Here is a 114,379-nt window from a genome sequence, read left to right as displayed (position 1 = left end):
ATGAACAATGCCGCCGATTGATCGACGGACCGAAGCGGCCTTCGAAAATAAATTGCAATGTCGCCGAAAATATTCTGTAACATACCTCGCAATTAGATAGGCAGCCCTAAGGAGATGAGAGCCCGGGCCTGCGCACGTCGCGCCACGCGGGCTGCCAAACCGCCATCAATGCCGATCCGAGGGGTATGACATGACGATGCTCGCTTCGCCGTCGCCGCACCTGCCTGCCGTTCGCTTCCCCGCCGCCTTTCCGCTCCGATTCTTTTCGACCTGACGCTTAGTTCTCCTCAGTCAGTCGAATCTCCCTGCACCGCTTCGTCGCACCGGTTCCATCGAGCCGGCGCGCGGGCCGTGTCGTGCCTGCTCGCCACGAGCGCGCGGGCGTGTCCAACCGTTGAGATGAGGATCACGTATGCAGACATCACGCAAAGCATTGCCGCTCGCCCTGGGTCTCGCGCTCGGTTTCGGCATCGTCGGCGGCAGCGCGGCCGATACCAAGGTCGCGAATCCGCAGGCGTCGAGCCTGCGCGAAAGCCTGACGCGCGGCGTGGCACCGGCCGCGGCCAAGGCCGATACGGCCGCCGGCCAGTTCCGCGCGGACGGCGTCGCCGTCACGCTGTACAACCCCGCGTATCGCGCGAAGAAGGCGGCCGCCACGCCCGCCGCCACCGCGCGCGATTTCGTCGCATCGCAGGCGACGCAGCTCGGGCTCGATCCGGCCGCGCTCGCGAGCCTCGCGGTCACGTCGGAGCGCGACGACGCCGATTTCACCGTCGTGCGCTTCCAGCAGCAGGCGGCCGGGCTGCCCGTATACGGCAGCGACATCGCGGTGACGGTCGCGAAGGACGGCCGCATCCTGTACGTCGCGAGCAACACGATCAACGGCGTGGTCGCCACCGCGCGCAAGGCGCAGGCCGTCGACCAGCAGCAGGCGCTCGACCGCGCGCGCGCGTATCTGGGCGTCGGCGGCTTCACGAACCTCGACGCGCAACTCGTCGCGTTCGTCGACAAGGCCGGCACGCATACCGCATGGAAGGTGCGCGGCCGCCCGCAGGACGGCCCGAAAGGCGACTGGGAACTGTTGATCGACGCGGGCAGCGGCGAAGTGCTGCGCGCCGAGGACAAGGCGTTCTATGCGACCGACGGCACCGGTTTCGTGTTCCGGCCCGATCCGCTTTCGTCGACGAAGAGCAGCTACGGCAGCACGGGCTACAAGGACAACAACGACGCGGACTCCACGCAGCTCACGGCCTCGCGCGTACGCGTGACGCTGAAGGATCTTGCGCAATCGAATTCACGCTACGTGCTGTCGGGCCCGTATGCGTCGTGCGTCGATTTCGATGCGCCGCGCGACAACGCGTGCCCGGCACAGGCGACGCCCGCGTTCGAGTTCACGCGCGGCAATCTGTACTTCGAGGCGGTGAACACGTATTACCACATCGACACGTTCCTTCGTTACGTGAACCAGACGCTCGGCATCAAGGCGATGCCCTATCAGTACACGGGCGGCGTGCAGTACGACCCGCACGGCGAATCGGGCGACGACAACTCGTCGTATTCGTCGAGCAGCGGCCGGCTCACCTTCGGGCAGGGCGGTGTCGACGATGCGGAAGATGCGGACGTCGTGATCCACGAGCTCGGCCACGGCATCCACGACTGGGTGACCAACGGCGGCCTGTCGCAGCAGGAAGGCCTGTCGGAAGGCACGGGCGACTATCTCGCCGCCGCGTACAGCCGCGACTTCAACCAATGGAGCCCGTCGGACGCGCAGTATCACTGGGTCTACAACTGGGACGGCCACAACGAATACTGGGGCGGCCGCGTGACGAACTGGAACGTCGGTCGCACCTACGCGCAGGCACGCGGCGCGGAGATCCACACGGCCGGCCAGTACTGGGCGTCGTGCAACCTCGTCGCGCGCGACGCGATCGGCGCGCAGGCGATGGACAAGGCGTTCCTGAAGGGGCTGTCGATGACCAACAGCTCGACGAACCAGAAGGCCGCCGCGCAAGCGGTGCTGACGGCCGCCGCCGCGCTCGGCTACAGCAGCGCGCAGCTCACGGCGATCGGCAACGCGTACAACAAGAGCTGCACGTACGGCGTGACCGTGCCGCAGAAGTCGTAATTCCGCAGCAGGCGGGGCGGCGTCGCACGACCTGCGGCGCGCCCTCTTCCTCGACATCGCCATCCTCACGAGATCGAACATGCCTACTCTGACATTGACCCGCCTGAGCGCCGCGCTGGGCGGCATGCTGCTGACCGCCGCCGCGCACGCGACGCCGGTGTGGATCACGCTCGGCGACACCGCTTTCCGCCAGCTTCAACGCATCGATGCGAGCGCGACCGCGCAGTACAGCACGACGGTCGACGCCGGCAAGACGGCCGACGGCGCCGCCCGCCGCGAAACCGTGCACGTCGTCGAGATCGACGATGCGCGGCTCGGCGAACTCGCCCACGCGGTACACCATGCACGCGGCCACGGGCCCGGCTACATCGTGCACGACTCGTTCGACGACGCACGCCAGGCGTTGCAGCCGATACCCGCGACGCTCGCGAAACAGGCGGCCGCGACCGCTTACACGGTGTCGAACGCGCCGCAGATCAAGACCTGGATCCAGCAACTTCAGGCCAGTAACATCGTCGGCACGATCACGTCGATGTCCGGCTTCACGAACCGCTACTACACGACGTCGCACGGCGTCGCCGCATCGGACTGGCTCGCGCTGCAGTGGAAGCAATTGGCCGGCTCGCGCACCGACATCGCCGTCGAGCAGTTCGCGCATACGGGCTTTCCGCAGAAATCCGTCATCCTGACGATCCGCGGCAGCGATCCCGCCGCGGGCACGGTAGTGCTGGGCGGCCACCTCGATTCGACGGTCGGCCGCACGACGGAAAACACGCGCTCGCCCGGCGCCGACGACGATGCGTCCGGCATTGCCAGCCTCACCGAAGCGCTTCGTGTGCTGCTCGCGAACGGCTACCGGCCGAAGCGGACGATCAAGTTCGTCGGCTACGCGGCCGAGGAAGCCGGTCTGCTCGGATCGAAGGCGATCGCCAAGCAGTTCCGCACGCAGAATGCGAACGTGGTCGGCGTGCTGCAGCTCGACATGACGAACTACAAGGGCGATCCGAAAGACATCTACCTGATCACCGACTACACGAACGCCGCGCAGAACACCTATCTGACGAATCTGGCGAAGACCTACCTGCCGGAACTCGCGATCGGCACGTCGCAGTGCGGGTATGCCTGTTCGGATCACGCGTCGTGGAATGCGCAGGGCTATCCGGCGTCGTTCCCGTTCGAGGCCGACCAGAACGACAGTCCGTACATCCATACCGTGAACGACACGCTGGAGAATTCGGATCGGCAAGCGAACCACGCGCTGAAGTTCGGGAAGCTGGCGCTCGCGTATGCAGTCGATCTCGGCGGTGACGGCACTACGACCGTCAAGCACTGACGGGGCCGCGGTCGCTCAACGCCTCGCCGAACGGGCGCGCGTCATGCGCGCTCGTTCGAGCGCGTTTCCCGTTCCGGATAGAATCGTCGTCCGATCACTTCCGCGACACGGTGCACCTCCATGACCGACTTCTCCCGCTCCGCCGACGATCTCTCGCCCGAGCGCGTCACGACCGCCTTCGACCTGCCCGGCCACACGACCATCCGTTCGCTCGGCGTCGCGCAGGGCATCATCGTGCGTTCGCGCTCGATCGTCGGCTCGTTCGGTGCATCGCTGCAAACCATTTTCGGCGGCAACATCACGCTCTATACGTCGCTGTGCGAGAGGGCGCGGCAGCAAGCATTCGACAAGATGCTCGCCGACGCGCGCAAGCTCGGTGCGAACGCGATCGTCGCGATGCGCTACGACTCGACCGATATCGGGTCGGGCATCACGGAAGTCATCTGCTACGGCACGGCCGTGCGCGTGACGCAGGACGCCTGACGCGCGTCATGCGTCGCGTTCGAGCGACTTCATGTTGGTCAGCTGAGGAAACAGCTTCATCCACGTCAGCGCGACGGCGATCGTCGCCGCGCCGCCGACGACGATCGCGGCCGGCGCGCCCCACCACGCCGCCGTCACGCCCGATTCGAATTCGCCGAGCTGGTTCGACGTACCGATGAACAGCGAGTTGACCGCGCTCACGCGGCCGAGCATGTCGTCGGGCGTACGCAGCTGCACGAGCGACAGGCGCACGACGACGCTCACCACGTCCGACGCCCCCAACGCCGCCAGCGCGACGAGCGACACCGCGAAATGCCTCGACAGCCCGAACACGATGGTCGCGATGCCGAACGCGATCACGCCGCCGAACATCGCGCGGCCCGGCCGCCCCTTCAGCGGAAAACGCGTGAGCCACAGCGTGCCCGCGAGCGCGCCGACCGCGGGCGCCGCGCGCAACGCGCCGAGCCCCCACGGCCCGACCTGCAGGATGTCGCGTGCGTAGATCGGCAGCAGCGCGGTCGCGCCGCCGAACAGCACCGCGAACAGGTCGAGCGACAGCGCGCCGAGGATCGCCGGTTCGCGCCGGATGAACGCGATACCGGAAAACACCGAACGCAGCGTGACCGGTTCGCGCGCGGGGGGCGCACTGCGCAGCGGAATCGTGCCGCTCAGCACCGCCGCGATCGCGAACGCGACGACGCTCGTACCGAACGCGGCGGGCGCGCCGACGCCATACAGCAGCCCGCCGAACGCCGGCCCGAGAATCTGCGCGGCCTGGTTCGCGGACGTCGACAGCGCGGTCGCGCGCGGCAGGTCGCCGCGCGGCACGACGGCGGGCAGCAGCGACGACACCGACGGCGATTCGAACGCGCGCGCGGTGCCGACGATCGCCGCGAGCGCATACACGCCCGGCGCGGTGAGCCCCCCTGTCGCGGCGCCGAGCAGGAACACGCCGGCGGCCAGCGCCTCGGCGCTCTGGCAGATCGTCGCGATGCGCCGGCGATCGTAACGGTCGGCCACCTGCCCGACGACCAGCGTCAGTGCGAACATCGGCACGAACTGCGCGAGCCCGACGAGACCGAGCGCGAACGCGCTGTGCGTGAGCGCATAGACGTACCAGCCGATCGCGACCGACAGGATCTGGAACGCGAGCGACGACATCACGCGCGTGCCCCAGAAGCGCTGGAACGGTGCGTGGCGAAACAGGTTGGCGGGTAACGGCGACGGCGAACGGGATTCGGGTAACGGGGCGGTCATCGGAGGGATGTGCGAGAGCGGGCGATCGGCGAGACGCAGGGCGCGTCAAACCGCGATGATATCGCCAACCGCCCGAAACCGCGTCTCGCGCGCGTCCGTCATGCGCGGCAGCCCGCCTTACAAAAAAAAGCGCGAACCGCAGTTCGCGCCAAAGAGAGACCTCGCTGAAGACGTCGAATGAACTACCCTGCCCCCGCTCAGAACGAATGCCGCATCCCGATCCGCACGTCGGCCTGCGTCTGCGTCGTCGACGGCGTGAAGCTGTAGCCGATCACCGCGTCGACACCCTGCGAAGCACGCAGGTAGTCGCCGGAGATGTACACGTCGGTGCGCTTCGACAGCAGGTAGTGCAGGCCGGCCGTGCCCTGGTTCCAGTGGTGCCCTTCGAAACGCGTGTGCTGGTAGCCCGCGATGAAGCTCAGCGCCGGCGTGAACTGGTACAAGCCGCCGCCTTCGTAGACCTGCATGTGCGACGACTGGCCGAAGCCCTTGATCGTCGTGTACGAGAAGTTCGCGTCGAGCGACAGCTTGCCGATCGTGTAGCTCGTGCCGATGCCGAACGTGCCCTGGCTGTCGACGTCCATCGCGGTGTTCGCGAACAGGTCGGTGCGCGCGCCGGTCGCCGGATCGACGGTCACGGTCTGCTGGCCGAGGAACGTATGCGTGCCGATCATCGCGTACGGGTCGAACGCGTAGATGCCGTTCGGGTTGTTCAGGCGCGTGTAAGCGGCGCCGATCGAGAAGTCGCCTTTCGTGTAGCTTGCACCCGCGCTCCATGCGCTGTTGCGATGGAAGTTGCCGGCGACGTTGCCGAACGAGTACATCGCGCCGAACTTGAAGCCGCTCAGGTCGTTCGACAGGAACTTGACCGAGTTCGGCAGGCGGTCGCCGTTGAAGCGGTCGAAGTCGCCCTGGTGGATCGCGTAGCCGCTGCCCCATGCCGAGATGTTGTAGATCGACACGAGCTCGTTGGTGATGTCCAGCTGGTTGCCGAACGACAGCGTGCCCCAGTCGTTCTGGAGACCGACATAAGCCTGCCGCCCGAACTCCGCCCCGCCGAAGCCGAGCTGCCCGTTGCCGAGGTGGAAGCCGCTCTCGAGCGCGAACACGGCCTTCAGGCCGCCGCCGAGATCTTCCGTGCCTTTCAGGCCGAAGCGGTTCCCGTAGGAGACGCCGTCATCGAACTTGACCACGTGCGAACCGCCCGTGTTGTTCACGTACGTGATGCCCGCATCGAGAATCCCGTACAGCGTCACGCTGCTCTGCGCGTGGCCGATGGCGGGAATACAGGCCGCGCATGCCAGCGCGGCGGCTACGGCAACTTTCTTTTGCTTCATTGTCGACCACCCTCCCTGAACCCTTCGATGGAAAGAACCGTGGCCTGGCGCGCGCAGCAATACGCCGGCTGATTCGAATTCGGTACGTCCGCTGGCTTCGGCATTTCGTTTTCCGCAATAACGGAGCCATTGGCGAAAAATACAAACCCATATTTCAGGCCACCCGTCTGAAGGCGACACTAAATGGTCTTGATGCGACGGTTCGGGAAAACACGGAGACGGGCGGCACGGCAAAAACCGGCCGCCCGGAGGCAGATCAGCGGGCGTCGAGCGCCGCGCGCACGGCCGGCAGGGCCGGCGTGCCGGATGCGGTCGTGACGCCGTCCAGCCAGCCCTCGACGAGCGCCGGGTCGGCCTTCAGCACGTGCTGCGCCGCGAGCGCGGGCGACGTCTTGTTGTCGAGCATGTCGGCGATCATCCGGTTCTCGACGTCCACGGAGAACGTCATCTGCCGGAACAGCCGCGCCAAGTTCGCGCACTGGCCGGCAAAGCCCGGGCGCGTCACCGTGTTGACGGTCGCGCCGCCATAGTTCGGGCCGAAATACGCGTCGCCGCCCGACAGGTAGGTCAGGTGAAACTTCGTATTCATCAGATGCGGCTCCCACGCGAGAAAGACGATCCAGCGCTTGTCCCGCACCGCGCGCTCGACCTGCGTGAGCATCCCCGTCTCGCTCGATTCGACGAGCGACCAGTTCGCGGCCCCGAGCACATGGTCGGACAGCATCCGCTTGATGTTCTGGTTCGCGGGCGCGCCGGGCTCGATCCCGTAGATCTTGCCGCCGAAGCGGTCCGCGTAGCGCGCGAGATCGGCGAACGTGTGCACGCCCGCGGCCGCGACGTAGTCGGGCACGGCCAGCGTGAACTTCGCGCCGCTCAAGTTCGCGTGCAGCACGTCGATCGACTTCTCGTCGACGAACGGCTTCACGAGCGGCGCCTGCGCGGGCATCCAGTTGCCGAGGAACACGTCGACCTGCCCTTTCTTCAAGCCCTGGTACGTGATCGGCACCGACAGGTTCGCGACGTCCTGCCGGTAGCCCAGCGCCTTCAGCACGACGCCGGCCATCGCGTTCGTCGCGTCGATGTCGGTCCAGCCGGGCGCCGCCATCTTCACGTCGCGACACGTCTGCGGATCGGCCGCGTGCGCGGACTGCATCGCCACCACGCACGCGGTCGCGGCGAGCGCCGTGCCGAGCCTCCGGATTGCTGCATTGCATTGTCGTTTCATGATTCGCTTCCTCCGTCGTTCGTCAATGACCGCGATGCGGTACGTTCAGCGCCCGACGCGCGGAAAGCGCGCCATCGCTTCGAGCGTGTCGAGTTCGATGTGATTGCGCATGTAGCGCTGGCTCGCATCGGTGAACGGTTGCCAGTCCCATGCCTGGATGCGGCCCTGCGTCGTCGCCGCGTAATGGAAGCGGCGCCGCCGCTGGCTCGCGCGCACCTGGGCGTCGAGTTCCGGCAGGTTCCAGCGCCGCGCGGCCTCCGTTCGGAATGCGGCGAGCACGTCGGCCGCTTCGGGCAGGCCGGCCAGGTTCGTGCGCTCGCGCGGATCGTCGGCGAGGTTGTAGAGCTGGTCGGGATCGGCCGGGCAATGCACGTACTTCCAGTCGCCGCGGCGGATCATCACGACCGGCGCGACCGCCCCTTCCGCGAGGTATTCGCCCAGCGCGACGTCGTGCGCGGGCGCGCCCCGCAGATGCGGCACGAGGCTCGCGCCGTCGACCGGGTCGGGCCAGCCGCCGGCCGGCGCCGCGCCGGCCAGGTCGACGAGCGTCGGCAGCAGGTCGACGTGCGACACGGGCCCGCGCACGCGCGCCGCCTCGAAGCGGCCCGGCGCGTGAACGATCAGCGGCACGCGGCAGCCGCCCTCGAAGAACGTCATCTTGTACCAGAGTCCGCGCTCGCCGAGCATGTCGCCGTGGTCGGACGTGACGATCACGATCGTGTCGTCCGCGAACCCGCATTGCTCGAGCGCGGCCAGCACGCTGCCGAATTGCGCGTCGACGTAGGACGTCGCGCCATAGTAGGCGCGGCGCGCGGCGCGGATCTGCGCGTCGGTCGGCGGCGTGCGGTCGTTTTCGCAGACGAAGCGCAGCCGCTGCGAATGCGGATCGCTTTCGGCCGCATCGAGCCGCACGGCCGGCATGTCGATCTCGTCGTCGCTGTACAGATCCCAGTATTCGCGCGTGATCGCGTATGGATCGTGCGGATGCGTCAGCGACACGACCATGCAGAACGGCCGCTCGTCATGCCCGGCCGCACGCTCGCGCGCGACGTCGTACAGCTTCTGCTTCGCCGCGAACGTGACCTCGTCGTCGAAGTCGAGCTGGTTCGTGCGTACGCACGGGCCGGCCTCGAGCACCGAGCTCATGTTGTGATACCAGCTCGGTCGCTCGGTCGGGCGGTCCCAGTCGGGCACCCAGCCGAAGTCGGCGGGATAGATGTCGGTCGTCAGCCGTTCCTCGAAGCCGTGCAGCTGGTCCGGGCCGCAGAAATGCATCTTGCCGGACAGCATCGTGCGGTAGCCGCCTGCGCGCAGGTAATGCGCGAAGGTCAGCGTTTGCGCCGGCAATTCGGCGGCGTTATCGTAGGCGCCGATACCCGACGGCAGCTTGCCGGTCAGCAGCGAGAAACGCGATGGCGCGCACAGCGGGCTCGCGCAATACGCGGCATCGAACACCACGCCTTGCGCGGCGAGCCGGTCGAGCGTCGGCGTGCGTGCGACGCGATTGCCGTAGGCCGGCAACGCGAACGGCGTCAACTGGTCGGCCATCAGGATCAGGATGTTGGGAGTCGGGTTCGTCATCGGCGGTCGTGGGGAAATCGGTGTTCGAACGGAACGGTGCGACGCTTGTGCAGCGGCGCGGCCAGCATGACGGACGCAGCCTGAAGAAAGTGCCGCGCGCACCGGCCGCGACTGGCTAGAATCGCGGAAGAACCGGCACGGTGCCGTGCCGTCCGAAGCACTATCCCCCGCCCGAATTCGCGCGGGAAGGTGTCCGGCCCTTATGGGGCCATTAGAGAGACTTATGTCGAAATCCGAACCGTTACCGTCGATGCAGGCGCTGCGCGCGTTCGAATCGGCCGCCCGTCTCCAGAGCTTCACGGCCGCCGCGCGCGAGCTCGGCTCGACGCAGCCGGCCGTGAGCCAGCAGGTGTTCCAGCTCGAGGCGGAACTCGGCGTGCCGCTGTTCGAGCGCAGTCCGCGCGGCGTCACGCTGACGAGCGACGGCCAGTGCCTGTACGAAGCCGTGCGGGTGAGCCTCGACACGCTGCGCGGCGCCACTGCGACGCTGCGCGCGCGCCGCGAACATGGCGCGCTCACGATCGTCACGGATTTCGGTTTCGCGACCTACTGGCTGATGCCGCGCCTCGCGGGCCTGAAGCGCGTGATGCCGGACGTCGACGTGCGGGTCGTCACGTCACAGGATTACGACGCGCAGCGCGACCACGCCGACATCGCGATCCTGTTCGGCGACGGCCACTGGCCGTCGTGCACCGCCGCGCGGCTCTTTCCGGAATCCGTCACGCCGGTCTGCTCGCCCGCGTTCCGCGCCGCGCATCCGCACGTCGCCCGGCCCGACCATCTGCGTGCGCTGCCGCTGCTGCACGTGCAGCCGACGCGCCCCGAACGCTGGCTGTCGTGGGCCGGATGGTTCGACGCGCATGGCCTCGATGCGCCGGCCGCCGCGCGCGGCGTGACCTTCAACAGCTATGCGCTCGTGATCCATGCTGCCCTGCTCGGCGAGGGCGTCGCCCTCGGCTGGTCGCCGCTCGTCGACGAGCTCGTCGCGTCCGGGCAGCTCGTGAAGCTCGTCGACGCGCCCGTCGTCACGTCGCGCGGCTACTTCCTCGTGCGTCCGCCGCAACGCCCCGAGCCGGACGCGACCCACGTGTTCCGGCGCTGGCTGCTGGATGCGTGCGCGCCTGCGTGAACGGTCGTCCGGCGTCCAGCGGATATTCTCTTGACGCCGGCTGGGTTGGCGATGACCGCCCCGCTTGACGCCCGCCGCCCGCCCCGCACGCAGCCGCGCGCCCGCGCTGGCGCGCCGATACCAGCCACACGGCGGGTTGGTTCTATCCGCGCCAGAAACGTCCTGATTTACTTGAGTCTCCCGCTACCCGCGTAGCCTGGCGCCCCGGCGCGCCGCCGCGCGGGTTCGCGCTCCATGACTCCGAGGAATCTCATGACCGCCGACTCACGCCCCGATCAATTCGTCCTGACGCTGTCGTGCCCGAGCGCGGCCGGCCAGGTCGCCGCCGTCGTCGGCTTTCTCGAGCGCCATCGCTGCTATGTCGATGCGCTGAACGTGTTCGACGACGATCTCAGCAACCGCTTCTTCGTGCGCTGCGTGTTTCATCCGACGGATGAGACGCTGCAGATCGACGCGTTGCGTCAGGAGTTCGGGCCGATCGCGACCGAGCTCGGCGGCGGCGGCGAAGGCGACACGCAATGGGCGATCCACGACGTGAACGCACGCCCGAAAGTGCTGATCATGGTGTCGAAGCTCGAGCACTGCCTCGCCGACCTGCTGTTCCGCTGGCGGATGGGCGAGCTGAAGATGGACATCGTCGGCATCGTGTCGAACCATCCGGATTTCGAACCGCTCGCCGTGCAGCACGGGCTGCCGTTCCGCCACTTCCCGATCACGGCCGACACCAAGGCGCAGCAGGAAGCGCAGTGGCTCGACTTCTTCGAATCGAGCGGCGCCGAACTCGTGATCCTCGCGCGCTACATGCAGGTGCTGTCGCAGGAAACCAGCGCGAAGCTCGCGAACCGCGCGATCAACATCCATCACTCGTTCCTGCCCGGCTTCAAGGGCGCGAAGCCGTATCACCAGGCGCACGCGCGCGGCGTGAAGCTGATCGGCGCGACCGCGCACTTCGTGACCGACGATCTCGACGAAGGTCCGATCATCGAGCAGGTGGTCGAGCGCGTCGATCACGCACTGCGTCCGGAACAACTGCTCGCGGTGGGCCGCGACGTCGAATGCATCACGCTTGCACGCGCGGTGAAGGCGTTCATCGAGCGCCGCGTGTTCCTGAACGGCGACCGGACGGTGGTGTTTCCGTAAGCGCATCCGTTCGGCGAGCCGCCAACAAAAAACCCGACCGGCAGCAGCCGGTCGGGTTTTTTATCGCCTGGCGTTCGATGCTTCGCGCGACGGCCCCGGGTGCGGTGCCCGGGTTCGTCGCGCGAAGTGCGTGCCGCAATCAGGGGCTTACTTCACCCACGCGAAGTAGTACGACAGCCAGATCGTGAGCGCCGCGCCGATCAGCGCCGCATACGGCATCAGGTTCAGCCACATCGCGCGCTTCGGCACCTCGAGCTCCATGTCGCGCTGCATCTGCGCGGGGAAACGGCCGCGATCCTGCCAATAGTGGCGATAGAGAAACACCGGCACGATCAGCAGCATTGCGATCAGCCCGTTGCGCAGCGTGCCTTCGCCCTGCAGGTTCGCGCCCGCGCCGACATAGACGAGGTTCGCGTAGCCGCAGATCGAGCCGGCGACGAGCAGCCAGGTCGGGCAGCGGAATGGCCGATCCCAGTCGCCGCGATCCATCCGGTGGATCCAGCCCGACTGAAGGTTCAGGAATACGAACAGCATGTAGCAGACGTTCGAGATCGACAGCACCGTCATGTAATCCGACATCATCAGCAACACGAGGTTGAAGCCGAGATCGGTCCACATCGCGCGCGTGGGCGAGCCGTGCTCGTTCACGTGCGACAGGTACTTCGGCAGCCAGCCGTCGACCGATGCCTGGTACAACGTGCGCGACGAGCCCATCATCGACGTCATCACGATCAGCAGGATCGATAGCATCAGCATCACGACGACCGCATTCGCGACCCATGCGCCGCCGCCGACGATCTTCGCCATCGCGGCCGCGACGCCGGTGCCGTCGCCGATCGACGGATCGAGCATCGCCTGCGTGCCGAGCGCGCCCTGGAACGCCATCGGCACGAGCGTCATCACGACGAGACACAGCGCGCCCGACCAGAAGATCGCCTTCGCGGTGTCGCGACGCGGATCGCGGAATTCACGCGTATAACAGACGGCCGTCTCGAAGCCGTACGACGCCCAGCCGGCCATGAACATCGCGCCGAGCGCCATCGTGACGCCCTGCCCGTTCCACGAGCCGAACGTCGCGGTCGTGAGGTTGCCTTGAGCGTCATGACCGAGCGGCAGCAGCGGGAGCAGGTTCGACATCGGCACGTCGCCGGTGACGAACGGCACGATGCCGACGATCAGGAGCGGCGTGAGCGACGCGATGCCGAGAATGCGCTGCGTGCGTGCCGCCTTCGACGCGCCGCTGTGCTGCAGTTTGAACGTGATGAGAAGCAGAATCGTCGCGATGATGAATGTCGCGTTGATTCGAAGGGAAAGCCCCGGCTTGATGAAGCCGAGATCCGCAACCTTGAGCTGCCAGTGCAGCACCGCCGCATCGGCGGGAAAGAGACTCGTCAGTGCATAGCTCGCCGCGAGGCCGCAGCCGAGCGCGAGCATCGGCGACCACGCGAGCCAGTTGCACCACACGGAAACCGGGGCAATCAGCTTGCTGTATCGGACCCAGCCGATCGCGCCATACACCGACGCGCCGCCCGATTTATGAGGAAATAGCCCCGATATTTCCGCATAAGTCGCGCTTTGAATCAGCCCCATCGTGATCGCGGCGATCCAGATCGCCCACGCGGGCTGGCCGATCGTCGCGCATACGCCGCCGATCGTGAACAGCACGCCTGCCGGCACACCGCTCGTCACCCAGAATGCGTCTTTCCAAGTCAGGCCACGATGCAGCGTGTGGCCCGTCGAATCATGTGAGATGTCTGCCTCAACATCACTGGTGCGATTAGCACGCAGTCCTGCCTGACTCATCCAATTCCTCCTCTCGATCAGAGTGAGCGCTTCAGCGCTTACTCTCGTCCGATACAAAGCAGATGACTCCGCACGAGGGCGCTAGTGTAACAACTTGCGCGCATTTTTGCAGAATCGGAAAAAGAAAACCGGGATATGGCCGCATGAATTCACGATTATTTCGGATTCCTGCAAGTCATTCCCGGCGTGTTGTTTTATGATTGCGCGCGATGAATCGCCGCGGTGTTACTGCGCGCCTTCAGTCCACGAATTCACGCGGTCCGCATGCGCCGCAATCCATGCATCGGCGGCCGCTTCCGGCTTCGAGCCGTTCTGGATCGCGAGCATCACGCTGTCGATCTCGCCCGGCTTCCACTGGAACTTCTTCAGGAACGCGACGACCGGCTTGGCCTTCGTTTCGAGCTGCGGGTTCACGACGCTGTCGACGTGCTCCGCGCCGCCGAACACCTTCTTCGGATCCTCGAGGAAGCGCAGCTTCCACTTCGCGAACATCCAGTGCGGCGCCCAACCGGTCACGATCACCGGCTTGTTCGCGCCGACGGAGCGCGACAGCTCGGCCGTCATCGCGCTGCCCGAGCTCGGCATCAGCGTGTAGTTGAGGCCGTAGCTCTTGATCGCTTCGTCGGTCTTGCGCATCACGCCCGCGCCCGCGTCGATGCCGACGATCCGGCCGCCGAAGCTGCCTTTCTCGGCATTCAGGTCGTCAATGCTCTTCGCCTTCACGTAGTCGGGAACGATCAGGCCGATCTTCGCGTCGGGGAAGTTCGCGCCGAGATCGACGACCTTCGACTTGTATTCGCCCCAGTAGGAACCGTGCGTGACGGGCAGCCACGCGGACAGCGTCGCGTCGAGGTCGCCGCGCGCCACGCCCTGCCACATGATCCCGGCAGCGACCGGTACGAGCTGGACCTGGTAGCCGAGCTTCTTCTCGATCACGCGGGCCGCGACGTTCGACGTCGCGACGCTGTCGTCCCAGCCTTCGACGTAGCCGATTTTCAGCGTGGGCTTCGTATCGGCGAGCGCCGACGCGCTCAGTGCCACCATCGCCGACAGTGCGCCGGTCCACAACAGTTTGCCGAACAACTTCATGGTCGATCTCCTTGAAATGCGCACCGTGCGCGTTGTCTCTCTAGGTTCTTCAACCACAATTCCGCGGTATCGTTGTTTTCCGACGGATGCTTGTCCGGACGCGACGCGTCGCGGCCGGACGAGCGATGGCTTGTTTTGACTACTTGTCGATCACCAGATCCGACAGCGGCTTGCTGCAGCACAGCAGCACCATCCCCTGATCGATCTCGCGCTGGCGGATGCCGCCGTTGTGCTTCATCTCGACCTGCCCCGACACGAGCTTCACCTTGCAGGTGCCGCACATGCCCTGCGTGCACGACGCCGGCAGCCGCACGCCCGACTGGCGCGCCGCGTCGAGCACGTGCTGCTCCGAGCCGCACGAAATCTCGCGGTTGCTCTTCGCGAAGCTGACCGTGTATTGCTTCGTCGCCGCGTCCGCACCGTCGGCGGCCGGCACGAGTTCGGCGAGCACGTCGTCGCTCGCGGTCTGCGCGAGCGTTTCGAACGAGAAGCTTTCCTCGTGATACTGCTTGCGATCGAAGCCGGCTTCGTCGAGCAGGTCGCGCACGGCCTTCATGTACGGCGCGGGGCCGCACGTGAAGATCTCGCGCTCCATGAAGTCCGGTGCGATCAGCTTCAGCAGCGGCAGCGTCAGGAAGCCCGTGACGCCCGGCCAGTTGGTGCGCGCACCGACGCGCTCGACGACGAACGACGTGCGGAAGTTCGTATGGTTCGATGCGATCAGATCGAGTTCGCGCGCGAAGATGATGTCATCCGGCGTGCGTGCGCTGTGCACGAACAGGATGTCGCGATCCTCCGCGAGATCATGGTGCGCGCGGCTCATCGACATCAGCGGCGTGACGCCCGAGCCGGCCGACAGGAACAGATACTTGCGCGCCGGATGCCGCGCGCACGTGAATTCGCCGGCCGGGCCGAGCACGCGCACCGACGCGCCCGGCTGCAGGTTGTCGTGCAGCCAGTTCGACACCTTGCCGCCCGGCACGCGCTTGACCGTGATCGAGATCGTGTGCGGCCGCGCCGGCGACGACGAGATCGTGTAGCACCGGTTGATCGTCTCGCCGTCGATGTCGAGCTCGAGCGTGATGAACTGCCCGGGCTCGAACGAGAACGCACGGCCCTGCGGCGAACGGAAGAAGAAGCTCTTCACGTCGTGGGTTTCCTGCCGCACGTGGCAGCACACCAGCGTTTCCTCGACGTCGCTCGTCCAGCGCTCGGGGAGCGCGTTCCAGAAGGCCGGGTGCGTAACCCGGCTGTCCGCCGGCTCGAAATTGGCCGCATCTCGCATCATGTGTGACTCCGCTTGCTGTTCCGCTGACTACTACGCGCCGGTTTTTTCGGCGAGCCGGCCGATGTACCAGGCCGAGAATTTTTCGACGAGACCTTCCGTGTACGGCGAATACGGGCCCGGCTCGTACGCGCTGCTGGTCGCGCCGCGCTGCGAGAACTCGACGAGCGCGCGATCCTGGTCGTTGGTCGCGTTCCACACGGCCGTCAGGTTCTTCACGTCGTAGTCGATGCCTTCCTTCGCATCCTTGTGCACGAGCCACTTGGTGCGCACGAGCGTCTTGCCGGCCGACAGCGGAATCACCGAGAACGTCACGATGTGATCGCTCATGAAGTGGTGCCACGAGTTCGGTTGCGTCCAGAACGACAAGCCGCCGAGGTCGGCCTGGTCGAACTTGCCGAGCAGCTTCTTCGATGCGACCTTCGCGTCGAGCGTCTGCGATTCGCCGTGGCGGTCGAGCGGCAGGCGCTGCGTGCGGAAGCCCGTCACGTCGAGCAGTTTTTCGATTTCGGCGGACGGCAGGCCCATTTCGGCCCACTCCTTGCCACGGCGCACGCAGGTTTCCGCGAATGCGTCCATGCCCTCGGCGTTCGCTTCGGAACGCTGATAGCCGAAGCCGTATTCGTACAGCGAGATCGTCAGCTCGGGATGGTTCGCGACGCAGTGATAGCACTCGCGGTTATTCTCCATCGTGAGCTTCCAGTTGCCTTCCTCGATGATGTCGATCTGTGCGGCGATCTTCGTGCTCGGCAGATCGTGCGGCAGCAGATACGGCTCCATCTGGGCGCGCAACTGCGCGAAATCGACCGGCGGCTCCTCGGCGAGGCAGATGAAGATCAGGCCCGCGAGGTTCTGCACGTGCACGGACTTCAGGCTGTGCTTGCAGCGGTCGAACTTCTCGCCCATGTGCTCGGCGAACATCAGCTGACCCGTCAGGTTGTAGGTCCAGCTGTGGTACGGGCACACGATGTTGCCGACCGAGCCCTTGTCCTCGTTGCACAGGCGCGCGCCGCGGTGACGGCACACGTTGTGGAACGCGCGGATTTCCATGTCGTCGTCACGCACGATCAGGATCGAGTCGCTGCCCAGTTCCACGGTCACGTAGTCGCCCGGCTCGGGAATGTCCGGTTCGACCGCGACCTGGATCCAGTGCTGGCGGAAAATCGCCTCCATGTCGAGGGCGAAGATTTCCTCGCTCGTATAGAACGGCGCCTCGAGGCTGTAACCTTCCTTGCGTCGTTCGATCAGTGCGCGAATGTCTGCCGATACTTTCATCGTTTGCTCCGGATTCCTTGCGTCCCAGTGTGGTTGCCGACAGGCATCAAAATCAGTAGTCGATGAGCTGATGCTCGCGCAAATACGCGAGGATCACTTGTGCTTTTTCGACTGAACTCCCTTCATTTACGACGTTGCCGCCGCGGCTTTCGGTCGTCGTCGCCGACAGCATCCGGGCATGCCCGGAGCGCTTCTCGGCGGCGACCAGCTTTACGGGTTTACGCTCGATCGGGCCGACCTTCCACGCGGCGGCATCGGCATCCGCGCCGGTCGACGTCAGCGCCGGGCGGATCGCGCCGGCCCGCAGCCGCGCATACGCGTAGCGCGGCGCCACGTTGGCAAGCGGATGGACCGCGACGACGACGGGCAGCGCCGCGTCGACGCGCCGCCGCAGCCCTTTCGGCAAGAATTGCCGGACCGCCGCGCGGCCGCCGTCGACCGTCACGTCGACGGCCGAGCCGACGAGCGGATAGCCGAGCGTCGCGGCGACGCGATACGGCAGCATCCCGGTGTCGTACGCGCCCTCGGCGCGGGTGCCGGTCAAGACGAGGTCGTAGCCTTCGACGCGCGCGGCGAGCGCATGCGCGGCATCGTCGCCGTCGTGACAGGCCAGCACCTCGACCTGCCGCGCACCGAGCGCGAGGTATTCAGCAAGCGCTTCATTCGCGGGGTCTCCCGCATGGAGCACGTCGAGCTGCGCGCGATGCCGCTCCGCGAGCTGACGGCCGACCTCGAGCGCGGCCGCGTCGTTGCGGCTGTAGCGCGCGGTGCCGCTGACCGGGTGCCGGCCCACGGAGACGAGCACCGCGATGCGTTGCAACTGGCGGGGGGCGTTCATGCTGCGACTCCTTCGGATTCACGGGCGCCGACCGCGGTCGGCGATTGTCCGCGCGACGCGCGTGCGGCCTGCACCTGTTCGATCAGCGCAGCGATCGTCGCCTGCGCGTCGCCCACCACCGTCAGGTTCGCGCGCTTCGCGATCGGCGCGCTGCCGTCGAGGTTGACCGCGATCACGTGACGGCAGTCCTTGATCCCCTGCAAGTGCTGCACCGCGCCCGAGATGCCGAACGCGATGTACACGCTGGCCTCGACCGTCTTGCCGGTCGCGCCCACCTGCTTGTCGCGCGTGAAGTGGCCGTTGTCGACCGCGACGCGGCTCGCGCCGATCGCCGCGCCGAACGCGCCGGCGAGCCGCTCGAACGCGCCGATGTCGGACACGCCGTTGCCGGCCGACACGATGAAGTCGGCTTCCTCCAGCGCGACTTGCGCCGCGTCGATTTCCTCGAGGCCGAGATCGCGGTACGGTTGCTCTGCGTCGCGGGCCGGACGGATGAAGTCGGCGGCCAGGCGCTCGCCGGCACCGACGAACGGCAGTTTCGCTTCGACCGCGTTCTGCGCGAGCAGGATCACGTCGGGCAAGCCGCGCGTCGCGAACGCACGACCGGCCTGCGCATACGCGCCGACATGCTTCGCGTCGATCTCGACCACGTGGGTCGCGACGCTCGCGCCGACGGCCGCCGCGTAACGCCGGCCGAGATCGCCGTCGCCGGTCGCGTTGTCGGGCACGAACACGTGCTTCGGCGCGAGCGCCGCGGCACAGGCCTGCAATGCTTGCAATTCGCTTTCGGGCGCAAAGGCGCGACGGTCGAAGTCGGCCAGCTCGATCAGCTTGTCGACGCCGAGCGCCGCTGCGTCATCCTTTAGTTCACCGAACGCCAGCAGCGCGACTTCCGTCTGCGCATCGGCGAGCACCGCGGCGGCGGCGATCGCCTGCCGTGCATGGTCGTCGAGCGCGCCGCGCTCGGTGTGCGCCACCACCAGCATCACGTGCTTCGGGTCCTGCACCGTGCGGCGCGGCTTCGCGGCCGCGGCGCCGTGACCATGCGCGGACCACTGCGCGGCGCTCGCATCGGCGCTGCCTTCCTGGCCCAGCGTGATGCGCTTCAGGCCCGCGGCCGTGATGATGAACGGCCGGCGCGGATCGATTCGTTTGATCGTGTTCATCGATTCACTCCAGCGAGGCGGCAACGAGTTCGGCCACGTCGAGCACGTCGGGGCGCGGGCCCACGACGCCTTCGAGCATCGCCGTGCAGTTCGGGCATCCGACCGCGACCACGTCCGCGCCGATGGCGCGCGCGTCGGCGATGCGGATGTCGGGAATACGCTGCTTGCCCGGGATGTCGGTCAGCGGCGCGCCGCCGCCACCGCCGCAGCAGCGGCCGCGCATGCCGTTGCGCTCCATCTCGACGACCTGGATGCCGATGGTCTTCAGCAGCTTGCGCGGCGATTCCGTCTCGCCGTTGTAGCGGCCGAGGTAGCACGGGTCGTGATACGTGGTGCGCTTCTCGCGCAGCGCGTCGACGGCCTTCGGCGCGATCTTGCCGCTGTCGGCCAGCTCGGCGAGGTAGGTCGTGTGATGCTTGACCGTCACGCGCAGCCCGAGCGCGCGGTATTCGTTGCGCAGGCTGTGCATCACGTGCGGGTCGGCCGTCACGATCTGCTTGTACGACAGCGAGCCGAGCGTGCCGATCAGGCGCTTCGCCATCTGCTGGAACGTCGCTTCGTCGCCGAGGCGGCGTGCGACGTCGCCGGTGTCGGTCTCGGTCCCGCCGAGCACGGCGTAGTCGACGCCCGCCTTGTTCAGCACCTTCACGAATGCGCGCAGCGTGCGCTGGTAACGCATGTCGAACGCGCCTTCACCCGCGACGAACAGCACGTCGACCGGCTTGCCGGGTTGTGCGACGGGTGCGTTCAGGTCGACCGACCAGTCGTAACGCGCAGCCGTGTCGTAGCCGCCCATCGTGCCGGTCTCGCGCAGGTTCGCGAGCACTTCCTGGCCCTTGCCCGGCACCGTGCCGTGCACCAGCGTGCGGTTGCGGCGCATGTCGACGATCGCGTCGACGTGCTCGATCAGCATCGGGCACTCCTGCACGCAGGCACGGCAGGTCGTGCACGACCAGAGCGTCTGCTCCTCGATCAGGCCGGACACGATCGGGCCGTTCGGCTCGCCGCGATGCTGGCCGACCGCGAGGCCCGGCGTCGGGCTGCCGGCGTACGCGGCATCGGTGCCGCCCGCCATGCCGACGACGAGATCCTGGATCAGTTTCTTCGGGTTCAGCGGCTGGCCCGACGCGAACGCGGGGCACGCGGCTTCGCACTTGCCGCACTGCACGCACGCATCGAAGCTCAGCAGCTGGTTCCAGCGGAATTCGACCGGCTTCGCGACGCCATACTCCTCGTGCTCGATGTCCGGCAGCTTCAGCGCGGTCGGCGGCGTGGCCGTGCCGTTGCCCGTGAACGAATCGCGGGTGGCGGCGAAACGCTCCTGGCGCGGGTGGAACGCAAGGTGCAGCAGGCCGGCGATCGCATGCTTCATCGGGCCGCCCTTCGCGGCGCCGACGGTCATCGTGAATGCGCCGGCGCCGATCAGCAGCGCGCAAAGCACCGCGAACGCACCCGACATCGCGCCGGTCGGCACGACCATGAACAGCACGAGGCCGAGCGCGAACGAGCCGAGCAGCCAGGGCAGCGCGTTCCACGGGCCGCGCGACAGGCGGGCGGGCACGTCCTTGGCCGCGCGGCGGCGCCAGACGAACACCACGCCGACGAGCATCGCGAGCGCCGCGAGGAAGATCAGCTTGTCGAGCCACGGCGAGTAGATCGCCAGGCCGTAGTTGACGAACACCAGCGCGAGCGCGGCGATCGCGCCGCCGGCGGTCGCGACGTGGGTCTTCGCGATGTACGGATCGCGGGCAACCACGTGGTGCAGGTCGACGAAGTAACGCTTCGGAATCGCGAACAGGTTCGCGACGCCGAACGAGCCGGGCGCCGTCGCGCGCCCGAGACGCCAGTAGGACGAGCGCTTCGCGACCGCGAACGCGAGCCCCGCCACCGACAGCCACAGCAGTGCGGTAATGAGGAAAGCCGGATTCATCTTTAGAAATCCTTGACGAGACGCAGCGAGTCGTAGATCGCACCGTGGACGTTGTGCATCGAGATGCAGTCGCCGACACGGAACAACAGGAAGCGGCCGTTGCCCAGTTCTTCCGACAGGCACGGCTGCGGCTCGGCCGCGAACAGCGTGTGCGGATCGATCTGGCCGCGGTTCACGGACTCCGGCTTGAGCTTCCAGTACAGCTCGTCATTCGGCGACGAACCGTTCTCGATCACCACCTGGTCGACCGCGCGCTCTTCCAGTTCCTCGGTGTATTCGTTGCGCAGCACGGCGATCATCTTGCCGTCTTCCTCGTACACGCGATCGAGCATGGTGTTCGGCGTCGGGATCACGCCGAGCGCATACAGGCGGCGATAGAAGATCGGGAACGTCGTGCCGCCGCAATCGTCGGCCACCTTCACGTCGGGCGTCACGACCTCGACCTTCGAGCCGCGGCTCGCCATGAAGTCGGCCACGCCGGCGCCCGCATGGGTGCTCACGCCGTCGAACAGCAGCACGTTCTGCTTCGGCTCGACCTTGCCGGTCAGGATGTCCCACGAGCTGACGGCCAGCCCTTCGGCCACGCCCCAGGCCGGCACCTGCCACGTGAAGCTCGAACCGCCGGTCGCGAGCACGACGATGTCCGGCTTCTCGGCCATGATCATCTTCTCGTCGGCGGCGACGCCCAGGCGGCGGTCGACGCCCAGCCGCTTCGTTTCCATGTCGAACCAGCGGATGATCCCCGACATCTGTTCGCGCTGCGGCGCCTTCGCGGCGATCATCACCTGGCCGCCCACTTCGGTGTTCTTCTCGAACAGCACCACGTCGTGGCCGCGCAGCTTCGCGACGCGTGCGGCCTCGAGCCCTGCCGGGCCCGCGCCGACCACCACCACCTTGCGCTTCGGACCGCGCGACTTCTCGATGATGTGCGGCATCGTCGCTTCGCGCGACGTCGCGGCGTTCTGGATGCAGAGCACGTCAAGGCCGTTGTACTGGCGGTCGATGCAGTAGTTCGCGCCGACGCACTGCTTGATTTCGTCTTCCCGGCCGTCGCGGATCTTGATCACCATGTGCGGATCGGCGATCTGCGCGCGCGTCATGCCGACCAGGTCGATCATGCCGTTCGCGAGCAGGCGCTCGGCCTGGCCCGCATCGCGAATGCTCTGCGCGTGCATCACGGGAATCTTCACCACCGACTTGATGCCGGCCGCGAGGTGCACGAACGGCTCCGGCGGCAGCGCCATCGGCGGCATGCAGTTCGCGATCGTGTTGTGCGTGTCGCCGCCCGAGCCGACCACGCTCAGGTAGTCGATCAGGCCCGTCTCCGACATCGCCTGCGCGATTTCCTTCAGCGCCTCGTGATCGAGACCATCCTCGTGGAATTCGTCGCCGCACATCCGCAGACCGACGCAGAAGTCCTTGCCGACCGCTTCGCGCACGGCCGTCAGCACCTCGATGCCGAAGCGCAGACGATTCTCGAGGCTGCCGCCCCATTCGTCGGTGCGATGGTTCGAACGCTTGCTCCAGAACTGGTCGATCAGGTGCTGGTGGGCGGCGGAGATTTCGATGCCGTCCATGCCGGCTGCCTTCACGCGCTTCGCGGCCGCCGCGAAGTCGCCGATGATGCGGCGGATTTCCTCGATCTCGATGATCTTCGCGTTACCGCGGTGCACCGGCTCGCGCACGCCCGACGGCGACATCAGATGCGGCCAGTGCTCGCCGTGGAACGACGAGCGGCGGCCCATGTGCGTCGCCTGGATCATGATCTTCGCGCCGTGCTTGTGCATCGTGTCGGCGAGGCGCGTGAGCGGGTCGATGATCTTGTCGTTCGACAGGTTCACCGACTTCCACCAGCCTTGCGGGCTGTCGATCGACACGGGGCTCGAGCCGCCGCAGATCGCGAGGCCGACGCCACCCTTCGCCTTCTCTTCGTAATAGCGGATGTAGCGGTCGCCCGGCAGGCCGCCCGGCTCGGCATACACCTCCGCGTGCGCGGTGCTGACGATCCGGTTGCGCAGCGTCAGCTGGTTCAGCTGCATGGGTTTGAACAGGTGGGGATAACGCATCGCAGGCGACCTCTGGCGTTCGAATGTCTCGTGTTGCGGGTGTTGTTGTGTTGCTGTGTCGTGATGTCAGCGCATCAGTGCGCGATCGGCGACACTTCGAAGACGCAGTGGTCGTGGTGCTCGGCCGCACACTGCACTTCCTTCGACTGCGCGCGCGACGCGCCCTTGCCTTCCGGCGTCGTGTCGTTGACCCAGTCCATCGCGCCGGCGAACCAGCCCGCGAACATGTAGCAGAGCTTGCCTTCCTTGCCCGGCTGCTGGAGCACGAACGACGAGTGGCGCAGCTCGATCTTCGCGCGCGCGCTGGCCGGATCGGCCTCGATGATCGAGAACAGGCCCCAGCCGCGTTGCGACAGGCGCTTCAGGTAGTGCTCGAACACGGCCATGCCGGTCAGCCCGTGCAGCTTCGCTTCCTTGTCGCACCAGTGGTATGCGGACTTGTAGCCGGCCTTGTAGAGGATCTCGGCATACGCCTCGACGCCGAGCGCTTCCTCGACGGCAACGTGGTTGTTCGTGAAGAAGTGGCGCGGCACGTACAGCATCGGCAGCGCGTCGGTGGTCCAGACGCCGGTATCGGGATCGACGTTGATCGGCAGTTGCGGTTGCATCGTGGTGACTCCGTGAGGAAAAAAAGCCGCGCGGCTCGGGTCCAGGCGCGACATCGTCCGCGTGCCAGCGCGGCAAGCGCCGGCACGTCCCGATTGTTCTTGTGTTGAATCGCGGGCGGCGGTTCGGCGGACGCTTACGCGCCCCACACGTCCTTGAACACGCGCACCCAGTTCTCGCCCATGATCTTGCGGATGCGCGACTCCTTCCAGCCGTGGCGTTCCATCGCCGCGGTCAGGTTCGGGAATTCGCCGATCGTGCGGATGCCGTCCGGGTTGATCACCTTGCCGAAGTTCGTCAGCTGGCGATAGCGGCCCTTGTCATGCGTCAGCATGTCGAAGAATTCCTTCGCGAAATCCTGCGTGAAGTCCGTGCCGATGCCGACCGCGTCTTCGCCGATCAGGTTCACGACGTAGTCGATCGCCTCGATGTAGTCGTCGATGTTCGCCTCGATACCGCGCTTCAGGAACGGCGCGAACATCGTCACGCCGACGAAGCCGCCGGCGTCGGCGATTTCCTTCAGCTGCGCGTCGCTCTTGTTGCGCGGATGTTCCTTCAGGCCCGACGGCAGGCAGTGCGAGTAGCACACCGGCTTCTTCGAGAACGCGATCGCTTCCGACGACGTATTGCCGCCCACATGCGACAGGTCGACCATGATGCCGACGCGGTTCATCTCGGTGATCACTTCGCGGCCGAAGTCCGACAGGCCGCCGTCGCGCTCGTAGCAGCCCGTGCCGACCAGGTTCTGCGTGTTGTAGCAAAGCTGCACGACGCGCACGCCCATGTCGGCGAACGCCTCGATGTAGCCGAGGTTGTCCTCGAACGCGTGTGCGTTCTGGAAGCCGAGGATGATGCCGGTCTTGCCTTCCTTCTTCGCGCGGAAGATGTCGTCGGTCGTGCGCACGAGCGTCAGCAGCTCGCCGTTCTCGCGGATCTTCTGCTTCATCACGCCGATGTTGTCGACGGTCTTGGTGAAGTTCTCCCACACCGACACCGTGCAGTTCGCGGCCGTGATGCCGCCCTTTCGCATGTCCTCGAACACCGGCTTCTCGAACTTCGAGATGTTCAGTCCGTCGATGATGATGCTGTCCTGATGCAGCGTGCTCATATCTGTCTCTCGCTCCAGTGTTGTCGGTGTCGATCAGTAAATCGGGAAGCGCTCGCACAACGCGAAGATCTCGCGGCGCACACGCTGCTCGGTTGCGCGGTCGCCTTCCGGGTTCGCGCGCAGCGCGTCGAACACTTCGAGAATCAGGCGGCCGATCTCGCGGAACTCCGCGACGCCGAAGCCGCGCGTCGTGCCGGCCGGCGTGCCGAGGCGGATGCCCGACGTGACGGTCGGCTTCTCGGTATCGAACGGAATGCCGTTCTTGTTGCAGGTGATGCCCGCACGTTCCAGCGCCTGCTCGACCGGCGCGCCCTTCAGGCCCTTCGGACGCAGGTCGACCAGCAGCAGGTGGTTGTCGGTGCCGCCGGTGACGAGGTCCACGCCGCCCGCCTTCAGCACTTCGCCGAGCGCCTGCGCGTTCGCGAGCACGTTGTCGATGTAGGTCTTGAAGTCCGCGTGCAGCACTTCGCCGAACGCGACGGCCTTGCCGGCGATCACGTGCATCAGCGGGCCGCCTTGCAGGCCGGGGAACACGGCCGAGTTGATCTTCTTCGCGATCTCTTCGTCGTTGGTCAGCACGAAGCCGCCGCGCGGGCCGCGCAGCGTCTTGTGCGTGGTCGACGTGACGACGTGCGCGTGCTCGACCGGGTTCGCATGGCGGCCGGCGGCGATCACGCCCGCGATGTGCGCCATGTCGACCATCAGCTTCGCGCCGACGCTGTCGGCGATCGCACGGAAGCGCGCGAAGTCCAGCGCGCGCGGGTACGCCGAGAAGCCGGCGATGATCAGGCTCGGCTTGTGCTCGTGTGCAAGCGCTTCGACCTGGTCGTAGTCGATCCGCATCGTGTCGCGGTTCACGCCGTATTGCACGGCGTTGAACCACTTGCCCGACAGCGCCGGCTTCGCGCCGTGCGTCAGGTGGCCGCCGGCGTCCAGCGACATGCCGAGCACGGTGTCGCCCGGCTTCGCCAGCGCGAGCATCACCGAGCCGTTCGCCTGCGCGCCCGAGTGCGGCTGCACGTTCGCGTAGCCGGCGTTGAAGATCTGCTTCACGCGCTCGATCGCCAGCGCCTCCACCTCGTCCGCGAATTCGCAGCCGCCGTAGTAACGCTTGCCCGGGTAGCCTTCCGCATACTTGTTGGTCAGCACCGAACCCTGCGCCTCCAGCACCGCGCGCGACACGATGTTTTCCGACGCGATCAGCTCGACTTGCGACTGCTGGCGCTCGAGCTCCTTCAGGATGGCGCTGCGCACCGGCGCGTCGCGCTCGGCAAGGGGCTGCGAGAAGAAAGGCTGGGTGTTCGACATAGTGCGTCCGTGACGAAGAATAAAGGGCGTGTAACCGAAGCTCGAGGCCCGCCATACCTGGGTTTCCAGCGCATCCAGTGCAAGGCTGCCGACGGCTCTATTCTTGTCGTTCGGATTTTCGGCGGATTGATGAATTTAGACGCGTTCTTTGCCTTTTCCGCCATGCGCGTCCGTTTTGTACAAGTGACCGGTCGTGCTTTTTCAGATGACCCGGCAAACCGCCGCGTGTGGTTCATCCATGGACAGGCACTTCGCCGGTGCCTGCGCTGCGCGCCGAGGTGCAGCGCAGCCCGCTTACGGTGCAGTGCAGCATCCGCCTTGGGCCCATACAACGTATGGAGCTAGGGTTTAGCCGTATGGCACGCTTGTTGCGCTCGCTCACACAATACGGCAGCCCGATCCGTGCCCCTCGGGCCAAAAGCTATTAGAGATTCAAGGAACGCTCCCCATGTCCCCCGACCGCACAGCGTCGCTGTCCCACTTCGCGTTCATGCCCTTACCGGACTTCACGATGATCGCGTTCACCAATGCGATCGAGGTGCTTCGGATGGCGAACTACCTGAGCGGCCAGCCGCTCTATCGCTGGTCGATCATCAGCCCGGACGGCGGCCCGGTCACGGCGAGCAACGGCCTCACGGTCGACACGGGACCGGCCGAATGCGTGGGGCAGCCGGATATCGTATTCGTGTGCGGCGGTGTCGACGTGCAACGCGCGACCACGCCCGCCCATCTGTCGACGCTGCGCCGCTTCGCGCGCATGGGGCTGCCGCTCGGCAGCCTGTGCACGGGCACCTATGCGCTCGCGAAGTCGGGGCTGCTCGCGGGCTATGCGTGCGCGATCCACTGGGAAAACATGTCGGCGCTGAAGGAAGAGTTTCCGGACACGCGCTTCCTGAAGGAACTGTTCGTGATCGACCGCGACCGCATCACGTGCACGGGCGGCGTCGCGCCGCTCGACATGATGCTGAACCTGATCGCCGCGCGCGTGGGCACCGCGCGCGTCACGCAGATCGCCGAGCAGTTCATCGTCGAACACGTGCGCGACACGAGCGCGCAACAGCGGATGCCGCTCGTCGCGCGGCTCGGCTCGGCGAACAAGTCGCTGTTCGAGGTGATCTCGCTGATGGAGAACAACATCGAGGAGCCGCTGTCGCGCGAGGAACTCGCACGACTCGCGAACATGTCGCAGCGCCAGCTGCAGCGTCTATTCCGCGAGCATCTCGGGATGACGCCCACGCACTATTACCTGACGCTGCGGCTGCGCCGCGCGCGCGAGTTGCTGCTGCAGACCGACATGTCGATCATGCACATCACGATGGCGTGCGGCTTCCAGTCGGCCTGCCACTTCAGCAAGAGCTATCGCGATGCGTTCGGCGTCGCGCCGACGCGCGAGCGCCGCAAGCAGGTCGCACCGCTCGCGCAGGGCGCGGCGGCTACCGCACCGGCGTTTCCGGCTCATCTGATTCATGCGTGACGCGGGCGCGGCGCGATAAAAAAGGCGGCCTCGAAGGCCGCCTTTTTGCTGGTGCTTACGATCCCCACACCTGCATTTCGTCGAGCGAGTAACCCCACTGCGTCGCCCGCTTCGTGCCGAGCATCCGCACGTAGCGGCCCTGCGCGTTCAGGTTCGGCAGCGTGACGTGACCGTACGACACGCCGTTGTTCGTCGAGTAGACCGTCGTCCAGTTCGCGTTGTCGGTCGACGTCTGGATCTGGTAGACGAGCGCGCCCGCGTCCCAGTAGAGATCGACGCTGCTGATCTTCTTCACCGCGCCGAGATCGACGGAGATCCATTGCGGATCGACACCCGCGCCTTCCGGCGAATCCCAGCGCGTGCTCGTTGTGTTGCCGTCGAACGCCTTGTCCGCCGTCAGCGATGCGTTGTAGCTCGCCGACGCGGCAGCCGGACGACCTTGCGACAGCAGCGTCGGCTGCGCGACGGCCGGGCCGCCGTAGTAGCTCGAGCCGAGCTTCGCCTTGGTCGTGTCCGCGTTCACGCCGAATTGCGACAGGCTCCAGCGCTGGCCGGTCGTCACGTCGCCCACGTAGAGTTGGTACCCACCCGCCGTCGTCGACGAGAAAAACACGTAGTTCGTGCCGCTCACCGGCGCCGGGTCGGAGTTGTTGCTCATGCAGTCGTTGAGCGCCAACTGGTTCGGCGTCGACGCCGGGTCCGCGGTCTTTACGTAGATCTGGTCGGCGCCGCCCGTGTCCTTCCAGCGCGCGTAGAACACCATGCCGTCCGCACGCACGATCGGGTAATACGTCTGCAGCCCGGCCGGCTGATCGAACACGGCGGTCGCGCCGGTCGCGATCGTGCGCTTCATCAGCCCCATGTTCGAGCCGGTGCCCGTCGCGTAGTAGACGGCGCTTGCGTCCGGCGCGAGGAACGGCATCGAATATTCGGCGCCGGACGGTGCATTGGTCAGGCTCACGACCGACGTGAACACCGGGCCCGCGCTCGTGTACGACAGCGTGCCCTGCTTCACGTCGCCGTTCTGCTTGAACACGAGCGTCTTGCCGTCGGCGCTGAACTTCGGATCCTCGTTGCGTGTCGCGCCCGTGCTGTGCGTCAGGTTGACCGGCGGCGTGCCGGCGCCGAGCTGCAACATGAACACGTTCCAGGCGCCATTGCTGATGCCCATGAATGCAAGCCACTTTCCGTCGGGGCTGAACACGCCGTTCATCGGATCGGTGATGCCCCAGCTGCTCTTGCTCAACTGCGTGAGCGTGCGGGCCGAAAAGTCGTACAGGAACAGCTGGCTCGTACCGTCGCCGTACTTCACGTAGCTGTGATAGACGAGCTTGCCGGTCAGTGCGGCGGGAAACGTCGCATTGGATTGAGTCGGGGGATAGTTGATGCAGGCCGCTTCGGCGGCGCCGCCAAACAGGTTGAGTGCGACGCCGGCCACGAGGCCCGCGACGAGGAACTTCGATTTCACGCTGGTTGCTTCCGGGTAAGGTAAGGGCGGTGCGGACCCGGTCCCGCACACGGTGCGCGGGCGTGACGGATCCGCCGTCGGGGAGCGTGAACACCGTATCGATCACGCGTCGGGAATAAGGCTTGCGAAGAATGCCGGTTCGCTGGTCTGAAGAAAAGGATCAGAGTCGGTCGAAAACGTGCGTATCAGCAAGTTACGGATGAACTCGCGGATGAACGATTGGGGGCGGGATTGAACGCGGCGGACGCCGTGCTACTCTTTTTTCAGCGACGGCCGTGATCGGCCGGAGGCCAGGCATGAAGCGATATGCGGTGCTCGCGCAGACGATTGCCGATTCGATCCGGCGCGGCGATTTGCCGGCAGGTGCACGCATCCCGACCGTGCGCTCGGCGTGCCGCGCCTATCGTGTCAGTCCTTCCACCGTGTTTCGCGCGTACTACGCGCTCGAAAGCGAGGGCCTGATCGTCGCGCGCGCGCGTTCCGGCTATTTCGTTGCGAACCTCGATGACAGGCGCGTGCGCGCGGGTCACGACACACCGCGCAAACCGGCTGCGACGCAGACCGGCGACGACGATGCGCTGTTCCAGCTGATCGACTCCCTCAAGCGAGACGACATCGTGCCGCTGGGTTCCGCATTCGCCAGCTATTCGCTGTTTCCGATGAGCAGCCTGTGGCGATACGCGGCGACGGCCGCCCGCAACATGGATCGCGCGAAACTGCTGGCCGGCCTGCCGCCCGGCAACGAAGCGCTGCGCCGCCAGATCGCGTTGCGGTACCTGAACGCCGGCGCGTCGTTGCCGATGGAAGAAATCGTCATCACCACCGGCGCGGCGGAAGCGCTGACGCTGAGCCTGCAGGCGCTCACGCGCCCCGGCGACATCGTCGCGATCGAACGCCCTGCCTTCCCCGCTGTGCTGCAGGCCGTTCAGTTGCTGCATCTGAAGGCCATCGAGATTCCGGTCGACCCGCGCGCCGGCCTCGATCTCGACTCACTCGCCGAAGCGCTCGACACGCATCCGGTGCGCGCGTGCTGGTTCATGACTTCGTTCCACAACCCGACCGGCGCGACGCTGCCCGACGAGCGCAAGCGCGCGCTGATCGAACTGCTCGCATCGCACCAGGTGCCGCTGATCGAGGACGACGTGTTCGGAGAACTACATTTCGGCCCGACCCCCACGCGTCCCGCGAAGCTGTACGACGACAACGGGCTCGTGCTGCATTGCGGTTCGTTCTCGAAGTGCCTCGCCCCCGGGTTCCGGGTCGGCTGGGTCGCGGCCGGACGTTACGTGAAGCAGATCAGGCAGGTGAAGAACGCGAGCGCGCCCGCGGCCGACGTGCCTGCGCAGATGGCCGTGTCCAGTTACCTGCGCAACGGCGCGTACGACCGCTTCCTGCGCAGGCTCCGGCGCAACCTGGCCGCGCACCAGGCGCAGATGCTCGCGGCCGTTCGCGCGTATTTCCCGGCCGACACGGAGGTGTATGCCCCGCGCGGCGGATATTTCCTGTGGATCGAATTGCCGCCGCACGTGGATGCGATGCAGTTGTTCGGCGACGCGATGGAGAACGGGGTCAGCCTTGCGCCCGGGCCGATCTTTTCGATGACGGGCGCCTTTCACCGCTACGTCCGGCTGAACTATGGCCGACCGTGGACCCCTGCCGTCGAAGACGCGATGCAGACGATCGGAACGCTCGCGGGGCGGCAACAGCAGACGAGGTAGCAACGATCATGCAAGTCCTGCCCAACCGTAAAGTCCGCACGCGCGACACGCTGCGCGGCGCACTGAACCTGCGTGCCGAGCCGCGCGCCGCCGTCAGCCAGCGCTGCCGGCAGTGCGGCTTCATGGCGTTCCGCGCCAGCGAGCAGTGCCCCGTCTGCGGACTGGGAGACTGGCCGTTCGCGCCGCTGCAACAATCGAGCGACGATGCGCCCGCCGCGCAGGCCACGCCCCCGCACGAGGTGCAGCCCGTCCCGACGTGGTCGTCGCGCGTCGCGGCCGCGGTGCGCGGCGCGGCGGTCCAGCGGCCGAGCGCGTCGAGCGCGCCGCTGCTGAGCATCCTGACCCTCGTGATGCTGGTCGGCGGCTATGTGACGTACGACCGGACGTGCCGGGCGGATCCCGTCTGTCGCGGACCGGGCGCATCGCGCCCGGTGACGGCCTACGCCAGTCTGCATGCGGCCGATGCGCCGACGTTGCCGGTCGGGCCCGCGCCCGCACCCGCGCCGGTCCAGGCATTTCACCCGGCCGAACCCGCGGCGGTCGACACCGCTCGGCTCGCCGACGCCAACGTCGACACCGACGCCGATCGATCGAGCAAGGCAGCCCAACCCGGCAACGCGGGCACGCCCCGACACGCGGCAGGACGCCCGACGACGACGCTCGCGCGGCACGCGCCGTCGGTTCACGGACCGAACGGCGCGCGCGGCGGCGGCGTTCGCGTCGCCGACTGGAAAGGCGGCGCCGCCGCGACGCGACGCGGGCACGCGATACGCCACGTGGGCGTGCATACGCGTCATGGTCGACGAACCACGGCGAGCGGAGCCGAATTGGCGATGGTCTATCGCGGGCATTGAGCGCGCGGCGCATCGCGGCCGCAGCCACGCCCACAGCGAAAAACGGGCGGCACCGTCTCCGGTACCGCCCGCTTCATGCGCATCGTTCGTGCGTCAGGCCGCCAGCAAGCCGTGCGGATCGATCACGAATTTGCGCGGCGCGCCGCCGTCGAACTTCTTGTAGCCTTCCGGCGCCTGATCGAGCGAAATCACCTCGACGTTGACGATCTTCGCGATCGGCAGACGGTCGAACAGGATTGCCTGCATCAGGTTGCGGTTGTACTTGAGCACCGGCGTCTGGCCCGTGAAGAACGAGTGCGACTTCGCCCAGCCGAGGCCGAAGCGGATGCTCAGGCTGCCGTGCTGCGCGGCCTTGTCCTTCGCACCCGGATCGTCCGTCACGTACAGGCCCGGGATGCCGATCGCGCCGGCCGGCCGCGTGATTTCCATCAGCGAGTTCAGCACCGTCGCGGGCGCTTCCTCGGAATGGCCCGACGAACCGTGGCCGTGCGCCTCGAAGCCGACGCAGTCGACCGCGCAATCGATCTCCGGCACGCCGAGGATCTGCTCGATCTGCTCGCCGAGCGACGCGTCCTTCGACAGGTCGACCGTCTCGAAGCCCATCGCGCGCGCGTGCGCGAGGCGTTCCGCGTTCATGTCGCCGACGATCGTCACCGCCGCGCCGAGCAGGCGCGCCGACGCGGCCGCCGCCATGCCGACCGGGCCCGCGCCCGCGATGTAGACCGTCGAGCCCGGCTTCACGCCCGCGCTCACCGCGCCGTGATAACCGGTCGGCAGAATGTCGGACAGGCAGGTCAGGTCGCGAATCTTCGCCATCGCCTGGTCGCGGTCCGGGAATTTCAGCAGGTTGAAGTCCGCGTACGGCACGAGCACGTACTCGGCCTGGCCGCCGATCCAGCCGCCCATGTCGACGTAGCCGTAAGCACCGCCGGCACGCGACGGGTTCACGTTCAGGCACACGCCGGTATGCGTGTCCTTGCACATCGCGCAGCGGCCGCATGCGACGTTGAACGGCACCGACACGAGATCGCCGATCTTCAGCGTCTCGACGTCGCGGCCCACCTCGACCACTTCGCCCGTGATCTCGTGACCGAGCACGAGGCCGATCGGCGCGGTCGTGCGGCCGCGCACCATGTGCTGGTCGGAACCGCAGATGTTCGTGCTCACCACTTTCAGGATCACGCCGTGGCCGATCGCGCGGCCGGTCGGATCGACCATCTTCGGATAATCGATCTTCTGAACTTCGACCTTGCCCGGCCCAAGATAGACGACACCTCGATTGCTGCTCATCGTATTGTCTCCATGTCTCGTTGGATGGCGCTGCTGTGCGCCGGCAGATGCGGTGCTACGCAACGTGCTGTTCGAGAGTAGTCCCGGAGGTGGGGGCCCCGATGTCTCAAACGCGACATGCGTTTGAACGGTGCCGACATCGATGGCGGAAATGCGAAAGTCGGGTCAGGGGGAACGGCCGGAGGGCGGGATCGTGGAAGGCACGGAACGCGGGAGCGCGCGCCCAGGCCGGCCGGCGTGATCGGCGCGCCCGGCCGGTCGGGCGCGTCGGTGGGCGCGCATTAGCCGCCCTGATTCTCGCGGATGATCGCGGCGGCCGCCGTTTCCGCGTCGCTCGCCACTCCGTCGTGCACGCGCGTGCTGACGGCCGGCGTCGGCGGCTCGCTGTCGAGCGCATGGCCGTCACGGTTGCGCGTATCGACCGTCGCGCGCATCGACAGCCCGACCCGCAGCGGATGCGCGGCCAGATCGCGGGGATCGATCGCGATCACGACCGGCACGCGTTGCACGACCTTGATCCAGTTGCCGGCCGCGTTCTGCGAGGGCAGCATCGAGAACGCGCTGCCGGTGCCGGCCGAGAAGCCCTGCACGCGGCCGCGATAGGTCACGCGCGAGCCGTAGAGATCCGACGCCACCTCGACCGGCTGCCCGATGCGCATGTTGCGGATCTGCCCTTCCTTGAAATTTGCCTCGATCCACAACCGATTGAGCTGCACGATCGACATCAGCGGCACGCCGGGCCCGACCTGCTGGCCGACCTGCACCGAACGCTGGCCGATCGTGCCGTCGACCGGCGCGACGATCGTCGTGCGCTTCAGGTTCCGGTACGCGAGCTTGAACTGCGCGGCCGCCTGCACGACGGACGGGCTTTCGTCGACGGGCAATCTGGTGCCGAGCGCGCGCGCCGCATCGAGCTGCGCCTGTGCGGCCGCGAGATTGGCCTGCGCACCGGCGACCGCCGCACGCGCGCGCGCCAGTTCCTCGGGCGCGACGATCTCGACCGACGCGCCCGAACGCGCGGCGAGCGCGCGCTGCGCGAGCGACAGGTCGGCCTGGCGCGCGTTCACGGCTTCGACGTACATCGTGTTCGAGATCTTCGCGTTCGCGACCTGCCGCACGGCCTGCACGAGTTGCGCCTTCGCCTGCGCGAACGCGACGGACGCCTCGGTGTCGTCGAGCCTCGCCAGCGTCTGCCCGGCGCGCACGGTCTGCGTATCGGCGACCAGCACGTCGGTCACCGCGCCCGGAATCTGCGCGGCAACCTGCACGATGCTGCCCGCGACATACGCGTCGTCGGTGTCTTCGTCATAGCGGTCGCGCAACAGCCAGAACGCGATCCAGACGAGCGCGGCCAGCAGCACGACCGCGAAGAACAGCATGAAGCGCTTGCGGCGCGTCGCCCGGCGCGCGTCGAGTGCGGGATCGTTCAGGGCAGCCGGCTGCGCGGCGGTATGAAGGTTGTCGTGGTGCATCAGTCGCTTTGCGTAACGATCAGGCGGTCATGCTGGAATAGCGGGATCGGCGCTGGATTCGCCGCCGCCGTGCGAGAGGAAACGGAAGCGCCGCGAGGCGTGGCGCCGATGGCCGGCGTGCGTGCCGCGTCGTCGCGTCGTGCAGCCGCCGCATTCGATGCAGCGACGACCTGCGGGGCGGCCACGCTCTGCGCACGCGCATCGGCCGACGGCCCCGGCACCGACTGGCTCGCGGTCGCGGCGGCGGGCGAAGGGCCACGCTTCGCCGCCTCGCCACGCGCCCGATGCCCGGTCGGCGCCTGCGCAACCGTCGCGCCCGCGTCGAACCCGCCGCCCAGCGCGCCGATCAATCCGACACGCAGCGTCCGCTGCCGGCCGAGCAACGCGATCATCTGCGCGCGCTCGTCGATCAGCGTGAGATCCGCGACATCCACGTCCTTCTGCATCAGCACACCGCGCCGGTGACGGTCGGTCGCAATCTCCACGATCTTTTGCGCGGCCGCGACCGCATCCTGCTGCTGCGCGACGAGCGTCTGCGACGTACGAAGAGACGTGACGATCTGCGCGACCTGACCAAGCGCGTCGTCGACGGTCTTGTTGTACAGCCCGATCGCGACGTCGGCCTGCGCGACGTCCGCGCCGAGCTTCGCCTTCAGCCGGCCGCGATCGAACACCGGCAGCGAGATCGCCGGGCCGACGGACGCGCCGAGCGCGTCGCGCGAGAACAGCGACGCGGGCGTCAGCGCGAACACGCCGCCGAGCGCGACGAGGTTCACGTCCGGATAGAACTGCGCGCGCGTCGAATCGGCATTCGCGAACGCGGCTTCGACACGCAGCCGCGCGGCGACGATGTCGGGCCGACGGCCCAGCAGATCGGCCGGCAGCCGCGCGGGCAGCGCGCCGCCGGCCAATGCGCCGACGCGTGGCCGTTGCAGCGCGAGCCCGCGCTCCGGGCCGCGGCCCGACAGCACCCCGAGCTGCAGTTGCGCGAGCTTGATCTGCTCGTCGTTCAGCGCGATCTGCGCGAGCAGCTTGCTGCGCTTGATCGATGCGTCGCTCGCGTCGTACGCGTTGTCGAGCCCGCGCGCGGTACGCTCGCGCAGCACGGTCGTCACGCGCTGACTGACCTTCAGCTTCTGCTGCAACAGATCTTGCGTCGCGTACGCCTGGTCGAGCTGGCAGTACACGGTGACGATCGCGACCGCCAGCGTGAGCCGCACCTGCTCGGCTTCGACCCGCGCCGCTTCACGCAGCGACATCAGGCTCTTCGTCGCCGCGCGGTTCTTGCCCCACAGGTCGAGCTGGTAGTTGAGCCCGACGAACACCGACGACGGCGATACGTTCGGATCGCCAAATATCTCGACCGGCACGCGATAGCCGCCGACCGACACGTTGGCGACGTCGTCGCCCGGCTTCGGCATCCGCGCGCGGCTGACCGTTGCGCCGGCCGTGCCCGTCAGCCCCGTCAGCGAATCGAACTGCTGAAGCTGCGCCTGCGCGATCCGCAGCCGCGCCTGCGCGACCTGCAGGTCGGGGTTGTTTTGCGATGCCTCGGCGACCAGCGCGTCGAGCTGCGGGTCCTGCAGCTGCTTCACCCAGTCGGGTGCGGGCCATGCACCGTCCACGCCGGGGCCGGCCGTGCGCGCGAGCGCATCGTCGGCCGGCGCGTGCAACGACAGCGACGGCAGGAAGCCCGTCGGCACGCATCCGCCCAATGCCATCGCCACCGCCGCGGCTCCGATCAACGCACCGCCCTTCACGCTACGCGCCCGCTCTGCCGCATTTTCTTTCACACGCCGCATCGCTTCCCTCATCCTTGCTGGACGCGCTGCGCCCGTGCGGCCAGACGCGGCCGCGTGCGCTCGAGCGGACCGAGCCGGCCGAACAGGCCGTCCGCGATACCGAACAGGATGCCGGCGAGCTTGTCGCGCTTGTCGCGCTCGACGAGCGCGATCTGCACGACCTGCCACACGGTCAGCAGGTTCGGCACGATCGCCACCGGAAAGCGCAACCCGTACTGCATCCCGAGCTGCACCGCATTGCGCGCGCTGTAGTAGCGCCGTTGCCACGAGTGATTCATCGACGTCATTTCGAAAGGGCCGAACGCGTGACGCCGTTTCGCGCCGATCCGGTGCGGCAGCACCAGCGACGGCACGACGTAGAGCGGCACGTTGCGCGCGAGCGCGCGGAAGCTGTACTCGGTGTCGACGTGATCGATGAACAGCGTCTCGTCGAAGCGGCCGAGCATGTCGAACGCGGCGCGCGACACGACGCAGCCCGACGAGATCAGGAACGCGCAGCGCTGCAACTGCGCGTCGGGATCGACGCGCAGCCGGCGCAATGCGATCCCGTTGGTCGCCAGCTCGGGCAGGAAGCTGCGCGCGTTCTCGTCGAAGATGCGCGGGCCGGCGAGGAACGCGCGCCCCGCGAGCCCCGCGCACGCGTCGCGCATCGTCGCGAAGTAATCGGCCGGCACCGACGAATCCTGATCGAACAACGCGACCGCATCGACGTTGTCGCGAAACAGCGCCGCGAGCCCAGCGTTGTATGCGCCCGCGATTCCGCCGCGATTGCCGTGATGCAGCAGCGCGATGCCGTCGCGCGCGCATGCTTCGCTTGCGCGTGCGTCCGGCTGCGGCGTGTTGTCGACGACGAGCAGCGCGTCGCACGCATGCCGCCACGCGCCGAGCGCCGCGAGCTGCGCGTCGGTCGGGTGATACAGGATCACGAGTGCGCCGAGTGTCGTCATGTCGCTTTCCTCAATGTCCGAACGAAGCCGCCGCGCCGCGCTTCGGCCGCGTGAGCCACATCATCGCGGCGAGCACGAGGCAGGTCATGCTCGCCATCCAGAACATGTCGCCCGTCGCCATCATGTACGCCTGCTGCATCACGACCTGGTGCAGCGTGGATAGCTCGCGCGCGCCGTCCACGCCCATCGCGTTCAGCGTGTGCACGAAGCGCTGCGTGTTCGCCGATGCGTGCGTGACCGATTGCGACACGACGTCGTAGTGATAGGTCGCACGGTTGTCCCATAACGTCACGCTCATCGCGGTGCCGAATGCGGCCGACAGCGTGCGCAGGAAGTTCGACAGGCTCGACGCGGCCGCGAGCCGGTCGTCCGGAATGCGCGACAGCGTCGCGGCGGTCAGCGGAATGAAGAAACACGGCAGCCCGATCCCCTGGATCAGCCCGGGCGCGGCGATCTGCGCGAACGTCATCTTCAGCGTGAAATGCGCGTCCCATGCGAGCACGGCCGCGAACACGAGGAAGCCGAAGGTCGCGAGCACGCGCGCGTCGAAGCGGTGCGCGTGCAGGCCGACGAGAATCGAGAACACGAGCGCGAGCACGCCGAGCGACGCAGTGGCGAGCCCCGCGTGGAACGCGTTGTAACCCATCACCGCCTGCATCCACAGCGGGAACACGACGCCCACCACCGAGAAACTCATCATCCCGAGCGAGATGATCAGGACACAGAACGAGAACGTGCGGTCGCGAAACAGGCTCAGGTCGACGACCGGATGGGCCTCGCCCGCCTCCCAGATCAGCAGCGACACGATCGCGAGCCCCGCGACCACCGCGAGCGTGACGATCAGCGGCGAATCGAACCAGCCCTTGTCGTGACCGAGATCGAGCATTGCCTGCAGCGAACCGACGCCGATCACGAGCAGCACGATGCCCGGCACGTCGATCGGGCCGGCCGCGCCGCGCTGCGCGTCGGGGCGCAGCATCGCGGTGCAGACCGCGAACGAGAACAGCCCGATCGGCAAATTGATCAGGAAGATCCACGGCCACGAGAAGCTGTCGACGATCCAGCCGCCGACCACCGGCCCGAAGATCGGCGCGAGCAGCACCGTCATCGCCCATAGCGCGAGCGCGACGGTGCGCTTGTCCGGTGGGAACGTGCGCAGCAGGATCGTCTGCGACAACGGCACCATCGGCCCCGAGCACAGCCCCTGGAGCGCGCGGCAGACGACCAGCACGTGCAGGTCGCGCGCGAGGCCGCACAGCAGCGACGTCAGCGTGAACAGCAGCACCGCGCCGACGAACAACCGCAGCTCGCCGACGCGCCGCGCGAGCCATCCGGTCAGCGGCACCGCGATCGCGGCCGCGACCGAATACGAACTGATCACCCACGTGCCCTGGCTGTTCGAGACGCCGAGACTGCCCGAGATCGCGGGCACCGCGACGTTGGTGACGGTCGAGTCGAGCACTTCGATGAAGGTCGCGAGCGACAGCGCGAACGTCAGCAGCGCGAGCCGCGCGCCGCGCACCGGCGACGCAGCTGATGCGGGTTCGCTCGCGTCGAAGGCGGCGGGTGTGTCCCGGAGCGGCGATGCCGTGCTCATGTGCCCGCCATCGCGACAACGGGCCGCGAGATCGCGCGCTCGTGGCTCGGCGCGAAGCGCTCGATGTAATCGGCGGCCGTTTCGCAGCCGTCCGGCGCCGCGTGGATCAACGCACGCGTGCGTTCGGCATGCACGGAGAATTCGGGTTCATCCAGCACGCGCGCGAGCGCCGCACCGAGACGCACGCCGTCGACCGCACCGTCGACGCGCACGCCGGCGCCGCTGGCCGCGACGCGCTGCGCGTTGTCGAACTGATCGTGCGCGAACGGCGTCACGACCTGCGGAATTCCGGCTTCGAACGCGAGCGCCGCGGTGCCGATCCCGCCGTGATGCACGAGCGCGCGACAACGCGGCAGCAGCGTGCGCATCGGCACGAAACGGCGCACCAGCAGCCGGTCGCCGTCCGGTGCCGCATCGTGCGGGCTCAGCAGGATGCCGCGCGCGTCGGTGGCATGCAGCGCGCCCGCGACCGCGCGTGCATATGCGGCGTGATCGACCAGCGTCGACCCTGCAGTGAAGACCACGGGCGGCTCGCCGGCGGCAAGAAACGCGTCGAGCGCGCGATCGTCGTCGGGTGTCGCGATGTCGTTGAACAACGGAAAGCCGCTTTGCAGAACGCCAGCAGGCCAGTCGCGCTGCGCCGGGGCGAACCAGTCGGGAAACAGGCACAGCACGCCGTCGGTCGAATGCAGCCAGCGTCCGAGCACGCGCCGCGCGGGCGCAAGCCCGAGGTCTCGGCGCACCGCGTTGAGCGCCGGCCCGCACACGCGGTCGAGCACCTGTCGCTCGATCAGCGTCATCAGCGCCGCCTTCACCGGCAGCGGCCAGCGCGCGGGAATCGTCAGGCGCGGATGCGTCGGCGGCACGTGCGCGGACAGCAGCGTCGACGGCGACACCTGCACCGACACATACGGCGTGCCGTGCAACTCCTGCATGAAGCGCGCGGAAAACGCCCACAACGTGCCGACCAGCACGGTGTCGCGATCGGTCAGCGCGCGCAGCGTGTCGTAATGCGGGCGCAGCACCGGCGCGATCACCTGCCACAGCGTGCGGAACGACGTGCGCGGATTCCACAGCGCCGGGTTCGCCATCGCGGCCTCGTACTCGGCCCTCGTGCCGACCGGCACGAACGTGAAGCCGCAGCGGCGCGCGGCCGCCGCGAACGGCGGATGCGTGCAGAACACGACGTCGTGGCCGCGCAGCGCGAGCGCACGCGCGACGCCGAGCAGCGGATGCACGTCGCCCGCCGAGCCGATCGCGGTCACGATCACCTTCGCCATCGCGCGCCTCGCGGGGGTCAGTAGAAGCCGGGGATCAGCGCCGCGACCTCGCGGCGATACTGCGTGTACGCCGGCCCGAAATGACCGGTGAGCCAGCTCTCCTCGACGCGCACCTTGTACGCGAGCGATGCGAACACGAGCACGACGCCGAGCGCGCCGCGCCACTCGCCGCCGATCAGCGCGGCGCCGACCAGCGCGATCAGGCAGCCGGTGTAGATCGGATGGCGCACGAGGCCGTACGGGCCGGTGCGGACGAGTTCGTGGTTTTCCTTCAGCGTGACGGACACGCTCCAGTTCGTGCCGAGATGCAGCCGCGCCCACACGGAGAACAGCAGCCCCGCGACGAGCACCGCGAGCCCGCATTGCGCCTGCAGGCCGAAGCGCTGCCAGTCGGGCACGAGTGCCTGCCACGACGGATCGGGCAGGATGATCAGCGCGCCGCCGACGATCATCGGAATCGACTGCAGCGTGCGCGAGCGCGACGCCTCCTTGCGCACGGTCGTCTTCACGGCCTGGGACGTCATGATCCAATAGGCGAGCCACGCGGCCCACGGAACGACGATGGCGATAGTCTGAACGATATTCACGGCTGGCCTGCCTCGTGTGGAGAAGAATTCGGATGCGCCCGGTGCGGCCGGTGCGCAATGTGCTGGATCACGACGACATCGCCGGCATCGGCGCGGACACACATGCGTGCGCGGCGCCGAGCGCGATGCCCGCGGCGACGGGCGGCGTGTCGCAGAAGAAGTCGAGCAGCGCCGCGCGCGTGGTTTCGCGCTGCGCGCGGCCTTCGATGTCGAGGAAATGGCCGGCGTCGGGAATCGTCGCGAAGCGCGCGCGCGGCACGTGCGCGGCGAGCTGGCGGACATCGGCAGGCGTCGTATATTCGTCGCGCTCGCCGTTCAGGAACAGCAGCTCGCAGCCGATGTTCGAGAACTCGCTCAGGTAGCGCTCCGGCTGCAGCGACAGGATCTGGTCGACGTGGAACGCGACCTGGTCCTGCTCGTCGCGCGGCAGGCGCGTCAGATAACGGTAGTTGTACAGCTTCATGATGCGCGGCAGGTAGCGGCCGACCGTATCGTTCAGCAACTGCGCGGCCTTCAGGTTCTCGCCCGCGGCGATGTGGTCGCGTGCGCGCGTCACGTAGTCGACCATCGCGTCGTTCAGGAACGGCGAGAACGAGCAGATCGCCGCGCGCCGCACGCTCGGGCACCCGCGCGCGAGCGCGAACAGCGACGCGACGCCGCCCCACGACACCGATACGAGGAACGCCGGCGCGAAGCGCTCGACCAGATGCTGGAGGATCGCGGCCTCGTCGTCCTTGGTCAGGATGAAGCAGCCGGGGTTGTGCTGGCGCGACTGCCCCGCATACGGCAGGTCGAAGCAGATCGTGTTCATCCGCTCGCCGAGATACTGGACGGTCTGCCCGAACGATGCGGTCGTTGCGAGCGCGCCGTTGACGAGCATCGCCGTGTCGAACGACGGATCGAACACGTTCCGTTCGACGTAGACCTTCAGACCATTCGGTAGCGGGACCACGTGTTTTTCGGTCGGCATCGTCGTTCTCCGGTGGATGCGGCGTCTCGGCGTCGCGGCATGCTGCAGGTGCGCAATGGCGGGCACCGGCCCTGTCGCGGTCGTTGGCCGCGCCCATTGCCGACGCACCGCGGGAAAAACCCGCGGCGCCGATTCATTCCTTTTGGTTCGGCGCCATACTAATACGGGCAATATTACTTACTCAAGTCATTCCAACGATCCCCTCTACTCCATCTGGAAATACGCCAGATTCAAATATTTTTGTCATTTTTTATGGTAGACGGAATCGATTACGGGTTGACGGCAATCGTTTGCGACCAAGCCGACAAACGATCTCAAATTCACAACATTCCCTTTACATTCAACGCGATATGCGGTTTGAATCGATTGATTGAAACGAATTCCATGAAATTCCCTATGACGGTATGCGAGATCAGAATTTTCTGATTTTCGAAAATCTCACATAGCTCGACATTCTTTCGACGTGTAATAAATCGAATCAGGAAACTTTCCCAACCATTGCGTCATCTTTTCGGAATTCGTTTTAAACAAACTTCAATTTATTTAACCTCCTTTCAATTCGTTTTTCCGCACCTGCACAATCGTCGCAGCGGTATCTGCCCCTCAAGCCGATCACACGATTTCCCGTCGGACCCCGATTTTTTTGTTGATTGAACGTTCAATAAAAAACCGCTAAGCTCTCGACTTCCAGGAACGGCCCGTCCGGGCGAAGGGAGTCGCGATGCCGAAAGTCGGAATGCGGGAGATTCGTCGCGCGCAGTTGATCGACGCGACGCTGCGCTCGATCGACGAGGCCGGCCTGCCCGGCACGACACTCGCATCGGTCGCGCAGCGCGCGAACATCTCGACGGGTATCGTCAGCCATTACTTCGGCGACAAGGACGGCCTGCTCGAAGCCACGATGCGGCACGTGCTGCGCGATCTGTGGGCGGCTACCACGCGCCGCCGCGTCGCGGCACGCAAGGACCCGCGTTCCCGGCTGCGCGCGATCGTCGCGGCGAACTTCGACGACACGCAGGTCAGCGCGCCCGTAATGAAGACCTGGCTCGCGTTCTGGTCGCAGAGCATGCACGACGCGATGCTCAAGCGCCTGCAGCACGTCAACACGCGGCGCCTCCATTCGAATCTGTGCGCGGAATTCGCGAAGGCGTTGCCGCGCGCGAAGGCGCGGGAAGCCGCCAGCGGCCTCGCCGCGCTGATCGACGGCCTGTGGCTGCGCGGCGCGCTCGCCGGCGGCCCCATCGACACACGGGCTGCACTGAAGCTCGCCCACAATTACATCGACCTGCTGCTCGCGTCGGACTGACGCGTCGCGCAGTCGCCCTCAAGGAGATCCTCATGTCCGTATACGGTTTGCAGCGCCTCTACATCGGCGGCGGTTACGTCGACGCCACCAGCGGCAAGACTTTCGATACCTTCGATCCCGCCACGGGCGAACTGCTCGCGCAGGTGCAGCAGGCGAGCGCGGCCGACGTCGACCGCGCGGTCGCATCGGCGCAGGAAGGCCAGCGTGAATGGGCCGCGATGACCGCGATGCAGCGCTCGCGGATCCTGCGCCGCGCGGTCGACCTGCTGCGCGAACGCAACGACGAACTCGCGGCGATCGAGACGCGCGACACCGGCAAGCCGATCGGCGAGACGCTCGCGGTCGACATCGTCACCGGTGCGGACGTGATCGAGTACTACGCGGGCCTCGCGACCGCGATCGAGGGGCTGCAGGTGCCACTGCGCGCCGAGTCGTTCGTCTATACGCGCCGCGAGCCGCTCGGCGTGTGCGCGGGTATCGGTGCATGGAACTACCCGATCCAGATCGCATGCTGGAAGACGGCGCCCGCGCTCGCGGCCGGCAATGCGATGGTGTTCAAGCCGAGCGAAGTCACGCCGCTCACCGCGCTGAAGCTCGCTGAAATCTATACGGAAGCCGGCGTGCCGGCCGGCGTGTTCAACGTCGTGCAGGGCGACGGTTCGGTCGGCGCGCTGCTGACGGGCCATCCGGACATCGCGAAGGTGTCGTTCACCGGCGGCGTCGAGACCGGCAAGAAGGTGATGTCGCTCGCAGGCGCATCGTCGCTGAAGGAAGTGACGATGGAGCTCGGCGGCAAGTCGCCGCTGATCGTGTTCGAGGACGCCGATCTCGACCGCGCCGCCGACATCGCGGTCACCGCCAACTTCTTCAGCTCGGGCCAGGTCTGCACCAACGGCACGCGCGTGTTCGTGCACCGCTCGGTCAAGGACGCATTCACGCAGAAGGTGCTCGAACGCGTGAAGCGCATTCGCGTCGGCAAGCCGACCGATGCCGACACCAACTTCGGGCCGCTCGTGTCGGCCGCGCAGCTCGACAAGGTGCTCGGCTTCATCGAGAGCGGCAAGGCCGAAGGCGCGAAGCTGCTCGCGGGCGGCACGCGCCTGACCGACGGCCACTTCGGCAACGGCCAGTACGTCGCACCGACCGTGTTCGGCGACTGCCGCGACGACATGAAGATCGTCCGCGAAGAAATTTTCGGGCCGGTGATGAGCATCCTCGATTTTGAATCGGAGGACGAAGTGATTGCCCGCGCGAACGAAACGCACTACGGCCTCGCGGCCGGCGTCGTGACCGAAAACCTGTCGCGCGCGCATCGCACGATCCACCGCCTCGAAGCCGGCATCTGCTGGATCAACACGTGGGGCGAATCGCCGGCCGAGATGCCGGTTGGCGGATACAAGCAATCCGGTGTCGGACGCGAGAACGGCATCACGACGCTCGAACACTACACTCGAATCAAATCGGTACAGGTCGAGCTCGGCCGCTACAACCCGGTGTTTTGAGAACGACAGGAGATACACCGTCATGACGACACGCGAATACGACTACATCATCTGCGGCGCCGGTTCCGCGGGCAACGTGCTCGCGACGCGCCTGACGGAAGATCCGAACGTCACGGTGCTGCTGCTCGAAGCGGGCGGCCCCGACTACCGCTTCGACTTCCGTACGCAGATGCCGGCGGCACTCGCCTATCCGCTGCAGGGCCGTCGCTACAACTGGGCCTACGAGACCGACCCCGAGCCGCACATGGACAACCGCCGGATGGAATGCGGCCGCGGCAAGGGGCTCGGCGGCTCGTCGCTGATCAACGGGATGTGCTACATCCGCGGCAACGCGCTCGACTACGACAACTGGTCGACGCACAAGGGGCTCGAGAACTGGACGTATCTCGACTGCCTGCCGTACTTCAAGAAGGCCGAGACGCGCGACGTCGGCCCGAACGACTATCACGGCGGCGACGGCCCCGTGTCGGTCACGACCAGCAAGCCGGGCGTGAACCCGCTGTTCGAGGCGATGGTGGATGCGGGCGTGCAGGCCGGCTATCCGCGCACCGACGACCTGAACGGCTATCAGCAGGAAGGCTTCGGCCCGATGGACCGCACCGTCACGCCGAAGGGCCGCCGCGCGAGCACCGCGCGCGGCTACCTCGACCAGGCGAAGGTGCGGCCGAACCTCGAGATCGTCACGCATGCGCTCGCCGACCGCATCCTGTTCGACGGCAAGCGCGCATCGGGCGTCACGTACCTGCGCGGCAGCGAGCGCGCGACCGCGCATGCGCGCCGCGAAGTGCTCGTGTGCAGCGGCGCGATCGCGTCGCCGCAGTTGCTGCAGCGCTCGGGCGTCGGCCCCGGCGCGTGGCTGAAGGAACTCGACATCCCCGTCGTGCTCGATCTGCCCGGCGTCGGCCAGAACCTGCAGGATCACCTGGAGATGTACATCCAGTACGAGTGCAAGGAGCCGGTGTCGCTGTATCCGGCGCTCAAGTGGTGGAACCAGCCGAAGATCGGCCTCGAATGGATGCTGAACGGCACCGGCCTCGGCGCGACCAACCACTTCGAGGCGGGCGGCTTCATCCGCACGCGCGACGACGATCTGTGGCCGAACATCCAGTATCACTTCCTGCCCGTCGCGATCAACTACAACGGCTCGAACGCGATCGAGATGCACGGCTTCCAGGCGCACGTCGGCTCGATGCGTTCGCCAAGCCGCGGCCGCGTGAAGCTGCGTTCGCGCGATCCGAACGATCACCCGAGCATCCTGTTCAACTACATGGCCGAATCGCTCGACTGGCGCGAGTTCCGCGATGCGATCCGCGCGACGCGCGAGATCATGCGGCAGCCCGCGCTCGACCGCTATCGCGGCCGCGAGCTGAACCCGGGTGCCGACTGCAAGACCGACAAGGAACTCGACGCGTTCGTGCGGGCCCGCGCGGAAACCGCGTTCCATCCGTCGTGCTCGTGCAAGATGGGTTACGACGACATGGCCGTGGTCGACGAGGAAGGCCGCGTGCACGGGCTCGAAGGGCTGCGTGTGGTCGATGCATCGATCATGCCGATCATCACGACCGGCAACCTGAACGCGCCGACGATCATGATCGCGGAGAAAATCGCGGACAAGATTCGCGGTCGCACGCCGCTGGCGCGGGTGGACGTGCCTTACTTCGTCGCAAACGGCGCGATGGCGCGCAATATCGCGAAGGCGGTGCGGCAGCCGGAGACGGCGTAACCGCGCAAGCGCCCTCCCCGGGGCGCAGCATCAACCTGCACGGCTCGTGGCGTTCTCGCCGCGAGCCGCTTTTCATTTCATTAGCTGCTGTCGCCACCCGTACTGAAGCGCGTGATCGCAGCCCCCCTCGGCCGCACGCGTTTCGCGCGCACGATCGGATTCGATCGCGACGTCAGGCTCATCGCGCCGCTCAGGCGCTCGAACGCAACATCCTCCTTCATCCCGAAGCGGCCGACCGCCGGCCACGCGAGCGCTTCATCGAGCCACGCCTGCCACGCGTCGCCATGAAAGCGGCGCGCGAACTCGCGCACCATGCCCGGCGCCGCGATCACGATGCCCGCCAGCAGGTAATACGCCCAGAAACTGCCCGCGCCGACGAGCCGGTCGAGCCGGCACACGGACACCGCCGCGAGCAGTCCATCGACCGACGCGAGATCGGTGCGTCGCTCACGAATCGCGCGCGCAACCAGATTGTGCCGACCGCCGTACGCGGTGAAGGACATCCCCTTGCCGGCGGCAAGCTCCGCGCAGAACATCGCGAGTGCGGCCATCTCGTCGATGCGCGCTGCGTCGTCGCGCGGCCCGCAGACGCGCAGCACGATCGCGTCGATGACGGCCCCTGGCCCGGCCGATGGCTCCACGCAGGCCGCCGCGACGGCCGCATGTCGTTCTCTCAGGTTCTTCGCAGGCGGCGGTGCCTCGCCGTTCGCGAGTCGCTCCCGCATTTCGTGTCCGCCGACTTCGTCGCTGCCGGGTCCGACGCCGCCGGCAATCCGCTCGAGCGCGGCCCAGCCGTCGTTCGGATCGTCGAAGGCCCACGCATCGATGAACCCATGCGCCGCATCGAATGCCGCGCGCGATCCGGGGCAGCACCGTTCCGCGTGCGCGAGCTGCCGCGCGTCGGGAACGTGCATGCACGCATCGGTCGCATCGCACGCGCAACCGCCGCCGTCCGTTGCAATCCACGGCGCGAGTTCGTGCAGGACGGCGATCGCTTCATGCGACAGGTTCGCGCCGGCACGCACGCGTTCCGCGTGCGTCGGCGTGGCGGCCGTCGCGCCGACGTCGTCGGTCGCCACGCACGCCGCTTCGTTCAGGTGTTCGATCAGGTATTGCAGCCACGCGGCCGTGCGCAGCCGGTCGGGCGTCGCAGCGCGGGCATCGCCATACTTCGCTGGATCGGTGAGCATGGGTGGTCCGGAATGATTGTTTTATGTCGTTCGAAGCGGGCGGCACGGTGCATCGCACCGGCCCCTGCATGGCCGCCCGCATCCGGATCGCGAAGCAGGCGGCCGGCCGGTCGTCACGCCGATACGCGCGACGACACGAATGCATCGCGAAACCGGAACACCCGCCGCGCATCGTTGCACGGCCCTCATCCCTGGCGGGCGCCCGGTCTCGATCGCGCGACGCTTACTGCACGTGGAACTTCGGCGACGTGGCGACCGTGCCGCTGACCGTGCAGTCCGGCGTCAACACCGCGTTGTTGAACGTCAGCGACGAGTTCGGATCGCTCCACGTCGTCACGACCTTGCTCGGCCCGCAGGCGCCGAGCAGCGAAACGGTCACCTTCGCGTTGTTGATCGACAGTTGCGTCGTGCTGTCGGCCTGGCCCGTCCACGGCGATGCGCTGGTCGCGCTGCCGCTGATCAGGCCGCACGTCGCGGCGCCGGTAAACGTCGTCGACGTGATGTTGACGATGCCCGTCGAGGAGATCGTGCCGTTGAACGTCGCGTTGCAGGTCGCATTGATCGAGCCCTTGGCCAGGACCGTGAGGCCCGTCGCGGAGAACGGCTCCCCGTTCGGGTTCATGGCCTGCCCGTCGGCACGCGAGACGGTCACGGCGAAAGCAGGCGCGGCCGAAACCGCGGTGAATGCCACTGCAGCAACAAGCGATACGATTTTGCGAATGCTCATTTGAACTGCCCCCTCTCTCTTCACAAATGGCGGCATGCCGCCAGGAACGCGACACCCCGGCCGGATCGGCCCGGCCGCTCGGTCGCAGGAAGCCGCCGGCGTGCGCAACGCACGCCGGACGACTCAGAACTTGTAGGAGATCCCGACGAACGTGATCAGCGGATCGGCCTTCAGCCGCGTGCGCGTGGTCGCGAGCGTCGAACCGTCGGCGGCCTTGATCACGAGCGACGAGTACGTCTTCAGCGGCATGTAGGTCAGCGTCGCCGTCAACCCCCAGTGCTTGTCGATCGCATAGCTCGCGCCGACGTTGTAGACCGGCGTGAACGACGACGATGCCTTGCCCTCCACCGACGTCGGCCCCGGCTTGCCGGCGCCGGCCGCGAGCACGCTGCCGAGGTTCTCGTTGATGTCCTTCGCGAAGTTGCCGTTCAGTTCGATGTTGCTGAACCAGCTGTAGGCCACGCCGATCCCGACGAACGGACGGAACTTCGCGGTCGGTGCATTGAAGTAGTACTGAAGAATGATCGTCGGGCTCCATTGCCGCGCATTCTTCACGGCTGGCTGGTTCGACGGATTGTCCATGTTGACGCTGCCGAGCGAACCGGCCGGGCCCGGCGGCCGGATCACGCCGTGCCCGGTCAGCGTGAACTCGGGCGGCACGCCGAGCACCGACGTCACCGCGATATGGTCGGTGAAGAAGTGCGTGAGCGTGAGGCCGACCGTATCGGCGTTGTTGACCGTCAGGCTGGTGCCCGGCGACGTGAACGACCCGGGCAGCCGCAGCGGCCCGTTGATCGGCATGCTCGCGAGATTCGTCGTCAGCCCGTTGGTCGAATCCTGCGGCATGATGTGCAGCCAGCCCAGCGTCGCGACGTTGTCGCCCGCCTGCTGGGCCGATGCGAGCGTCGACACGCCTGCGACGACACCCGCGACAATCAGCTTCTTCATGAAGTCTCCCCCTCGTTCTTTCGGAGCGCCGCGCAGCCATGCGCGACGCCGCCGTGTCTCCATCCGCGTGTGATCACTGCACGAACGCGCCGACCGTGAAGTACGGATTGCTCGTATCAGCCATGTCGAGGAACCCGAACACGCCGCCCGTGAACACGAATTTGCCGGTCGCCGGCCCCGACGCCGCGTCCGCGTGCACGGTCGTCACGACGCCCGGCACCTTCTGCGTGTAATCGAGGTTCAGCGCGCGCGTGAGCGCGGCCTGAGACGCGTTGAACGGATCGAGCAGCGTCGCCTGCGCACCGACGAGCGCGGTCGCGCGGTAGTTGAACGCGCTGTCGACACCCGTGTACTCGCCGTTCTGCGAGCCTTGGGCGATGGCCGTCTGCGGGCTCAGGAACGAGATGCCCGACTCGTCGTCCGCGCTCGGCGGCCCCTGCGTGAGGTCCGCGTTCGCGGCACCCGTGCGGATGAAGACCGGCACGAGCTGGTTACGCAGCTTGCCGACGATCAGCATGCCCTTGCCGGCCTTCGCCGGATCGAGCGCGGCGAGCGTCGGCGGAATCTGCGGCTGGTAGTTCAGCGACTGGAACGCCGGCGCATCCGGGCGCAGCGTGAACGGCTGGTTCACGGTCGCGCTCGATGCGAGCGGCTGCCCGCCGTTCTTCTTGCCGAAGTTGTCGGTCTCGACGTAGCTGCCGTCCGCGTTGATCGTCACCTGCTGGTCGAGCGCCACCGGCTGGAAGTTCTGCGACGGCACCTGGTGGTAGCCGAGCTGGTTGTACGTGCCGGCGATCTTCGTCAGATCGGTTTCGAGCGACGAAAAGCTGATGAACGGGTAGTACGGGAACGTCGTCTTCGGAATCTTGCCCACGCCGATCACGCCGTCGAACTGGATCGTCGCGCCCGGAATCGCGCCGCCCAGCACGCCTTCACCGAGGAACAGGCGCGCCGGCCGGCTCGGGTCGAGGCTCGCGTTCTGCATCCGGAACGTGCACTGGTTCAGCTTCATGGTCGGCAAGCCGGTTTCGTCGGCCAGCGTGCCGTCGACAACGTTGGCCGGTGCCTTGTCGCGCGTCGGCTGCACCGTGCCGGTGGTCGTCGGCACCGGCGATGCGAGGTAGGTCATCCGGTACGTCATCTTCGTCGTGTCGAGCTGCACCTTCACGAGCTCGCCCGAGCCGGATCCGCCGATGAACACCGTGTTGTAGTCGATCGTCTGCGGGCACAGCCGGACCACCGGCGCGGGCGGTGGGTCGCCGTCGCCACCGCACGCGACCAGCACGGGCGCGAGCGACGCCGCGGCCATCCAATGCTTCACATTCATAGGAATCCTCTTGAATTTCGATTCGCCGGCGGCGACGCGTGCGCCGCCGGTGTTCCGTGTTCGGTGTGCCGCCGTTACTGGACGAACGCGCCGACCGTGAAGAACGGGTTGACCTTGTTGTTGTTGACGACCATCGCGTAGATGTTCCCGGCCGTCACGAGCCAGCCGGTGTCGCCCTTGCTGAAGATCGCCACGTTGCCGTTCGCCCCCTTCGCGTTGAAGTCCTGCGAAGCCGTGACCTTGATCTTGCCGGGCGTGGCCTGCGTGTAGTCGAGCGCGAACTGCGACGTGACCGACGACGTCTGCGGGTCGATGAACGCCGCGGTGGCGCCCTGGAACAGCGTCGACGTGTAGTTCGCGGCCATCGTCGATACGGCGGTACCGTCGTTGCAACTGCCGGCCTGTGCCAGGAAGAAGGTGCCGTCGAAGGTGCCGGGCAGATCCGGATGCGGGATGTTGTTGTTGAAGCTCGGCCCCGCCGTCGCGATCGCGAACGTCGCTGTGCTGGGCGCCACGACACCGCACGCCGATGCGCTCGTTGCGCCGATGAAACCGCCCTTCAACGAATTGGCCGCGACGGCCGTGGTCCGCGACAGCATCGAGATCCCGACCTCGGCATCGGCGACCGACGCCAGCAGGTTGCTCGCGTCGATATGCGTGTAGCCCACGCGAATCACGACCGGCACCAGCACGCCGTTCAGCTTGCCGACGATCATGATGCCCTTCGCCTGACTCGGCGCGACGATGACGATCGCCGAGCCCTGCCCCGCGAACGGATAGATGAGGCTGCCGCCCGCGTTCGCCAGCGGATGGCTCACGAACACGTTGTCGGACGAACCGTCCGCGTTCTTGCGCAACGCCCACGGCGTTCCGGTGGTCTGGCACGAGTAGTCGCTGCCTGCCGTGATGGTGCACGAGCCGTCGGCATTGAACGTCTGGTTCCAGTTGACGACGTCGGGTTGCCAGCCGACCGCCCCCGTGCTGCTCTGCGCGCTGCCGCCGACCGGCGACAGGTGGATGCCGAGTTCGTTGTAATTCCCGGCGACCTTCGAGAAGTCGGTTTCGGTGTCGGTGAAGCCGATGAACGGATAGAAATCGAAGGTGCGCGACGGCACGGTGCCGAGCACGACGCCGGGGAACGGCTCGAGACCGGCGAACGCGATCGTCGCACCCGGAATCCCGCCGCCGACCACCCCGTTGCCGACGAACAGCATCGGCGGATCCGCGCGATTGATCGTCACCGCATACGCGCCGTCGCTCGTCGCGCCGCTGTCGAGCACGAACGCGCAGCGGTTCTGCTCGGCGGTCGGCAGATTGGTCGGATGGTGGAATGCGCCACTGATCGTCAGGCCCGCGCGCGTGTCGTTGACCTGCCCCGCCGACGTCGGCACCGACGATTCGATGAACTGCATCTGGTAGGTGAGCTTCGTCGTGTCGAACTTCACCTTCACGTATTCGCCGCTGCCGGCGCCCCCCGTGTAGGTCGTCGTGTAGTCGAGCGAATCCGGGCACAGCTTCGTCACGACGGGCGGCGTCGTTTCCGCGCCGCTCGGCCCGCATGCGCTGCCCGAGCACTGCGGCACGTTGATCGGGCCCGGATCGTCGCCGCCGCCGCAACCGGCAACGAACGGCAGCGCCAGCACGGCGCACGACAGGATCGCCTTCCGCCAATCAGGAATGCAAAGCATCAACCCCTCCTCGTGAGGTAAGACAGGTCTCGCCCGAACGGGCTGCGTGGCCCGCCGGTTGGTATCGCGCCGTCGCGACGACGCGCGGCGCATGACGATGCGCGCAATGCGCGCCGCGTCGCCGGTCACGCGAATGCGATCAGGACCGACGCGGCAGGCAAGCGCTATCCGGCGCCGCCGTCATGCGGCACGGCGCCATCGGGGAAATCGAAATGGAATGTGATGCGTCGCTACAGCGACAACGCGATGCGATGACGCAGGCAGCACGCGATGCACGTCGTGCCCGCATCCGGCGAAAAGCAGGAAAACGGCGATGCGACAAGGCCCTCGGATAGGCGTCTCATGTATTGGTCTCCGTACGTACGCTTGATTCGTTATCGTGATGCGTCGTTTGTCGAGACTATGAGCGGACGCTACGCACAAGTAAATGGATGCAGAGTTCCAAACGTGCCGAACCGCGCGATCCTAGTGCGAGCATGGTATTTGACAGTTTTTCAAACAGCCTTCAATTTATTTGCTCAGACAAATACCCGAGCTGTATAACGCGCGTTTGAATGTCGGCGGTCGACCTCGTGCAAGGCCCGGCGTGCGGGCCTTCGGCGACCGCACGCATGCCGCGGCGCAAGCTCACACGTCGATGATCGCGAGCGTGCCGTGACTGCCCGGCAGCACCGCGTGGCGCAAGCCGGCGACCGCGAGGTACATCTGCCCGGCCTCGACGACGACCGTCTTCGCGTCGACCTCGAGCATCAGCCTGCCGTCGAGCACCAGCAGCCCTTCGTTGTAGTCGTGCACTTCCGCTTCGTACGGCTGCGCGTCCATGCGCAGCACCTTGATCCGGGCGGGCCCGACTTCGCCGACGATCGTGGATTTCCATGCAACGGCCTGCGCGGCCGCGACGGACTTGAAATCGATCAAAGACATACGCTTCGCTCCGGGACGTGAAAGGAACGCATTATCGCGAGCGCGGCGCACGCCGTCCCGGTACGGCGCGACGGCGTTCGGGCGGCACAGTCGGCCTGCTGCGCGCCACGCTGCCGCGCGCAAGCGCGATCATTGCCCGATTGCCCGAAAACCGCACGCATTGTTCGCCCGATTCAAATAAAGCATCGCTTTATTGAATGACTCGCACACATTTTCCGCAAATCCGGCACCCGCGTCGCACGTCCTTTGCGTCGAAATGCATTTCCATCTTCCGATTGCTAATATGGCGGTCCTGCGATCCCGCACCACAACGCCGTTCGACATGACGCCCGTTCGCCATGCCGCGCCCGACACCGGCCGCTTCGCAGCGGCGGCGCCGGGCACGCGCGGCGCGCAGCGTCGAACCGACCGGCCGTGCCATCCGTGAGCATGCAACCGATCCTTTCCGTCTCCGACCTCTCCAAGACTTACGCGTCCGGCTTCCAGGCGCTGAAGCACGTGACCCTCGACATCCGCCCCGGCGAGATCTTCGCGCTGCTCGGGCCGAACGGCGCGGGCAAGACCACGCTGATCGGCTCGATCTGCGGCATCGTCACGCCGACCGAAGGCCGCGTGACGGTCGGCGGGCACGACATCCGCGATCAATACCGCGCCGCCCGCGAAATGATCGGCCTCGTGCCGCAGGAGCTGACGACCGACGCGTTCGAAACCGTCTGGGCGACCGTGTCGTTCAGCCGCGGCCTGTTCGGCAAGGCGCCCGATCCCGCGCACATCGAGAAGACGCTGAAGGCACTGTCGCTGTGGGAAAAGCGCGACAACAAGCTGATGACGCTCTCGGGCGGCATGAAGCGCCGCGTGATGATCGCGAAGGCGCTGTCGCACGAGCCGCGCATCCTGTTCCTCGACGAACCGACGGCCGGCGTCGACGTCGAGCTGCGCCGCGACATGTGGAAGCTGGTCGACTCGCTGCGCGAAAGCGGCGTGACGATCCTGCTGACCACGCACTACATCGAGGAAGCCGAGGAAATGGCCGACCGGATCGGCATCATCCTCGGCGGCGAGCTCGTGCTCGTCGAAGAGAAACGCGAGCTGATGCGCAAGCTCGGCAAGAAGCAGTTGACGGTGCAGCTCGAGCATCCGCTCGCGACCGTGCCGGGCGAACTCGCCGCGTTCGGGCTCGAACGCGCTGACGACGGCACCGCGCTCGTCTACACGTACGACTCGCAGCGCGACGACGCGAGCATCGCGAAGCTGATCAACGCGCTCGGCTCGGCCGGCATCGGCTTTCGCGACCTGCATACGACGCAGAGCTCGCTCGAAGACATTTTCGTCAGCCTGATCGACAACCGCCGCAACGGCACACAAGGGGCCTAACGCACATGGCGAACTGGAATTTCCACGGCATCCGCGCGATCTACCGCGCCGAAATGGCCCGCACGCGCCGCACGCTGATGCAGAGCATCATCGCACCGGTGATCTCGACGTCGCTGTACTTCGTCGTGTTCGGCTCGGCGATCGGCTCGCGCATCAGCGACGTGAACGGGATCGGCTACGGGTCGTTCATCGTGCCTGGCCTCGTGATGCTGTCGCTGCTGTCGCAGAGCATCTCGAACGCATCGTTCGGCATCTACTTCCCGCGCTTCACGGGTACGATCTACGAGATATTGTCCGCGCCCGTGTCGTACTGGGAGATCGTGATCGCGTACGTGGGTGCGGCCGCGTCGAAGTCGTTGCTGCTCGGGTTGATCATCCTCGCGACGGCCGGCCTGTTCGTACCGCTGCACATCCTGCATCCGTTCTGGATGGTGCTGTTCCTCGTGCTGACGTCGATCACCTTCAGCCTGTTCGGCTTCGTGATCGGCATCTGGGCCGACAGCTTCGAGAAGCTGCAGCTCGTGCCGCTCCTGATCATCACGCCGCTCACGTTCCTCGGCGGCAGCTTCTATTCGGTCGACATGCTGCCGCCCGCATGGCGCATCGTCACGCTGTTCAACCCGATCGTCTATCTGATCAGCGGCTTCCGCTGGTCGTTCTACGGGCTGGCCGACGTGCACGTGGGGATCAGCCTCGCGGCCACCTCGCTGTTCCTCGCGATCCTGCTCGCGATCGTCGCGTGGATGTTCCGCACCGGCTACAAGCTGAAGAACTGACGCGGCGCGCCACGGGGTTGCCCCGGTTCGCGGATCCGGAGCGGCGCTGCTAGACTGGATCGGAAGATCGACTGCCGCCGTCTGCCGCACCGCAACGCGCGGTGCGCGGGCGGCGCGGCGCCCGCCCCCTTCCCTGCGCGAGGATCCCCGATGAGCGCCTCCCGAATCGACGCCGTCCGCGACGGCCTGTTTCGCGCCACGTCCTACGTCGACACGCTGAACCTGAGCTTCAGCCAGTTCTTCGTACGATCGTCGCACGGCGACGTGCTGTGCGTCGAAACGGGCACGCGCTCCAACTTCACGCAACTGAGCGCGGCGCTCGACACCGTCGGCATCGCGCCGTCGATGGTCAGCAACGTGATCGTCCCGCACTTCGAGGCCGACGAAATGGGCGCGCTGCCCGACTTCCTCGCGGCCAACCCGGCGCTCGTCGCGTACGGACATCCGATGTGTACATGGGGGCTCGCCGACGTGTTCGGCGTACGCGCGATTCCGTTGAAGGACGGCGAGCCGACGACGCTGTCGGGCATCGACGTCGTGCCGGTCTTCACGAAGCACGTGCATCAGTGGGACGCGCTGGTCGTGTATCTGCCGGCGTACAAGGCACTGCTGTCGTCGGATATCCTGATGCGCTTCGGCAGGGAGGAGACCGACGACCCGCTGCCGGCGATCCTCGACGCGATCACGGGCTCGGACTACCTGCCGTCGCTCGCGCACCTGGCGAGCGCGCTGCGCCGCATCCAGGCGCTCGATCTCGACATCATCCTGCCGATGCACGGCCCGGCGATCACGCACGACATTGCGCGCGTGATCGCCGGTGTGATCGCGTATTGCGAAACCGCCACCGCGTAGCGTACGCAAGCGGCGGCACAAACCGTGGTGGAAACGGGGCCGGTCAGGCGCCGGTGACGACGAACTCTTCGGCCGCCTTGCGCTGGACCGCGGCCATCACTGCGAGTTCGCGCTTGCTGCGCGCATCGCCGGACACGATGCCCGTCGCATGCTTCGCTTTCGCACCCAGCGGGAAAAACACGAACGACGCGCCGTCCGGCGCTGCCGGCTCAGCACGCAAACGCTTGTTCAGAATCTTCAGGTATTTCTTCTTCGAGACTTCTTTAGCAGCCATGGCACCCTCCGCGTGAACGTCGTGAGGATCAGCATACCAGTTTTGACGAGGGGGTCGGCCAGCATGCCCGTCAGCGGCGCAACGGCTTTTTTTCACGCCGATGTCGATTTTGCGTTGCGTCGCCCGTCGTACCATTGCAAGCACGGGCCGGCCTTCCGACATGGCCGTCCCGCAGACCCCACGTTGCGAACCGAGGAGGAACCGCAATGCGCGTCCTGGTAATCGTCAAAGCCACCGCCGATTCCGAATCCGGCCGGATGCCCGACCCTGAAATGATCGCCGCGATGAGCCGCTTCAACGAGGAGCTGGCGAAGGCCGGCATCCTGCTGGCCGCCGACGGGTTGCACCCGAGCATGCGCGGCAAGCGCGTCCACTTTGCCGGCAAGAACCGCACCGTCATCGACGGCCCGTTCGCCGAAACGAAGGAACTCGTCGCCGGCTTCTGGCTGTGGCGTGTGAAATCGATGGAAGAAGCGATCGAATGGGTGAAGCGCTGCCCGAATCCGATGCCCGGTGACTCCGACATCGAAATCCGCCCGCTGTTGGAAGCCGAGGACTTCAGCCCGGCATTCACGGCCGAACTGCAGGCGCTGAAAGCGACGCTGAGCGCGCAAGCCGAGGCAGGCAAGCGCACGTAAGCCGTGCGGCGTCAGGCGGCTCCGCATGAGCGCCGGGCGCCGCCCCTACCCGCCGACGCGAACGCGGCTCACGCGCGGTTGCGCGGCGCCGCGAGCCGCTCGACCGCCCCACCGGTCACGTCCCTGAACATCCCGGCATTGCCGTACGCCCGCGCGGCAAGCATCGCGCCATAGACCAACGACACGAACGTCGCGGCCTCGGTCTGCACCGACACGCCCGGCAGCACCACGCCATCTTTCACCCCCGTGTCGAGCACGCGCACCAGCCATGCGGCAAGATCGTCGAAATGCGCCCTCACCGCTCGCGCGACTTCGTCGGGCAGCGCCGGCAACTCCGCGCCGAGCATGCCGGCGACGCAGAACGGCGCGCTGTCGTCCGCGATGCAACGTTCCCAGTAGCCGATGTATGCGCGCATCTGCACCAGCGCGTCGGCACCGCTCGCGTCGAGTAATGCCATGTCGGCATCGAATTTCGCCTGCGACTGCTGCAGTACGGCGACCGCCAGATCCGCCTTCGTCGGAAAGTGGTGGTGAATGCTCGCCTTCCGGATGTCAATCGCGTCGGCGATGTCGGCATAACTGAACCCGCTGTAGCCGCGCCGCATGATCAGTTGCCGCCCGGCTTCGAGAATGCGGGCCGCCGTGCTGTCCCCAGATACCGTCATATCTATCTACCATCTAGTCGGATGAAAAAACACGGATAGTTTACCTCCCTGAGATACTCTTTTCCAGCCGCGATTTCTCCTTGAAGATTATCCTACCTACTAGTAGGATGCATTCATCGACAGAACAAGACGCCTGTCGATATTCGACGGTTCCCCACCCTGTCTTCCTTCTGGAGAATGAAAATGAAGCGCTTTTCCCAAGTCCGCCGGATCGCCGCGGCATTCGCCTTGACCGCCGCCGCACTCGGCTCGCACGCGGCCGTCGCCGCCCCCGTCAAGAACGTCGTGCTGGTTCATGGCTACTTCGCCGACGGCTCGGGCTGGCAAGCCGTCTCGAACATCCTGACGCGTGATGGCTACAAGGTTTCCGTCGTGCAGCAGCCGGAAACGTCGTTCGACGACGACGTGAAGGCAACCCGGCGCGTCGTCGACGCGCAGGACGGCCCGAGCATCCTCGTCGGCCACAGCTACGGCGGTGCGGTGATCACCGAAGCCGGCAACGACGACAAGGTCGCGGGCCTCGTCTACGTGGCGGCATTCCAGCCCGACACCGGCGAAAGCCCGCTCGAGCTGACGAAGAAGACGCCGCCCGCGACAAAAGCGATCAAGGCGACCGAAGACGGCCACTTGTATTTCGACGAAGCGTCGTTCCATGCCGACTTCGCGGCCGACGTGCCGGCCGCCGAAGCGAAATTCATGGCGATCTCGCAAGTGACGCCGGCGGCGCAGTCGTTCGGTGTGCCGATCACGCATGCCGCATGGCGGACCAAACCGAGCTGGGCGGTGGTCGCCACCGCGGACCGCGCGATCAACCCCGAGCTCGAACGCTTCATGACGCAACGCGCCGGCAGCAAGACGATCGAACTCAAGTCGAGCCACGTCGCCTACATCTCGCATCCCGCTGAAGTCGCGAAGCTGATCGAACAGGCAGCCAGGGGTGCCGGCAAGGAGTAAGCGTGCGGGCTGGCACGTGCCGGACTGGGCGCTCGCGCGCTGTGCCGGCTTCGAAACGATCGCCGGCTGCGGGCACCTGATACCGGCCGAGCGGCCCGCCGCGTTCCGGGAGGCGCTGACGCGCTGTCTCGGCTGACGCGGCGGCCGCCGGACTGCGCGCCCGCCACCTGACAACTCGTAGGATTCGCCGAAATTTGGCTGAAAGGCACGGTTGCTAGAGTCGCCAAACAGGGTTTTCCCGATGCCCGACTGCCGAACGGAAACGACACATGCGAGGCTCCATGAACCTGATCCGCGCGTTCTGGCTACTGCTGCTGCTCGCTGCCGCGGGCCCGGCCCTCGCTTATCAGGCGCGGGTCGTCGCGATTCCGAGTGCCGCGATGAACCAGACGCTGAAGGCGACCGTCGTGCTGCCCGACGACTACGCACGCCTGCGCCACGGCCCGGAACGCGGCGTCGAGCGCTTTCCGGTCGTCTACCTGTTGCACGGCTCCGGCGGCGACCACACCGACTGGACCGCGAACACGCACATCGCCGCGTTGGCCGATCGCTACCGCGTGATCCTCGTGATGCCCGACGGCGGGCATGAAAGCTGGTACATCGACAGCCCGTTCGATTCGGGCAGCCGCTACGAAACCTTCGTCGGCGACGAAGTCGTGTCGTATGTCGACATGCACTTCAGAACGATCGCGACCAAGGGCGCGCGCGCCATCACCGGGCTCAGCATGGGCGGCTTCGGCGCGCTGCGCATCGCGCTCGACCGGGCCGACACCTTCGGCGCGGTCGGCAGCATCAGCGGCGCGGTCGATCCGCGCTGCTGCGAGGACGAACCGGGCATCGACCACGTATTCGGCGACCCCGGCCGCCATCCGTCATTCTGGAACCGCAACGCGATCGTCGAAAACGCGCGCGCGTTCGTCCGCGCGCATCTGGACCTGACGATCGACTGCGGCCGCGACGACTCGTTCGTCGGCTCGAACCGCACGCTGCATCAACGACTCGTCGCGCTCGGCGTGCCGCACGACTATGCGGAGCGTCCGGGCGGACATACATGGGACTACTGGGCGCACGCGATCCGCTACCAGATGCAGTTCTTCGCGACGTCGTTCCAGCACGGCGGCTACGCGTAGCATCCGGTCGGCGCGACACGGCATAAGCAGAAGTGAAAGTGGAAGCCGCGAATCGAGTTCAGTTGCCGTGCGCCGCGTCGGCGCTCACCACGCGATCGAAGCACTCCTGCGCACGCGCCAGTTCGTCGAGCGCGCGATCGAGGCGCGACATCGCACGCGCATATTCGGCCGACGAGACGTCGTCGTCGCTTTCGCCGCGCACGGCGCGAAACGCCTGGTCGACGTTGCGCGTCGCTTCGACGAAGCGTTGAGCCGCCTGGGCTTCCCGCGAACAGATGTGGGTCGACATCGACACTTCTCCCTCAGGATTGCAGCGTGAAGCAAGCCGACGCACCACCGTACGTGGTGCGCATGTCGGCGGCATGAACGACGTCGAGCAGCCTGTCGACATACGCGCGACCGCGCGGCACGCTTCGTGGCGATTGTCGCGCGACGCTTGCCGATCCGCTACGGCGAGATTGCAACAAATTCTTGCGCACGCGGCGATGGCGGCCACATGCATGCGTATCGTTGCACGCACATTCAGCGATCCTGCTTCGCGTCACGCGCCGCACATGCGCGGCGAGTACGTCATGCGCGCCCGATGCGCGGATGCGCGAGGCCGCCGAACGCGGCCGCTTCGCCGGGCGACAGATCGAACAGATCGCCGGTGAGCTCGCGCGGATGCTCGACCGTGGGCCGGCTGCGCAGTCGCGCGCCATGCGCGGGCGCGACGTAGGCGGCCGCCGTTTCGATCGGCGGCACGTCGAACAGGTCGCGCGTGACGCCGCGCACGGCATCGGTCGGCGAACGGCCGCGCAAGCGCGCGACCAGCTCGACGAAGCGATCGAAATCGCCGGCGCGCGTCGCCTTGTTCACCTCGGCAAGATCGCGCGCCTTCAACACGCACGGCTGCGCGAGCCGCACGAAATACGGCGCCTCGAGCTCGACCGAAAGCGCGAGCGGATAGCTCTTGCCGGTTTGTTCCTTCGCGCGCCCGATGCAGTCGACCACGGCCGCGCCCTGCGCGACGCCGAGCGGCTTGCCCGTGCTCACGCTGCGCAGGTGATCGGGAAATACGCGCAGTTGCGTGCCGACCGTCAGTGCGGTGGACGATGCGCAGACGAGTGCGTAGTGCTGTTCGCGCCGCCGGCCCGACGGCAGCGTCGAGCGGCTCGCGATGAACGTGTGCGGCGGCAGCGGCCGCACCTGGCCGCTGGCGTCGACCCATGCATTCCACAGCAGCGCGTCCTCGCGCCTGCGCTCGCCCGGCCGCGAGCGCGACGCGACCGGCGAAAACAGCGCGAGCAGCGAGCCCGTGCGATGCGCGGCGACTTGCGCGCTGCTGCCGAGCGGCTGGTTGATCCCCCACAGAAAACGCCCGCCCCCGAGCCGGCGCTCCCATTCCTTGCGGAGCACGACGGTCGGCAGTTCCTCGCCGGACTCGGTACCGATCTTCGTCCAGCAGAACGTGGGAGGGAGGTGTTTCAGTGTCATCAACTTTCTCGGGATACAGCCTCGCTGGTGACAGCAAGCCCATTCAACAACCGTAACTGTATAGGTATAATGCATCGCATGGAAGCCCCGGACCACGATTTTCCTGTACAAGATCTGTTACGCCGTCTGATGGCGGACACGCGCTCGTCCAGCGAAATTGCGCGGCTTTCCGGCGTCAGCCAGCCGACCGTGTCGCGCCTTCGGCTATCGAACGGGCACCGGCTGCGACGCAGCGCGCCATTCAACAAGCTATGCAGTTTCTATGGCGTCGATACCGGCCCGGCGCGCCGCCGGTACAACGACCTGCTGCGCGACGCGATCGTCGACGCCTGGGACGGCTCCGACGAGCACGGGCGCGCGCTGCTGGTCGTGATTCAAGGGTTGAAGGATCTGCAGGCGAAGGCCGACGACGGGTGACCTCACCTGCGTTCATGAATGGAACGAAGGCTGAAAGCACGAGCGAGCGGGCGACGGCGAAGACGATTCGTCATCGCCCGTTTTGCATCGGCCGATGCGACGCGAAGCGGCGGCCGGCGCATCGCCAAACACACGCCCCGCCAGCACACCCCACGCGCCGCATCGATGGCGCTTCAAATATTTTTTACTCACAGTTAAAAAAGTTTGACACGCCGTTTTCACTGAGATAACTTTTGCGCAAGCTTCCGGAAAGCAAACGCGAACCGGCAAGCCATCACGATGCGCGGCGCGGCCGAAACCGCCGATCCGTTTCATTCCGTCGCCGCACGCGCGTCGCGTCGTGTTTTTCCGCAGCGCAGCACCGCAGCTCGCAACATCCCCGTCTCATCGAATGATGTCGTTCCGTCTCACCTGGAAGGACGCGCGGCATGCGCACATTTACTTTGCAGTCCTGCATGACATGCCGTACGAAGCCGCTGCTTTCCAGCGGGCACATGTCGCCCGGCGTTGTCCCGATGGTGCGGTTTTCTTGTCGTCGCATGCAGTAATCGGCCCGGCCCGCAGGGGGCGTATCGCGGAACGGTCGTATCCACACAATCAAAAGAACGAGGTCGGCAATGCAATTTCATTTCAGAGGATCGCGCCGCGCATGGCTACCCGCGCTCGTTGCAGCCGCGACGCTCGCCGCGTGCGGCGGAGATGACGGCGGCAGCGTGGCGGGCGTGTCCGCACTCGCGCAAGGTCAAGGGCAAAACCAGGATCAGCAGGGTGACAATGCGCAAGGGCGCGTGTCGCCGTCCGGCGTCCCGTACGCGAATCCCGCCAGCGGCGGGCGCTACAAGCCGGTGATCGCCAACGGTCAGGTACAGCCGTCGCTATCCGGCGGCACGATCGAGGAAAACGCGTGGGTCGACACGCCGGTCGACTCCGACGGCGACGGCACGCGCGACCGCATTCACGTGCGCATCGTGCGTCCGTCGGAAACCGCCAACGGCGCACGCACGCCGGTCATCGTGCTCGCAAGCCCGTACTATGCAGGGCTCGCCGACAGCCCGAACCACGACGTCGACGTCGAACTCGACGGCACCCCGCATCCGGCCACCACTGCGGCCGCGGCAGCCACCGGCGCCTCCGCGCGCATCATGGCCGCGGCGCCGCAAACGCGCATGCTGCAGCAGCTCGAGGCGGCCGCGGCCGGCCGTTCGTGGATCGAGGGCTACTTCATTCCGCGCGGCTTCACGATCGTGTATGCGGATTCGCTCGGCACCGCCGGTTCCGACGGCTGCCCGACGATCCTCACGCGCGACGAATCCGTCGCGATGGCGTCGGTGATCCGCTGGCTCGGCCGCGATGCCGCCGCGAAGGATGCGAGCGGCAAGCCGGTCGTCGCGAACTGGTCGACGGGCCACGTCGGCATGTACGGCGTGTCGTACGACGGCACGCTGCCGAAGATGGTCGCGAGCCTGCGCACGCGCGGGCTCGACGCGATCGTGCCGATCGCCGGCCTGTCGAACATGTACGGCTACTACCGCTCGGGCGGGCTCGTACGCGCGCCGGAGGGCTATCAGGGCGAGGACGTCGACGTCTACATCAAGGCGCTGCTGACCAACGCGCATCCGGAGCGCTGCACGCACCTGATCGACGAGGCATTGCAGCAGGAAGACCGCAAGACGGGCGACTATTCGCCGTTCTGGGCCGCACGCGACATTCCGACCGCACAGGCGGTCGCGCCGGCCCTCGTCGCGCAGGGGCTGACCGACGACAACGTGCGCGTCGACCAGTCGACGTCGTGGTATCTGGCGATGCGGCGTCAGGGCGTGCCGACGCAGCTGTGGCTGCACCGCCTGAAGCACACCGACCCGACCCGCGTGCCGGCGATGGCCGATGCATGGACCGCCGAAGTGAACCGCTGGTTCACGCGCTACCTGATCGGCGTCGACAACGGCGTCGAACGCGATTCGCGCGCGGTGGTCGAGCAGGCCGACGGCACGCTGCTGAAGGAAGCCGACTGGGCCGCGCGGCACGCCACGCCGGTCGCGTACTTCGCGGGCGGCGACGGCACGGGCACCGGCACGCTGTTGCGGCTGCCGAGCGGCGGTCCGCTCGCGCGCTTCACCGACGATGCGTCGATCCCCGCGCTCACGCTGGCGAACGCCGCGACCGGCGAGCATCGCAGCCGCTTCGAAACGGCGCCGTTCGCGGCCGCGACGCGCCTGTCGGGCACCGCGACCGCACGCGTGCGGCTGACCTTCACCGGCGTCGCGAACGTGACGGCATTGCTGGTCGACCGCGCACCGGACGGCTCGGCAACGATCGTCACGCGGGCATGGACCGATCCGCGCAATCGCGTGTCGGACTGGTTCTCGCAGCCCGTGCTGCCGGGAATGCCGTATGACCTGAAGCTGACGTTCATGCCGCGCGACTACAAGCTCGAAGCGGGTCACAAGCTCGGCCTCGTCGTGCTGTCGAGCGACAACGAGGCGACGCTGCGGCCGACACCGGGCACGGGGCTCGCGCTCGATCCGGCCGGCACGTCCGTGACGGTGCCGCTGGTTTCGTCCTGAGCCGGCGCGGTCGATCGGCACGACTGACCGCCATGCGCATGCGATCGCTCCCGATCGCATGCGCGTGACGCCGAGTGATACGTATCGAAGGCGCCGTGCGACTTTTCTTCACCGTCGCACGGCGCCGTTCTTCATCGGCAACGCGATCGCGTCAGCCATGCTGACGCGCATTTCACAGCGCTGAATTCGCGGCCGCGACGCAATTTTTTCTCTTGTTGGCGGGGCCGGTTCAACTTCGTGCCGGTGCGCCTTTCACCCCTTTCACCTTCCGCACCCGGCGCCGCCCCGCTCACACCGGCGTCAGCACCGGCTCCCCCGCGAAATGCCGGGCGGCGTTGTCCAGAAACTGCTGAACCGAACGATCGAGCGCCTCCGGCGACCAGCCGCCCATGTGCGGCGTCAGCACGATATTGTCGAGCGCCGTGAGCGCGCGCGGCGGCTCCGGCTCGCCTTCGTACACGTCGAGCCCGGCGCCCGCGATGCGCCGCTCGCGCAGCGCATCCGCCAAAGCAGCGGTATCGACAACGCTGCCGCGCGACACGTTCACGAGAAAGCCGCCGGGGCCGAGCGCGTCGAGCACCGTGCGATCGATCAGATGACGCGTGCCCGCGCCGCCCGGCGTCGCGACGATCAGGAAATCGGCCCATTGCGCGAGCGCATCGACACGGTCGAAATAGCGATGCGGAACCTCCTTCGCGGAACGGTTGTGATAACCGATCTCGATGTCGAAGCCGGCCGCGCGCCGCGCGCATTTCTCGCCGATCTTGCCGAGCCCGACGATGCCGAGCTTCTTGCCCGACACGTTCGGCGGCATCTGCAGCGCATCGCGCCATACGCCGGCGCGGGTGTTCGCATCGAGTTGCACGACGTTGCGCACCGCCGCCAGCAGCAGCGCGAACGCGTGATCGGCGACGCAATCGTCGTTGGTGCCCGCGCCCGTCACCACCGTGATGCCGCGCGCCTTCGCATGCGCGACATCGATGTGCTCGTAGCCCGCGCCGAGCGCGCTGACGAACGTGAGCTGCGGCAGACGATCGATTTCGGCGGCAGTGAGGCCCGTGCTGCCGTTGGTCAACACCGCACGGATGGTGCTGCCGTGTTCGGCGATCGCGCGCGCGCATTCATCGGCGGTCGGTGCATGATGGACGTCGTATGACGCGGCGATCTGGCGCTGCGCGTCGTCGCGCAGCGCGATAAGGACCAGCAACTCAGGCTTCATGTCAGCAAATGTCCACAGGCGGGAATGCGTTCCAGTGTAACAACGGCGCGTGACGCGTGCGGGTTACCCCCACGCGCGCTGTGGACGTGCCGCCTCACATGGTTTGCCAAAGCCGACTCAGTCAAGTAACTTTCGGCGTAACGTCCCCGTTCTGGAGATTGGCCCCGATGAAGCTCGCCCTGCCCGCCCGAATCCTGGGCCTCGCGTTCGCCGCCGCTGTCGTGGCACCCGGCGCGCACGCCGACACGCCCGTCGTGGTGTCGTCGAAAATCGACACCGAAGGCAACCTGCTCGGCAACGTCATCGCACAGGTGCTGAAGGCCCACGGCATCCCCGTCACCGAAAAGATCGCGCTCGGCACGACCCCGATCGTGCGCAAGGCGCTCACGAGCGGCGAGATCGATATCTACCCCGAATACACGGGCAACGCGGCATTCTTCTTCAACAAGGCCGACGATCCCCTGTGGAAGAACGCGAGCCAGGGCTACGACACCGCGAAGAAGCTCGACTATGCGGCGAACCATCTCGTCTGGCTCGAACCGGCGCCCGCGAACAACACGTGGGGCGTCGCCGTGCTCGCGCCGGTCGCGCAAGCGCAGCACCTGAAGACTTTCTCCGATTTCGGCAAGTGGATCGCGGGCGGCGGCAAGCTGAAGCTCGCGGCGTCGGCCGAATTCGTGAACAGCGCGTCCGCGCTGCCGTCGTTCGAGAAGGCGTACGGCTTCAAGCTGAAACCGGAGCAGCTCGTCGTGCTGTCGGGCGGCGACACGGCCGCGACGATCAAGGCCGCCGCGAACCAGACCGACGGCGTGAACGCGGCGATGGTGTATGGCACCGACGGCGGGATCGCATCGAGCGGCCTCGTCGTGCTCGACGACGACAAGCACGTGCAGCCCGTCTACGCGCCGACACCGGTGATTCGCGAAGTCGTGCTCAAAGCACATCCGCAAATCGCCGAGTACCTGAAGCCGGTGTTCGCAAGCCTCGACCTGAAGACGCTGCAGACGCTGAACGCGCGCATTCAAATCAACGGCGAACCGGCCGCCGGCGTGGCAAAGAGCTACCTGAAATCGAAAGGCTTCGTCAAGTGACGGGTCGCGCGGTGCCGTCCGCGCGGCGCGTCACGCTCGACAAGGTCGGCATCCTGATCGGTGTCCTGACGATCGTGGCGGTATTCGGCATGCCGTTCATGGTGCTTCGGCCGAACCGCATCGCGGCCGGCACGGGGCTGTCGGCGTTCGCCGCGCTGCCCGCCGTGCAGGGGGCCGCGCTCGCCGCGTTGTGGGTCGTCGGCGCGTTGTGGGCGATGACGGCGAGCCGTCCTGCATGGCGGCTCGCGGCCGGCTGCACGTGGCTCGCGACGCTGGCTTACGCGGTCGGCGCCGCGGCGACGCACGTCGTCGCCCCCGACGACGTGCTCGCACGCGTGTCGCCCGCGGCAGGCGTCTGGCTGCTGCTGTTCGCGTGGGCCGTGCTGGTGGCCGACGCACTCGCGCGGCTCGCATTCGGCCCCTGGCGCCGCCTCGTCGCACTCGTCGTCGCGATCGCAGCGATATCGCTGCCGCTCGCGAGCGGCTGGTGGGACGGCCTGTCCGTGATGCGCGAATACGCGGTGCGCAGCGACGACTTCTGGCGCGAGGCGATCCGGCACGTGTCGCTCGCGGGCGGATCGGTCGCGGCCGCGCTCGTCGCGGGCCTGCCGCTCGGCATCGCGTGCGCGCGGGTCGCGCCGGTGCGCACCGGCGTGATGCCGGTGCTCAATATCGTGCAGACGATTCCGAGCATCGCGATGTACGGGCTGATGATGGCGCCGCTCGGCCTGCTCGCCGCGCACGTGCCGCTCGCGGCCGCGCTCGGCGTCCGTGGGATCGGCGTCGCGCCGGCCGTGCTCGCGCTGTTTCTGTACTCGCTGCTGCCGATCGCGTCGAGCGTCGTGGTCGGGCTCGAGCAGGTGCCGCCGCATGTGACCGAAGCGGCTCGCGCGATGGGCATGACGCGCGCGCAGCGGCTGCTGCGCGTCGACCTCGTGCTCGCGTTGCCGGTGATCCTGAGCGGCGTGCGCATCGTGCTCGTGCAGAACATCGGGCTGACCGCGGTCGCCGCGCTGATCGGCGGCGGCGGCTTCGGCACCTTCATCTTCCAGGGGATCGGGCAATCGGCCGCCGATCTCGTGCTGCTCGGCGCGATCCCGACGATCGCGCTCGCGCTGGCGGCCGCCGTCGTGTTCGAAGCCGCGACCACGCTCGCGAAGGGACGTACCGCATGATCGAGATCGAACGCATCGGCAAACGCTTCGGCGACGTCGTCGCCGTCGACGACGTATCGATGACGATGAAGCAAGGCACGATCACCGCGCTCGTCGGTGCATCGGGCAGCGGTAAGTCGACGCTGCTGCGGATGATCAACCGTCTGATCGCGCCGACCGCCGGCACGATCCGCATCGACGGTGTCGACACCGCGAGCGTGCCGCCCGAGCAGTTGCGGCGGCGCATCGGCTACGTGATCCAGGGGCACGGCCTGTTTCCGCACTGGAGCGTCGCGCGCAACATCGCGACCGTGCCGCGCCTGCTCGGCTGGCCGGCCGAGCGCATCGACGCGCGCGTGCGCGAACTGCTCGACCTGTTTCATCTCGCACCGGCCGAATTCGCGGAGAAGCTGCCGCACGAACTGTCGGGCGGCCAGCAGCAGCGCGTCGGCGTCGCGCGTGCGCTCGCGGCCGAGCCCGCAATGCTGCTGATGGACGAGCCGTTCGGCGCGCTCGATCCGATCATCCGCAACAAGGCGCAGGACGATCTGTACGCGCTGCAGCGCCGCCTCGGCATCACGGTCGTGATCGTCACGCACGATATCGAGGAAGCGCTGAAGCTCGGCGACACGATCGCGGTGATGGACGAAGGGCGGCTGTTGCAGGTCGCGTCGCCGGCCGAGATTCTCGGCAAGCCGGCCGCGGGTGTCGTCGAGCAGCTCGTCGCCGGCGTCGACCGGCCGCTGCGCCTGCTCGCGCTGACGCCGATCGACGCGGTCGCCGAGCCCGGTCACGCCGACGGCGAACCGATCGCCGCGACGCGCACGCTGCGCGACGCCGTGTCCGAGCTGCTGTGGCGCGGAGCGGACGCATTGCCGGTCGATGATGGCAATGGGCGCGATGCGCCGCGCCGCATCACGTTCGACGCGATCCGCACACACGCGAGAAAACCCGCATGACGACGCGGCTCGCGCGTTCGCCCCTGCCGCAGCGGCTGCCCGCGCATGTCGCGCGCGCGGCCGCGTTCGCGCTGCTGCTCGTGCTGCTGTTGCGCCCCGCATGGCTGCAGGGCGTGTTCGCGCCGTTCGCGGACAACGGCGCGCCAGTCATCTACGATCGCGCGAGCCTGCTCGACCTCACGCTCGCGCATCTCGGCACCGTCGCGCTGTCGAGCCTGATCGGCACGATGGTCGCGGTCGCGGCCGGCATCGCGGTGACGCGGCCGTCCGGCGCGGATTTCCTGCCGGTTGCGCGCAGCGTCGTCGACATCGGCCAGACCTTTCCGCCCGTCGCGGTGCTCGCGCTCGCGGTGCCGGCCGTCGGCTTCGGGTTGAAACCCGTGCTGATCGCGCTCGTTCTGTATGGGCTCCTGCCGATTTTCGAGAGCACGATCGCAGGGCTCGAAGACGTGCCGCGCGATGTCGTCGACGCCGCGCGCGGGATGGGGATGAGCGGTTGGCAACAACTGGTGTCGGTCGAGCTGCCGCTCGCGTTTCCGGTGATCGTGAACGGAATCCGGCTCGCGGTCGTGATCAATCTCGGCACCGCGACGATCGGGTCGACGGTCGCCGCGCGCGGGCTCGGCGACGTGATCATCGCGGGCCTGCAGACGTCGAACACGGCGTTCGTGCTGCAGGGCGGCGTGATCGTCGGGCTGCTCGCGGTGCTGGTCAGCGATGCGATCGGCGCGCTTGCACGGGTGGCGAGCGCGCGGCGGGCGTAGCACGCATCCGCGATCGCTACCCCGTGCATGAAATGAGGGACGCGAGAGAAAATCCGGCCGCGCTTCATCCGGACTCCGATACGTGTTGGCGCAACGATCGAACCTGTCCGGAGCACGCGCCGACAAAAGCCTACATCACGCTTTCATTCGAGCCCGCGCTCGCACACGTCCGACGATTGGCCGATATACTATGCGCCTCTCATTTCCCCGCACTCCACCATGCGACGACGGTTTCTCTGGCTGATCGTGCTTTCGCTCGGCATCGCGCACCAGGCCTCGGCGCAGCAGGCGCCCGCATTGCCTGCCTCCGCGCCCGAAGCGGCCGCATCCGCGCCGGCCGAGGCCTCCGCCCCGCTCGCGAACGATCAGCCCAACGAAGCAAACCGCCGCATCACGTCCTACCTGACGAAGAAATTCGGTGTCGCGAAAGAGCGCGCCGCGAAGCTCGCCGATATCGTGAGCATGACCGCGACGAAATATTCGCTGCCTCCGGCACTCGTTTACGCCATCATCTCGATCGAATCGCGCTTCCAGGAAAAGGCGCGCGGCCAGCATGGCGCGACCGGGCTGATGCAGGTGGTGCCTTCCGCGCACCGCGGCATGCTGCGCAACGTGAAAGACCTGACCGAACCGAATGCGAACGTCGAAGCCGGCTCGAAGATCCTGTCGGGCTATGTGCGGGCGGCCGGCGGCAACGTGCAGGCCGGGCTGAAAAGCTACGGCGGATCGAATGCGTATGCGGCGAAGGTGATGCAGCGGGTCGACACGTTCCGCTTCGTGCTCGAACCCGAAGACGGCGCGAAGCGCGCGAACGATACGAACGCGCGCATGGTGCCGGTCAGCGATCCGTCGACCGCGGCGGCCGCCGCGAGCCGCAACGCGAAGTAAGCGCGCCGCGCACCGCACGTGCGATCCTGAAGCGGCACGACGCGCGACATTACACACCGACCGGCCATCACTCGCGCGCGAAATGCGCACGCAGAAACTCGATGAAATGCTGCGTCTTCGCGGGCAGCAAACGCGTTTCGGTCATCGCATGGACGGGAAACGGCGCGTCGTGACTTCGTCATGACGCGCCGCCTTGAAACGATATGGGCTGCTCAGCCCGTCACAGCTGCCCCGCCGCTCCCGTCCACCGCAGGTAATCCCCACGCGTCCAGTCGAGCGACACGCCGACGCGCTTCGTCCCCGGCCGGATCTTCGGCTTGTACATCGACAGCGTCAGCGATTCCAGCGCGGGCCATTCGCGGAACGACATCACCGCGAGATCGGCGACGAGCGTTTCGAGCAGCCGCGTATGCGGCTTGTGCGACAGGAACGACGCGACGCGTGCGCAGTAGCCGTCGTAGTCGATCCACTCGCCCTGCTCGCTCGGCTCGCAGCGATACCCGAGCCGCGCGTCGATCACGATCGGCTGCGGCGCCTCGTGCTCGTGCGCGTGGATGCCGATCCGCGCGGGCACCTTCAGTTCGTCGACGAACACGCTCCAGCCACGCCCGCGCAGGCGCGGCGCGTCGATCGCCACGAACGGTTCGTCGAACGGCTTCATGATACGAGCGGCGCCGCGGCGTCGAGCATGATGCGCACGAAATAGTCGGCGAAGCTGCGACGCAGGACGATCTCGAACGTATCGTCGCCGGTCGGGATCAGCGTGATCGGCGACTTGAAGTAGTGCGACTGGGCGCACTGACCCGGCTTGAGCACGCGCGGATGCAGATCGAGCGGGCAGCCGCGCGCGATCACGTCGCGCACGCGTTCGCCGCTGACCTCGACCACCGTGTAGCCGCTGCCGACGTCGACGGCCGCCGCATACGAACCCTGCACGGCCTCCGCGAGTTGCGCCTCGAGCACGCCCGCCTGCACGGGCCCGTTCGAACGCACGAGCCACTCGTCGGGACCGAGCCACAGCACGTCGTACTCGGCGCCGCGCGCCACCGTGTTCGGCGCCGACGGCGGCCGGCAGCCGACCACGCGCTCGAACGCGCTGACGAATGCCGGGTCGCTCAGTTCGCCGCGCACGTTCACGAGATCGAGGAACGCCCGCTCGCGCAGCATGAACTTCTTCGACGCGCGCGCCTGGTGCGGCTTCAGCACATCGGCCGCGCCGACGAACGGCGATTCAAGCGTCACGCCCGCGCCCGCCACTTGCGACTGGTTTCTGGTTTCATTCCACATGCTGGCGCACCCCTTCAGTATCGTAGAAAACCGGGCTCGAGATCTTCGCGACGACGCGCTTGCCGTTGGCCAGCGGAATCACGACGCTCTCGCCCATCTTGTTCAGGCCGCCCTTCACCACCGCCAGCGCGATCGAGCGCTTCAGGATCGGGCTGTAATAACTCGACGTCACGTGGCCGATCATCGGCGTCGGATCGACCGCCGACACCTGCGTGTCCTTCGCGATGATCTGCGCGCCTTCCGGCAGCACGAACTGTTCGTCCTCGGTCAGCAGGCCGACGAACTGCTTGCGGCCTTCCTTCTGCGTATCGGAGCGCGACAGCGAACGCTTGCCGAGGAAGTCCTTCGACTTCGCGACGAGCCCGCCCATCCCGAGGTCGTACGGCGTGATCGAGCCGTCGGTATCCTGGCCGACGATGATGTAGCCCTTCTCCGCGCGCAGCACGTGCATCGTCTCGGTGCCGTACGGCGTGATGTCGAATTCGGCACCGGCCGCCATCAGCGCTTCCCACACCGCGCGGCCCGCATTGGCCGGCACGTTCACTTCATAGGCGAGCTCGCCGGAGAAGCTGATCCGCATCACGCGCGCCTTCGCGCCCGCGACGGTGCCGTTCCGGTAGCTCATGAACGGGAACGCGTCGTTGCCGAAGTCGATGTCCTGGCACACCTTCTGCACGACCTTGCGGCTCTTCGGGCCGACCACCGCGAACGTCGCCCAGTGATCGGTGACGGACGCGAGCCGCACCTTCATGTCGGGCCATTCGGTCTGCAGCCAGCGCTCGAGCCACGTGAGCACGCGCGCCGCGCCGCCGGTGGTCGTCGTCATCATGAAATGCTGGTCGGCGAGGCGCACCGTCACGCCGTCGTCGAACACCATCCCGTTTTCGTCGAGCATCAGCCCGTAGCGGCACTTGCCGATCTCGAGCTTGTTCCACGGGTTCGTGTACATCCAGTTCAGCAGCTTCACCGCGTCCGGACCCTGGATGTCGATCTTGCCGAGCGTCGACGCGTCGAGGATGCCGACGCCATTGCGCACCGCCAGGCATTCGCGCTTCACGGCCGCATGCAGATCCTCGCCGTTCTTCGGGAAATACCAGGGCCGCTTCCAGTTGCCGACGTCTTCGAACATCGCGCCGTGCTCGACGTGCCATTCATGCACGGCCGTCTTGCGGATCGGGTCGAGGAAGTCGCCCGTCTCGCGGCCCGCGAACGTACCGAACGACACGGGCGTGTAGTTCGGGCGGAACGTCGTCGTGCCCGTTTCCGGAATCGTCTTGCCGAGCGCCTGCGCGAGGATCGCCATCCCGTTGATGTTGCCGAGCTTGCCCTGGTCGGTGCCGAAGCCCATCGCGGTGTAGCGCTTCACGTGCTCGACCGACTCGAAGCCTTCGCGCGCGGCCAGCAGGATGTCGGCGGCCGCCACGTCGTTCTGGAAGTCGACGAACTGCTTCGGCCCGCGTGCGGCGGCCTCGCGGCTGCCGACGAGCCACAACGGCTGCAGCGCGCCTTCGACGGTTTCCGCGACCTGCGGCGCGACGGGGCGCTGCGCGGCCGTGAAGCCCGCTGCCTTCGCCGCTTCGGCGCCCGCGTCGACCGCGAGCCGCAGCGCACGGGCGAGACCGAACTCGCCAGCGGCCGCGCCGATGCTCGCTTCCGCCTGCACGGGCTTGCCCGGCAGGAAGCAGGCCTTCTCGTCGTTCCAGCACGCCTTGCCGCCCGACTGCGCGAACAGGTGCAGCACCGGGCTGAAGCCGCCCGACATCGCGACGAGGTCGCACGGCAGCGACTGCAGCTTGCCGCCGGTCTGGCCGTTCGTGTAGGACGCGACGTCGACCGACGATACGCGCCACTTACCCGAAGCAGCCGTCACGACCGCACCGCTCATCACCGTCACACCCTGCCGCTTCGCGGCCGCGGGCAGCGCGCCGCTCGACGACGCACGCGAATCGACGACCGTCACCTTGGCGCCGCATGCCTTCAGGTCGAGCGCGGTCTGGTATGCACGATCGTTGTTCGTGAACACGACCACGTTGCGGCCCGGCAGCACGCCGTAGCGATGCACGTAGGTGGACACCGCGCCGGCGAGCATCACGCCCGGCAGGTCGTTGTTGCCGAACACGATCGGACGCTCGTGCGCGCCCGTCGCGAGGATCACGCGCTTCGCGCGGACCTTCCACAGCAGCTCGCGCGTGCCCTTGCGCATCGACACCGGCTGGTGATCGGTCAGGCGCTGCGTGACCGTCACGAGGTTGTGGTCCTGATAACCGAACGCGGTGCTGCGCGACAGGATCGTCACGTCGGGCAGCTTGCGCAGTTCGGCCTCGATCTTCTCGACCCACTGCAATGCCGGCTTCGCGTCGATTTCCGCGCGGCACGACAGCAGGCTGCCGCCGAGTTCGCGCTGGTCGTCGACGAGAATCACGCGTGCGCCGGCCGTCGCGGCCGCATGCGCGGCGGCGAGGCCCGACGGGCCACCGCCGACCACGAGCACGTCGCAGTGCGCGTAGCATTTGTCGTAGCGATCGGCGTCGAGCACCTCGGGCGCCTTGCCGAGGCCGGCGGCCTCGCGGATCTTCTCCTCGTACTTCGGCCACATGTTGCGCGGCCACATGAAGGTCTTGTAGTAGAACCCGGCCGGCATGAAGCGCGAGAACTTCTGGTTGATCGCGTACTTGTCGTTCTCGAGCGACGGCGCCGCGTTCACGCTCGTCGCGACGAGGCCCTGGTACAGCTCGATCTCGGTCGCGCGCGCGTTCGGCACCGTGTACGGGCCGGTCTCGAGCTGCACGACGGCATTCGGTTCCGCGACGTCCGCCGTCACGATCCCGCGCGGACGGTGGTACTTGAAACTGCGCGCGACGAAGTGCACGCCGTTCGCGAGCAGCGCGGACGCGAGCGTGTCGCCCTGGAAGCCCTGATACGTGCGGCCGTTGAACGTGAATGTCAGCGGAATCGCGCGATTGATGCGGCCACCGGTGCCGAGGCGGTCTTTCTGGCTCATTTGCTCGTGCCCTCTTCGTGTGCGTTGCCGGCGGCTGCGCCACCGAACTTTTCGTAGCCCTTGATATCGTAGGTCACCGTGTCGCGCGTGACCTTGAACCAGCGGCGGCAGCCCTGCGTGTGCAGCCACTGCTCGCGGTGGATACCGCGCTTGTTCTCGCGCATGAACACGTATTCGCCCCATTCGCGGTCGGTCATGTTTTCGTTCGCAACCGGGCGCACGATGTCGGCTTCACCGCCGCACGTGAACTCGGATTCGGCGCGCGGCCCGCACCACGGACATTCGATCAGCAACATGTTTCTTTCTCCTCGTTCAGTGCGGGGGTCAGTGCGCGACGGCGGCGGCGCCGTGCTCGTCGATCAGGTGGCCCGTGTAGAAGCGGTCGAGCGCGAACGGCGCGTTCAGCGGATGCGGTTCGTCGCGGGCGATCGTGTGCGCGAACACCCAGCCCGAGCCCGGCGTCGCCTTGAAGCCGCCGGTACCCCAGCCGCAGTTGAAGTAGAGGCCCTTCACGTCGGTCTTGGTGATGATCGGGCACGCGTCCGGCGACACGTCGACGATGCCGCCCCACTGGCGGTTCATTCGCACGCGCGAAAACACCGGGAACATCTCGACGATCGCCTGCAGCGTGCTTTCGATGATGTGGAAGCTGCCGCGCTGGCCGAAGCCCGTGTACTGGTCGATACCCGCGCCGATCACGAGGTCGCCCTTGTCGGACTGGCTGATGTACGCGTGCACCGCGTTCGACATGATCACCGAGTTGACCACCGGCTTGATCGGCTCCGACACCAGCGCCTGCAGCGGGTGGCTCTCGATCGGCAGGCGCACGCCGGCCATGTCGGCGAGCGTCGTCGTGTTGCCGGCTGCGACCACCGCGACCTTCTTCGCCTTGATGAAGCCCTTCACCGTATCGACGCCGACCACCGCGCCGCCTTCGCGACGAATGCCCGTCACCTGGCAGTTCTGGATGATGTCGACGCCGGCGCGGTCGGCGCCGCGGGCGAAGCCCCAGGCCACCGCGTCGTGACGCGCGACGCCCGCACGGCGCTGGATCGATGCGCCGAGCACCGGATAGCGGCTGTTCAGGTTGATCGTCGGCTCGATTTCCTTGATCTGCGCGGGCGTCAGGAACTCGGCGTCGACGCCGTTCAGGCGGTTCGCGTTCACGCGACGCTCGGTGTCACGCACGTCCTGCAGCGTATGCGCGAGGTTCATCACGCCGCGCTGGCTGAACATCACGTTGTAGTTGAGGTCCTGCGACAGCCCTTCCCACAGCTTCATCGCCTTCTCGTACAGCGCGGCCGATTCGTCCCACAGGTAGTTCGAGCGCACGATCGTCGTGTTGCGCGCGGTGTTGCCGCCGCCGATCCAGCCCTTCTCGAGGATCGCGACGTTCGTGATGCCGTGTTCCTTCGCGAGGTAGTACGCGGTCGCGAGGCCGTGGCCGCCGCCGCCGACGATCACGACGTCGTATTCCTTCTTCGGTTCCGGGCTCTTCCACTGCTTTTCCCAGTTCTCGTGATACGAGAGGCCGTTGCGGAACAGGCTGAATATCGAGTAGCGGCTCATGTTAGTGATCCTTCGTTAGCATTCGATGACGTTCACGGCAAGACCGCCGCGCGACGTTTCCTTGTATTTCGTCTTCATGTCGGCACCCGTCTCGCGCATCGTCTTGATCACCGAATCGAGCGATACGTAGTGCTGGCCGTTACCCTTGAGCGCCATCCGCGATGCGTTCAGCGCCTTGATCGCGCCCATCGCGTTGCGTTCGATGCACGGAATCTGCACGAGCCCGCCAACCGGATCGCAGGTCATGCCGAGGTTGTGCTCCATCCCGATCTCGGCCGCGTTCTCGACCTGGTCGGGCGTGCCGCCCATCACCGCGGCGAGCGCGGCCGCGGCCATCGAGCATGCGACGCCCACTTCGCCCTGGCAGCCGACTTCCGCGCCCGAGATCGACGCCGTTTCCTTGTAGATGATCCCGATCGCCGCGGCCGTCAGCAGGAATTCGACGATGCCGGCTTCGTTCGAGCCCGGCACGAACTTCACGTAGTAGTGCAGCACCGCGGGGATCACGCCGGCCGCGCCGTTGGTGGGCGCGGTGACAACCCGGCCGCCCGCCGCGTTCTCCTCGTTGACGGCCATCGCATACAGGTTGACCCAGTCGAGCATCGACAGCGGATCGCGCAGCGACTCCTCCGAACGCGCCCGCAGGCGCCCGTTCAGTTCGGCCGCGCGGCGCTTCACGCGCATCGGGCCCGGCAGTTCGCCCTCGACCTTGCAGCCGCGCTCAACGCACGCGGCCATCGTGCGCCAGATCGCGAGCAGCCCGCCGCGCACCTCGTCTTCCGGACGCAGCGTGCATTCGTTGCGCAGCATCAGCTCGGCGATCGACAGCCCGTGTTCGCGGCACTGGCGCATCAGGTCGTCGCCGGTGCGGAACGGATACGGCACGTCGGCCGCAGCACGCACGCCGTTCACGCGATCGCCATCGCGGTTCACGACGAAGCCGCCGCCGATCGAGTAATACTCCTTCTCGACGAGCAGCTGGCCGTGCTCGTCGAACGCCTGGAAGCGCATCCCGTTCGGATGGACGATGCTGGTGCCGCTCATCAGCTTGCGATAGAAGCCGATGTTCTCCTTCTCGTCGAAGCGAATCGTCTGCTTGCCGAGCAGCGCCAGCGACTTCTCCGCGCGGATCGCCGCGAGCCGGGGCTCGATCAGGTCCGGATCGATCGTGTCGGGCAAATGACCCTCGAGGCCGAGCAGCACCGCCTTGTCGGTGCCGTGGCCCTTGCCCGTTGCACCGAGCGAGCCGTATAGTTCGACCCGCACGCGGCGCACGAAGCCGAGCAGGTTCGCGTCCTCGATGTGCGACGCGAAGCGGCACGCGGCGATCATCGGGCCGACCGTATGCGAGCTGGACGGGCCGATACCGATCTTGAACAGGTCGAACGCGCTGACGTTCATCTGACTTCCTCTGGGTGGGCGTACGTGAAATGTCGTTGGCATCAGTACATCAAAGCGTAAAATTGGCCGATAGAACAAAAACGGCATCGGCGTGGGATACCGCCGCCAAGCCCCGCGCAGGACGGCCGGAAAGTGCGTTTTGACGATGATTGACGACGAAAAACCACAAGTCGGCCGGCGCGCGCGCCAGCCGGCAACCGTGCCCGCGAACAGACTGCAACGAGTGAGACCCGCCTTCCCGGCGTGACGAGATTGACCGCGATGACACCCGACGTACCCGCTTCCCCCCTCGCCGAACCCGCGCCGCAGCGCATCCGTTTCGGCATCGTGCTGCTGCCGAACTTCACGCTCACGGCCTTTTCGGGTTTCGTCGACATGCTGCGGCTGTCGGCCGACGACGGCGACTACAGCAAGCCGGTGCGCTGCGCGTGGAGCGTGATCGGCGAAACGCTGGCGCCGGTGCGCGCGAGTTGCGGGATCCAGATCACGCCGTGGGAAACCTTCGAGAGCGCCGAACCGTTCGACTACGTGGTCGTGGTCGGCGGGCTGCTGCATTCGGGGCCGCAAGCCGGCCCCGAAACGCTCGACTTCATCCGCCGCGCGGCGACGGGCGGCGCGACGGTCGTCGGGATCTGCACGGGCGTGTTCACGCTGATGCGCGCGAACGTGCTCGACGGCTACCGCACGTGCGTGAGCTGGTTCCACTACTGGGATTTCATCGAGCGCTTCCCGAACGCCGATCCCGACATGCTGATCGCCGATCGCCTGTTCGTGATCGACCGGCGCCGGATCACCTGCTCGGGCGGCCGCGCGTCGATCGACGTCGCCGCCGCGATCCTGCTGCGCCATTTCGATCATGCGACCGTGCAGAAGGCACTGCGCATCCTGCTCGTCGGCGAGATGCAGAAGGGCAATGCGCCGCAGCCGCATCCGCCGGGCCTCGAGCCTGCCACGCACCCGAAGGTCAAGCGCGCGATTCTCCTGATGGAACAGCATGTCGGCCGCGCGCTGCCGCTCGAGGAACTCGCGTGCAAGCTCGACATGTCGACGCGCCAGCTCGAGCGGCTGTTCAAGGCCGAGACGGGCAAGAGCCCGCAGGCGTTCGCGAAGCAGGTGCGGCTGCGCACGGCCGCGTGGCTGCTGACCAGCTCCGACCGCACCGTCGCCGATATCGCGTCGAGTTGCGGGTTCGCCGACGCGTCGCACCTCGGCCGCGAGTTCCGCAAGCAGTTCGGCGTGCCGCCGGCGACCTATCGCGAGCGCGGCGGGGACGGCGCAGAAGCCGGCGTGCCGGTGACCGCCGATTCCGATCCCGTCGAAGACATCGCCGACTGACGATCGCGCGCGTCGCCCGCGCGCGCCCTTTCCCGCCCTTTCCTTCTCCTGCCCGCGCTTGGACGTCGCACGATCGCGGCATTTTCCCGCCATTTGGAACCGGTTCCAATCAACTTGACCGACGTTGCAGCCCGTTGACCGAGGGTTATCCCGGATGCTGACGCACCTTCAAATTTGTATGATGACCACATCACCTTACAAACCAGAGCGTCATGTTCGAGAAGATTCCCGCCCGTGCGATGAGCGACCACGTCGCGCAGCAGCTGCTGAAGCAGATCGAAGTCGGCAGTTTCTCGGCCACCGGCAAGCTGCCGACGGAAGCCGTGCTCGCGCAGGAATTCGGCGTGAGCCGCACCGTGATCCGCGAGGCGATCTCGCGGCTGAAGAACGAAGGCGTGGTCGAGCCGCGCCAGGGCAGCGGCGTATACGTGAACCAGCACGGCGCGATCCGGCCGCTGCGGATCGACTACGCGGAAGCCGTCGAGGCGAGCTCGCTGCCGCACCTGCTCGCGGTGCGACGCGCGATCGAGGCTGAAGTCGCGGCCGAAGCCGCGCTGCACCACACGGCCGACGACATGGCCGACATCGACGACGCATTGCGCAAGATCGACGACGCGGCGGCCGAAGGGCGCGACGGCGTCGCGGAAGACGTCGCGTTCCACCGCACGATCGCGGCCGTCACCGGCAACCCGTATTTCCTGAAGACGCTGCAGTTTCTGAACCAGTACCTCGAGGCCGGCGTGAAGGTCACGCGGCGCAACGAAGCGACGCGCGAGGATTTCTCGCGGCAGGTGCGCGAGGAACACGCGGCGATCGCCGACGCGATCCGCGCGCGCGACCCGATGGCGGCGCGCAACGCGGCGCGCACGCACATGTACAACGCCGCCCGCCGTCTCGCGGAAGCCGGCATCTGCTGATGAACGATTGCTGAATGTGGCGGCCCGGGCCGAACCGGTGCCGTCGTTGTCCCGAACCTTTCCCGAATCGATCAAGGTTGACCATGTCACGAAATGTTGGAGTCATCGGCCTCGGCGCGATGGGCCTCGGCGTCGCCCGCTCGCTGCTGCGCGCGGGGTTCCGCGTGCACGCATGCGACGTGCGCGACACCGTGCTGCAGGCGTTCGCGGCCGAAGGCGGCGTGGCCTGCGCGAGCCCGGCCGAACTCGGCGCGCGATGCGATGTCGTCGTCACGCTCGTCGTCAATGCCGCGCAGACCGAAACGGTGCTGTTCGGCGAACACGGCGCGGTCGCGGCGATGAAGCCGGGCGGCGTCGTGATCGCGAGCGCGACCGTCGCGCCCGACTTCGCGGTCGCGCTCGGCGCGCGCATCGAGGCCGCGGGCCTGCAGATGCTCGACGCGCCGGTATCCGGCGGCGCCGCGCGCGCGGCCTCCGGCGAGATGACGATGATGACGTCCGGCCCCGCCGCCGCGTATGCCGGCTGCGACGACGTGCTCGACGCGATCGCCGGCAAGGTGTACCGCCTCGGCGACGCGCACGGCATCGGCTCGAAGGTGAAGATCATCAACCAGCTGCTGGCCGGCGTGCATATCGCGGCGGCGGCCGAGGCGATGGCCCTGGGCCTGCGCGAAGGCGTCGATGCCGACGCGCTCTACGACGTGATCACGCACAGCGCCGGCAACTCGTGGATGTTCGAGAACCGCGTGCCGCACATCCTGAACGGCGACTACACGCCGCTGTCGGCCGTCGACATCTTCGTGAAGGATCTCGGCCTCGTGCTCGATACCGCGCGGCGCAGCAAGTTCCCGCTGCCGCTGTCGGCCACCGCGCACCAGATGTTCATGAGCGCGTCGAGCGCCGGCCACGGCGGCGAGGACGATTCCGCCGTGATCAAGACTTTCCCCGGCATCACGCTGCCGCCCGCCCGCTGATTCGAACGACGTTCCTGCCATGACCGCTTCCGCTTCCCGTCCCCTGCTCGGCTGCATCGCCGACGATTTCACCGGCGCGACCGATCTCGCGAACATGCTCGTCAAGAGCGGCATGCGTACCGTGCAGACGATCGGCGTGCCCGCCGGCGACGCCGCAGTCGACGCCGACGCGATCGTCGTCGCGCTGAAGTCGCGCACGATTCCCGCCGCCGACGCCGTCGCGCAATCGCTCGCCGCCCACGAATGGCTGCGCGCACAGGGCTGCCGGCAATTCTTCTTCAAGTACTGCTCGACGTTCGACTCGACCGACGCGGGCAACATCGGGCCCGTCGCCGATGCGCTGCTCGACGCGGCCGGCGGCGGCTTCGCGATCGCGTGCCCGGCGTTCCCGGAGAACGGCCGCACGATCTTCCGCGGCCACCTGTTCGTCGGCGACGTGCTGCTGAACGAATCGGGCATGGAGAACCACCCGCTCACGCCGATGAAGGACGCCAACCTCGTGCGCGTGCTGCAGCGGCAAACGAAGTCGCAAGTCGGCCTGATCCGCTACGACACGATCGCGCTGGGCGCGGCCGCCGTGCGCACGCGGATCGAGCAGCTGCGCGCGGAAGGCGCGCGCTTCGCGATCGCCGACGCGCTGTCGGATCGCGACCTCTACGTGCTCGGCGAAGCGTGCGCGGGCCTGCCGCTCGTCACCGGCGGCTCGGGCGTCGCCCTCGGCCTGCCCGCGAATTTCCGTCGCGCGGATCAGCTGCCCGAGCGCGACAACGCGGCCTCGCTGCCGCGCATCGACGGGTTGTCGGCGGTGCTCGCCGGCAGCGCGTCGAAGGCAACCAACGCCCAGGTCGCCGCGTGGCGCGAAAGCCGGCCGAGCTTCCGGATCGATCCGCTCGCGGCCTCGCGCGGCGAGCCCGTCGTCGACGCCGCACTCGCGTTCGCACGCTCGCACCTGCCGCAACCCGTGCTGATCTACGCGACCGCGACACCCGACGAAGTGAAGGCCGTCCAGCAGGCGCTCGGCGTCGAGGCGGCCGGCCATCTCGTCGAGAGCACGCTCGCGGCGATCGCCAGGGGCTTGCGCGAGTTCGGCGTGCGCAAGTTCGTCGTCGCCGGTGGCGAGACGTCCGGCGCGGTCGTGCAGGCGCTCGACGTGAAGTCGCTGCAGATCGGTGCGCAGATCGATCCGGGCGTGCCGGCAACGGCCACCATCGACGCGCAGCCGCTCGGCCTCGCGCTGAAATCCGGCAACTTCGGCACGGTGGACTTTTTCGACAAGGCGCTGCGCGCGCTCGACGGAGCCGCATGATGAGCCACGAAGCGAAACTGCGCGAAGAGATCTGCGTCGTCGGCGCGAGCCTGTATGCGCGCGGCCATGCAGTCGGCAGCGCCGGCAACATCAGCGCGCGTCTGGACGACGGTTGGCTGATCACGCCGACCGATGCCTGCCTCGGCCGCCTCGACCCGAACGACATCGCGAAGGTCGGCCTGGACGGCCAGCCGCGCTCGGGCGGCAAGCCGTCGAAGACGCTCGCGCTGCATCGCGGAATCTACGCGCGCAACGCGCAGGCGAACGGCATCGTCCATACGCATTCGACGCACCTCGTCGCGCTGACGCTCGCGGGCGTATGGCGCGACACCGACGTCCTGCCGCCGATCACGCCGTACTACGTGATGAAGGTCGGCCACATTCCGCTGATCCGCTATCGCCGCCCCGGCGACCCGGCCGTCGCGGCCGAAGTCGCGGCACTCGCCGATCAGGTTCGCGGCGTGCTGCTCGACCGCCTCGGCCCGGTGATGTGGGGGCAGTCGGTGTCGCACGCGTCGTACGCGCTCGAGGAGCTCGAGGAAACCGCGCGGCTTTGGCTGATGACGAACCCGAAGCCCGAGCCGCTGTCCGACGCCGCACTCGACGAGCTGCGCCAGACCTTCGGCGCACGCTGGTAACGCAACGCATCGCGCCCGGATCTCGCAGGACTACGTACCGATTCCCATGCCCGCCGTGTGCGCGGGCCCTTCCATCAGCACACACGACACAATCCGACGGCGTGCGCGCCGCCGGCACATGACATCCCAGGAGACGACGATGACTGCTCTCGACGCGGCCGCAGGCCGCTCGCCCGCCGCGCCCGCCCAATCGGGCGAGCTCGACCGCACCTACAAGAAAGTGTTCTGGCGCATCGTGCCGTTCCTGATGCTCTGCTACGTGGTCGCGTATCTCGATCGCGTCAACGTCGGCTTCGCGAAGCTGCAGATGTCGCAGGACCTCGCGTTCAGCGAAACCGTATTCGGCCTCGGCGCCGGCATCTTCTTCCTCGGCTACTTCCTGTTCGAACTGCCGAGCAACATGCTGATGCACCGCATCGGCGCGCGCATCTGGATCGCGCGGATCATGATCACGTGGGGCCTGTTGTCCGCGCTGTTCGCGTTCGTGAAGACGCCGACGCAGTTCTACGTGCTGCGCTTCCTGCTCGGTCTCGCGGAAGCCGGCTTCTATCCGGGCGTGATCCTGTACCTCACGTACTGGTTCCCGTCGCATCGCCGCGCGAAGATCATCGCGGTGTTCATGTCGGCGATTCCGGTGTCGGGCATCTTCGGCAACCCGCTGTCGGGCTGGATCATGGAGCGCTTCCACGGCGGCTCGGGCTTCCACGGCTGGCAATGGATGTTCATGATCGAGGCCGTGCCGGCCGTGCTCGTCGGCATCGCGACGATCCTGTATCTCGACAACAGCATCCGCAGCGCGAAATGGCTCGACGAGCGCGAAAAGCAGATCCTGGAGGATGAAATCGCCGCGCAGCCGCAGGAACAGCAACAGCACGGCCATTCGCTGAAGGCCGTGTTCTCCGATCCGCGCATGTGGTGGATGTCGCTGATCTACTTCGCGTTCGTCACCGGCCAGTACGGTCTCACGTTCTGGATGCCGACGCTCGTCAAGTCGACCGGCATCACCGATACGTTGCAGATCGGCCTGCTGTCGGCAATTCCGTTCGTCGTCGCGATCGTCGTGATGAACCTGTTCGGCCACAGCGCGGACAAGCGCCGCGAACGCCGCTGGCACCTGATCGTGCCGGCGCTGATGGGCGCGGTCGGGTTTGCGGTCGCCGCGTCGTACTCGCACAATACGGCGGTGTCGATCGTGTTCCTGTCGCTCGCGGCGGGCGGCGTGCTGACCTGCGCACCGCTGTTCTGGTCGCTGCCGACCGCGTTCCTCGCCGGTTCCGCCGCGGCCGCCGGGATCGCGATCATCAACTCGGTCGGCAACCTCGCCGGGTTCGCGAGCCCGTACGTGATCGGCTACCTGAAGGACGTCACGCACAGCACGGCGTCCGGCATGTACGTGCTGGCCGCCATGCTCGTGATCGGCGCGATCGCCGTGTGGCTGACGCCCGCGAAACTCGTGAACCGCTGATCCGTCATTCGACGCGGGGCGCCGTGCGCCCTGCCCCATTCATTCACAGGACCCGCTGCCATGCCCCGCTTCGCCGCCAACCTCTCGATGATGTACACCGAGCACGCGTTCCTCGAACGCTTCGCCGCTGCCTCGTACGACGGCTTCAAGGCCGTCGAGTACCTGTTCCCGTACGACTTCGCCGCCGAGGACATTCGCGCGCGCCTCGACGCGCACAACCTCGAGCAGGCGCTGTTCAACGCGCCGCCGGGCGACTGGGCCGCCGGCGAGCGCGGGATCGCGTCGCTGCCGGGCCGCGAGGACGAGTTCCGGCGCGGCATCGACCAGGCGCTCGACTATGCGCGCGTGCTCGGCAACAAGAAGCTGCACGTGATGGCCGGGATGGTCGCGCCGGGCGCCGACCGCGCGCGCCATCGCGATACCTACGTGGCGAATCTGCGGCATGCGGCGCAGGCGGCGGCCGCGCATGGCATCACGATCCTGATCGAGCCGATCAACCAGCGTGACATGCCCGGCTATTTCCTGAGCCGCCAGGACGATGCGCACGACATCCGCGCGGAAGTCGGCGCGCCGAACCTGAAGGTGCAATTCGACTGCTATCACTGCCAGATCGTCGAAGGCGACCTCGCGATGAAGCTCAAGCGCGATTTCGCGGGCATCGGCCACATCCAGATCGCCGGCGTGCCCGAGCGTCACGAGCCGGACATCGGCGAACTCAACTACCCGTATCTGTTCGAGCTGATCGACGCGCTCGCCTACGACGGCTGGATCGGCTGCGAGTATCGCCCGAAAGCCGGCACGTCCGAAGGGCTCGGCTGGCTCAAGCCTTATCTGTAATCCACGTATTCCGAAGAGGGCTCACAACATGAAAGTACTGATCACCGGCGGCGCCGGCTTTCTCGGCCAGCGTCTCGCGCGCAAGCTGCTCGAGCGCGGCGAACTGACCGGCCCCGACGGCCGGACCGGCAAGATCGACGAGCTGGTGCTGCTCGACGTCGTGAAGGGCAGCGATTTCGGCGACGCGCGCGTGACGTCGATCGTCGGCGACATCGCCGATCGCACGGTGCTCGAAAGCGCGATCGACGCGCAGACGGGCGCGATCTTCCATCTTGCGGCGATCGTCAGCGGGCAGGCCGAAGCCGATTTCGATCTCGGCATGCGGATCAACCTCGACGCGTCGCGCACGCTGCTCGAAGTGTGCCGCGCGCGCGGCCATCGTCCGCGGGTCGTGTTCACGAGTTCGGTGGCCGTCTACGGCGGCGTGTTGCCCGACGTCGTGCAGGACGACACCGCGCTGAATCCGCAATCGTCGTACGGCGCGGAGAAGGCGATCGCCGAACTGCTGCTGTGCGACTACGCACGGCGCGGCTTCGTCGACGGACGCGTGCTGCGGCTGCCGACCATCAGCGTGCGGCCGGGCCGCCCGAACGCGGCGGCGTCGTCGTTCGCGAGCGGCATCATCCGCGAACCGCTGAACGGCGAGGAAAGCGTGTGCCCGGTGCCCGGTTCGACGCGGCTGTGGCTGCTGTCGCCGCGCGGCGCGATCGATGCGCTCGTCGCGGGTTGCGAGATCGACAGCGAGAAGCTCGGTAACAAGCGCGTGATCAACCTGCCCGGCCTGTCGGTGTCGGTCGACGAAATGATCGCGGCACTGCGCGAAGTCGCGGGCGACGACGTCGTGAAGCTGATCCGTCATGCGCCGGACGAACGCGTCGAGAAGATCGTCGGCAGCTGGCCGGGCCGCTGGGACACGACGCGCGCCGAAGCGCTCGGCCTGAAGGGCGACACGTCGTTCGCGGACGTGATCCGCAGCCACATCGCCGACGAACGAGGTTGATCGCCGCGCCGGCCGGCGAGGCATGCGGTCGCGTCGGCGGACCGCTGCCCGCCCGGGTGGCCGGCACCGTCGGGCCGCATCAACGCGGCCCGGCGGACTCCCCGACGGGCATCGATGCGCGCTTCGCCTCGTACGGCGAGCGCGCCGCGCCGGCCGCATGCTGCCATGCGAGCAGGCCCGGCAGATAGAACAGCAAGTCGCGGACGCGCCGCGCGCCGGCGAGCGCCAGGCAGGTCGGCGCGTCGAACCCGAGCAGCCCGCCGATCAGCACGAACCCGCCCTCCTGCACGCCCAGCCCGCCCGGCATCAGGAACGCGATGCTGCTCAGGAGCTGGATCAGCGCTTCGATCGCGAGCGCCTGCGCGAACGTCGGATCGGCGCCGAGGAAATGCAGCGCGAGCCAGATTTCCAGCGAATAGCCGACAAATTGCAGCGTCTGCCAGATCGCCAGATAGCGGACGACGACACCCGTCTTTCTCCAGATCATCCGGATCGACTGATCGGTGCGTGCCGATTCGCCGACCAGCGCCACCACCTTGCCGCTCGTGACGCGATTGACCACGCGCATCGCGCGCTCGAACGGCCGCGCGTGTTGAACCAGCGCGAACAGCAGCAGCACCGGCACGAGCGCCGCCATGCCGATGGCGAGGCGCGCGGCCACCTGCGCGGCATCGGACGACACGTGTTCGAGCACGTAGCCGATCGCGACCAGCGCGAACACGAGCTGGCTGATCAGCGTCAGTTGCATGTCCGCGACGAGGCTCGCCACGGCGGTCGCCGGGCGCACGCCCGCCTGCCGCAGCAGGCTGAACGACACGATCTCGCCGCCGATCCGCGCGACCGGCAACAGCCCGTTGATCGATTCGCGGATCCATACGAGCTTGAGCATCGTCGCGAATGACGGCCGGCGCGGGCCACGGATCAGCATCCGCCAGTCCCACGCATTCGCGAGCATCGGCAGGATGTGGGCCAGCGCGGCGACCAGCAACCCGGCCCCGGCAATCCGCAACCGATGCAGGATCTCCAGCGGATGCTCGCGCCAGATCAGCCACACCGCGAGCACCAGCCCGGCCAGCGCCGCCGCGCGCCCCGCATGCCGCAACCGTGCGTCGCGACGCGCGGACGGCCGGGCCGCGCCTTCGACATCGGAATGCGCGTCGTGCATCATGATTTCCCCGCCGGCGACAACAAGCCCTCGCGGTCGACGCGAAAGCGCGTGCCGCGCCAGACGACGTGCGACGAGAAGAAGCTCGACACGAACACCGCGAACTGCAGCAAATCGACGAACGGCAGCCAGAGCGCGCCGCGCAGACCCGCGCCGGTGGCGCGGCTCGTCCGGAACATCAGCAGCGCCCGCGCGACGAGCGCCGCGACCGCCAGCCACCAGGCGACGAGCGTGCCGCCGGAAAACAGCACGGCCAGCAATGCAAGCGGCAGCGGATGCATCAGCACCGACCCGGCGTGACCGAGCCGGTCCGCCGCGCGGATCGTGCAGCTCCAGCGCAATTCGTGCGCATATAGCCTGGCGAAGGTCTCTTCGACACAGGCATGTCCGACGACGAACGGCGGAACGACGACCTGCGCGCCGACCTGCCGCACCGCTTCGCCGAGCGCGTGATCCTCGGCCAGGTGGTGCGCGAAACGCGTGAGCCCGCCGATGCGTTCGAGCGTCGCGCGCGTGATCGCAATCGTCTGGCCAAAGCACGGACGGGCACGCCCGATGAAAAGCCCGGTAATGACGCCCGGCAGGAAATGGTAGTTCGTCATCGCGACGGCGACACCGGGCCAGAAGCCCGGCGACGCGACGCCGCGATACACGCTCGTCACGATGCCGACTTCCGGCTGCTGTAGCGCGCCGACGACGGCACGCAGATAATCGCGCTCGACCAGCACATCGCTGTCGGCGAGACACAGCACCGAATGTTCCGCGTGTTCGAGCATGTTGACGAGATTCGCGATCTTGCGATTCGGCCCGTATAACCGCGCATCGGCGACGACCTTGATGTTCGCGTCCGGATGGCGCGCGCGCAGCGTCTCGACGGCCGCGAGCGCCGCGTCGCCCGCATCGTGCACGCCGAACAGATGTTGTACCGGCCCCGGATAATCCTGGACGAAGAAGCTTTCAAGATGCTGTACGAGGTTCCATTCGTCGCCGTGCAGCGGTTTCGCGACGGTGACGCCCGGATAGTCGCGCGGCACCGCCCTCGCGCGCGAAAAGAACCGGCCGACCAGCACGCTGGCCGTGACAGTGTAGGCAATGCCGAGCAACACGCCCAGCCCGCAGGCGATCGACATCGCGCCGGCCAGCGCGTACAGCACATGCAGCAAGACCATGCTTCTCCCCAGTGGTGGCCCAATGACGGCGACGCCCGGGGCCGGCACGCGCGAACGCGCGCTCACCCGTACACGCCGCCGTATCGATTCCCGTTGAGCCGGATATGCAGGACGACCAGCCGACGGTACGCGCAATCAGATGACACGGCTACCGTGCGGCGATCGATTCCGGACACACGCACATAGCCGCACACATCCGCGGCCCTGAACGCCGCGTCGGCCACCTTACGGGCCGACAGGATCGCGGTCGCGACCGCGACGACGGCCCAGATGCGGAATGTCATCGTCGTGAAAAACGCTTCGGGTACGCGCAGCGCAAACAACGAAACCAGCACGAAACACTGAACGAACATGCCGGCGAGCGCGGCGATCAACAGATAGGCGCGCCATCGCTCGATCGTCGAGGGTGCCATCAGGAAAGAACCTCCCGTGCGGACGACCCGCATCGATCCTGCTTCGATCGACACGGTCGCGGGTGGACGGGCACGCGCGTGCGGGACGCGCGGAACCCGGTTCGGGGATCAGGGGAAGCGGAGTTCGACCCGAGAAATGTTGTGGCCGATCGTAGCCGGAATGCCGGTGCCGAACCTTAAGCGATCTTCAGAATCGGGCGATATTTGAGGAAGCGCAATTACAATCCGTTGCACGACGCGCACAGTCCGGCTCGTACAATTGCATGTATCTGCACACGAATCGACCATGCGACTCCTCCTTGTCGAAGACGACGACCTCATCGGCAGCGGCCTCGAAATCAGCCTGAGTCAGGCCGGTTATCAGGTCGACTGGCTGTGCGACGGTCATGCCGCCGCCGCCGCGCTCGCGACGACGCGCTTCGCCCTCGTCGTCCTCGATCTCGGCTTGCCCGGCAAATCGGGAACAGAACTGCTGCGTGCGATGCGGGACGCGGGCGATACCACGCCGGTGCTCGTCCTGACCGCGCGCGGCACCGTGGCCGATCGGGTCCGCGGCCTCGACGACGGCGCCGACGACTATCTCGCGAAACCGTTCGAGCTGTCCGAGGTGCTCGCCCGCTGTCGCGCGCTCGTGCGCCGCTCCCAGGGTCGCGCCGGCGACGAGATCGTGTGGCGCGACATCACGATCGACCTGACCACCCAAACGGTGACACGCGATGCGGCGCGCATCGCGCTGACGTCACGCGAATGGACCATCCTCGTTCAGCTCGTCAGTCATGCGGGCATGCCCCAGTCGCGGGCGCGTCTCGAGGACGGCCTGTACGGATGGCAGGAAGGCATCGAAAGCAATGCGATCGAGGTCCACATCTCGAACCTGCGCAAGAAGCTCGGCGCGGAACTGATCCGGACGGTGCGAGGCATCGGTTACGTCGTCGACAAACCATGATCTCGCGCTCGATACGGCGCCGCGTTTCGGCGATGGCGCTCGGCTGCGTGACCGTCGTCTGGATCGTCGCTGTGTTCGGCAGCTTCCGGCACGCGACGCGCGAGATCGGCGAATGGGAAGACGCCCGTCTCGTCGAATATGCGTCGCTGCTCGTCGACCTCGCGCCGGCCGACCTCGACCGCCTCGCCCGCTTCCCGCCCGACGCGCGCATCGAACTGGCTCACGGCACGTCGGCCGCCGCCCGAGACAACGACGGCGATCGTCTGCCGCGCGACGTACTGTTCGAAGTCCGCGACGCGCGGGGCAACGTCGTCGCGTCGAGCCTGCCGGTCGACGCCCCCGGCCGGCCCGATGCAGCCGGCCGAGGCGACACCCCCGAAACGATCGTCGTGCGCGGCGCGCAATGGCGCACGCACACACTGCGCGACGACGCGTCGGGCCGATGGATACGGGTGATGGAGCCGGCCAACACACGCAGCGATCTCGCGACGGGCATCGCGAGCGGCATCGTCTGGCCGCTGATCGTCGCGCTCCCGGTGCTGGCGTTGCTGCTCTGGTTCCTGATCGGGCGCAGTCTCGCGCCGCTGAAAACGCTGTCGACGCTGATCGGCGCGCGCGACGCGCGCTCGCTCGAACCGCTCGGCGTCACGACCGTTCCGGAAGAAGTCCGCACGCTGGTCGACGCGATCGACCGCCTGCTCGCCAGACTGCGGCAGTCCATCGTGCGCGAGCGGGCATTCACGTCCGACGCGGCGCACGAACTCAAGACGCCGCTGGCCGCGATCAAGGTTCAGGCCCAGGTCGCGCTCGCGACCGACGATCCGACGCGCAAACAGCTCGCGATGCAGCGCGTGGTGCAAGGCGTCGATCGCAGCGCGCGTCTCGCCGAACAGTTGTTGCTGCTCGCGCGGCTCGACGAATACGAACGCATTCCGGTGCGCGCCGTCGTCGTCCGCGAACTGGTCGACGCGGCCATCGAGCGGCATCTCGCGAAGGCGTCGGATCACTGCATCGCCGTCGTCGCCACCGGCACGCCCGGGCGAGCGATTCAGGCCGATCCGATCCTGCTCGGCATCCTGCTCGACAATCTGCTCGACAACGCGGTCAAGTACGGCCGGCAGGGGGGCCGCATCGAGATCGACGTACACGACGACGGCGCAGCGCAGCGCATCGTCGTGCGCGACGACGGGCCCGGCGTCGCCCCCGGCGAGCACGAGCGGCTCGGCGATCGTTTCTATCGCGGCGTGGGCACGCAGTTGCCCGGCAGCGGGCTCGGGCTGTCGATCGTCCAGCGCATCGCGCAATACTTCGGCGGCACCGTGCAATTCGGGCCCGGCATCGGCGGCCGCGGCCTCGGCGTCACGATCTCGATGCCGTCGGCTGAATCCGCCCGGATCGATCGCACGCAGGCGTTATCGGGCGAAGCCGGTGCACGACCGCACGCTTAACGTTTCGTTAAGGATTCGGCCGTAAAATCCGCCGGAAGATACGGTCCTCATCCGCTTGCCAGGAGCTTTCATGTCTACAACCGCACGATACGACGCAGTCGCACGCCTTCTTCACTGGCTGATCGTGGCGCTGGTCGTCGCGCAATATGCAATCGGCTGGACGATGCCCGACGTGCATCGCGACACGCAACCGGTCGGCCTGATCGCCGCGCACCTGATCGTGGGCACCGCGCTGCTTGCCGCAATGGCTTGCCGCGTGCTCTGGCGCGTGACGCATCGCCCGCCCGCCGACGAACTGTCGCCCGCGATGCGCGCGGTGTCCGGCGCAACGCACTTCGGGCTCTATGCACTGCTGATCGCGGTGCCGTTGCTCGGCTGGATCAATGCGTCGTCGCGCGCATGGGCTGTGACGCTGTTCGGCGTCGTCCCGCTGCCGGCGCTGTCGGCGGCCGGCTCGGGATTCGGGCACGCGATGGGCGACGTGCACGGCATCCTCGCGTGGGTGCTGTTCGGCGGCATCTGCCTTCACGTCGCGGCCGCGGTCGCGCATCGTTTCGTCCTGCGCGACGGCGTCATGCAACGGATGATGCCCTGGTAATCTCGCCACCTGCGCCGTGGCGCACCATCGCAGGCAGCGATCCGGCAATGACGGATCGCGCGCGCCTGCATCGCGACTCACCCTGCAATCCACCTGCGCGCCCATCGGAATCGGGCAACGCGCTGATCGCGGCGCCGCGCGAAGCGGCGCGTGATCGACGGCCTCGCCGTCCGTGCGGTTCGGCCAGGCCGCGCGCCGCGAACGGCGTGCGTATTGCCGTACCGCGAGCACGTAGGCCCGAAGACACATACGTACATGTCGGCACCTAGTTAGTCGGTCTGCGCCGGCATGACGGCGGCCGGCGCGGGCGCGGTGGGCAAAGCCGCCATCCTCGCCCGATCCTGCTCGGCGACCTTCGCCAGCGCGGCCTGAATGTCCGCCGGATATTCTCCGTCGTCCCCCTTCGACGGATCGTAGCCCGCCGCTTCCAGACGAATCAGTTCCTCGCGAACCTGTGCACGCGTGAGCGGCGCATTCGATTGCGCGAATGCAGACTGACCGGATACCACGCCGATCATCATCAGTAGTGCGATACAAGTTTTCATCATGAACTCCTTCAATGTTGCGTGCCGATCAACCTTCGTGGATGCCGGGCCGGCCGCGGTGGCCTGCTTCTTCAGCTTCCGAAATACGGCGTGCAGAAGCTCTCGGGGCCCACGCACGCGGCCGAGCGCGGACGCGACGGCAGTACCGTCGGCCTCCCCGCATCGGAAGTCGCGGCTGGATCGCTGCCGACCGCCGTTTCGGCCTGATGCCGAGGCATCTGTTCGGCCTGCTGCCGGAATAGCGGACTCACGTCCGGATACGACGTATCGGTCACGAAGCGCAGCCCGTTGTTTTCAGCGTCGATCAATTGCTGCCTGACCTGCGCGCGCGTCAGCGCCTGTGCCGACGCAGGCGTCGCGACACTCGCGACGGACATCGCCGCCACCATGGCGGCCACCAGCCAATGCGTATTCATGCTCACTCCTTCGGAAGTCAACGAAACGACGTGCTACACCCGTATGACGACGCGGGGTGCCCGTTTATTCCCGGAATGGCGAACCGCTTGCGCAGGACATTCATCGAACTGTCATTCTTTCGTCAGCCGGCGTAACCTGACGTAACGCAGGCCCCACCGCGCGTGGGGCAGACTGACGACACCTTGTGGATCGCGCCTCGATCATGTCCGTCGCTTACGACTATGCAGCCGGCCTGCTTCGCACGCTGTTCGACCGTCATATCGACAGCGGTGCCGTGCTCGACCCGGCCATGTTCCCCGACGCCGAGCGATTCGTCCGCGCGTGGCCGGCCATTCGCTCGGAAGCGCTGGCCGTCGCGCGCGACCTGCCGCGCATCCCGCGCTTCCACGAGATCATGCGCGAGCAGCACGACATCTCGGCCAACGATGCACGCGACTGGCGGATGTTCATCATGCAGGCGTACGGCCAGCCGTTTCCGCGCAACCTGTCGCGTTGCCCGACCGTCGAATCGATCGTCGCGGCATCGCCGGACGTGTTGTCCGCGTCGCTGTCGTTCCTCGCGCCCGGCAAACACATCCCGCCGCATCGCGGACCGTTCCGCGGCATCCTGCGCGGCTATCTCGTGCTGTCGATGCCGAAGCGCGCCGACGGCACGCCGGCGGCGGTGCTGAAGATCGACGGCCATGAATACCGGCTCGAAGAAGGCCGCTTCCTGCTGTGGGACGACACGTTCGAGCACGAGGTGTGGAACGACAGCGACGCAGTGCGAATCGTGCTGCTGCTCGATATCCGACGGCGCGGCATGCCGCGCTTGCTGACGTGGCTGTCGAATGCGGTGATCGGCGTCGTGCGACTCGGAATCCGGATGCGGGGGCGATCGATCCCGGTCTAGCCAACCGCACGGCGCCCGCCCGTCGCGGTCAATCCTCGCGCGCGAGACGCGTCAGGACCTCCGCGAGCGCTTGAATCGCGGGTTGCGTGGCGCGCTGCGTCGGGTAGACGAGGTAGTAACCGAGGCCGTTGCGCACCACCTCCGGGAACGGCGTGACCAGCGCGCCGGCTGCCAGCCGATCCGCCGCCATGCGCGGATCGCCGATCGCGACGCCGTGCGCGTCGGCCGCGGCCGTCAACGTCAGTTCGAGCGTATCGAATACGAGCCCGGTGTCCGGGTCGATCCGCGTTGCGCCGACGGCGTCGAGCCAGCATCGCCATTCGTCGCGATTGCGCGCGGGATGCAGCAGCGTCGCGTGCGCGAGATCGGCGATCGACTTCAACGACGCACCGATCTCGCGCGTACACATCGGCGTGAGGCACTCGTCGAACAGCGGCACCGCCACCATTCCCGCCCAGTTTCCGGTACCGCGCACGACGATGGCATCGAAATCGGCGTCGGTGAAATCCGGCGTGTCGTCCGCCGACGTGTGAATGCGCAATTCGATTCGCGGCAACGCGTGATTGAGCGCCGACAGCCGCGGCAGCAGCCACCGGATCGCGAACGTGGATGGCAGGCGCAACGTCAGGGTCGACGCGGCATGCGCATGGGCATGCGCGTGTCGCGCCAGTTGCGCGAGCACGTCGATGGCCACCGTCAGCAACGCGCCGCCTTCCGCGGTCAACGTCAATCCCGACGGATGACGAACGAACAACGCACACCGGTAGTGCGCTTCCAGTTGCTGCACCTGACGGCTCACCGCACCCTGGGTCCGGCACAGATGCTCGGCCGCCCGATTGAAACTGCCGAGTTCGGCAGCGGCGACGAACGCCTGGAACGCCGTCAACGGCGGCAGCGCACGCGTGAGATCCGCCAGCGGATATGCGCGGGCGGCATACCCGGGTTGCGGATTATTCGTTTGTTCGGTCATCGCTGCATCGCTATCGTGGTTGAACCGGCTCGCGACGGCTGTCGCGGACGGCTCGTCATCAATCAACGGAGAAATACCATGGTCTCGTCGTCCGACGCACTATATACGCGGCAGGTCGATACCTACCTGAAAGCGCTCGAACGCGGCGACGTCGCCGAGATCTGCGCGCTGTTCGCGCCGGATGCGCGGATATTCTCGCCGTTTCTCGGCTGGATGGCGCCGCGACCATTTTTCGAAAAAGTCGCGGCGGCATCCGGACAAAGCCGGATCACGCCGATCGACATCTGCGTCAGCACGACGGGCGCACGTCGGGCCACCGGCTATTTCGTCTACGACTGGGGACTGAAGGACGGCGCCGAGGTGCGGTTCGAATGCGTCGACGTCTTCGAATTCGACGACGACGCGCGCATCGAGCGCATGGTCATCATCTACGACACGCATCCGGTGCGAAGTACCGTCGGCGACAAGTACGCATAGCCGGATCGTTGCGCGGCGCAGCAAGGTCGCCGCGCCGCCGGCCGTACCGCAAATGCCGCTGCTGGCCCGATCGATCGCCTACACTACAGACCGTCCCCCCGCGCGGCTCCTGCCAGCCACTACCATGGCCCACCTCTTCTTCGCGGCGTCGATCCAGCGCCATATCGACACGCCCGAGCGCGACATCGACGCACGGACGCTCGGCGAAGCGCTTGAAACCGTCTTCGGCGAGCAGCCGCGGCTGCGCGGCTATATCGTCGACGACCAGGGTGCGCTGCGAAAGCACCTGTCGGTGTTCATCGACGGCCAGCCGGTGCGCGACCGGCAACACCTGTCCGACGCGCTCGGCGATGCCAGCCGCGTCTATGTCGTGCAGGCGCTGTCCGGCGGATAAAGGGACGCATCTCCATCGAAGCAAGTGCCCGGTCGGACCAACTGGAGACACCCGACATGAACGATCGACTGCTCGTCGCGACCCGCAAGGGCCTGTTCGTGCTGCACGCCGACGGCAACGGCGGCTGGTCGCTCGGCGAGCCGCACTTCATCGGCGACCCGGTCAGCATGGCGCTGGCCGACCCGCGCGACGGCACGCTGTATGCGGCGCTCAATCTCGGCCACTTCGGCGTCAAGCTGCATCGGCGGCGTGCCGGTGCCGCCGCATGGGAGGAATGTGCGGTGCCCGTCTATCCGCCGCAGCCCGCCGACACGCCTCGCGCCGACACCGGCACCCACGCGGGCGCCGGCGATTCGGACGACGAAGCGCCTGCCCCGCCACGCCCGCCGTGGACGCTTCAGCAGATCTGGTCGCTCGAAGCCGGCGGCGCCGACGAGCCGGGCGTGCTGTGGGCCGGCACGATACCGGGCGGACTGTTCCAGTCCGACGACGGCGGCGATTCGTGGGTGCTCAACCGCGCGCTATGGGACCGCCCGGAGCGCGCCGAGTGGTTCGGCGGCGGCTACGATGCCGCCGGCATCCATTCGGTGATGATCGATCCGCGCGACAGCCGGCACGTGACGATCGGGATTTCGTGCGGCGGCGTCTGGCAGACCTTCGACGGCGGCGCGACCTGGCGCGTCAGCGCCGACGGCATGGAAGCCGACTACATGCCGCCCGAGCGGCGCGGCGAACCCAACGTGCAGGATCCGCACCGCGTCGTCCAGTGCGCAGCCGCGCCCGATGTGCTGTGGACCCAGCATCACTGCGCGATCTTCCGCTCGACCGACGGCGCCGCGCACTGGCAGCGGATCGAGGCGCAGCCGTCGAGCTTCGGCTTTGCGGTTGCCGTGCATCCGGCAGATCCCGACACCGCGTGGTTCGTGCCGGCCGTGAAGGATGCGTGCCGGATTCCGGTGAACGGCCGGTTCGTCGTCACGCGCACGCGCGACGGCGGCCGCAGCTTCGAGACGCTGTCGAACGGGCTGCCGCCCGCGCCGGCCTACGACCTCGTGTATCGGCACGGGCTCGCGGTGGACGACTCCGGCACGCATCTCGCGATGGCGTCGACGACGGGCGGGTTATGGACGTCCGGCGACGGCGGCGACAACTGGCGGCAGGTCTCCGCGCATTTGCCGCCGGTGTATTGCGTGCGTTTCGGGTAACGAACGATTCGCACGCGTCGCAGCGCAATGGAAGCGCCGGACCGTTGCGTCACACATGCGGCGCGATCCGCGCCACCGCCCCACGCGTGCGCGCGATTTCCGCTTCGAGCCAGTCGAGAAACCGCCTGACCTGCGGCTCGCGTTCCCGCCCGGGCCGGCACAGCGCGACGAAGCGTGCGCCGGCGAGCCGCACCGACGGCTCGATCGGCATCAGCGCGCCGCGCTCGACGTGCTCGGCGACCAGCACGGAGCTGAGCAGCCCGACGCCCTGGCCGTGCAACACGGCCTGCAACGCGTAGTGCTCGTCGTCGTAATGCCGGAACACCGCCCGCTCGAGCCACGCTTCCCGGCCCGCCGCACGACACCACGACGCCCAATCGATCGACATCGGCTGCGGCGTATCCCACACCGTCTCGATCAAATCGAGGCGCTCTTCCGAACGATGCGCATCGAACCCGGTGGCCGCATACGCGCCGAAATACTCGTCGATCAATGCGATCTCGTGCAGCGTCGGGAACGTGCGCGACGTCGCGCGAATCGCGAGATCGATTCGCGCGTCGCGGTCGAGATCGGCGAGCGTGTTGCCGGTTTCGACCTTGATGCTCAATTGCGGATCGACCTGCCGAAACCGGCCAAGACGCGGAATCAGCCACATCGCGGCGAATGCGGGCGTCGTGGTCAGCACGAGCGTGCGCTCGTCGGCCGCTTCGGGCCGCACCGCGTCGAGCCCGCGACTCAGCGCGAGCAACGCATCGTGGCTCGCGCGAAACAGCCGTTCGCCCTCCTCCGTGAGCCGCACGCCGCTCGCGCCGCGTTCGAACAGCAGCACGCCGATCCGGCTTTCGAGCGACTTGATCTGATGCGATACGGCGGCCGGCGTCACGGACAACTCGTCCGCCGCGGCCTTGAACGAGCCGAGCCGTGCCGACGACTCGAATACACGCAATGCGGTCAGGGGAATTTTCGAGAACACGGGGCCTCGCGGGCCGGGTCCGGCCGGGTTGAATTCGATTCAATCCGGGTGAGATTAGGTGAATTGAAGCGCTCGCGCAACGCACGTAGCCTTGCGGGACATCGCGGCGCCGTGCCGCGCAAGCGACCGTCGAGCCACCGTCGAACCGGAGAAACAACGTGCAAGGCCTACCGCGCAGGATCACGCAGGCGCTGCTCTACGAAGCGATCGCGATCTCCTGCATCTCGCCCGCGATCGCGGCGATCTTCAAGCAAAGCCTCGTCTATTCGGGCGCGTTGTCGGCGACGATGTCCGCGATCGCGTTGCTGTGGAACATGATCTTCAACACGCTGTTCGAGCGCTGGGAAGCGTCGCGCCGGCAGCCCAGGCGCACGCTCGCGCGGCGGATCCTGCATGCGACCGCATTCGAGGGCGGGCTGATCTTCATCCTCGTGCCGGTGGTGTCGTGGTGGCTCGACATCTCGTGGTTCGACGCGTTCGTCGTCGACATCGGGCTGTTCGCATTCTTCTTTTGCTACGCGTTCGTGTTCCAGTGGGCGTTCGATCGTGTGTTCGACGTCCCGGCGGCGACGAAGGAATCGTGACGTTGGTTCGCGGCGCGGCGATTCGCCAAACCACTCGCGCCCCGAAAACGACGCGGCCCGCCCGCACGATGCGGGAGGGCCGCGTTTCATCACGCCGGCGCGCCCCCTTCGGCCGGCGCGCCGTTCGTCCGGTCGCTCAATGCACGCCGAGATACGCCTTCACTGCCGGCAGGCCCGGCTTGCCGTCGATCGTCGTCACGCCCGCGAGCCACTTGTCGAGCGCCTGCGGATTCGCCTTCAGGTACTCGGCCGCGGCCTTGTTCGGGTCTTCCTTGTTCATGATCGGCACCATCACGTGGTTTTCGATCGTCGTCGTGAACTGAAGGTTCGACACGAACTTCGCGACGTTCGGGCAGCGCTGCGCGTAGTCGGGCGGCGTCGCGGTCAGCACCTTCGCTTCGCCGTAGTTCGGGCCGAACACGTCGTCGCCGCCGCTCAGGTAGTCGATCTTCATCTGCACGTTCATCGGATGCGGTTCCCAGCCGAGGAACACGATCCACTGCTTGTCGCGGATCGCGCGATTCACCTCGACCAGCATCCCGGCCTCGCTCGACTCGACCATCTTGAACTTGCCGAGGCCGAACTGGTTGCCGTCGATCATCTTCTTGATCAGCAGGTTGCCGTCGTTGCCCGGTTCGATCCCGTAGATCTTGCCGTTGAGCTTGTCCGCGAACTTCTGGATGTCGGCGAACGACTTCAGGCCGCCCTGGTACACGTAGTCGGGCACCGCAAGCGTGTATTTCGCGCCGGTCAGGTTGGGCGTGGCGAGCACCTTGATCGTGCCGGCCTTCGTGAACGGCTGGATGATCGGATCCATCGTCGGCGACCAGTAGCCGAGGAACACGTCGATCTGCTTGCTCTTGATGCCCGCGAACGTGATCGGCACCGACGCGATCGTCTTGGTCGGCGTGTAGCCGAGACCCTGCAGCATCGTCGATGCGAGGCCCGTGGTGGCCGCGATGTCGGACCAGCCGACGTCCGCGAAGCGCACGTTCTTGCACACGGGCGGGTCGGCCGCGTAAACCGCCGACATCGGTGCTGCAATCCCGATCCCGCATGCCGCTGCGATCAATAGGCGCTTCATCTGTCTTCTCCTCAAAGTGACGTCGTTTTTCATGGGGCGGGATCGAGTGTTGAAACCGCGCGCCGAGATCCCGGCGGCGTCGCGGACCGAATGGCTCGCGCGGGTCGTGTCAGCGCCCCGGCAACCGTCGCTCGTAGCTCGGCGCGTGACCGAACTGCGCGCGATACGCCTTGCTGAAATGGCACGGCGAATGGAATCCGCACGTCGTCGTCACGCGCGCGATCGATGCGTCGGTCGTGCGCAGCAGGTCGCGCGCGCGTTTCAGACGCAGCGTCAGGTAATAGTGGGTGGGCGACACGTTCAGATAAACCTTGAACATTCGCTGCAGGTGCCGCTGCGAAAGTCGCACGAGCCGCGCGAGTTCCTCGAGCGACAGCGGCTCCTCGATGTTCGCCTCCATCAGCCGCACGACCTCGATCAGCTCCGCGCGCGAGAAACCGACGCGCGCATCGACGGGAATCGGCTGCGTGTCGGTCGAGCTGCGGATGCGCTCCAGGATGAACTGCTCGGACACCTGCGCGGCGAGCTGCTGGCCGAAACGCATGCCGACGAGGTTCAGCATCAGGTCGAGCGGCGCGGTGCCGCCGGTGCAGGTGAGCCGGTCGCGATCGACGACGAACAGCTCGTCGGCGAATCCGACCTGCGGAAACTCCGCATGCAGCGCGGACAGGTTCTCCCAGTGCACGGTGCAGCGATAGCCGTCGAGCAGACCGCCCGACATGAGCGCATACGCACCGGTGCAGATGCCGCCCAGCGGCAGCCCGCGTTCGGCGAGCGCCGCGAGCGTGTCGCGCGCGCCGTCGTCGACCACGTTGCGGATGTGGATCCCGCCGCACACGATCATCACGTCCGGCAGGTTCGTGTAGTCGAGCGCCTGGGTCGGGCGCACCGCGATGCCGTTGCTGGCATGCACGGGCGCACCGTCGAGCGAATAGATCGACCACTTGTAGTGATCGGATCGCCCGACGTAGTTCGCCATCCGAAGCACTTCGACCGCGCTCGAGAACGCGATCATCGAGAAGTTCGGCAGCGTCAGGAAGCCGAAATGGGCAAGGGACGAAACCGGTGAAACGCAAGCGGCGGGCACGGCGGCAGCGGCGGCGGACGTCACATCGGGCTCCTGGCGAATTGAGCAGGTTGCACGCAGCCAGCCCCGTGGCACACGCCACGGAAGCCGGTATCGAATCGGGGGAGGCGGCCGGAAGGCGAACCGGCCGCCGGTTGCTTACGCTTGCGCGGGCGTGGCCTTCGCGCGGAACAGTTGTTTCAGGCCCGAGAACAGCGGTGCTTTCACGGTGCCCGGCGCGCGGCCGAAGCTCTCGGTGATGCGGTCGAGAATGATCGCGAGCAGCACGACCGACAGACCGCTTTCGAAGCCGAGGCCGATGTCGAGGCGCTGGATACTTGCGAGCACGTCGTTGCCGAGGCCGCCCGCGCCGACCATCGACGCGATGATCACCATCGACAGCGCCATCATGATCGTCTGGTTCACGCCCTGCATGATCGACGGCAGCGCGTTCGGGAACTGGACCTTGTACAGCAGCTGCCACGGCGTGCAACCGAATGCCTGGCCGGCTTCGACGATCTCGCGATTCACGTGACGGATGCCGAGGCTCGTCAGGCGCACGGCCGGCGGCATCGCGAAGATCACCGTCGACAGGATCCCCGGCACGCGGCCGAGACCGAACAGCATCGCGGCCGGAATCAGGTACACGAACGCCGGCATCGTCTGCATCAGGTCGAGGATCGGACGCACGATCGCGGCGACCCACTTGCTCTTCGCCGCCCAGATGCCGAGCGGAATGCCGAGCACGAGGCTGATGATCGTCGACGACAGCGTCAGGCCGAGCGTGATGACCGTCTGGTCCCAGAAGCCCGTCGCGAAGATCAGCAGCAGCGACGCGGTGGTGAACAGTGCGAAGCGCCAGCCCACGCGCCACAGACCGACACCGATGAAGATCGCCATCATCAGCCACATCGGGATCGCCTGCAGGCTGTGCTCGACGAATGCGGCGAGGCCCTCGATCGCGCGGCCGATCGCATCGAACGTCTTCGCGTCGTGGTCGAGCAGGTAGTGAACGGACTGGTCGACCCAGCTACCGAGCGGAATCATTTCAGACATGGGAGCCTCGCGAACGCGTGATGGCCTTCAGGATGAGTGCGCGGTCGACCGAGCCGCAGTAGCAGCCGTCGTCGTCGACGACGGGCAGCGCATTCGGGCTCGCGACGACGCGTGCGACGACATGTTCGAGCGACGCATCGCGCCGGATGCTCTCGATCGGCCGCACGGACGGCGTGTCCTGACCGATCGCGTCGCGCGTGACGAAGCCGCGGATCTTGCGGGCGGCGTCGAGCACGAACGCGTATTCGGCACTGCCGTTCAGCGTCGCCGCGACGTTCGCGGCATCGCACTTCGACATGGTCGGCACGGCGCCCGTCTGCATCAGGTCGCCGGCCGTCAGATAGCGGCTCGTGTCGATGCCGTCGAAGAACGCGCGCACGTAGTCGTCGGCCGGATTCGCGATGATGTCCTGCGGCGTGCCGACCTGCACGAGGCGGCCGCCTTCCATGATCGCGATGCGGTTGCCGATGCGCAGCGCCTCTTCCAGATCGTGCGACACGAACATGATCGTGCGGCGCTGTTCCTTCTGCAGTTGCAGCAGCACGTCCTGCATTTCGCGGCGCTTGAGCGGATCGAGTGCGGAGAACGCCTCGTCCATGATCATCAGCGACGGGTTCACGGCCAGCGCGCGGGCCAGGCCGACGCGCTGCTGCATGCCGCCCGACAGCTCGGACGGCAGCTTGTGCGAGAACGGTGCGAGGCCGACCTGCTCGAGCACCTCCATCGCACGGCGTTCGCGTTCCTTCTTGCCGACGCCTGCGACCTCGAGGCCGAACGCGGCATTCGACACCACGCTGCGATGCGGCATCAGCGCGAACGACTGAAACACCATGCTCATGTCCTTGCGGCGCAGCGCGGTCAGCGCGGAGCGGCGTGCCGACGCGACGTCGAGCCCGTCGATCAGCACCTTGCCGGCGCTTGGATCGACCAGCCGGTTCACGAGGCGGATCAGCGTGGATTTGCCGGAGCCGGACAGGCCCATCAGCACGAATATTTCGCCTTCCTGCACGTCGAACGATACGTTGTGCACACCGACGACCTGACCGGTACGCTTGAGCACATCGTCTTTCGTCGCGCCGGCAGCGAGCATGTCGAGCGCCTGCTGCGGGTTGCTTCCAAATACCTTGCACAGACCTTCGACCACGACCTTGGGGGCATCCATCGAAACCTTCTCCTCGTGTAGCGGGGACTCACGCGTGTCATAGCGTGCCTACATAGTTGCCAGAAAAAACCCCGACCTGCCGACGAATTACGACAAACGCTTGCGCAAATACGACACACCCGGCAGCCCCGCCACGCGGGGCACAGCGCCCGGCGGCACTCGATTGCGGCAGCGCAATACGCGCTCAGCCAATAACGGCGGGCATCCCGGGCGCGGCTTGTGCGCAGCAGCGCGACGCGCGAACGGCGCCGTTTTGCGCCAACCCGTGGAAGCCGCGCGTCGCTTTGCGACAATTCCACGTCCGATCGGACGGCGTCGCCCGTCCTCTTCGTGCGAAAAGAATGATCGTACGAAAACCCGCATCGCGAACGTGCGACAGGCACGTTTCGCCGCCCGCCCGCAACCCAGAAAATCCCCCATGGCCATTGTGATACATTGCCGGCAATCGCACTGATCGCGACGTCGCCGCGCGCCTTGGGCGTGGCGCCGCGCCGACGGCGTGCGCATGCCGGTTCGCCTGCCGGCCATACTGAAACAGCCTCGATCGGGCCGTGCGCCGATCGAAGGACGATAACGAAATGAGAGAGGGAGCAAGGCGATGAATTGGGCTTTTGCCGCAATCGGTTTCATCGTGGGCGGTATCGCCGCATTGTTCGGGGATTTCTCCGCCGCCAGCGGCACGCTGCTCGGCGCGGCGGCGGGGTTCTGCATCGGTCACGCGCTCCAGCAACGCAAGCGCAAGAGCGGCGACGCGCTACCCGACGCGTTCGCGATTTACGCCAATCCCGCGACACCGCAGCCCGCTCCCGTGCCGCTCGCCGATCGCGTCGCGCGCCTCGAAGCGACGGTCGACGCGCTCACGCGCGAGCTTGACGTATTGCGCGGTCAGCTCGCGGGCGCGAAGGCCGGTGCCGCCACGGCCGGCGTCGCCGCGCAAACGCCACCGGCGACGCCCGCCTCGGTCACGCCTGCATCCCCCTCGATGCCGCCGCGGCCGTCCGTGCAGCCGGCCGTCGCGCGCGCCGACGCGCCGCCGTCGACGTCCATCCCGGCCCCCGCACCGGCCGTCGCCACGCGGACGAGCGAAGCGACCGCCGCTGCCGGCGCGCCCGCGAATCCGCCCGCGACGACTTCACCATCCACCCCGCCCGCCCCGCCGACACCCCGCGAACCTGGCATCGCCGAACGCGCGTTCCGCGCCGCGCGCGACTGGTTGCTCGGCGGCAATACGGTCGTGCGCGTGGGCATCATCGTGCTGTTCTTCGGCGTCGCGTTCCTGCTCAAGTACGCGGCCGACAACAACCTGCTGCCGATCGAATTCCGCCTCGCCGGCACGGCTCTCGCCGCGGCCGCGCTGCTCGCGATCGGCTGGCGCGTGCGTGCGCGCCGCGCGGCATACGGCCTCGTGCTGCAGGGCGGCGGCATCGGCATCCTGTACCTGACGATCTTCGCCGCGACCAAGCTCTACGCGCTGCTGCCGGTCGGCGCCGCGTTCCCGCTGATGGTCGCGGTGTGCGCGCTGAGCGCGTTCCTCGCGGTGAAGCAGAACGCGCTGCCGCTTGCATTCATGGGCAGCGCGGGCGGCTTCCTCGCGCCGGTGCTGCTGTCGACCGGCCACGGCAGCCATGTCGCGCTGTTCAGCTACTACGCATTGCTGAATGCGGGCATCTTCGCGATCGCATGGTTCAAGGCGTGGCGTCCGCTGAACCTGCTCGGCTTCGTGTTCACGTTCACGATCGGCTCCGCGTGGGGCGTGACGGCATACCGCCCCGCGCTGTTCGCGACCACCGAGCCGTTCCTGATCCTGTTCTTCCTGATGTACGTCGGCATCGCGCTGCTGTACGCGGTGAAACGCGAGCTGGCGCTGCGCCACTACGTGGACGGCACGCTCGTGTTCGGCACCCCGATCGTCGCCACGGCGTTGCAGGCATCGCTCGTGAAGGGCATGCCGTTCGGGCTCGCGTGGAGTGCGGTCGCGCTGTCGGCGTTCTACGTCGCGGTCGCCGCATGGCTCGCGCGGCGCCGCGATCGTCTCGCGCTGCTGTTCGAGGCGATGCTCGCGCTGGCGGTGATCTTCGCGACGCTCGCGGTGCCGCTCGCATTTTCGGGCCCGACGACGAGTGCCGCGTGGGCGATCGAAGGCGCGGCGATCGTGTGGGTCGGCGTGCGCGAGAAACGCCTTGCGCCGTTCGGCTTCGGCCTGCTGATGCAGATCGCCGCGGCCGGCGCATTCTTCACGAGCCTGCTCGGGCCGACCGACACGAACGCGCTGCCGGTGCTCAACAGCCCGTACATCGCAATGCTGCTGATCGCGCTCGCAGGGCTGTTCACGGGCTGGTGGCTGCACGGGCGCGACGAAGCGCGCGCGTGGCACGCATGGATGCCGGACGTCGGCGCGGCTGCCGCGGCCTGGGGGCTGCTGTGGTGGCTGAGCAGCGGGCTGCACGAGATCCTCGTCTATGCGAGCCGCCACGTCGATCTGCATGCGGACCGCTTCGTCGTCGACGCGACCGCGCTGTTCGCAGGCGGCACCGCATGGCTTGCACACGTCGTGCGCCGCAAGCTCGTCTGGCCGATCGCCGAATGGCCCGCACTCGCGCTGACGCCCGTGCTCGCGCTGCTCGCATTGCGCGCGTTCGATGCGCATGAGGCGCCACTGTCGGGCATGGGCGCGTTCGCGTGGCCGATCGCCGTCGTCGCAGGCTATGCGCTGCTGCTGCGTCAGTCGCGCGGCACGGCGGCGGCTGGTCAGGTCACGGGCGCGACGGGCACGTCGGGCACGTCGGGCACGTCGGCCGTGGCGGTCACCCCCACGCCGGTGATCGCGACGCTGCACACGCTGATGTTCTGGACGTTGTGCGGGCTGTTCTCGCTCGAAGGCTTCTGGCGCCTGCGCGCGTTCGTGCCCGAAGGCGCGTGGAGCTGGAGCGCGTGGGCCTACGGCTTCGGCGCGCTGCTTCTGCTGGTTTCGGGCCCCGGCTCCCGCCTGCGCTGGCCCGTCGCCGCGTTCCCGCGTGCGTATCAGGTGTGGGGCGCAGCGCCGCTCGCCGCGCTGCTGTGGCTGTGGAGCATCGCCAGCGTGACGAGCGACGGCGATGCGTCGCCGCTGTTCTGGCTGCCGCTGCTCAATCCGCTCGACGTCGCGCAACTGCTGATCTTCGTCGCGTTCGCCACCTGGCTGCGCCGCCTGAAGACGCTCGGTGTCGGCTGGCATCCACTCGCGGCCGACCTGGCGGCGCTCGCGACCGTGTTCCTGTGGTTCAACGCGCTGCTGCTGCGCACGCTGCATCACCGTTTCCACCTTGCCTACGACATCGACGCCGTGCTGTCGTCGTTCGGCATCCAGCAGGTGTTCATGGTCGGCTGGAGCCTGTTCGCGTTCGCCGGCATGTGGCTGACGCGCCGCGACGGCATCGCGCGCGTGTGCGCGCTCGCGTCCTTGCCGCTGATCGTCGTGATGTGGGCCTGGACCTTCTACGCGAACTTCACGCAGGACGGCGGCAGCTGGGCGCGCGTCCCGCTGCTCAATCCGCTCGACCTCGTGCTCGTGGTGGTCTATGCGCTCGCGGCGTCGTGGTTCGTGCGCGCGCGCAAGCTCGGCTGGTCGTTCGGCAACTACCGCGTCGAGCTGCTCGGCGCGGCCGGCGCGACGGCCTTCCTGTGGCTGAACGCGATCCTGCTGCGCACGCTCCATCACTGGACCGGCGTGCCGTACGCATTCGATGCAATGGCGGAATCGACGCTCGTGCAGGCGTCGGTTTCCGTGTACTGGACGCTCTGCGCGCTCGCGACGATGATCTGGGCCACGCGCCGCGGGTTGCGTCCGCTGTGGTTCGTCGGCGCCGCGCTGCTCGCGCTCACGGTGATCAAGCTGTTCCTGTTCGACTTGTCGCACGTCACCGGCATCGAACGCATCGTGTCGTTCATCGGCATCGGCATCCTGCTGCTGTTGATCGGCTATTTCTCGCCGCTGCCGCCGAAGGCCGCGGCCCAACGGGACGATCGCCAATCATGAAACGACTCGCAGCCCTGCTCGGCCTGAGCCTGCTGACGTCGTTCGCGGCGGCCGACGGCACGCCCGGCGCCGAACGCGTTGCCCAGCGCTTCTCGCTCGATCTCGACGGCAGCGCCGCGTATTACCAGCTCACCGTGCCGCAGGCCGTCTATGCGGCCAGCCGGCGCGACGATCTCGGCGACGTGCGCATCTTCAACGGCACCGGCGAGCCCGTGCCTTACTCGCTCGATGCGCCGGCGGCGGCGGCCGTGCCGCCGTCGCGCACGCCGGTGCACTGGTTCCCGTTGCCGCCGGCGCGCGCCGACGACGGGCCTGCGCCGCTCGGCGTGTCGGTTGCGCCGGACGGCTCGCTGCGCGCGGCCGTCACCGCGCCGGCGCGAGCGAAGCATGCGGCCGATCTCGTCGACCTGTCGCACGCGGACGGCGAGGTCGACGCACTGCTCGTGCACGTGAGCGACGACAGTTACCAGGGGCGTGTCGCGGTCGCGGCGAGCGACGATCTGCGCAGTTGGCGCTCGCTCGGCAGCACGCAACTGCTGAAGGTGGGGCGCGGCGGCGACATGTTGATGCAGGAACGCATCGCGCTCGAAGGCGCGGGGCCGCGCTACCTGCGGCTCGACTGGCTCGACGGCGCACCCACGATCGGGTCGATCGAGATCGAAACGCAACCGCACGATGCACGCACGGCGGACAGCGCGGCCGTGCCGCGCCAATGGCGCGAAGCCGTGCACGTGCGCGCCGGCAGCACGCCCGGCGAGTATCTGTTCGACACCGACGGCGCCTATCCGGTCGACCGCGTGCGCATCGACCTTCCACAACCAAATACAGTTGCGCGCGCAACGATACAGAGTCGCCCCGGCGCGCAGACGCCGTGGCGCGACGTTGCCGACGCGGTGCTGTTCCGGCTGCAGGGCAAGGGTGGCGAACAGCGCAACCCGCCGCTGGCGTTCGCGTCGAATCCGGATCGCGCATGGCGAATCGTCGTCGACATGCGCAACGGCGGTCTCGGCGGTGGCCAGCCTGCCGTCGCGGTCGGCTGGCATCCGGCCGCCCTGACCTTCGTCGCGCGCGGCACGCCGCCGTTCACGCTCGGCGTCGGCAATGCGTCGCTGCCGTCGTCGGCCGTGGGCCGCGATGCGCTGCTGGTCGGGATGGCGCCGGAAGTGCGGCCCGCGCGCGTCGGCGCGGCACTGCCGGTTTCGGCGGCCCCGCCGGAGCCGGCCGCCGATAAGGATGCGATCCGCCGTTACGTGCTGTGGGTGGCGTTGGTCGTTGCGGTCGGCGTGCTCGGCACGATCGCATGGCGCCTCGCGCGCGGCGGCGGCGACACGCACACACGCGACGATTGAGGCAGGCCACGCCGGCACGACGAATCAGGCCGCAGCCGCGCGCCGCGAGGCGTCGCAAGAAACATGTCGTGAACATCACGCGAGACCGAAGCGCAACGATGGCGCGATGGCGTGCATGCCCACGGGTTCGACGCCTTCGCCCAAGTGACCGGATTCACAGATCGTTGCGCCCGCAAGCAGTCCGTGACGCACACATCGGCGTCGACGCACGTCGGCACGCGCGAAACGTTGCCCGCGATGCACGAAGCCGGCGCGAGCGCGGCCGGCTCCTCGTTGACACGCCCCGTGACGCGCTCCAGACTCGCTGATCCTCCACAGCACCGCGAGCGCCCATGGTCACCTGCTTCCTTCGCTACGTCATCGATCCGTACAAACTCGAGCAGTTCGAAACCTACGGCAAGATGTGGATTCCGCTCGTCGAGCAATTCGGCGGCACGCACCACGGCTACTTCCTGCCTTCCGAAGGCGCCAGCAACATCGCGCTCGCGATGTTCTCGTTCCCGAGCCTCGCCGAATACGAGCGCTACCGCGAACGCTCGAAAACCGATCCCGCCTGCCAGGCCGCGTTCCGGTATGCGGAGGAAACGCGCTGCATCGTCAGCTACGAGCGCAGCTTTTTCCGGCCGATGTTCGCGTAACGCCGCATCACGCCCGCGCGTCGCCCCTCCTTTCCGGCGCCGGACGAAAAAAAGCCCCGCCTGCATCCGCGTGGCGGGGCCAACCCATGTCAGTAGAGACATCATGGAGGAGACGAGCCCATCTTATCGAGCGCGGCACGCCGTCCCAACCAAGCATTTCTGCTATCGATCTGCATCGCAGCGCGCACGCGCGACCCGTGTGCACGGCATATCGATAGAACGAAAAGTCGTTTTCAGAGTGGCGGCGGGGTCGTTACCATCTGGTTTTAAGCCTGTGCTTAGCCGGGCAAGCCATCCCCAAGGAGCGCCCCTTGACTGCATTCGATCAACACCGCCGCCCGTTCGTGGTCGGCATCGGCGGGACCACCCGAGCCGCGTCGTCGACCGAACGCGCGCTGTCGTTCGCGCTGCGCGGCGCGCAGGCCGCCGGCGCACGCACGCGACTGTTCGACGGCCCGTTCCTGCATACGCTGCCGCACTACGCCCCCGAACACAAGACGCTGACCGACGCGCAGCGAGAGCTGATCGACACCGTGCGCGAAGCCGACGCGATCATCATCGCGACGCCCGGCTATCACGGCGGCGTGTCCGGCCTCGTGAAGAACGCGCTCGACACGCTCGAGGAACTGCGCGCCGACGAGCGCCCGTACCTCGACGGCCGCGCGGTCGGCCTGATCGTCACGGCCTACGGCTGGCAGGCCGCCGGCACCGTGCTGACGTCGCTGCGGTCGATCGTCCACGCGCTGCGCGGCTGGCCGACCCCGTTCGGCGCCACCGTGAACACGCTCGAAACGCGCTTCGACAGCGCCGACAGCTGCTCGGATCCGAAGGTCGTCGCACAGCTCGAAACCGTCGGCTCGCAGGCAGCCGAATTCGCGCTCGCGTTCGCGTCGCATCGCGCGGCCACGCATGCCGCATCGGTCGACGCGCTCGCGCCCGTGCTGAAGATCGCCAACCACTAACCCCAGCCTCCCCGCCGCCCGCGCCCGGCCGACGACGTTCGCCGCGCGCGGGCGCGCGTGTCCGACGGCGCGGTGCGCATTGCGCCGTCGCCGCCTGCTTCATGCCGTCTCCCCGCGCCGATAACGATCCTGCCCGCCACGTGATTTGCATTGGCCGAAAGATTGGTTCACGCGCGCCGCGGGTTTTCGTACGCTGAAAGCCCGAACCTTCCATGCGCACGCCATGAACCGCACGATCCGCTACAAGGGCTACGAAGTCGCCCCCGCTGCCGCCCGGCTGCCGAACGGGCTGTTCGCCGCGAACCTGACGATCGAGAAGGCAAGCGGCGGTCCGTCGCCGCGCGCCGTGTCGTTCGACGCGATCGACTTCTTCTTCGAAGAGGAGCACGCGCTCGCGTATGCGTCCCGCTGGGGACGCCTCTGGATCGACACGCAAGCCTGAGCGCAGCGCACGGCAGCGCGGGCCGGCTCGAAAATACGCGATTACGAAAGCTATGCAAGAATCTTTCGACTCGTAATTGCATAACAACAGCCATGTCCGACACGCTGCAGGAAGACCACGCAGCGGCAGATCACGCCATGCGCAACTGGACCTTCGAGCTTCAGGGTCCGGTCAGGATCGGTTCCGATGCGCACAGGCAGATGTTCTGCCGCATGCTGCTCGATACGCACAATCCGTACAAACCGGCCGTCATCGACTGGCCGCCGCTCAAGCCCGACGAACTCAAGCGGCTCACGTCGCTGCCGATCTGGGACATCGCCGTGCAGACCGAAGGCCGCGCGTCGATCCGCGTCGCCACCTTCGCGGCGACCGTCGGCGATCCGCTGCTGCGCCGGGCGCTCGAGATGGACGGCGCCGAGGAGGCCCGGCACAAGGTCGTGCTGTCGAAGCTGGTGCAGGCATACGGCATCGCGCTCGCCCCCGAGCCGCCCTATCCGGCGCCGAACGACCCCGAGTGGTCGTGGATGGTGACCGGCTTCAGCGAGTGCATCGACAGCTTCTTCGCGTTCGGCCTGTTCCGCTCCGCGCAGCGCTCCGGCTATTTCCCGCCCGAACTCGTCGACACCTTCGAACCCGTGATCCAGGAGGAAGGCCGGCACATCCTGTTCTTCGTGAACTGGTATGCGTGGTACTGGCGGAGTTTGCCGTGGTGGCGCCGGCCGTGGTTCTTCGCACGGGTCGCGGCCGTGTGGGCGTTCCTGATCCGGGAACGCATCGGTATCGCGCGCGGGATCGACGCGGACGGCGTCGCGCACGATGCGAACTTTCCGGCGACGAGCACCGCCGACATCGGCGATGCACTCAACCCGCGCGAACTGATCGAACTGTGCCTCAGCGAGAACGACCGCCGGATGGCCGGGTACGACAAACGGCTGCTGCGCCCGATGTTCGTGCCGCGCATGGCGCGCCTCGCGCTGCGATTCCTGAAGAAATAAGGCCGCGGCCGCAGGTTGCAGGCGGCGTCTTGTCCGGGACGATGTACTGCGTCGCCCGGACCGGGCGGCACAACCTCGCCGTACGGCCACGACCGTGATCCGCACGGCGACATCCCCTTTCGGACGAAAACGAGCAACCCGCCAGCTCGCGTCTCTCGATTCGCGCGCGGCGTCACGCCAGCCAACGCGCACCCATCCACGCGAAAGCGCTCGTCCGACGCGCTTGCGCGTCGTCTTTCCTCCCGCCGAATGCCCATCCTGGCCAGCAGAATCGACTGACCGTGGCTCAAATCTGACGTTTCCTGCTCGCTGCTCCCAGCGTCCGCAACGTGCGCGTCTCCGACCGCCGTCGTGGACGATCCGGCTCGTCGTCCAATTCGCCTCCGAACCCATCACATGAAATTCGTCAATAGAGCAGATTCCAAACAGGAATCCCAATGGTCGGGTCAATGCGCCTGTAGCACTTTTTTACAACTTTGTGACGCTGGCCACCGGGGAAGGCCCGCCCCACGGGCCAGCACGGCCGGCGAAATGCGCAAACCAGCATAGCCGAACAACCCTTTCTTCATGCTTTTTTGATTTTTAAGAAAACCCGGCAAATGCAATTGAAAATCCGCTTTAAATCTCAAATTAACAAATTAACAAGGTCGCTCGATCGATCCGAGCTAGCGTTCCATCAAACATTACAATGCAGAAAGGCTAACGTTTGCCGCAAACGTTTGCTTTTTCATTTGTCTTACTTTTCGTGACATCCAATGTGCGGCACGGCACACAACGAACACGTATTCCATTGATTTTTATAGATTTTTTTAGCACCCCTCACACCCAGCAGCGCCCTTCACTCGACATTTCACTTATTTTCAAATCTCTTACAGTCCAATGCATCAAAACACGATGCATTAACCATCTTTTAACTTTCCGAACGCTCCATTTATCACTGTTTGTCAATCTCAAAATAGCGCCTCAAATAAACTCCGCCCATCAATTTTGAGATTCGCGCGAACGCACGGCAGATTCATCTAACGAAAGAGACCGGTGTGTGGCGTGCTTATTTGGAGGTAGTAGGACATGAACCGCACATACCGCTCGATCTGGAACGAAGCCCTCGGCGCCTGGGTCGCTGCATCCGAACATGATTCGGCACGGGGCAAGCCGAACAAGTCCGCCATCGTGGTCGCGGCCGCCGCCGTGCTCGCACTGGGCCTCCCCGCGCTCGCGGAGGCCAACACGCTCAACACGCAGCAGACCTGTTTCACGGGAAGCAGCGGCGCGGTCGGCCGCGTGAACCCGGGCGGCACGTCAAATCAGGCAGGGGACGGTTCGGGCACCTATTCGGTCGTCGCAGGCTGTAACTCCAACGGCAACCTTTTCACCGGCGTCACGGTATACGGCTCGTTTGCGCAAGCGACTGGCAACGGCGCCGTCGCGACCGGCATGCAATCCTCCGCAGCCCTGTGGGGTGTGGCGACAGGTCTCGAAACGACCGCCAGCGGCACCGGCTCCACCGCGCTCGGCTTCGGCTCGACCGCAAACGCGCTGAACTCGGTCGCAATCGGCGGCGCGGGCGGCAACGGCACGACGCCGCTGTCGCAGGCAAACTCGACCATCGCATCCGGTGCGGGTTCGATCGCGATCGGCAGCAACGCAACCAAGGGCGCGCAATCGGCCGCATCGGACGGCATCGCGATCGGCGGACAATCGTCCGTCGGATCGACCGCCACGTCGGGTATCGCCGTCGGTCGTGGCTCGACAGTCAATGGCGCCTTCGGTACCGCGATCGGTGATGGCGCCGTCTCCAGCGCCACCAACGCCCAGGCTTTCGGCACCAACGCCAACGCCAGCGTGGCGGGTTCGGTCGCACTCGGTTCCAATGCCGTCACGAACGGCACCGCGAACACGGCGACCGGCGGCACGGGTTCCGTCAGCAGCACGACGATCGGCAGCCAGACGTTCGGCACCTACGCCGGCGCGAGTTCCGCCGCCGGTGTGGTCAGCGTCGGCGCGGCCGGGGCGGAGCGGCGCATTCAGAACGTCGCCGCGGGTCTGGTCAGCGCGACCAGCACGGACGCGATCAACGGCAGCCAGCTTTATGCGGTCGCCAGTACGACGACGTCGAGCATTGCCAGCCTGTCCACGTCGACTTCGACGGGGATCAGCTCGCTGTCGACCGGGCTGAGCTCGACCAATAGTTCGGTGGCTTCGCTGTCGACTTCGGCGTCGACGGGTCTCTCGTCGGCGAATAGCTCGATTTCTTCGCTGTCCACCTCGACTTCGACCGGCATCAACTCGCTGTCCACGGGCCTCAGCTCGACCAACAGCTCGGTGACCTCACTGTCGACCTCCACGTCGACGGGTCTTTCGTCGGCGAACAGCTCGATCTCGTCGCTGTCCACCTCGACTTCGACCGGCATCAATTCGCTGTCGACCGGCCTCAGCTCGACCAACAGCTCGGTGACTTCGCTGTCGTCGTCCACGTCGACGGGTCTGTCGTCGGCGAATAGCTCGATCTCGTCGCTGTCCACCTCGACTTCGACCGGCATCAACTCGCTGTCGACCGGCCTCAGCTCGACCAACAGCTCGGTGACTTCGCTGTCGTCGTCCACGTCGACGGGTCTGTCGTCGGCGAATAGCTCGATCTCGTCGCTGTCCACCTCGACTTCGACCGGCATCAACTCGCTGTCGACCGGCCTCAGCTCGACCAACAGCTCGGTGACCTCGCTGTCGACCTCCACGTCGACGGGTCTGTCGTCGGCCACCAGCTCGATCAGCTCGCTGTCCACGTCGACCTCGACGGGCATCAACTCGTTGTCCACGGGCTTGAGCTCGACCAACAGTTCGGTGGCATCGCTCTCGACCTCCACGTCGACCGGCCTGAGCTCGACCAATAGCTCGGTCGCTTCGCTCTCGACTTCGACGTCGACCGGCCTGTCGTCGGTGACCAGCTCGATTACGTCGTTGTCGACCTCGGCGTCGACGGGCATCAACTCGCTGTCGACCGGCCTCAGCTCGACCAACAGCTCGGTTACGTCGCTGTCGACGTCCACGTCGACCGGCCTGTCGTCGGCAACCAGCTCGATCAGCTCGCTGTCCACGTCGACTTCTACGGGTATCAACTCGTTGTCCACGGGCTTGAGCTCGACCAACAGCTCGGTCGCGTCGCTGTCGACGTCCACGTCGACGGGTCTCTCGTCGGCGAATAGCTCGATTTCGTCGCTGTCCACGTCGACTTCGACGGGCATCAGCTCGCTGTCGACTGGCCTCAGCTCGACCAACAGCACGGTGACCTCGCTGTCGTCGTCCACGTCGACCGGTCTGTCGTCGGCTAATAGCGCAATTTCGTCGCTGTCCACGTCGACCTCGACGGGCATCAACTCGCTCTCGACCTCCACGTCGACCGGCCTCTCATCGGCGAACAGCTCGATCAGCTCGCTGTCCACCTCGACCTCGACGGGTATCAACTCGTTGTCGACGGGTCTGAGCTCGACCAACAGCTCGGTGGCGTCGCTCTCGACCTCGACCTCGACGGGTATCAGCTCGCTGTCCACCGGCCTCAGCACGGTCACGACCAAGACCGACAATCTCGGCAACAGCACCGCCGCAGCCCTCGGCGG

99 protein-coding genes and 3 pseudogenes are annotated in these 114,379 nt (G+C 67.1%); 48 read left to right on the top strand and 54 right to left on the bottom strand.

Annotation, left to right across the window (positions count from 1 at the left end):
• Positions 1-412 precede the first annotated feature (412 nt).
• The 3 genes from WS49_RS24670 (at position 413) to WS49_RS24660 (ending at position 3,941) form a co-directional block, all read left to right on the top strand.
• On the top strand, positions 413-2,125 hold the full coding sequence (locus WS49_RS24670; RefSeq protein WP_059534213.1) for a M36 family metallopeptidase: 1,713 nt from the start codon (positions 413-415) through the stop codon (positions 2,123-2,125).
• A 79-nt stretch (positions 2,126-2,204) separates the two neighbouring features.
• Positions 2,205-3,458, top strand: a complete 1,254-nt coding sequence (locus WS49_RS24665) for a M20/M25/M40 family metallo-hydrolase (RefSeq protein ID WP_059534211.1) — start codon at positions 2,205-2,207, stop codon at positions 3,456-3,458.
• 120 nt (positions 3,459-3,578) lie between these two features.
• On the top strand, positions 3,579-3,941 hold the full coding sequence (locus WS49_RS24660) for a YbjQ family protein (protein WP_059534209.1): 363 nt from the start codon (positions 3,579-3,581) through the stop codon (positions 3,939-3,941).
• Between the two features lie 6 nt (positions 3,942-3,947).
• On the opposite strand, the gene WS49_RS24655 is transcribed toward WS49_RS24660, so the two are convergent.
• From WS49_RS24655 to betC, 4 genes are all read right to left on the bottom strand, one after another.
• A complete protein-coding gene (locus WS49_RS24655) occupies positions 3,948-5,198 on the bottom strand; it encodes an MFS transporter (protein WP_059534207.1) in 1,251 nt (416 codons plus the stop codon).
• A 197-nt stretch (positions 5,199-5,395) separates the two neighbouring features.
• Entirely contained in the window at positions 5,396-6,535 is a 1,140-nt protein-coding gene (locus WS49_RS24650) for a porin (protein WP_059534205.1), read from the bottom strand.
• A gap of 256 nt (positions 6,536-6,791) precedes the next feature.
• Positions 6,792-7,760, bottom strand: coding sequence for a choline ABC transporter substrate-binding protein (gene choX / locus WS49_RS24645; RefSeq protein ID WP_059534203.1), 969 nt, complete (start codon positions 7,758-7,760; stop codon positions 6,792-6,794).
• 45 nt (positions 7,761-7,805) lie between these two features.
• Positions 7,806-9,341 carry a choline-sulfatase gene (betC, locus tag WS49_RS24640; RefSeq protein ID WP_059534201.1) on the bottom strand — a complete coding sequence of 512 codons (1,536 nt, stop codon included), beginning with the start codon at positions 9,339-9,341 and terminating at the stop codon, positions 7,806-7,808.
• A gap of 202 nt (positions 9,342-9,543) precedes the next feature.
• On the opposite strand from betC, the gene WS49_RS24635 reads away from it, so the two are divergent.
• Together WS49_RS24635 and purU are read left to right on the top strand one after the other, a co-directional pair.
• Entirely contained in the window at positions 9,544-10,470 is a 927-nt protein-coding gene (locus WS49_RS24635; protein ID WP_063888615.1) for a choline sulfate utilization transcriptional regulator, read from the top strand.
• Between the two features lie 252 nt (positions 10,471-10,722).
• Positions 10,723-11,610: a formyltetrahydrofolate deformylase gene (gene purU, locus WS49_RS24630; RefSeq protein WP_059534197.1), complete on the top strand. Its 888-nt coding sequence runs from the start codon at positions 10,723-10,725 to the stop codon at positions 11,608-11,610.
• A 147-nt stretch (positions 11,611-11,757) separates the two neighbouring features.
• On the opposite strand, the gene WS49_RS24625 is transcribed toward purU, so the two are convergent.
• From WS49_RS24625 to WS49_RS24575, 11 genes are all read right to left on the bottom strand, one after another.
• Positions 11,758-13,413: an APC family permease gene (locus tag WS49_RS24625; RefSeq protein ID WP_059534195.1), complete on the bottom strand. Its 1,656-nt coding sequence runs from the start codon at positions 13,411-13,413 to the stop codon at positions 11,758-11,760.
• A gap of 225 nt (positions 13,414-13,638) precedes the next feature.
• Positions 13,639-14,502 (bottom strand): glycine betaine ABC transporter substrate-binding protein, encoded by an 864-nt coding sequence (locus tag WS49_RS24620; RefSeq protein WP_059534194.1) that lies wholly within the window; start codon positions 14,500-14,502, stop codon positions 13,639-13,641.
• Between the two features lie 139 nt (positions 14,503-14,641).
• The gene (locus WS49_RS24615) at positions 14,642-15,790 is read right to left on the bottom strand and encodes a hybrid-cluster NAD(P)-dependent oxidoreductase (RefSeq protein WP_059534192.1); all 1,149 of its coding nucleotides are present in this window, start codon (positions 15,788-15,790) and stop codon (positions 14,642-14,644) included.
• A 30-nt stretch (positions 15,791-15,820) separates the two neighbouring features.
• A complete protein-coding gene (locus WS49_RS24610; RefSeq protein ID WP_059534190.1) occupies positions 15,821-17,062 on the bottom strand; it encodes an aromatic ring-hydroxylating oxygenase subunit alpha in 1,242 nt (413 codons plus the stop codon).
• Positions 17,063-17,114: 52 nt separating this feature from the next.
• Positions 17,115-17,900 (bottom strand): electron transfer flavoprotein subunit beta/FixA family protein, encoded by a 786-nt coding sequence (locus WS49_RS24605; RefSeq protein ID WP_059534188.1) that lies wholly within the window; start codon positions 17,898-17,900, stop codon positions 17,115-17,117.
• Complete coding sequence (locus tag WS49_RS24600; protein WP_059534186.1) at positions 17,897-19,066, bottom strand: electron transfer flavoprotein subunit alpha/FixB family protein; 1,170 nt, start codon at positions 19,064-19,066, stop codon at positions 17,897-17,899. The genes WS49_RS24605 and WS49_RS24600 overlap by 4 nt, the downstream gene beginning before the upstream one ends.
• Before the next feature lie 4 nt (positions 19,067-19,070).
• Positions 19,071-20,996, bottom strand: coding sequence for a (Fe-S)-binding protein (locus WS49_RS24595; RefSeq protein WP_059534184.1), 1,926 nt, complete (start codon positions 20,994-20,996; stop codon positions 19,071-19,073).
• A 2-nt stretch (positions 20,997-20,998) separates the two neighbouring features.
• Complete coding sequence (locus tag WS49_RS24590; RefSeq protein ID WP_059534183.1) at positions 20,999-23,062, bottom strand: NADH:flavin oxidoreductase; 2,064 nt, start codon at positions 23,060-23,062, stop codon at positions 20,999-21,001.
• A gap of 74 nt (positions 23,063-23,136) precedes the next feature.
• The gene (locus WS49_RS24585) at positions 23,137-23,670 is read right to left on the bottom strand and encodes a DUF5943 domain-containing protein (RefSeq protein ID WP_059534181.1); all 534 of its coding nucleotides are present in this window, start codon (positions 23,668-23,670) and stop codon (positions 23,137-23,139) included.
• A gap of 134 nt (positions 23,671-23,804) precedes the next feature.
• Positions 23,805-24,776 carry a dipeptidase gene (locus WS49_RS24580; protein ID WP_044844362.1) on the bottom strand — a complete coding sequence of 324 codons (972 nt, stop codon included), beginning with the start codon at positions 24,774-24,776 and terminating at the stop codon, positions 23,805-23,807.
• A gap of 33 nt (positions 24,777-24,809) precedes the next feature.
• The gene (locus WS49_RS24575; RefSeq protein ID WP_059534179.1) at positions 24,810-26,084 is read right to left on the bottom strand and encodes a serine hydroxymethyltransferase; all 1,275 of its coding nucleotides are present in this window, start codon (positions 26,082-26,084) and stop codon (positions 24,810-24,812) included.
• Between the two features lie 448 nt (positions 26,085-26,532).
• On the opposite strand from WS49_RS24575, the gene WS49_RS24570 reads away from it, so the two are divergent.
• Positions 26,533-27,558 (top strand): GlxA family transcriptional regulator, encoded by a 1,026-nt coding sequence (locus WS49_RS24570; protein ID WP_059534177.1) that lies wholly within the window; start codon positions 26,533-26,535, stop codon positions 27,556-27,558.
• 55 nt (positions 27,559-27,613) lie between these two features.
• Here the strand turns inward: WS49_RS24570 and WS49_RS24565 are convergent, their stop codons facing one another.
• Entirely contained in the window at positions 27,614-29,026 is a 1,413-nt protein-coding gene (locus tag WS49_RS24565; RefSeq protein WP_059534175.1) for a discoidin domain-containing protein, read from the bottom strand.
• 296 nt (positions 29,027-29,322) lie between these two features.
• Here WS49_RS24565 and WS49_RS24560 point away from each other — a divergent pair, with 296 nt between their 5' ends.
• The gene (locus WS49_RS24560) at positions 29,323-30,744 is read left to right on the top strand and encodes an aminotransferase-like domain-containing protein (protein WP_059534173.1); all 1,422 of its coding nucleotides are present in this window, start codon (positions 29,323-29,325) and stop codon (positions 30,742-30,744) included.
• 8 nt (positions 30,745-30,752) lie between these two features.
• Positions 30,753-31,598 carry a hypothetical protein gene (locus tag WS49_RS24555; RefSeq protein ID WP_059534171.1) on the top strand — a complete coding sequence of 282 codons (846 nt, stop codon included), beginning with the start codon at positions 30,753-30,755 and terminating at the stop codon, positions 31,596-31,598.
• Between the two features lie 93 nt (positions 31,599-31,691).
• Here WS49_RS24555 and fdhA read toward each other — a convergent pair whose 3' ends face one another.
• The 8 genes from fdhA to WS49_RS24515 form a co-directional block, all read right to left on the bottom strand.
• Positions 31,692-32,888, bottom strand: coding sequence for a formaldehyde dehydrogenase, glutathione-independent (gene fdhA, locus WS49_RS24550; RefSeq protein WP_044844368.1), 1,197 nt, complete (start codon positions 32,886-32,888; stop codon positions 31,692-31,694).
• A 281-nt stretch (positions 32,889-33,169) separates the two neighbouring features.
• Positions 33,170-34,360, bottom strand: a complete 1,191-nt coding sequence (locus WS49_RS24545) for an HlyD family secretion protein (RefSeq protein ID WP_059534169.1) — start codon at positions 34,358-34,360, stop codon at positions 33,170-33,172.
• Positions 34,360-36,162, bottom strand: a complete 1,803-nt coding sequence (locus WS49_RS24540) for an efflux transporter outer membrane subunit (protein WP_059534167.1) — start codon at positions 36,160-36,162, stop codon at positions 34,360-34,362. The genes WS49_RS24545 and WS49_RS24540 overlap by 1 nt, the downstream gene beginning before the upstream one ends.
• Positions 36,163-36,170: 8 nt before the next feature.
• Positions 36,171-37,109 carry a glycosyltransferase family 2 protein gene (locus WS49_RS24535; protein WP_059534164.1) on the bottom strand — a complete coding sequence of 313 codons (939 nt, stop codon included), beginning with the start codon at positions 37,107-37,109 and terminating at the stop codon, positions 36,171-36,173.
• Positions 37,110-37,119: 10 nt separating this feature from the next.
• Positions 37,120-38,706 carry a DHA2 family efflux MFS transporter permease subunit gene (locus tag WS49_RS24530; RefSeq protein ID WP_059534163.1) on the bottom strand — a complete coding sequence of 529 codons (1,587 nt, stop codon included), beginning with the start codon at positions 38,704-38,706 and terminating at the stop codon, positions 37,120-37,122.
• The gene (locus tag WS49_RS24525; RefSeq protein WP_059534161.1) at positions 38,703-39,986 is read right to left on the bottom strand and encodes a glycosyltransferase; all 1,284 of its coding nucleotides are present in this window, start codon (positions 39,984-39,986) and stop codon (positions 38,703-38,705) included. Before WS49_RS24525 ends, WS49_RS24530 begins: the two co-directional genes overlap by 4 nt.
• Before the next feature lie 17 nt (positions 39,987-40,003).
• Positions 40,004-40,573 carry a methyltransferase family protein gene (locus WS49_RS24520; RefSeq protein ID WP_059534158.1) on the bottom strand — a complete coding sequence of 190 codons (570 nt, stop codon included), beginning with the start codon at positions 40,571-40,573 and terminating at the stop codon, positions 40,004-40,006.
• 67 nt (positions 40,574-40,640) lie between these two features.
• Positions 40,641-41,543, bottom strand: coding sequence for an alpha/beta fold hydrolase (locus WS49_RS24515; RefSeq protein ID WP_059534156.1), 903 nt, complete (start codon positions 41,541-41,543; stop codon positions 40,641-40,643).
• A 721-nt stretch (positions 41,544-42,264) separates the two neighbouring features.
• Between WS49_RS24515 and betI the strand changes: the two genes are divergently transcribed.
• The 3 genes from betI to betA are packed head-to-tail and all read left to right on the top strand — an operon-like array spanning position 42,265 to position 46,074.
• Complete coding sequence (betI, locus tag WS49_RS24510) at positions 42,265-42,849, top strand: transcriptional regulator BetI (RefSeq protein ID WP_059534154.1); 585 nt, start codon at positions 42,265-42,267, stop codon at positions 42,847-42,849.
• A gap of 32 nt (positions 42,850-42,881) precedes the next feature.
• A complete protein-coding gene (gene betB, locus WS49_RS24505) occupies positions 42,882-44,351 on the top strand; it encodes a betaine-aldehyde dehydrogenase (protein WP_059534152.1) in 1,470 nt (489 codons plus the stop codon).
• A gap of 22 nt (positions 44,352-44,373) precedes the next feature.
• Positions 44,374-46,074 carry a choline dehydrogenase gene (betA, locus tag WS49_RS24500; RefSeq protein ID WP_059534150.1) on the top strand — a complete coding sequence of 567 codons (1,701 nt, stop codon included), beginning with the start codon at positions 44,374-44,376 and terminating at the stop codon, positions 46,072-46,074.
• Between the two features lie 80 nt (positions 46,075-46,154).
• Here the strand turns inward: betA and WS49_RS24495 are convergent, their stop codons facing one another.
• From WS49_RS24495 to WS49_RS24470, 6 genes are all read right to left on the bottom strand, one after another.
• Entirely contained in the window at positions 46,155-47,264 is a 1,110-nt protein-coding gene (locus WS49_RS24495) for a hypothetical protein (RefSeq protein WP_059534148.1), read from the bottom strand.
• Positions 47,265-47,487: 223 nt separating this feature from the next.
• Positions 47,488-47,991, bottom strand: coding sequence for a hypothetical protein (locus WS49_RS24490; RefSeq protein WP_059534146.1), 504 nt, complete (start codon positions 47,989-47,991; stop codon positions 47,488-47,490).
• Between the two features lie 123 nt (positions 47,992-48,114).
• A complete protein-coding gene (locus WS49_RS24485; protein ID WP_059534144.1) occupies positions 48,115-48,939 on the bottom strand; it encodes an OmpW/AlkL family protein in 825 nt (274 codons plus the stop codon).
• Between the two features lie 73 nt (positions 48,940-49,012).
• The gene (locus WS49_RS24480; protein ID WP_059534142.1) at positions 49,013-50,266 is read right to left on the bottom strand and encodes a DUF2957 domain-containing protein; all 1,254 of its coding nucleotides are present in this window, start codon (positions 50,264-50,266) and stop codon (positions 49,013-49,015) included.
• Between the two features lie 74 nt (positions 50,267-50,340).
• A complete protein-coding gene (locus WS49_RS24475; protein ID WP_059534139.1) occupies positions 50,341-51,954 on the bottom strand; it encodes a DUF2957 domain-containing protein in 1,614 nt (537 codons plus the stop codon).
• Between the two features lie 627 nt (positions 51,955-52,581).
• Positions 52,582-52,878: a cupin domain-containing protein gene (locus WS49_RS24470; protein WP_059534137.1), complete on the bottom strand. Its 297-nt coding sequence runs from the start codon at positions 52,876-52,878 to the stop codon at positions 52,582-52,584.
• Positions 52,879-53,307: 429 nt separating this feature from the next.
• Between WS49_RS24470 and WS49_RS24465 the strand changes: the two genes are divergently transcribed.
• The 3 genes from WS49_RS24465 (at position 53,308) to WS49_RS24455 (ending at position 55,880) form a co-directional block, all read left to right on the top strand.
• Positions 53,308-54,252, top strand: a complete 945-nt coding sequence (locus WS49_RS24465) for an ABC transporter ATP-binding protein (protein WP_059534136.1) — start codon at positions 53,308-53,310, stop codon at positions 54,250-54,252.
• Between the two features lie 5 nt (positions 54,253-54,257).
• Entirely contained in the window at positions 54,258-55,028 is a 771-nt protein-coding gene (locus WS49_RS24460; protein ID WP_059534134.1) for an ABC transporter permease, read from the top strand.
• A 150-nt stretch (positions 55,029-55,178) separates the two neighbouring features.
• Positions 55,179-55,880 carry an MBL fold metallo-hydrolase gene (locus WS49_RS24455; RefSeq protein WP_059534132.1) on the top strand — a complete coding sequence of 234 codons (702 nt, stop codon included), beginning with the start codon at positions 55,179-55,181 and terminating at the stop codon, positions 55,878-55,880.
• Positions 55,881-55,923: 43 nt separating this feature from the next.
• Here WS49_RS24455 and WS49_RS24450 read toward each other — a convergent pair whose 3' ends face one another.
• A complete protein-coding gene (locus WS49_RS24450; RefSeq protein WP_059534130.1) occupies positions 55,924-56,154 on the bottom strand; it encodes a hypothetical protein in 231 nt (76 codons plus the stop codon).
• Between the two features lie 206 nt (positions 56,155-56,360).
• On the opposite strand from WS49_RS24450, the gene WS49_RS24445 reads away from it, so the two are divergent.
• Positions 56,361-56,792, top strand: a complete 432-nt coding sequence (locus tag WS49_RS24445) for a YciI family protein (RefSeq protein ID WP_059534128.1) — start codon at positions 56,361-56,363, stop codon at positions 56,790-56,792.
• A gap of 68 nt (positions 56,793-56,860) precedes the next feature.
• On the opposite strand, the gene WS49_RS24440 is transcribed toward WS49_RS24445, so the two are convergent.
• Complete coding sequence (locus tag WS49_RS24440; RefSeq protein WP_059534119.1) at positions 56,861-57,457, bottom strand: TetR/AcrR family transcriptional regulator; 597 nt, start codon at positions 57,455-57,457, stop codon at positions 56,861-56,863.
• Between the two features lie 183 nt (positions 57,458-57,640).
• Between WS49_RS24440 and WS49_RS24435 the strand changes: the two genes are divergently transcribed.
• The 3 genes and pseudogenes from WS49_RS24435 (at position 57,641) to WS49_RS24430 (ending at position 59,541) form a co-directional block, all read left to right on the top strand.
• Positions 57,641-58,411 carry an alpha/beta hydrolase gene (locus WS49_RS24435; RefSeq protein WP_059534349.1) on the top strand — a complete coding sequence of 257 codons (771 nt, stop codon included), beginning with the start codon at positions 57,641-57,643 and terminating at the stop codon, positions 58,409-58,411.
• Positions 58,410-58,547 (top strand): annotated as a pseudogene (locus WS49_RS34085) (alpha/beta fold hydrolase); the annotation flags it as partial. The gene WS49_RS24435 and the pseudogene WS49_RS34085, both read left to right, overlap by 2 nt.
• A 145-nt stretch (positions 58,548-58,692) precedes the next feature.
• Positions 58,693-59,541, top strand: coding sequence for an alpha/beta hydrolase (locus WS49_RS24430; RefSeq protein ID WP_179949106.1), 849 nt, complete (start codon positions 58,693-58,695; stop codon positions 59,539-59,541).
• 58 nt (positions 59,542-59,599) lie between these two features.
• Here the strand turns inward: WS49_RS24430 and WS49_RS24425 are convergent, their stop codons facing one another.
• Together WS49_RS24425 and WS49_RS24420 are read right to left on the bottom strand one after the other, a co-directional pair.
• Positions 59,600-59,830 carry a hypothetical protein gene (locus tag WS49_RS24425; RefSeq protein WP_059534347.1) on the bottom strand — a complete coding sequence of 77 codons (231 nt, stop codon included), beginning with the start codon at positions 59,828-59,830 and terminating at the stop codon, positions 59,600-59,602.
• Between the two features lie 281 nt (positions 59,831-60,111).
• Positions 60,112-61,017, bottom strand: a complete 906-nt coding sequence (locus WS49_RS24420; RefSeq protein ID WP_059534115.1) for a hypothetical protein — start codon at positions 61,015-61,017, stop codon at positions 60,112-60,114.
• A gap of 78 nt (positions 61,018-61,095) precedes the next feature.
• On the opposite strand from WS49_RS24420, the gene WS49_RS24415 reads away from it, so the two are divergent.
• Positions 61,096-61,434, top strand: a complete 339-nt coding sequence (locus WS49_RS24415) for a helix-turn-helix domain-containing protein (protein ID WP_044844401.1) — start codon at positions 61,096-61,098, stop codon at positions 61,432-61,434.
• A gap of 12 nt (positions 61,435-61,446) precedes the next feature.
• Here the strand turns inward: WS49_RS24415 and WS49_RS35285 are convergent, their stop codons facing one another.
• On the bottom strand, positions 61,447-61,749 hold the full coding sequence (locus tag WS49_RS35285; protein WP_156441440.1) for a hypothetical protein: 303 nt from the start codon (positions 61,747-61,749) through the stop codon (positions 61,447-61,449).
• Positions 61,750-62,051: 302 nt separating this feature from the next.
• On the opposite strand from WS49_RS35285, the gene WS49_RS24410 reads away from it, so the two are divergent.
• A complete protein-coding gene (locus WS49_RS24410; protein WP_059534113.1) occupies positions 62,052-63,998 on the top strand; it encodes a Xaa-Pro dipeptidyl-peptidase in 1,947 nt (648 codons plus the stop codon).
• Between the two features lie 289 nt (positions 63,999-64,287).
• Here WS49_RS24410 and WS49_RS24405 read toward each other — a convergent pair whose 3' ends face one another.
• Positions 64,288-65,217, bottom strand: a complete 930-nt coding sequence (locus WS49_RS24405; protein WP_059534112.1) for a 2-hydroxyacid dehydrogenase — start codon at positions 65,215-65,217, stop codon at positions 64,288-64,290.
• A gap of 167 nt (positions 65,218-65,384) precedes the next feature.
• Between WS49_RS24405 and osmF the strand changes: the two genes are divergently transcribed.
• From osmF to WS49_RS24380, 5 genes are all read left to right on the top strand, one after another.
• Positions 65,385-66,308: a glycine betaine ABC transporter substrate-binding protein OsmF gene (gene osmF, locus WS49_RS24400; RefSeq protein ID WP_059534109.1), complete on the top strand. Its 924-nt coding sequence runs from the start codon at positions 65,385-65,387 to the stop codon at positions 66,306-66,308.
• A complete protein-coding gene (locus WS49_RS24395; RefSeq protein ID WP_059534107.1) occupies positions 66,305-67,483 on the top strand; it encodes an ABC transporter permease in 1,179 nt (392 codons plus the stop codon). The genes osmF and WS49_RS24395 overlap by 4 nt, the downstream gene beginning before the upstream one ends.
• Positions 67,480-68,421 carry an ABC transporter ATP-binding protein gene (locus tag WS49_RS24390; protein ID WP_059534105.1) on the top strand — a complete coding sequence of 314 codons (942 nt, stop codon included), beginning with the start codon at positions 67,480-67,482 and terminating at the stop codon, positions 68,419-68,421. The genes WS49_RS24395 and WS49_RS24390 overlap by 4 nt, the downstream gene beginning before the upstream one ends.
• Complete coding sequence (locus tag WS49_RS24385; protein WP_059534103.1) at positions 68,418-69,185, top strand: ABC transporter permease; 768 nt, start codon at positions 68,418-68,420, stop codon at positions 69,183-69,185. Before WS49_RS24390 ends, WS49_RS24385 begins: the two co-directional genes overlap by 4 nt.
• 219 nt (positions 69,186-69,404) lie before the next feature.
• On the top strand, positions 69,405-70,073 hold the full coding sequence (locus tag WS49_RS24380; protein ID WP_059534101.1) for a lytic transglycosylase domain-containing protein: 669 nt from the start codon (positions 69,405-69,407) through the stop codon (positions 70,071-70,073).
• Positions 70,074-70,140: 67 nt separating this feature from the next.
• Here WS49_RS24380 and WS49_RS36190 read toward each other — a convergent pair.
• From WS49_RS36190 to WS49_RS24350, 7 genes and pseudogenes are all read right to left on the bottom strand, one after another.
• Positions 70,141-70,239 (bottom strand): annotated as a pseudogene (locus WS49_RS36190) (LysR family transcriptional regulator); the annotation flags it as partial.
• 54 nt (positions 70,240-70,293) lie between these two features.
• Positions 70,294-70,734 carry a dihydroneopterin aldolase gene (locus tag WS49_RS24375; RefSeq protein ID WP_059452158.1) on the bottom strand — a complete coding sequence of 147 codons (441 nt, stop codon included), beginning with the start codon at positions 70,732-70,734 and terminating at the stop codon, positions 70,294-70,296.
• Positions 70,731-71,360, bottom strand: coding sequence for a sarcosine oxidase subunit gamma (locus tag WS49_RS24370; RefSeq protein ID WP_059534099.1), 630 nt, complete (start codon positions 71,358-71,360; stop codon positions 70,731-70,733). The genes WS49_RS24375 and WS49_RS24370 overlap by 4 nt, the downstream gene beginning before the upstream one ends.
• Positions 71,350-74,361, bottom strand: a complete 3,012-nt coding sequence (locus WS49_RS24365) for a sarcosine oxidase subunit alpha family protein (protein WP_059534097.1) — start codon at positions 74,359-74,361, stop codon at positions 71,350-71,352. The genes WS49_RS24370 and WS49_RS24365 overlap by 11 nt, the downstream gene beginning before the upstream one ends.
• Positions 74,358-74,657 (bottom strand): sarcosine oxidase subunit delta, encoded by a 300-nt coding sequence (locus WS49_RS24360; protein ID WP_059534095.1) that lies wholly within the window; start codon positions 74,655-74,657, stop codon positions 74,358-74,360. The genes WS49_RS24365 and WS49_RS24360 overlap by 4 nt, the downstream gene beginning before the upstream one ends.
• Before the next feature lie 28 nt (positions 74,658-74,685).
• On the bottom strand, positions 74,686-75,930 hold the full coding sequence (locus WS49_RS24355; protein ID WP_006480591.1) for a sarcosine oxidase subunit beta family protein: 1,245 nt from the start codon (positions 75,928-75,930) through the stop codon (positions 74,686-74,688).
• A 15-nt stretch (positions 75,931-75,945) separates the two neighbouring features.
• On the bottom strand, positions 75,946-77,331 hold the full coding sequence (locus WS49_RS24350; RefSeq protein WP_059534094.1) for an L-serine ammonia-lyase: 1,386 nt from the start codon (positions 77,329-77,331) through the stop codon (positions 75,946-75,948).
• Between the two features lie 261 nt (positions 77,332-77,592).
• Between WS49_RS24350 and WS49_RS24345 the strand changes: the two genes are divergently transcribed.
• The 8 genes from WS49_RS24345 to denD all read left to right on the top strand — a co-directional run bounded on the left by WS49_RS24345 (position 77,593) and on the right by denD (position 85,803).
• Positions 77,593-78,666, top strand: coding sequence for a GlxA family transcriptional regulator (locus WS49_RS24345; RefSeq protein WP_059534345.1), 1,074 nt, complete (start codon positions 77,593-77,595; stop codon positions 78,664-78,666).
• A gap of 212 nt (positions 78,667-78,878) precedes the next feature.
• Complete coding sequence (locus tag WS49_RS24340; RefSeq protein ID WP_059534092.1) at positions 78,879-79,583, top strand: FadR/GntR family transcriptional regulator; 705 nt, start codon at positions 78,879-78,881, stop codon at positions 79,581-79,583.
• Positions 79,584-79,666: 83 nt separating this feature from the next.
• Positions 79,667-80,557, top strand: a complete 891-nt coding sequence (gene ltnD, locus WS49_RS24335; RefSeq protein WP_059466901.1) for an L-threonate dehydrogenase — start codon at positions 79,667-79,669, stop codon at positions 80,555-80,557.
• Positions 80,558-80,576: 19 nt separating this feature from the next.
• Entirely contained in the window at positions 80,577-81,863 is a 1,287-nt protein-coding gene (otnK, locus tag WS49_RS24330) for a 3-oxo-tetronate kinase (protein WP_059534090.1), read from the top strand.
• Positions 81,863-82,501, top strand: a complete 639-nt coding sequence (gene otnC / locus WS49_RS24325) for a 3-oxo-tetronate 4-phosphate decarboxylase (protein ID WP_059534343.1) — start codon at positions 81,863-81,865, stop codon at positions 82,499-82,501. Before otnK ends, otnC begins: the two co-directional genes overlap by 1 nt.
• A gap of 139 nt (positions 82,502-82,640) precedes the next feature.
• Entirely contained in the window at positions 82,641-83,966 is a 1,326-nt protein-coding gene (locus WS49_RS24320) for an MFS transporter (RefSeq protein WP_059534088.1), read from the top strand.
• 60 nt (positions 83,967-84,026) lie between these two features.
• Positions 84,027-84,803 (top strand): 2-oxo-tetronate isomerase, encoded by a 777-nt coding sequence (gene otnI, locus WS49_RS24315; RefSeq protein ID WP_059534086.1) that lies wholly within the window; start codon positions 84,027-84,029, stop codon positions 84,801-84,803.
• A gap of 28 nt (positions 84,804-84,831) precedes the next feature.
• A complete protein-coding gene (gene denD, locus WS49_RS24310) occupies positions 84,832-85,803 on the top strand; it encodes a D-erythronate dehydrogenase (RefSeq protein WP_059534084.1) in 972 nt (323 codons plus the stop codon).
• A 79-nt stretch (positions 85,804-85,882) separates the two neighbouring features.
• Here denD and WS49_RS24305 read toward each other — a convergent pair whose 3' ends face one another.
• The 3 genes from WS49_RS24305 to WS49_RS24295 all read right to left on the bottom strand — a co-directional run bounded on the left by WS49_RS24305 (position 85,883) and on the right by WS49_RS24295 (position 88,604).
• Positions 85,883-86,971 carry a lysylphosphatidylglycerol synthase domain-containing protein gene (locus WS49_RS24305; RefSeq protein ID WP_059534082.1) on the bottom strand — a complete coding sequence of 363 codons (1,089 nt, stop codon included), beginning with the start codon at positions 86,969-86,971 and terminating at the stop codon, positions 85,883-85,885.
• On the bottom strand, positions 86,968-88,137 hold the full coding sequence (hpnI, locus tag WS49_RS24300; protein WP_059534080.1) for a bacteriohopanetetrol glucosamine biosynthesis glycosyltransferase HpnI: 1,170 nt from the start codon (positions 88,135-88,137) through the stop codon (positions 86,968-86,970). Before hpnI ends, WS49_RS24305 begins: the two co-directional genes overlap by 4 nt.
• Positions 88,138-88,199: 62 nt before the next feature.
• Positions 88,200-88,604, bottom strand: a complete 405-nt coding sequence (locus WS49_RS24295; RefSeq protein ID WP_156441439.1) for a hypothetical protein — start codon at positions 88,602-88,604, stop codon at positions 88,200-88,202.
• A gap of 232 nt (positions 88,605-88,836) precedes the next feature.
• On the opposite strand from WS49_RS24295, the gene WS49_RS24290 reads away from it, so the two are divergent.
• The 3 genes from WS49_RS24290 (at position 88,837) to WS49_RS24280 (ending at position 91,542) form a co-directional block, all read left to right on the top strand.
• The gene (locus WS49_RS24290) at positions 88,837-89,496 is read left to right on the top strand and encodes a response regulator (protein ID WP_059534076.1); all 660 of its coding nucleotides are present in this window, start codon (positions 88,837-88,839) and stop codon (positions 89,494-89,496) included.
• Complete coding sequence (locus tag WS49_RS24285; protein ID WP_059534074.1) at positions 89,493-90,944, top strand: ATP-binding protein; 1,452 nt, start codon at positions 89,493-89,495, stop codon at positions 90,942-90,944. Before WS49_RS24290 ends, WS49_RS24285 begins: the two co-directional genes overlap by 4 nt.
• Positions 90,945-91,014: 70 nt before the next feature.
• Positions 91,015-91,542 carry a cytochrome b gene (locus tag WS49_RS24280; RefSeq protein ID WP_059534072.1) on the top strand — a complete coding sequence of 176 codons (528 nt, stop codon included), beginning with the start codon at positions 91,015-91,017 and terminating at the stop codon, positions 91,540-91,542.
• Between the two features lie 269 nt (positions 91,543-91,811).
• On the opposite strand, the gene WS49_RS24275 is transcribed toward WS49_RS24280, so the two are convergent.
• Both WS49_RS24275 and WS49_RS24270 read right to left on the bottom strand, forming a co-directional pair.
• Positions 91,812-92,087 carry a DUF4148 domain-containing protein gene (locus WS49_RS24275; RefSeq protein WP_059534341.1) on the bottom strand — a complete coding sequence of 92 codons (276 nt, stop codon included), beginning with the start codon at positions 92,085-92,087 and terminating at the stop codon, positions 91,812-91,814.
• A gap of 71 nt (positions 92,088-92,158) precedes the next feature.
• Positions 92,159-92,503 carry a DUF4148 domain-containing protein gene (locus tag WS49_RS24270; RefSeq protein WP_059534070.1) on the bottom strand — a complete coding sequence of 115 codons (345 nt, stop codon included), beginning with the start codon at positions 92,501-92,503 and terminating at the stop codon, positions 92,159-92,161.
• A gap of 203 nt (positions 92,504-92,706) precedes the next feature.
• Between WS49_RS24270 and WS49_RS24265 the strand changes: the two genes are divergently transcribed.
• A complete protein-coding gene (locus WS49_RS24265; RefSeq protein ID WP_059534068.1) occupies positions 92,707-93,396 on the top strand; it encodes an aspartyl/asparaginyl beta-hydroxylase domain-containing protein in 690 nt (229 codons plus the stop codon).
• Between the two features lie 28 nt (positions 93,397-93,424).
• Here the strand turns inward: WS49_RS24265 and WS49_RS24260 are convergent, their stop codons facing one another.
• A complete protein-coding gene (locus WS49_RS24260) occupies positions 93,425-94,366 on the bottom strand; it encodes a LysR substrate-binding domain-containing protein (protein WP_059534066.1) in 942 nt (313 codons plus the stop codon).
• A gap of 78 nt (positions 94,367-94,444) precedes the next feature.
• Between WS49_RS24260 and WS49_RS24255 the strand changes: the two genes are divergently transcribed.
• From WS49_RS24255 to WS49_RS24245, 3 genes are all read left to right on the top strand, one after another.
• A complete protein-coding gene (locus WS49_RS24255) occupies positions 94,445-94,843 on the top strand; it encodes a nuclear transport factor 2 family protein (protein WP_059534064.1) in 399 nt (132 codons plus the stop codon).
• A 124-nt stretch (positions 94,844-94,967) separates the two neighbouring features.
• A complete protein-coding gene (locus WS49_RS24250) occupies positions 94,968-95,237 on the top strand; it encodes a MoaD/ThiS family protein (RefSeq protein ID WP_006749905.1) in 270 nt (89 codons plus the stop codon).
• A 56-nt stretch (positions 95,238-95,293) separates the two neighbouring features.
• Positions 95,294-96,442 (top strand): WD40/YVTN/BNR-like repeat-containing protein, encoded by a 1,149-nt coding sequence (locus WS49_RS24245; RefSeq protein WP_059534062.1) that lies wholly within the window; start codon positions 95,294-95,296, stop codon positions 96,440-96,442.
• A gap of 49 nt (positions 96,443-96,491) precedes the next feature.
• On the opposite strand, the gene WS49_RS24240 is transcribed toward WS49_RS24245, so the two are convergent.
• Positions 96,492-97,415, bottom strand: coding sequence for a LysR substrate-binding domain-containing protein (locus tag WS49_RS24240; protein WP_059534060.1), 924 nt, complete (start codon positions 97,413-97,415; stop codon positions 96,492-96,494).
• Positions 97,416-97,573: 158 nt separating this feature from the next.
• Here WS49_RS24240 and WS49_RS24235 point away from each other — a divergent pair, with 158 nt between their 5' ends.
• Positions 97,574-97,999: a PACE efflux transporter gene (locus WS49_RS24235; RefSeq protein ID WP_059534057.1), complete on the top strand. Its 426-nt coding sequence runs from the start codon at positions 97,574-97,576 to the stop codon at positions 97,997-97,999.
• A gap of 136 nt (positions 98,000-98,135) precedes the next feature.
• Here WS49_RS24235 and WS49_RS24230 read toward each other — a convergent pair whose 3' ends face one another.
• The 4 genes and pseudogenes from WS49_RS24230 to WS49_RS24215 form a co-directional block, all read right to left on the bottom strand.
• Positions 98,136-99,083 carry a choline ABC transporter substrate-binding protein gene (locus WS49_RS24230; RefSeq protein ID WP_059534053.1) on the bottom strand — a complete coding sequence of 316 codons (948 nt, stop codon included), beginning with the start codon at positions 99,081-99,083 and terminating at the stop codon, positions 98,136-98,138.
• 109 nt (positions 99,084-99,192) lie between these two features.
• Complete coding sequence (locus WS49_RS24225) at positions 99,193-100,194, bottom strand: GlxA family transcriptional regulator (RefSeq protein WP_059534051.1); 1,002 nt, start codon at positions 100,192-100,194, stop codon at positions 99,193-99,195.
• A 114-nt stretch (positions 100,195-100,308) separates the two neighbouring features.
• Positions 100,309-101,205 carry a choline ABC transporter permease subunit gene (choW, locus tag WS49_RS24220; RefSeq protein WP_059534049.1) on the bottom strand — a complete coding sequence of 299 codons (897 nt, stop codon included), beginning with the start codon at positions 101,203-101,205 and terminating at the stop codon, positions 100,309-100,311.
• Positions 101,198-102,607 (bottom strand): annotated as a pseudogene (locus WS49_RS24215) (quaternary amine ABC transporter ATP-binding protein); the annotation flags it as partial. The pseudogene WS49_RS24215 and the gene choW, both read right to left, overlap by 8 nt.
• A 358-nt stretch (positions 102,608-102,965) precedes the next feature.
• Here WS49_RS24215 and WS49_RS24210 point away from each other — a divergent pair.
• From WS49_RS24210 to WS49_RS34075, 7 genes are all read left to right on the top strand, one after another.
• Entirely contained in the window at positions 102,966-106,382 is a 3,417-nt protein-coding gene (locus WS49_RS24210) for a DUF2339 domain-containing protein (protein WP_059534045.1), read from the top strand.
• Positions 106,379-107,731 carry a DUF3999 domain-containing protein gene (locus WS49_RS24205; RefSeq protein WP_059534043.1) on the top strand — a complete coding sequence of 451 codons (1,353 nt, stop codon included), beginning with the start codon at positions 106,379-106,381 and terminating at the stop codon, positions 107,729-107,731. Before WS49_RS24210 ends, WS49_RS24205 begins: the two co-directional genes overlap by 4 nt.
• Positions 107,732-108,063: 332 nt before the next feature.
• Positions 108,064-108,369 (top strand): NIPSNAP family protein, encoded by a 306-nt coding sequence (locus WS49_RS24200; protein ID WP_059534041.1) that lies wholly within the window; start codon positions 108,064-108,066, stop codon positions 108,367-108,369.
• 311 nt (positions 108,370-108,680) lie between these two features.
• Positions 108,681-109,331 carry an NADPH-dependent FMN reductase gene (locus WS49_RS24195; protein ID WP_059534039.1) on the top strand — a complete coding sequence of 217 codons (651 nt, stop codon included), beginning with the start codon at positions 108,681-108,683 and terminating at the stop codon, positions 109,329-109,331.
• A gap of 223 nt (positions 109,332-109,554) precedes the next feature.
• Positions 109,555-109,773 (top strand): hypothetical protein, encoded by a 219-nt coding sequence (locus tag WS49_RS24190; protein WP_059534037.1) that lies wholly within the window; start codon positions 109,555-109,557, stop codon positions 109,771-109,773.
• 92 nt (positions 109,774-109,865) lie between these two features.
• Positions 109,866-110,768, top strand: coding sequence for a hypothetical protein (locus tag WS49_RS24185; protein ID WP_059534035.1), 903 nt, complete (start codon positions 109,866-109,868; stop codon positions 110,766-110,768).
• 1,068 nt (positions 110,769-111,836) lie between these two features.
• Positions 111,837-114,379, top strand: a 2,543-nt coding sequence (locus WS49_RS34075; RefSeq protein ID WP_257130212.1) for an ESPR-type extended signal peptide-containing protein, incomplete at its 3' end; no start/stop codon positions are given.

It is taken from the genome of Burkholderia sp. RF7-non_BP4, from assembly GCF_001521935.1.
GTDB lineage: Bacteria > Pseudomonadota > Gammaproteobacteria > Burkholderiales > Burkholderiaceae > Burkholderia > Burkholderia diffusa.
The sequence above is the reverse complement of the archived record's forward strand: the minus strand, read 5'-3'. Positions and strand labels throughout refer to the sequence as shown.

What these genes read in the sequence shown, in the direction of transcription:
- WS49_RS24670 (WP_059534213.1), top strand. Translation starts at nt 413, where the DNA reads ATGCAGACATCACGCAAAGCATTGCCGCTCGCCCTGGGTCTCGCGCTC.
- WS49_RS24665 (WP_059534211.1), top strand. Translation starts at nt 2,205, where the DNA reads ATGCCTACTCTGACATTGACCCGCCTGAGCGCCGCGCTGGGCGGCATG.
- WS49_RS24660 (WP_059534209.1), top strand. Translation starts at nt 3,579, where the DNA reads ATGACCGACTTCTCCCGCTCCGCCGACGATCTCTCGCCCGAGCGCGTC.
- WS49_RS24655 (WP_059534207.1), bottom strand. Translation starts at nt 5,198, where the DNA reads ATGACCGCCCCGTTACCCGAATCCCGTTCGCCGTCGCCGTTACCCGCC.
- WS49_RS24650 (WP_059534205.1), bottom strand. Translation starts at nt 6,535, where the DNA reads ATGAAGCAAAAGAAAGTTGCCGTAGCCGCCGCGCTGGCATGCGCGGCC.
- choX (WP_059534203.1), bottom strand. Translation starts at nt 7,760, where the DNA reads ATGAAACGACAATGCAATGCAGCAATCCGGAGGCTCGGCACGGCGCTC.
- betC (WP_059534201.1), bottom strand. Translation starts at nt 9,341, where the DNA reads ATGACGAACCCGACTCCCAACATCCTGATCCTGATGGCCGACCAGTTG.
- WS49_RS24635 (WP_063888615.1), top strand. Translation starts at nt 9,544, where the DNA reads ATGGGGCCATTAGAGAGACTTATGTCGAAATCCGAACCGTTACCGTCG.
- purU (WP_059534197.1), top strand. Translation starts at nt 10,723, where the DNA reads ATGACCGCCGACTCACGCCCCGATCAATTCGTCCTGACGCTGTCGTGC.
- WS49_RS24625 (WP_059534195.1), bottom strand. Translation starts at nt 13,413, where the DNA reads ATGAGTCAGGCAGGACTGCGTGCTAATCGCACCAGTGATGTTGAGGCA.
- WS49_RS24620 (WP_059534194.1), bottom strand. Translation starts at nt 14,502, where the DNA reads ATGAAGTTGTTCGGCAAACTGTTGTGGACCGGCGCACTGTCGGCGATG.
- WS49_RS24615 (WP_059534192.1), bottom strand. Translation starts at nt 15,790, where the DNA reads ATGATGCGAGATGCGGCCAATTTCGAGCCGGCGGACAGCCGGGTTACG.
- WS49_RS24610 (WP_059534190.1), bottom strand. Translation starts at nt 17,062, where the DNA reads ATGAAAGTATCGGCAGACATTCGCGCACTGATCGAACGACGCAAGGAA.
- WS49_RS24605 (WP_059534188.1), bottom strand. Translation starts at nt 17,900, where the DNA reads ATGAACGCCCCCCGCCAGTTGCAACGCATCGCGGTGCTCGTCTCCGTG.
- WS49_RS24600 (WP_059534186.1), bottom strand. Translation starts at nt 19,066, where the DNA reads ATGAACACGATCAAACGAATCGATCCGCGCCGGCCGTTCATCATCACG.
- WS49_RS24595 (WP_059534184.1), bottom strand. Translation starts at nt 20,996, where the DNA reads ATGAATCCGGCTTTCCTCATTACCGCACTGCTGTGGCTGTCGGTGGCG.
- WS49_RS24590 (WP_059534183.1), bottom strand. Translation starts at nt 23,062, where the DNA reads ATGCGTTATCCCCACCTGTTCAAACCCATGCAGCTGAACCAGCTGACG.
- WS49_RS24585 (WP_059534181.1), bottom strand. Translation starts at nt 23,670, where the DNA reads ATGCAACCGCAACTGCCGATCAACGTCGATCCCGATACCGGCGTCTGG.
- WS49_RS24580 (WP_044844362.1), bottom strand. Translation starts at nt 24,776, where the DNA reads ATGAGCACGCTGCATCAGGACAGCATCATCATCGACGGACTGAACATC.
- WS49_RS24575 (WP_059534179.1), bottom strand. Translation starts at nt 26,084, where the DNA reads ATGTCGAACACCCAGCCTTTCTTCTCGCAGCCCCTTGCCGAGCGCGAC.
- WS49_RS24570 (WP_059534177.1), top strand. Translation starts at nt 26,533, where the DNA reads ATGTCCCCCGACCGCACAGCGTCGCTGTCCCACTTCGCGTTCATGCCC.
- WS49_RS24560 (WP_059534173.1), top strand. Translation starts at nt 29,323, where the DNA reads ATGAAGCGATATGCGGTGCTCGCGCAGACGATTGCCGATTCGATCCGG.
- WS49_RS24555 (WP_059534171.1), top strand. Translation starts at nt 30,753, where the DNA reads ATGCAAGTCCTGCCCAACCGTAAAGTCCGCACGCGCGACACGCTGCGC.
- fdhA (WP_044844368.1), bottom strand. Translation starts at nt 32,888, where the DNA reads ATGAGCAGCAATCGAGGTGTCGTCTATCTTGGGCCGGGCAAGGTCGAA.
- WS49_RS24545 (WP_059534169.1), bottom strand. Translation starts at nt 34,360, where the DNA reads ATGCACCACGACAACCTTCATACCGCCGCGCAGCCGGCTGCCCTGAAC.
- WS49_RS24540 (WP_059534167.1), bottom strand. Translation starts at nt 36,162, where the DNA reads ATGCGGCGTGTGAAAGAAAATGCGGCAGAGCGGGCGCGTAGCGTGAAG.
- WS49_RS24535 (WP_059534164.1), bottom strand. Translation starts at nt 37,109, where the DNA reads ATGACGACACTCGGCGCACTCGTGATCCTGTATCACCCGACCGACGCG.
- WS49_RS24530 (WP_059534163.1), bottom strand. Translation starts at nt 38,706, where the DNA reads ATGAGCACGGCATCGCCGCTCCGGGACACACCCGCCGCCTTCGACGCG.
- WS49_RS24525 (WP_059534161.1), bottom strand. Translation starts at nt 39,986, where the DNA reads ATGGCGAAGGTGATCGTGACCGCGATCGGCTCGGCGGGCGACGTGCAT.
- WS49_RS24515 (WP_059534156.1), bottom strand. Translation starts at nt 41,543, where the DNA reads ATGCCGACCGAAAAACACGTGGTCCCGCTACCGAATGGTCTGAAGGTC.
- betI (WP_059534154.1), top strand. Translation starts at nt 42,265, where the DNA reads ATGCCGAAAGTCGGAATGCGGGAGATTCGTCGCGCGCAGTTGATCGAC.
- betB (WP_059534152.1), top strand. Translation starts at nt 42,882, where the DNA reads ATGTCCGTATACGGTTTGCAGCGCCTCTACATCGGCGGCGGTTACGTC.
- betA (WP_059534150.1), top strand. Translation starts at nt 44,374, where the DNA reads ATGACGACACGCGAATACGACTACATCATCTGCGGCGCCGGTTCCGCG.
- WS49_RS24495 (WP_059534148.1), bottom strand. Translation starts at nt 47,264, where the DNA reads ATGCTCACCGATCCAGCGAAGTATGGCGATGCCCGCGCTGCGACGCCC.
- WS49_RS24490 (WP_059534146.1), bottom strand. Translation starts at nt 47,991, where the DNA reads ATGAGCATTCGCAAAATCGTATCGCTTGTTGCTGCAGTGGCATTCACC.
- WS49_RS24485 (WP_059534144.1), bottom strand. Translation starts at nt 48,939, where the DNA reads ATGAAGAAGCTGATTGTCGCGGGTGTCGTCGCAGGCGTGTCGACGCTC.
- WS49_RS24480 (WP_059534142.1), bottom strand. Translation starts at nt 50,266, where the DNA reads ATGAATGTGAAGCATTGGATGGCCGCGGCGTCGCTCGCGCCCGTGCTG.
- WS49_RS24475 (WP_059534139.1), bottom strand. Translation starts at nt 51,954, where the DNA reads ATGCTTTGCATTCCTGATTGGCGGAAGGCGATCCTGTCGTGCGCCGTG.
- WS49_RS24470 (WP_059534137.1), bottom strand. Translation starts at nt 52,878, where the DNA reads ATGTCTTTGATCGATTTCAAGTCCGTCGCGGCCGCGCAGGCCGTTGCA.
- WS49_RS24465 (WP_059534136.1), top strand. Translation starts at nt 53,308, where the DNA reads ATGCAACCGATCCTTTCCGTCTCCGACCTCTCCAAGACTTACGCGTCC.
- WS49_RS24460 (WP_059534134.1), top strand. Translation starts at nt 54,258, where the DNA reads ATGGCGAACTGGAATTTCCACGGCATCCGCGCGATCTACCGCGCCGAA.
- WS49_RS24455 (WP_059534132.1), top strand. Translation starts at nt 55,179, where the DNA reads ATGAGCGCCTCCCGAATCGACGCCGTCCGCGACGGCCTGTTTCGCGCC.
- WS49_RS24450 (WP_059534130.1), bottom strand. Translation starts at nt 56,154, where the DNA reads ATGGCTGCTAAAGAAGTCTCGAAGAAGAAATACCTGAAGATTCTGAAC.
- WS49_RS24445 (WP_059534128.1), top strand. Translation starts at nt 56,361, where the DNA reads ATGCGCGTCCTGGTAATCGTCAAAGCCACCGCCGATTCCGAATCCGGC.
- WS49_RS24440 (WP_059534119.1), bottom strand. Translation starts at nt 57,457, where the DNA reads ATGACGGTATCTGGGGACAGCACGGCGGCCCGCATTCTCGAAGCCGGG.
- WS49_RS24435 (WP_059534349.1), top strand. Translation starts at nt 57,641, where the DNA reads ATGAAGCGCTTTTCCCAAGTCCGCCGGATCGCCGCGGCATTCGCCTTG.
- WS49_RS24430 (WP_179949106.1), top strand. Translation starts at nt 58,693, where the DNA reads ATGAACCTGATCCGCGCGTTCTGGCTACTGCTGCTGCTCGCTGCCGCG.
- WS49_RS24425 (WP_059534347.1), bottom strand. Translation starts at nt 59,830, where the DNA reads ATGTCGACCCACATCTGTTCGCGGGAAGCCCAGGCGGCTCAACGCTTC.
- WS49_RS24420 (WP_059534115.1), bottom strand. Translation starts at nt 61,017, where the DNA reads ATGACACTGAAACACCTCCCTCCCACGTTCTGCTGGACGAAGATCGGT.
- WS49_RS24415 (WP_044844401.1), top strand. Translation starts at nt 61,096, where the DNA reads ATGGAAGCCCCGGACCACGATTTTCCTGTACAAGATCTGTTACGCCGT.
- WS49_RS35285 (WP_156441440.1), bottom strand. Translation starts at nt 61,749, where the DNA reads ATGAAACGGATCGGCGGTTTCGGCCGCGCCGCGCATCGTGATGGCTTG.
- WS49_RS24410 (WP_059534113.1), top strand. Translation starts at nt 62,052, where the DNA reads ATGCAATTTCATTTCAGAGGATCGCGCCGCGCATGGCTACCCGCGCTC.
- WS49_RS24405 (WP_059534112.1), bottom strand. Translation starts at nt 65,217, where the DNA reads ATGAAGCCTGAGTTGCTGGTCCTTATCGCGCTGCGCGACGACGCGCAG.
- osmF (WP_059534109.1), top strand. Translation starts at nt 65,385, where the DNA reads ATGAAGCTCGCCCTGCCCGCCCGAATCCTGGGCCTCGCGTTCGCCGCC.
- WS49_RS24390 (WP_059534105.1), top strand. Translation starts at nt 67,480, where the DNA reads ATGATCGAGATCGAACGCATCGGCAAACGCTTCGGCGACGTCGTCGCC.
- WS49_RS24385 (WP_059534103.1), top strand. Translation starts at nt 68,418, where the DNA reads ATGACGACGCGGCTCGCGCGTTCGCCCCTGCCGCAGCGGCTGCCCGCG.
- WS49_RS24380 (WP_059534101.1), top strand. Translation starts at nt 69,405, where the DNA reads ATGCGACGACGGTTTCTCTGGCTGATCGTGCTTTCGCTCGGCATCGCG.
- WS49_RS24375 (WP_059452158.1), bottom strand. Translation starts at nt 70,734, where the DNA reads ATGAAGCCGTTCGACGAACCGTTCGTGGCGATCGACGCGCCGCGCCTG.
- WS49_RS24370 (WP_059534099.1), bottom strand. Translation starts at nt 71,360, where the DNA reads ATGTGGAATGAAACCAGAAACCAGTCGCAAGTGGCGGGCGCGGGCGTG.
- WS49_RS24365 (WP_059534097.1), bottom strand. Translation starts at nt 74,361, where the DNA reads ATGAGCCAGAAAGACCGCCTCGGCACCGGTGGCCGCATCAATCGCGCG.
- WS49_RS24360 (WP_059534095.1), bottom strand. Translation starts at nt 74,657, where the DNA reads ATGTTGCTGATCGAATGTCCGTGGTGCGGGCCGCGCGCCGAATCCGAG.
- WS49_RS24355 (WP_006480591.1), bottom strand. Translation starts at nt 75,930, where the DNA reads ATGAGCCGCTACTCGATATTCAGCCTGTTCCGCAACGGCCTCTCGTAT.
- WS49_RS24350 (WP_059534094.1), bottom strand. Translation starts at nt 77,331, where the DNA reads ATGAACGTCAGCGCGTTCGACCTGTTCAAGATCGGTATCGGCCCGTCC.
- WS49_RS24345 (WP_059534345.1), top strand. Translation starts at nt 77,593, where the DNA reads ATGACACCCGACGTACCCGCTTCCCCCCTCGCCGAACCCGCGCCGCAG.
- WS49_RS24340 (WP_059534092.1), top strand. Translation starts at nt 78,879, where the DNA reads ATGTTCGAGAAGATTCCCGCCCGTGCGATGAGCGACCACGTCGCGCAG.
- ltnD (WP_059466901.1), top strand. Translation starts at nt 79,667, where the DNA reads ATGTCACGAAATGTTGGAGTCATCGGCCTCGGCGCGATGGGCCTCGGC.
- otnK (WP_059534090.1), top strand. Translation starts at nt 80,577, where the DNA reads ATGACCGCTTCCGCTTCCCGTCCCCTGCTCGGCTGCATCGCCGACGAT.
- otnC (WP_059534343.1), top strand. Translation starts at nt 81,863, where the DNA reads ATGAGCCACGAAGCGAAACTGCGCGAAGAGATCTGCGTCGTCGGCGCG.
- WS49_RS24320 (WP_059534088.1), top strand. Translation starts at nt 82,641, where the DNA reads ATGACTGCTCTCGACGCGGCCGCAGGCCGCTCGCCCGCCGCGCCCGCC.
- otnI (WP_059534086.1), top strand. Translation starts at nt 84,027, where the DNA reads ATGCCCCGCTTCGCCGCCAACCTCTCGATGATGTACACCGAGCACGCG.
- denD (WP_059534084.1), top strand. Translation starts at nt 84,832, where the DNA reads ATGAAAGTACTGATCACCGGCGGCGCCGGCTTTCTCGGCCAGCGTCTC.
- WS49_RS24305 (WP_059534082.1), bottom strand. Translation starts at nt 86,971, where the DNA reads ATGATGCACGACGCGCATTCCGATGTCGAAGGCGCGGCCCGGCCGTCC.
- hpnI (WP_059534080.1), bottom strand. Translation starts at nt 88,137, where the DNA reads ATGGTCTTGCTGCATGTGCTGTACGCGCTGGCCGGCGCGATGTCGATC.
- WS49_RS24290 (WP_059534076.1), top strand. Translation starts at nt 88,837, where the DNA reads ATGCGACTCCTCCTTGTCGAAGACGACGACCTCATCGGCAGCGGCCTC.
- WS49_RS24285 (WP_059534074.1), top strand. Translation starts at nt 89,493, where the DNA reads ATGATCTCGCGCTCGATACGGCGCCGCGTTTCGGCGATGGCGCTCGGC.
- WS49_RS24280 (WP_059534072.1), top strand. Translation starts at nt 91,015, where the DNA reads ATGTCTACAACCGCACGATACGACGCAGTCGCACGCCTTCTTCACTGG.
- WS49_RS24275 (WP_059534341.1), bottom strand. Translation starts at nt 92,087, where the DNA reads ATGAAAACTTGTATCGCACTACTGATGATGATCGGCGTGGTATCCGGT.
- WS49_RS24270 (WP_059534070.1), bottom strand. Translation starts at nt 92,503, where the DNA reads ATGAATACGCATTGGCTGGTGGCCGCCATGGTGGCGGCGATGTCCGTC.
- WS49_RS24265 (WP_059534068.1), top strand. Translation starts at nt 92,707, where the DNA reads ATGTCCGTCGCTTACGACTATGCAGCCGGCCTGCTTCGCACGCTGTTC.
- WS49_RS24260 (WP_059534066.1), bottom strand. Translation starts at nt 94,366, where the DNA reads ATGACCGAACAAACGAATAATCCGCAACCCGGGTATGCCGCCCGCGCA.
- WS49_RS24255 (WP_059534064.1), top strand. Translation starts at nt 94,445, where the DNA reads ATGGTCTCGTCGTCCGACGCACTATATACGCGGCAGGTCGATACCTAC.
- WS49_RS24250 (WP_006749905.1), top strand. Translation starts at nt 94,968, where the DNA reads ATGGCCCACCTCTTCTTCGCGGCGTCGATCCAGCGCCATATCGACACG.
- WS49_RS24245 (WP_059534062.1), top strand. Translation starts at nt 95,294, where the DNA reads ATGAACGATCGACTGCTCGTCGCGACCCGCAAGGGCCTGTTCGTGCTG.
- WS49_RS24230 (WP_059534053.1), bottom strand. Translation starts at nt 99,083, where the DNA reads ATGAAGCGCCTATTGATCGCAGCGGCATGCGGGATCGGGATTGCAGCA.
- choW (WP_059534049.1), bottom strand. Translation starts at nt 101,205, where the DNA reads ATGTCTGAAATGATTCCGCTCGGTAGCTGGGTCGACCAGTCCGTTCAC.
- WS49_RS24210 (WP_059534045.1), top strand. Translation starts at nt 102,966, where the DNA reads ATGAATTGGGCTTTTGCCGCAATCGGTTTCATCGTGGGCGGTATCGCC.
- WS49_RS24205 (WP_059534043.1), top strand. Translation starts at nt 106,379, where the DNA reads ATGAAACGACTCGCAGCCCTGCTCGGCCTGAGCCTGCTGACGTCGTTC.
- WS49_RS24200 (WP_059534041.1), top strand. Translation starts at nt 108,064, where the DNA reads ATGGTCACCTGCTTCCTTCGCTACGTCATCGATCCGTACAAACTCGAG.
- WS49_RS24190 (WP_059534037.1), top strand. Translation starts at nt 109,555, where the DNA reads ATGAACCGCACGATCCGCTACAAGGGCTACGAAGTCGCCCCCGCTGCC.
- WS49_RS24185 (WP_059534035.1), top strand. Translation starts at nt 109,866, where the DNA reads ATGTCCGACACGCTGCAGGAAGACCACGCAGCGGCAGATCACGCCATG.